The sequence below is a fragment of the Hymenobacter plasmatis genome (assembly GCF_020711255.1).
Classification (GTDB): Bacteria; Bacteroidota; Bacteroidia; order Cytophagales; family Hymenobacteraceae; genus Hymenobacter.
Genome location: NZ_JAJFAW010000027.1, coordinates 1 through 86,156 on the forward strand (window position 1 = coordinate 1; position 86,156 = coordinate 86,156).

Genomic DNA, 86,156 nt, shown 5'->3' on the forward strand with positions numbered 1-86,156 from the left:
ACTACGGCGAGGCCGTGCCCGGCCTGCGCCCCCTGCGCATCCAGTCCAAGTCGCTGGCCGGTGCGGCTGGCCTGCCGGCTGCGGGCTTTGACTTCCGCAACGGGGCCAATGGCCTGGCGGGCCTAGTCGGCAACGCGGCCCTCAACGGCACCGCGCTGGCGCCCATCGCCGGCGGCGGCTTTGGCGAGTACTTGCTGCGGCCGCAGTCGGGCCCCGGCATGGGCAAGCCGCGCTCGGTGGACTTGCTGCCCATTTTCCACACGGGCGTGCCCAACCTGATTCCCTACCAGTTGGCCACGGGCAAAAACGGCAACCCGCTGGCGGCCGGCAAGCCGTTTATCAACAACTTCCTGCCCACCTTCGGCGACATGCTGCGCCTGAACATGGCCGTGCCCCCCACGGACCGCAATTCGGCTGATTTCAGCTCCGAAGGCTTGCTGGCCGCTGCCAAGCTGGGCCTGACGGACCCGCGCTACAACGCCAATAACACGCTGCAGCTGATTCCGAACATGGACGGATTCCCCAACGGCCGGCGCCTGGAGGACGACGTGACCCGCATCGAGCTGCAAGCCGTGGGCGGCGTGGTGCTGGCCGCCATCGGCCTGTGGTACGACGACTACAACCCCGCCGCCACGCCGGCCCCGAGCCCGGTCACGGCTCAACTGGGCAATGTGCTGGGCTTTAGCACCAACATTGAGAAGAACGACACCACCTTCAAGGCCGCTTTCCCATACTCGCAAACGCCCTGGAGCGGCACCACTGCCCAAAAGCAGGTGCTTTCGCAGCGTACCTCGGGCCTGGGCATGCAGCCACGGCTGGCCAGCATAGAGGGCTACCCCAATCCCTTCGTGGGCAGCACCACCTTCCATTTCGACCTGGCCATGGCCTCAAACCTGAGCATCGTGGTGAGCGACGTGACGGGCCGCAAGGTGGCGACCGTGATGACGAACAAGAGCTACGGCGCCGGTGAGCACGAAATTACCTGGAAGCCCGGCAGCGAGGTAACCGCCGGCCAGTACATTGCCACGCTGTATAGCGGCAAAACGATGATACAGTCGGTGCGTCTCGAGCGGCACTAACCCGCTGCGTGAGCCGTTGCTACTGAAATAAGAGCCGCCGGTTGGTCCTGTAGGGGCCGGCGGCGGCTCTTATTTATTTTATGTTTGCCGTATTCCCCGATTTGGGCTAACTCTTTTTCCTGCACTGCTTTGAGAAAGTACCTATACCCGACTTTGCTTCTGGTTTTTGGCGTGCTGGTGCTGGCCATCTTCGTCTTTAAAAAGCCCGATGCCCGCATGCCGGCCCTGAAAGAGCGGCACGGCGACCTGGCCGCCGGCGGCGAATGGCTCAATACCAAAGAAGCCGTTCGCGGCTTATTGGCCAAGCTGCGCCGCAACCCCGACGACTACAAAAGCCGCCTGCTGCTGGCCCAGGCCTACATGCAGGAAGGCCGCGTAACCGGCGACCATGCCTACTACGACGCCGCGGCCATGAAGCTGCTGGACGCCGTGCTGCGCGCCGAGCCCGAAAACTTTGAGGCCATGGCCTGCAAGGCCACGCTGAGCCTCACCCAGCACCACTTTTCCCAGGGCCTGGCCCTGGCCCAACAGGCCCAGCAGCTCAATCCCAACAGCGGGTTTGTGTACGGGCTGCTGACCGACGCCCACGTGGAGCTGGGCCAGTACGACGAGGCCATCAAAATGGCCGACAAGATGAACCAGGTGCGCCCCGACCTGTCGGCGTACGCCCGGGTGAGCTACCTGCGCGAGATTTACGGCGACGTGCCCGGGGCCATCGAGGCCATGACCATGGCCGTGAAAGCCGGCCTCAGCGGCATGGAACAAACCGAGTGGACGCGCGTGGCCCTGGGCCACCTGTACGAAATCAGTGGCGACCTTGCCCGGGCTGAGGGGTGCTACGAAACGTCGTTGCTGGTGCGGCCAGGCTATGCCTATGCCCTGGCCGGCCGGGGCCGGGTGGCGGCCGCCCGCCAAAACTACCCCGCCGCCATCAAGGACCTGCAGCAGGCCCGCGCCATGGTGAAAGATTACGCGTTTTCCGACGAATTGGTGGACCTGTACCGCCAAAGCGGGCAGTCGGGCAAAGCCGACGCCATGGCCAGGGAATCGATTGAAATGCTGGCCAATGCCGCCAAACAGGCCGACGAAGACGAGGAGTTGGGCCACTACGCCGACCGCGAGCTGGCCTATGCCTACCTCAAAACTAACGAGCTGGACAAGGCCCTGGAGCACGCCAAAATTGAGTACGCGCGCCGCCCCGACAACATCGACGTGAACGAAACCCTGGCCTGGGTGTATTTCAAGCGGGGCCAGTACGCCGAAGCCCAAAAGTACATGCAGGTGGCGCGGCGCACCCATTCGCAAAACCCGGTGCTGCTGGGCCGGGCCGGCCTCATCCTGACCAAGCTAGGCAAAGTAGCAGAAGGGCAGGCCCTGCTGGAGAAGTCCCTGCGCACGGCGCCTTACCTCAACCCCGAGCTGGCGGCCGAAGGCAAAGCCCTAATAGCGGCCCGGTAAGATGCGTGCTGTGCTGCTCAACTCGCCCAAGCGCGCGGTTCCGGCCGGGTTGGTCGTGCTGGCCTTCGCTTTGCTGGCCCACCCCGCGGCAGCCCACGTGCTCGATGTGGACCTGAGCAAGCTTTCGCGCTCCGAGATTTTCTGGACCTACCTGCGGCTGGGCTTTACCCACATCATTCCGCTGGGGTTCGACCACATTCTGTTCATCATCAGCCTCTACCTGCTCGAGCCGCGGCTCAAGCCCGTGCTCCTGCAGGCCACGGCGTTCACGGTGGCGCACTCCATCACGCTGGGGTTGGCCATGTACGGCTTCATCCGGCCGCCCGCGGCGATTATTGAGCCAGTTATTGCGCTGTCCATCCTGTTTGTGGCCATCGAAAACATCATCACCGACCGGCTCAATCCGTGGCGGGTAGCCATCGTATTTGGCTTCGGGCTGGTGCACGGCATGGGCTTCGCCAGCGCGCTAACCGGGCTGGGGCTGCCAGCCAAGGACTATTTCGGCTCGCTCATTTCCTTCAACGTGGGCGTGGAATTGGGCCAGGTCTCCGTGATTCTGCTGGCCTGGGCCGTGGTGGGGCGCTGGGCGGCCGATAAAAGCTGGTACAAGCGCCGCGTGGTGGTGCCCGTGTCGGTGGCCATCGGCTTGGTGGCGGCTTACTGGACGGTGGAGCGGGTATTTTTTACCTGAGAACCTCCCGGCCCAACCATTGGAATACGCCGTTATTTGGTAGTTATTTCTATCGACTTTTCAATTGCTATGCTGCGTACGCTGCTCGCCTTGCTGCTTTTGGCCAACTACCTGCTGGTGGTAGGGGCGGGGCTGGTGGTAGGCCGGCCGGCGGCGCCGGCTTTTTCGGCGGCGCATCCCTACGTGCACAGCCAGGGCTGCCAGCAGCAGAACTACCTGCGCCTCGACTGCTTTGAGCAGTGCAACGGCTACCAGCAGGAAGTGAAAACGAAAGTACCTACGGGCACAGGCCTGCACTTTTTGGCGCAGATGAAAGGCCTGGACGTGCATTGTGACATGGCGCAGGAAGTCCAGCCCCCGCAGCGGGTATTTCCACCGGCAGGGGCTGGCCAGCCGGTCGAAAAAGGGGCCGTCCAGGTTGCTGGGTTTGCGGGCCACGATTACCCACCGCCCCGCCGGGGATAAGTTGATTGCGGCTTCCGTCAGGGGGAATCCCCACCCGCCGGGGCCACCAGATGCCCTTGCTGCCAAGCCAGGCATCGCCTTCACTTATCCTTAAACGGACACCTTTAAGCCAGGCTGATAGTGCCCGGCCGGTGTCGCTTTTCCGGCTCTATGATTTCTAACACTTTACTAAAAGCCTGCCGCTTTAGACCGGTAGTGCATGGCCTGGGCCTGTTGGTGGCGGCCTTGCTTTTCACTCAGGTATCGTTCGCTCAGGGCCCGGCTACGCTGCGCGGTACCGTGGCCGACTCCGCTTCCAGCCAGCCCCTGGAGGGCGTGAGCGTGGGCCTGGACGGCCGTCCTGGCGGCACTACCAGCGATGCCCGGGGCAACTTCCACCTCGGCGGCATCGCGGCCGGTACCTACACGCTGCGGGTGGGCGCCCTCGGCTACCGGGCGCAGGCCCTGTCCGTGACCCTGGCCGCGGGCGAAACCAAACGGGTGGCGGTGGCCCTGCCCACGGCCGCGCTCAACCTGAGCGAAGTGACCGTGAACCAGCCGCGCGACCCCAACCAAAGCCTGGCCGCCATCAGCCACATCGACCAGGTACTGCGGCCCCTGAGTTCGGCCCAGGACCTGCTGCGGTTGGTACCGGGCCTTTTTATTGCCCAGCACGCGGGCGGCGGCAAGGCCGAACAGATTTTTTTGCGCGGCTTCGACTGCGACCACGGCACCGACTTCGCCGTGAGCATCGACGGCCTGCCGGTGAACATGGTGAGCCACGCCCACGGGCAGGGCTATGCCGACTTTCATTTTGTGATACCCGAAACGGTGGAGCAACTGAAAGTATACAAAGGCCCCTACACCGCGCGCTTTGGCGATTTTGCTACTTCGGGCGCCGGCGACTTCGTGACCAAAACGCGGCTGGAGCACAGCCAGGCCAAGCTCGAATTGGGGCAGTTTGACACGCGCCGCGCCCTGGTGATGGTGGACTTGCTCGGGGCCGGCCATCATTTGCTCAGCAAGCAGCCCGAAAGCGCCTACGTGGCCTCCGAGTATTACTTCACCAATTCGTATTTCGACGCCAAGCAGCACTTCAAGCGCTTCAACGGCCTGCTGAAATACACCGGCCGGCTCTCCGACAATACCTCACTCACGGTGCTGGGCTCACGCTTCAGCTCCACGTGGAACGCCAGCGGCCAAATTCCAGAGCGGGGCGTGCGCGACGGCCTAATCTCGCGCTACGGCAGCATCGACCCCAGCGAAGGCGGCCGCACCAGCCGCACCAACGCCTCGGCCGTGCTCACCACTGCCCTGCGCCACGATGCCGTACTGCGCCAGCAGGTGTACTATTCCAAGTACGATTTCAGTTTGTTTTCCAACTTCACCTTCTTTCTGCACGACCCCGTGAACGGCGACGAAATTAACCAGGCCGATAACCGCCACCTGTTCGGCTACACCAGCACCTACGACCGGGATACGTGGGTGGGCAGCCGCACCCTGCACAGCACGGTGGGCGTGGGCACCCGCAACGATTTTTCCCGGGTGGACCTGCGCCACGCCGTGCGCCGGGTGATTACCGATACCACTACCACGGGCCACCTTTTCGAGCAAAACCTGAACGCCTACCTCGACGAAACCCTGACCCTCACCGACCGCCTCACCGTGAACGCGGCCGTGCGGGTCGACGTGTTTACGTTTGATTTCCGGGGCTTGCTGGCCAACGACAATACCCAGGCGCTGAAGCCGCTGCGGGGCCGGGTTACGCACGCCCGCGTGTCGCCCAAGCTGAATGTGTACTACCAGCTGTCGCCCGCCGTGCAGCTGTTTGCGCGTTCCGGCTTTGGCTTTCATTCCAACGATGCCCGTGCCGTGATTCAAGATGCTACCGCCAGCGTGCTGCCCCGCGCTACCGGCTACGAGGTGGGCAGCACCTTCAAGCCCGTGCCCAGCCTGGTGGTGAACGCCGCGCTGTGGGGGCTGCACCTGCAGGACGAGCTGGTGTACGTCGGCGATGAGGGCGTGACGGAGCACACCGGGCCCACCCAGCGCTATGGCCTGGACCTGGCCGTGCGCTACCAGCTCAGCCGCCGCTTGTTCTTGGATACCGACCTGAACTACAACCGCGGCCGCCAGCTAGACGCGCCGCCCGGCGCCGACTACATCCCGCTGGCGCCCACCTTCACCACCATTGGCGGCCTGACCTACAAGGACGCGCGGGGCCTGAGCGGCAGCCTGCGCTACCGCCATATTGATAGCCGCCCGGCCAACGACGACGGCAGCATCCAGGCCCGCGGCTATTTCCTGCTCGATGCCGTGGTGGCCTACACCACGCCGCGCTTCCAAGTCGGCGCCACCGCCGAAAACCTGCTCAACGTAGCGTGGAACCAGGCCCAGTTTGCCACCCTTACCCGCCTGCCCAACGAGCCCAATGCGGTGGATGAGTTGCATTTTACCCCCGGCACCCCGTTTTACTTGAAGGTGAATGCGAGCGTGTTTTTCTAGGCACGCCTGCCTGTGCCAAAAAAAGCCGCTCCGGATATCCGGAGCGGCTTTTTTGTGGGTGCCCCGGTCGGGGTTAGTAAAGCGCTACTTTCTGGCTGATTTTAAACTCGGGTACCGTCAGCTGGTAGATGCCAGACGGCAGCGGCTTGCTGATGGCGAGGCGCAGTTCATTGGAGCCGGTGTAGAGGCGGGCGGCTTGCTCGTGCACGAGGCGGCCGGTGAGGTCGAACATACGGATGGTGACGGTTTGCTCGCGGTTGGTTTGCAGCACCAGGTCGATGCGGTCGGAAGAAGTGGGGTTGGGGTACACGCTCATCTCGGCGGTGGGTGCATCGGGCGTGGTGGCCAGTGCGGCCGCGTCGCGGCGGCCGGTCATGGCGCCCGTTACCACGGTGGGAGCGGTGTAGGTGGCCTTCACAAAGCAGCGCTGGGCGGGGTTGGCGGCAGAGGCGTTGCTGGCCTGCAGCGTGTACCAGCCCTCGGCCGGCACGGTGTAGGAGCCGGTGAGGGTGCCCGTGCCTGTGAGGCTGCTCACGATGTTGCCGGCGCTATTCACCACGGCTATCGTGAGGCTGCGGGTGGCGTCGGTGGGGTAGAGGTTGTAGGTAATCACCTTGCCGGAGGCTACGTAAATGCGGCCGGCTTTGCGCGTGGCAGTGGAAGAGGCGGGCAGTTGGCCGCCCTGGCCCAGCGAGCGGGCGTCGCGGTCGCCGAGGTCATCGGCCAGCTCCCATTCCTGGCTGGTGGTCAGGGCGGGGCGGGTGTAGCCGGTGGTGGCATTCACCGGCGCCCATACGGAATAGCCGCGGCGGCCACTGGCGGCCGTGCCGTTGCACGGCGGCGTATTGATGGCCACCGTTTGCGAGCCGCTCACGGTGACGGTGGCGGTGCCATTGGCGCCCGAGTAGTCCTTGAGCACGGTGCCCGCGGGGAAGTCGCAGCTCACGGTGTTGTTCTGCCAGGTGGCGTAGCTGTCGTTGATGCCGATGATGGCCTTGGTGCTGCGCTCAATCACGAGGTGGTCGACGGCTTGATAGCGCACTTTGTAGGCGCCGTCCTTGAAATGCAGGTTCTGGTGGCACCACACGAGGTTCACCAAATCGTCGCGGGTGGGCAGGTCCACGGTGCTTTTGGGGCTGTGGGCGTAGCGCTTGCTGGTATTGCCCACGTTGAACAGGTCTTCGAAGAAGAGCATGGGCGAGCCGTCCATAGCTAGCGCCGCAGCGTAGGCGGCCGACAGGCGCGGGTCGAACGGGTCGATGTGGGGCGCCAGCTCCGAGCCCGTGTTCCAGCCGGTGTAGTTGCCGTTGGCATCGAGCTGTGGCCGCATGGTGTCGTGGTTGTTCACGAAGGGCACGGTGCGGTGCACGTAGGTGCCGTTGGTGAGCACCACGCGCGTGCCCTGCTGGTAGCCGGGCAGGGAGCCCAGGTCGAAGCTGCCGCCCTGGCTCACGATGTTGTAGAGGCCGTTACGCAGCGAGAAGTCAAACGTACCCGAGCGGTTGTTCACGTTGGTGCACCACTGGTCCATTTGGCTTGAGGAGCCCACCCATTCGCCCACGGCGTACATGGTGGCGCCGCCCGAAGCCCAGCCGGCGTTGCTTTGCAGGTTGTAGAGGAAGTCTTCGCTGGCAAAGTCCGGGAAGTGCTTCACCGCGTCGAGGCGCACGCCATCGAAGCCCACTTGCTTTTTGTACCACACCAGCCAGTTGCGGTTGCCGGTGCGCATGTAGTCCGAGGCCTGGGCGGGGTTGTAGGTGGCGTTGGAGCTCAGGCCGTTGGAGCCCGGGTAGTAGCTGATGTCGGGGCCGAAATACGGGGCGTTCCAGTCGCCCGAAGTGGAGTTGTTGCCGGGGTTGGGGTTGAAATTCTGCCAGTTCTTGGAAAACCGGCCGCTGCGCGAGAGGTAGTCGGCGGCGCTTTCGTCGCCGGCCGGCTTGCCGTAGCTCACGTAGCGGAAGTTCTTGTAGCGGTTGGTGGTGCCGTCGTCGTAGGCGGCCGGGTCCTGGCCACCGGCGCCCGACGAAGAGCCGGCCCCGTCGTTGTGGTTGAGCACAATGTCCTGAATCACCTCAATGCCGTTGGCGTGCAGCACGGCCACGGCGCGCAGCAGCTCGTCTTTGGTGCCCATGCGGGTGGCCAAAAAGCCCTTCTGCCACTTGTCGCCCAGGTCGTAGTTGTCAAACGGCGAGTAGCCGTTGCCCTGGTTGCCGTTTTTGATGGTGGGTGGAATCCAGATGGCGTCCACGCCCATGGTTTTCAGGCGGGGGGCCAGGTCGGCCAGGTAGTTGGCCCAGCCATTGGGGTAGTTGCTGTTCCAGTAGTCCCACCAGAAGGCTTGCAGTACCACTTTTTGGGCTCGGGCAGCCTGGTTGCCCAGCCCAAGCAGCAGCGCAAGCATCAGCAGGAACCGAGCCGCGCGGGGAATGAAATTTTGAGGAGTAGATTTTGGCATTGTGTGGGAATTTTGGTTGTGAAGAAATGAAGAAAAAACTGTATGGTATCAGGCGAAGCCGGACTCGCTTATCGTTCTGATTTATAAGATGAAAAGGTGTATTTTTGCGCAGGGGTTGCCAATAAACGGCATATATTTTTAATCGTTGCTCTAATAAATATTTACTTTATTTATTTATAATTATTAAGGGTTGACGCGTCTGCCACAAATAGCCATTTTTGCGACCTATTGGGCAGGGTGCAAGGGTGCTGCGGTCCTGGCAAAAGATTTTAAACTCTCCTTTTTTTAAGTAAAATATTGGGCTGTTTCTTTCCCAGCAGTACCTTCAAGTAATGGTTGTATCGGTTGAATTGTGTGCTACTCGGGCTGTTTCCAAGTGGTCGGCTTGGGAGCGTTGCTTTTTGGTTGCAGTAGTGGTTGCGGGGCTAGGCAGTTGCCAGGTGCGCGCCGACGAAGCCCACGCGCTACCAAGCTCAGTTCAGGCCGCAGTGCTGGCGACCCGGTCCGCCGCAGTTTCAACTCCTGCTGCCGAGACCCTGCCTGATTCGCTTGCTCTTACGCCCATCGCCCCGCTGCCCAATGTGCCCGACACGTTGCGCCAAGCCATCCGGCAGCTCCACGCGGCCCTGGGCCCCGCGGCAGCGGCCTTGCGCCCGGCCGTGCTGGAGCAGGCCTGCGTGGGCTACCTCACCCTGCACCCCACCGGGCGCATCGAGCGCGGCGGCTTGCTGGCCGTGGCCGATATGGACCTGCCCAATACCACGGAGCGCCTTTGGGTGCTCGATTTGCGCCATGCGCGGGTGCTGCACCGCAGTCTGGTGGCCCACGGCGAAGGGTCGGGAGCTGTGCGGGCAACTCGGTTTTCAAACAAAGAGGAGTCGGCCTGTACTTCGCTGGGCTTCTATCGCACCGCCGATACTTACGACGGCATCCACGGCTATTCGCGCCGCATCGAAGGGCTCGACAAGGGCCAGAACGCCAATGCCTACGACCGGTACGTGGTGCTGCACGCCGCCGACTATGCCAGCCCCAACTACATCCGGCAGCACGGCCACCTGGGCTACAGCCGCGGCTGCCCGGCCCTGCCGCCCGAGCAGTTCAAGGCCATCATTGCCACGGTGCGGGTGGGCAGCATGCTGCTGATAAGCGGCCCCGGACTGACCTCGCGCTGGCTGGATGGCCGAGCTGCCGGACGGCGATTTCTGGCGCGGGGCTGGGAATAAACCGCCTATCAGCAGGGCCGTTGAGCTGGCGCCCGGGCCCATAAGCGGAATCTTTTGAGAACCTCAGAGGTTGTAAACCAGCCACCGACCCGTGTTCTCACGTAGAAGGTGGTGAATCAGTAGCTGCCTGTGCGGCTGCGGGTTCTACAAGACACCAGCTAACCCATGAAAATTATGCACCAGCCCAGCGTAGTACAGCGTAAACGCAAGTCGCAACGGCGGGCCCGTCTGGCGCGCCGGGTGATGCCTTTTCTGGCTTCGCTGTTTCTGGCCACGCCCTTAGCCGGCCCGGTATCGAAGTCGATGGCTGGTACGCGCAACGAGCTGCACCTGCCGAGCAAAGCTTTTTCGGCCGCGGCTGTGTACGACCAAAAACTGCGGGCTACTTACGACGCCCTTGGGGCGGAGCAGCAGGGCCTGCGCTTCGAAACCTTCGAGAAAGCCATGACCGGCTACCTCAACCTGCGCCAAGCTGGCCGCCTCGCCGACGACAAGCAGCTGCTGACGGTGGTTGACTTCGACCTGCCTTCTACCGAGAAGCGCCTGTGGGTTTTCGATTTGGCCAGCAACAAAACCTTGTTTCATACCCTGGTGGCCCACGGCCACAACTCCGGCGAAAACGAAGCCACCAACTTCTCCAACACCGACCAAAGCAACATGAGTAGCCTCGGCTTCTATGCTACCAGCAAAGAATACGAAGGCAAGCACGGCCGCAGCCTGCGCCTGGAAGGGCTCGACGAAGGCTTCAATACCAACGCGGCCAGCCGCTCGGTGGTGATGCACGGGGCCGACTACGTGAGCGAAGAGTTTATCAAGCAGAACGGCCGTCTGGGTCGTAGCCTGGGCTGCCCGGCATTGCCGCTTGACCAGTACGCGCAGATTATCGACGCCGTGCATGGTGGCACCTGTCTGTTCATTAACCGGTCGGACGCCAGCTACAACTCTAAATACCTGAACGAGGACGCCGCCATCACCGCACTGGTTTCTACCGCTTCGACCGCTGCTAACCACAGCTAACGACTAGCTTTCAACAGATAAAAAGGCCCCGAATGGATTTCCATTCGGGGCCTTTTCTTTTTCAAGCCACGTCTCTCCGATAGTTCTTCCGAATTGAGCTAAAGTAATTGCTCTCGCACAATTAAGCGCGTAGAAAAATGCGGTCATGCTGAGCGCAGCCGAAGCATCTCTCCCGCCGTAGTAATCAATGCTAGCTCAACGAAGCGGGCGAGATGCTTCGGCTGCGCTCAGCATGACCGTACTACGGTTACTTATGCACGATTAAAGGCGGGCTGTGCCAAGCAATTGCTCCGCTGACGCGCATTTTAGCCCAACGGCTTACTGCAGCTTTACGCCGAACTTCTTGCCGACGCCTTCCAGGTCCTGCACCACGGCGTCAAGGAGGGGAATGCCTTCCAAGATGCGGTGGGCTGCCATTTCCCGCTCCGGGTCGCCGGGAATCAGCACCTTTTTGCCTTCCACGGCGTGGGCGTTGCGGAAAGTCGAAATCCAGTTGTCCATGTGGGCTTTGAACTCGTCGGCGGGCCGAAAGGCATCCACGCGCATGGCCCCGAAGAAGTGCCCCAGCCCCTGGCCCACCGGGTCGGTAGGGGGCTGCAGAAAGGCCACGAACGGCGGCACCCACGGCCCGTAGTTCGCACCAGAGAGCACAGCCGAGAAGATATCCACAACGCTGCCCAGAGCGTAGCCCTTGTGCGAACCCGTGGCGCCGCCCAGCGGCAGCAGCGCACCGCCGTTCTTCACCGCGTTGGCGTCGGTCGAGCCGCTGCCGTCGGCGTTTTGCACCCAGCCTTCGGGGACCGGCAGCTGCTTGCGTTGGGCTATTTCGAGCTTGCCGTTGGCGGCGGTGGTGGTGGCCAGGTCGGCCACGAAATCTGGCTGCTCGCCAGCGGGCACGGCCACGGCAATGGGGTTGGTGCCCAGGAGGCGGTCGAGGGAGTAGGTGGGTGCCACCAGGGGGGAGGCATTGGTCATGGCCACGCCTATCATGTCGTGCGCCAGGGGCAGCATGGCGTGGTAGCCGGCAATGCCGAAGTGGTTGGAGTTTTTGACCGAAACCCAGCCGGTGCCCACCAGTTGAGCCTTCTCAATGGCCACGCGCATGGCCTTGGGGCCCACCACGAGGCCGAGGCCGCCGTCGCCGTCTACCACCGCCGTGCTCGGCGTTTCGTACGTCACACCTACCCGGGGCGTGGGGTTGATGCGCCCGGCTTCCCAGAGCCGCACGTAGCCCACCAGCCGGGCCACGCCGTGCGAGTCGATGCCGCGCAGGTCGGCCGAGAGCAGCGTTTCGGTAGCCAGGGTGGCGTCGGCCTCGGGGCAGCCGATGCTGCGGAAAATGGCTTCGGTGAACGCGAAAAGCTGGTTGTAGGAAAAGGTCATAATGGGGCTAGGCCGCGAGCATTTCTGCCAGCAGACCTTCTTTTAGGGCATAAGCCGAAGTGCGAATGCGGGTGATTTCCGAAATGCCCAATACAAAGTCGATGAGCACCGAGGCCACTACCAGCATGTCGGCCCGCATGGGCAAAATGCCGGGCAGGGCCACGCGCTGCTCGTGGTTGCCGCTGAGCAGGTGTCGGTAGCTGGCCTGGAAGCTGCCTACTTCCAGCTCGGTGCAGGGCGGCAGCTCCGATTCCGAGCGCAAGCGCCCGACTTGCATGTCGGCCAGGCTGTCGAAGCTGCCGGAGGCGCCCACCAGGCTCACAGGCTTGTAGCGGTGCACCGCTTCAATGAGCGGGGTGAGCACAGTGCTCAAATATTCCTGCTCGGCCTCCACGGAAGCGGCCGGGAAAATGCCGCTGGGGTCGGGGAAAAAGAGGTCGAGCAGGCGCTGCGCCCCAATTTCAAAGCTTTGCTTCCAGAAAATGGTGCTGTGGTTGGCCACGATGAATTCCACCGAGCCGCCGCCAATGTCCATGATTAGGCTGGGGTCGGTGCCCAGGTCCACGGCCTGGCGCACACCGGCACAAATCAACTCGGCCTCCCGCTCGCCGGGGATAACATCGACCTGAATACCGGTTTGCTCGAAAATGTCGCGCACCAGGTCGGGCCCGTTACGGGTCACGCGCATAGCGCTAGTGGCCGTGGCGCGAATTTCCTTGACTTCGTGCAGCTCAATTTCCTCCTTGAAGCCGGCCAGCGTGTGCAGGGCGCGGGCATACGCTTCGGGGGCAATAATGCCCTGGCTGATGCCGCCCTCCCCGAGGCGCACGCCGGCTTTGGTGCGCAGCAGGGCCAGCGGCTTGTCGCCGGCCACGGCGGGCATTTCGACAATAAGCAGATGGAAGGTGTTGGTGCCGAGGTCGATGAGGGCCAGGCGGTGATGGGGAATTTGCGTCATGTAAGAAGGGGTTTGCACGGCCGCGGTAAGGTCCTTGTGCATTCGAATAATGGGCAGGTGCTCCCCGTTGGGGAAAGTAAGGGCAAAATGCTCGTCGGCGAGGTAGCCCAGGGCCCGGTACAGCGGCTCGCCGGGGAGGGTGGCGGCCAGCTCCAGGCGCCGAAAGCCGGCCTCGTACGCCGCCTTTTCGCTGAAATGAACGATGGCCCGGCCAATGCCCTGCCGGGCCCACTGCGGCAGTACAAAAAACGCCCGGATGCGACCGGGGTGCTGCGCCGGGTCCAGCAACTGGTCCTCGGCGGCTTTGGTCTGGTCGCCGCCAAACAGGGTGCTGCGCTTGCTCCAGCCCCCGCAGCCTACAATCTGGCCCTCGGCTTCGGCCACGTAGTAAGTGCCGTCGTTGATGAGCTGGGTGTCTACGCCAAACATGTACTGCAGGGCGCTGTCAATCTGCCGCGGCGTGTAGTAGCCAATGCTGAGCCGGCGAACGGACGCTTCGATGAGCGCATTGAGCGCCGGCACGTCGCCCAGGGTGGCCATACGGATGGAATAGGGCATGGCTAAAAGACGTAAAGCAGCTGACGGAATAACAAAAAAGGCGGGCGTCGGGGCAAGCTGCGGCCTGCCTCCCTAGTTGGCGAACCGGCAAAACGTGCCCAGCGGGAGCTTGCGCTGGCCGGCGTCGTGTAGGTAAATTTCGCCCAGTTCGCGCACGCTTTTCTCGCCGGTAAAAATCTCGGTTACGAGGTTGTCGAGAATCAGCGCGGAGAAGCCCAGCGAGTACAGGTTCACCACAAAGAAGTGGTCGGCGGGGTCGAGCAGCTGCTGGCTAAGCTTGAGCAGTTCGTTGAGTTCGTCTTCGAGCTGCCATTTTTCGCCGTTGGGGCCGCGGCCGTAGGCGGGCGGGTCCAGAATGAGGCCCTGGTACTTGCTGCCGCGCTTCACTTCGCGGCGCACGTACTTCATGGCGTCTTCCACCAGCCAGCGCACGCCGTCGAGTTGGCTGGCTTCCATGTTGTCGCGGGCCCAGAAGTTGACCTGCTTCACCGAATCGAGGTGCGTGACGTCGGCCCCGGCGGCGCGGGCGGCCAGCGTGGCAGCCCCGGTGTAGGCAAACAGGTTGAGCACGCGCGGCTGCGCGGCGCGGCGCAGCTTGGTCTGGTTGTAGATGAACTGCCAGTTGGGGTCCTGCTCCGGAAACAGCCCCACGTGCTTAAACGACGACAACCCCAGCCGGAACTTGAGCTTGAGCCCATCGGGCCGCTCGTAGGCTATCAGCCACTGCTCGGGCATGGCGGGCTTGAGGCGCCACTGGCCTTTTTCGGTGGAGCCGGCGGCGCGGGCAAAGGCGGCATCGGCTTTCTCCCATTCTTTCAGGGGCAGGTGCGGGTCCCAAATGGCTTGGGGCTCGGGGCGCGCCAACACGTACTTACCGAAGCGTTCCAGCTTTTGGAAGTTGCCGCAGTCGATGAGCTCGTAGTCGGGCCAGGGGCTCGTGGTCAGGAAATCGTACATAGAAAGGGCAAAGGTAGGGGAGGGCCGATTTGGTGGGGCCCCGGCTTGTGGTTTTTGGCTTTTGGAGCTTCATGTGCCGGGCTGGCGACAACTGCATTTCCACGCTTTTAGCCCACCTCCTTCATTCGGCCCAACGGCTCTTAAAAAGCGTTTTTCGTAGAAAGAGGATGTTTAGAATCCCCAAAGACCCCGAATTACCAGCGTGGGTATTTCTGGCGCTGCGCATAGGGTCGCTGTTGGCAGTGGCCATTGTAGCGGCCATCGTCGTGAGGTGCAGCGATTACTAAAGCAGCTCAGGACGCACATGGCAGCCTCATGGGTGTGAATTTCTGGTAATTAAAACCCTTAAGGCGGCGGTAAACGCTGTTCATCGAAGAATGCCGGCTAAGCTGATGGCTAACACCTAGCTTTACCGGATGCTTACTGCAAACTGGAAGAAGTTGGTGGGCTTGATTGTGGTGCTCCTGGCCGGGCTTGCCCTCGTGCTTTGGTGGCCCCGCACGCCTGCGCCGCGCCCAGCGCTTCCGCCCGAAACCTATGTCCAGCGCCGCGAGGTGAGGCGGCCCCACCGTGGGCAGGTTTTTGACCGGAAAGACTCGCTACTGGCTTATACCGAAAGGCGCTACCTGCTCAGCTTCACACCGCGCCAGCCCCTGGATTCGGCTCGTTTTAACCGGCTGTTGGGCTGGCCCGATAGCGCGCTGCAGGCCCGGGTGGCCGATATCCGGCGCCGGGAATTGCCCATGCAAATTGAGCTGACTTCCTCCGAGGCCGACACCGTGCGCCGGCACCGCCGCGAGTGGCCCCACCTCACGGTGCGCGAGTACACGGCGCGCACCTTCACCGTGCCCGTGGCCGCCCCGGTATTGGGCTATGCCTACGCGGCGGCCCAGCCGTTTCTGTACCAGGCGCAGCGGCTGGCCCGCGGCCGCTTCTACCGCCTGCGCAATGGCGGTGTGGAAAGCTACTACAACGGGCTGCTCACCGGCCGCCGCGGGGCCTATCATCCGCTGGTAGACGCGCGGGGCCGCCAGCACGGCTCCTGGGCCGCCGACACCGTGTACCGCCCCGGCCAGGACCTGCACCTCAGCCTCGATACCGAACTGCAAGCCTACGCCGAGCGCATCCTGGCCGAACGCCGCGGCTACATTGTGGCCCTGGAGCCCGCCACGGGCGAAATCCTGTGCTACGTATCGGCCCCCACCTACGACCCCGCCGTGATTATGGCGCCGAGCGGCGGCCGGGCGCGCCGCGCGCTGCTGCTCAGCCCCGACATGCCGCTGCTGAACCGGCCCGCTACCATGGCCAACCCGCCGGGCTCGGTATTTAAGCTGGTGAATGCGGCCGTGGCCATGCAGTTGGGCGCCATCACGGCCAATGCCGCGTTTCCCTGCGACCAGTCGCTCATCAATTGCGTGCACCACCATCCCAACGCCCGCAACCTGACGCAGGCGCTGAAGTACAGCTGCAACCCCTATTTCTACCGGGTGCTGCAAACCGTGGTGGACAACGTGCCCGATTCGCTTGCCCAACCCGCCGATACCTGTGCCGTGCGCCACCAAAACCTGATTGCCTGGACGCGGTACGTGAAGTCGTTTGGCCTCGATACCCTGCTCGGCGTGGACGTGGCCCGCGAGAGCCCCGGTTTCATTCCCACGGCCGCTTACTACGACCGCCGCCTCGGGGCCTGCAACTGGACCTATCACAATATTTACTCGCTCAGCGTGGGGCAGGGCGAAATCAACCTCACCGGCCTGCAAACGGCCAATGTGCTGGCCACCATCGCCAACCGAGGCTGGTACATCACGCCGCATTTTGTGCGGGCCGTGGGAGCGTCGGGCACGCCGCTGCCCAAGTTTCGGGAAAAGCACCGCACTCTGGTCGACAGCGTCCACTTCGCCGCCCTCATTCCGGGCATGGTGGCCGCGCTGGGCCACGGCGGCACCGCCGACCTGGCCAATCTGTTCGATGTGGGCATTAGCGTAGCCGGCAAAACCGGTACCGTGCAAAATGACGAGGGCGACGACCACGCCACTTTTGCCGGCTTTGCCCCGGCCAACAAGCCGAAAATTGTGGTGGCCGTGTACATCGAAAACGCGGGCTACGGCGGGCTCTCGGCGGCGCCATGCGCGGCCCTCATCATGGAAAAATACCTGCGCGGCAAAATCGCGCCCAAGCGCAAGCGCTGGGAGGGGTGGCTGCGCTGCGGCAACCTGGCCGAGCAAGGCCACTAAAGGGAATTGAGCCGGCGGAACGGTTTCTTTGCAGAATAGATTTTGGCTGCAGCTTTAGATGATGCTAAACAGTCAGCAGACCGTCATGCCGAGCGTAGCGAAGCATTTCGCTCGCGCCTCTTGTCATGCAGAGCGCAGCGAAGCATCTTCTCACCTTTGAACGACTCCGGTGTGATAAGATGCTTCCTTCGTCAGCATGACAGCCGACTTAATTAATACTGCACGCGAGATGCTTCGCTGCGTTCTGCGTGACGTCCTTTTAAAAGCCACAGGTTATTCTCATGCAATTCCACAAATACCACGGCACCGGCAACGACTTTGTCATCATCGACGACCGGAACCGGCAGTTTGATGAAACCAACCACGCCCTGATTGCCCACCTGTGCCACCGCCGCTTCGGTATCGGGGCCGATGGGCTGATGCTGCTGCGGAACCTGGCCGGCTACGATTTTGAGATGGTGTACTTCAACGCCGACGGCCGGCCCAGCTCCATGTGCGGCAACGGCGGCCGCTGCCTCGTGGCCTTTGCCAAATTCCTTGGCGTGATTCAGGACACGGCGCATTTCCTGGCCGTGGACGGCCCCCACGATGCCCGTGTGGAGCCCGACGGCACCGTGCGCCTGAAAATGCAGGACGTGGACCCAGCCCAACCTGCCGGCGCCAACGATACCTTCCTCAACACCGGCTCGCCGCACCACATCCGCTTTCTGCCCACCGGGCTCGACGAATTGAACGTCTTCGCCGAAGGCCGGGCCCTGCGCTACGGCGAGCCCTACGGCGCGGCCGGCGCCAACATCAACTTCGTGGAGCTGCCCGCCGACCCGGCTCACCCCTGGCCCGTGCGCACCTACGAGCGCGGCGTGGAAGACGAAACCCTGAGCTGCGGCACGGGCGTGACGGCCGTGGCCCTGGCGGCCAGCGCGCGCGGGGCGGCCTCGCCGGTGCGACTGCGCACACCCGGCGGCCAGCTGGAGGTGGCTTTTGAGAAGCGCCCCGATGGCGGATTTGAGAACGTGTGGCTGAGTGGCCCGGCCGTGCGCGTATTTAGCGGCGTAGTAGAGGAGTAACCGGCGTGCGGCCGGTTTGCCCACCCGGCTTTACCATACACCATGACACAGCCCGTTCCAGCTACCAAAGCTCCCGCTTCTTCCGCTGCCGTGCGCCTGCGTGCCCTTGAGCCCGAAGACCTCGACTTTCTGTTTGCGCTGGAGAACGACCCGGACATTTGGGCCGTGTCGGATACGCTGGCGCCGGTGTCGCGGCACGCTCTCCGTGAGTACTTGGCGCATGCCACCGCGGATTTCTACGTAGTGCGCCAGTTAAGGCTTGTGGTTACTACTGAAATTAGCAGCCTGCCAGTGGGCGTAGTCGACCTCTTTGATTACGACCCGCTGCACCAGCGGGCCGGGGTGGGCATCACCATTCTGGCCGCCGAGCGCCGCCACGGCTACGCGCGGCAGGCCCTCGAGCAGCTGAAAAACCACGCCCGCCAAGCCCTGCGTTTGCACCAGGTGTATGCTACTATTGGTGCCGGTAACAGCGGCAGTATGAGGCTGTTTCGCGCGGCCGGGTTCCGGCGGGTGGGCACCCGGCTGGCGTGGCTGCGCACACCCACCGGCTGGGACGATGCCGTGGAATGGCAGTGCCTGCTGTAGCCTGGTGAGGCTGCCGGCCCATTAATACGCTTCTATATTATTGGCCTGCGATGCTCCTAACGGAAATATTTAGCAAAGTAAGCTGAACCATATCCTTACTTGAAGGAGAGCCGTATAGGGTGGCAAGTGCCCCGGTCGTCTATCGTGTGTTGGTCCGGAGCGGCGCGAAACTTTATTTTCTTGTCGTTATACATGCCACCATCGTCGACGGCGGAAGTGCCTCTGCGTGCCTCCGCCACCGCTGCCCGGCCCAGCGAATCAGCTGCCGAAACTACTCCTGAATATACCCTGCCCGACCTGGTTTGCTTTGCGCATTTGCACTGGGACTTTGTATGGCAGCGCCCCCAGCATTTGCTTTCCCGCTTTGCCCAGTACGGGCGGGTTTTTTATGTAGAGGATGCCTTCTACCACGCCGACGATTTGGTTGAGCCGCACGTAGAGGTAAAAGAGCGCGACAACGGGGTGAAAGTGGTGGTAGTGCATTTGCCGCAGCGCCTGCGCCACGACGAAACCGCCAGCGACCAGGCCCAGTTTGAAGTACTGAGCCAGTATTTCAGCGAGCAAAGCGTTACGAAATATAGTTTCTGGTACTACACGCCCATGGCCTTGGGCAAGTCGCGCCACTTCCAGCCCTTGCTCACCGTGTACGACTGCATGGACGAGCTGGCCAACTTCAAGTTTGCCCACCCCGAACTGAAGAAACGCGAGCAGGAGCTGTTCCAGAAGGCCGACCTCGTGTTCACGGGCGGCCACACCCTGTACGAAGCCAAGCGGGAGCAGCACCCCGATGCCCATGCTTTCCCGAGCAGCATCGACAAGGCCCACTTTGGCCAGGCCCGCGGCCCGCTGGCCGAGCCCGCCGACCAGGCCGCCATTCCCCACCCGCGGGTTGGCTTTTTTGGCGTGGTCGACGAGCGATTGGATATTGAGCTGCTGCGCGAGCTGGCTGAGAATCATCCGCAGTGGCAGTTCGTCATCATCGGGCCGGTGGTTAAGATTGACCCGGCCGTGCTGCCCCGCACGCCCAACGTGCATTACCTGGGCGGCAAGGACTACAAGGAACTCCCAGCTTATTTGAAAGGTTGGGAGGTAGCGACATTGTTATTTGCTGACAATGAAAGCACTAAGTTTATCTCGCCGACCAAAACTCCGGAATATCTGGCGGCGGGCAACCCGGTAGTGAGCACCCCGATTCGCGATGTGGTGCGGCCCTACGGCGACCTGAAACTGGTGCACATCGCCGACAACGCCCAGGACTTCGGCGCGGCCATTGAAAAGGCCCTGACCCAGCGCACTGACGCCGACTGGCGCCAGCGCACCGACGATTACCTGGCCACCATTTCCTGGGACCAAACCTGGCAGGACATGGTGAACCTGATGCAGCAACGCCTCGCTGCGAAAACCCCTGATGCGGCCACGGCCGCAGGCACCCCACTGGCCGTCAAGGTTTCGGAGGTTACGCCTCCGGCAGCGGCTCCGCGCTTTTAGCCCAATTATTTTCAATAGCCTTTCCACGCTTCCATACCCCTACGCACCATGTTCGATTACCTCATCGTTGGGGCCGGTTTTGCCGGCAGCGTGCTAGCCGAACGGCTGGCCACCCGCAGCAATAAGAAGGTCCTCATTATCGATAAGCGCAACCACATTGCTGGCAATGCCTACGACCATTATAATGAGGACGGCATCCTGGTGCACAAGTATGGCCCGCACATCTTCCATACCAATTCGAAAGATGTCTTCGACTACCTCGGCAACTTCACCGACTGGCGCCCCTACGAGCACCGCGTCCTGGCCTCGGTTGACGGCCAGCACGTGCCCATGCCCATCAACCTCGACACTATTAACAAACTCTACGGCCTGAACCTGACCAGCTTTGAGCTGGACCAGTTTTTTGCTTCCGTGGCCGAAGAAGTGCCCGTCATCAAGACGTCGGAAGACGTGGTGGTGAGCAAAGTGGGCCGCGAGCTCTACGAGAAGTTTTTCAAGAACTACACCCGCAAGCAGTGGGGCCTCGACCCCTCGCAGCTCGACAAGTCGGTGACCAGCCGCGTTCCTACCCGCACCAACCGCGACGACCGCTACTTCACCGACACCTACCAGGCCATGCCCCTGCACGGCTACACCCGGATGTTTGAGAAGATGCTCGACCACCCCAACATCAAGGTGATGCTGAACACCGATTACCACGAGGTAATCGACTTTATTCCCTTCAAGGAAATGATTTTCACCGGCCCCGTGGATGAGTATTTCGACCACAAATTCGGCAAGCTGCCCTACCGCTCGCTGGAGTTCAAGCACGAAACGCTGAACAAGGAAAAGCACCTGGCCGCGCCCGTGGTGAACTACCCCAACGAGCACCCCTACACGCGCATCACCGAGTTTAAGGCCCTCACCGGGCAGGACCACCCCAAAACGGCCATCGTGTACGAGTACCCGCAGGCCGAGGGCGACCCGTACTACCCCATTCCGATGGCCGAAAACGCCGAGTTGTACAACAAGTACAAGAAGCTGGCCGACGAAACACCCAACGTGCACTTTGTGGGCCGCCTTGCCACCTACAAGTACTACAACATGGACCAGGTGGTAGCCCAGGCCCTGACGCTCTACAAGAAGCTGACAGAAAAGGAGACCGCCGCCAAGCCGGCCCGCCCCGCTATTTCGGGCAGCACGGCCTTGGTTGAAAAGCTGGTGAGCCGCTCGCCCAAGCAGGAGTAGCGCACTTCCTCCTCGGTAAGAAGGGGAGGGGAACACCAATTTATTATTCAATTAAGCCCCGCCATTTTGGCGGGGCTTTTTGTTTTGGGACGGTTTTAGCGGAAGGCTCCGTAAATTTGGGGTGCGCCCCGGCGCTTATTCGTTAAAAAACTACCTGATGTTTGAATTCCTAGGCAAGACCGTCGCCAAAATATTTGGCTCCAAGTCGGAGCGCGATTTAAAAGAAATCGTGCCCTACGTGGCGCTGATTAATGCCGAATATGCCAAACTGGCCGGCTTGACCGATGACCAGTTGCGCGAGCAGACCAAATCTGTCCGGGCCCGCATCGACGAGCGCCTCGCCGGCCTCGATGGGCAAATAGCGGGTTTGCACCACCAAATCGACAGCCAGCCCCAGCTCGACATAGCCCAGAAAGAGGTATTGTTCGAGCAGATTGACGCGCTGGAAAAGCAGCGCAACAAGGACCTCGAAGTAGTATTGCTGGAGGTATTGCCGCCGGCTTTCGCCATTGTGAAGGAAACGGCGCGCCGCTACAAAGAGAACGGCCAGCTGGTGGTAACCGCCACCGACTACGACCGCGAATACGCTTCGCGCAAGGCCAACGTCACCATTCAGGGCGACCAGGCAATCTGGGCCAACAAATGGCTGGCCGGCGGTGCCGAAATCACCTGGGACATGGTGCACTACGACGTGCAGCTGATTGGCGGCGTGGTGTTGCACCAAGGCAAAATTGCCGAAATGGCCACGGGCGAAGGCAAAACGCTGGTTTCGACTTTGCCGTCGTTCCTCAATGCGCTGTCGAAGCGCGGGGTGCACCTCGTAACCGTGAACGACTACCTGGCCAAGCGTGACTCCGAATGGAACGCGCCGCTGTTCGAATTCCACGGCATCACCGTGGACTGCATCGACAAACACCAGCCCAACACGCCGGAGCGTCGCGCCGCTTACCAGGCCGACATCACCTACGGCACCAACAACGAATTCGGCTTCGACTACCTGCGCGACAACATGGCGCGCGACCCCGAGGAGCTGGTGCAGCGCAAGCATCACTTCGCCATGGTCGACGAAGTAGACTCCGTGCTGATTGACGATGCGCGGACGCCGCTCATCATCTCGGGCCCGGTACCCCGCGGCGACGTGCACGAGTTCTACCAGCTCAAGCCGCGCATTCAGCGCCTGGTCGACGAGCAGAAGAAGGTGGTGCAGAACTACCTCGTGCAGGCCCGCAAGCTCATCGCCGAAGGCAAAACCGGCGTCGAGGAAGGCGACAAAAACGGCGAGGGCGGCCTCATGCTATTCCGCGCCCACCGCGGCCTGCCCAAGAGCAAGCCCCTCATCAAGTTCCTCTCGGAAAGCGGCATTCGCGCCGTACTCCAGGCCACTGAGAACCACTACCTGCAGGACAATTCCCGGCAGATGCCCAAGGCCGACGAGCCGCTGTTCTTCACCATCGATGAGAAGAACAACCAAATTGAGCTAACCGAGAAAGGCATTGACTTGATTACGGCCCAGGGCGAAGACCCCAAGCTGTTCATCATGCCCGACATCGGCATGGCCATTGCCGACATCGAGAAAAACGCCACGCTTACGGCCGAAGAAAAGCTGCATCAGAAGGAAAAGCTGATGAGCGACTATCAGGAGAAGAGCGAGCGGGTGCACACCGTAAACCAGCTCCTGAAGGCCTACACGCTGTTTGAGAAGGACGACCAGTACATCCTGACCGAAGACGGCAAAGTGAAAATCGTGGACGAGCAAACCGGCCGCGTAATGGAAGGCCGCCGCTACTCCGACGGCCTGCACCAAGCCATCGAGGCCAAGGAAAACGTGCGCGTAGAAGACGCCACCCAGACCTATGCCACGGTGACGCTGCAGAACTACTTCCGCATGTACCACAAGCTGTGCGGCATGACCGGCACGGCCGAAACCGAAGCCGGCGAGTTCTGGGAAATCTACAAGCTCGACGTAGTGGTAATTCCTACCAACCGCGCCATCAGCCGCAAGGATTCCGACGACCAGGTGTACAAGACGGTGCGTGAGAAATACAACGCCGTGGCCCTGGAAATCCAGAAGCTGGTGGAAGCCGGCCGTCCCGTGCTAGTGGGTACCACGTCAGTTGAAATTTCTGAGCTGGTGAGCCGCATGCTGAAGCTGCGCGGCATCCAGCACCAGGTACTGAACGCTAAGCAGAACCAGCGCGAAGCCGAGATTGTGGCCGCCGCCGGTTTCCCTGGCACCGTGACCATCGCCACCAACATGGCCGGCCGTGGTACCGACATTAAGCTGCGCGAAACCTCACGCGAGTCGGGTGGTCTGGCCATCATCGGCACGGAGCGCCACGAAAGCCGCCGCGTCGACCGCCAGCTGCGGGGCCGCGCCGGCCGCCAGGGCGACCCGGGTACTTCGCAGTTCTTCGTGTCTTTGGAAGACAACCTGATGCGCCTGTTCGGCTCCGACCGGATTGCGAAGCTGATGGACCGCATGGGCATGGAAGAGGGCGAAGTGATTCAGCACTCGATGATTACCAACTCCATCGAGCGGGCCCAGAAGAAAGTGGAGGAAAACAACTTCGGCACGCGCAAGCGCTTGCTGGAGTACGACGACGTGATGAACGCCCAGCGCGAAGTGGTGTACAAACGCCGCCGCAACGCCTTGCACGGGGACCGCATGGAGGTGGATATCCTCAACATGATTTACGACGTGAGCGAGGACATCGCCGCCGGCCACAAAATCACGGGGGACTTCGAGGACTTCAAGCTGGCCATCATCCGGGTGTTTGGCTACGATACCTACCTCACGGCTCAGGACCTCACCAGCCTGCAGCTGCCGCAGCTCACCCAGAAGCTATACGAGGAGGCTCTGGGCTACTTCCAGAGCAAGAACGAGCATATTGCCTCCAATGCCCTGCCGTTGGTGAACGACCTGTTGAGCAACGGCGCGCCCTACGAGAACATCGCGGTGCCTTTCACCGACGGCAAGAAGCAGGTACAGGCCATTGCCAACCTGCGCAAGGCCCAGGCCACCGGCGGCCACGACATCCTGCGCCAGATGGAAAAAGTGGTGGTGCTGTCCGTGATTGACACGGCCTGGACCCAGCACCTGCGCCAGATGGACGACCTCAAGCAGGTGGTGCAAAACGCGGTGTACGAACAGAAAGACCCGCTGTTGGTGTACAAGTTCGAATCGTTTGAGCTGTTTAAGCGCATGATTGGCAAGGTGAACGAGGAGACAACTTCCTTCCTGTTCCACGCCGACGTGCCCGTGCAGCAAGGCATGGTGGGCACCAACGCCGAGCCCGAGTACTACCTCGAAGACGAGGAGCCCCAGCCTCAACTCACCGTGGAGCACGAATCGATGCTCGACACCCTGGGTGCCGGCCCCGAGGACATGGGCCCCAACGACCAGCCAGCTGTAAAGCAGACGCCGGTGCGCAGCCATAAAGTGGCCAACCGCAACGACAAAGTGAGCGTGCAGTACATGGACGGCCGCGTGGTGCGCGACGTGAAGTACAAGACCGTGGAGCAGGACGTACTGGAAAACCGCTGCGTATTGGTCGACTAGAGGCCGATCTTTAGCTCAACAAAAAGAAACGCCCCGGCCAGTTGGTCGGGGCGTTTCTTTTTCTAACACATCCTTAAAGGCTGTAACTACATTCACATATATTAATTCCAACTTCTACCAAAACAGTCTGCTGATGAAACACATCTTCTCTTGTTTGCGCGGGTGGCAAGCTGCCGCTCTCTGGCTTGTTCTAATAGCCCAACCGCAAACTCATGCACAAGCCCCCGCTTGGCAAAACGCAGTAGCCCCCGGGCAGGCGATTAATAGCTCTTCCAATGCCAGTGCAATGGCAACCGATGCCAGTGGCAACGTTTACCTCGCTGGCGTGTTCCGCGGCACCGTTCAGTTTGGCAGTACCACCTTGACGAACACTGGCAGCACTTCAGAGCTGTACTTAGCCAAGTGGAGCAGCAGTACCAATAGCTTCGTATGGGCCCAACGGCTCGCGGGAGGCGGAACTTCAGCCTTCCTTACCGTTAATTCTATGGCGGTGCAGGGAACCGGCATTTACCTAGCCGGAAGCTTCAATAGCACAATCGACTTCGGCAGCGCGAGTCTGGTAAGTGCTGGCGACGGCGACGGCTTCATAGCCAAGCTTACGGATACCGGTACCAACGCCAGCTTTACTTGGGCCCAACAGGCCGGAGGCCCCACAGAGGACGATGCCCGGGCCTTGGTTGTAAATGGAGCCAGCGTGTATGTGGCTGGCAGTTTTTCCGGTGCTACAGCTCGTTTTGGCAGCGTGCAACTGAGCAGCGCGGGCAGCCAGGACATGTATGTGGCCAAGCTCAGCGATGCGGGTACGAGCAGCAATTATGTGTGGGCACTGCGGGCAGGCGGCGTGGCTGACGATTTTGCCCAAGCCGTGGCCGTGCAAGGTACCAGTGTGTATGTAGCCGGAAGCACCACCAGCCCCACAGCCAGCTTTGGAGGCAGCACCCTTGCCAATGCGGGCCTTAGCGATGTGGTTGTGGCCAAACTCAGCGATGCCGGGACTTCCGCGAGCTTTGTGTGGGCCCAGGGAGCCGGTGGGCCAAGCAATGACCGCGCCGTGGCAATGAGCGTAAATGGCCCAAACGTGTACGTGGCTGGTACTTTCGAAAGCAGCACGGCCAGCTTTGGCAGTGCTACCCTGACCAACGCAACTCCAGTCGGGAGCCAGGCAACCGACTTATTCGTGACTAAGCTTACCGATGCGGGTACCACTGGCAGCTTTACCTGGGCGCGGCAAGCCGGCGGCCCAAGCAATGATTTTGTCAATTCCATGGCCCTTAACGGCTCGTACGTGTACCTGGCTGGCAACTTCAGTAGCGACAAGATTTCCTTTGGAAACTCGATTTTGACCAATGTCGGCTATAATGGCATCAACCCGGATGTGTTTGTGTCCAAGCTAACAGATGCAGGCGCAACTGGCACTTTCGCCTGGGCGCAGCAAGCTGGTGGCTCGAACAGTGACCAAGCCAATGAAGTAGCGGTAAGTAACACCAGCGTGTACGTAGCTGGCTTGCTGCAGCCCCCAGCAAATTTTGGCAACTATACTATTAGTGGGCTATCGAGCACTTCCTCGGTTGCCTATCTGGCTTACTTGCCTGAAGTTATCACGTTGGCTACGACTTCCCCAACCTGGCTGGAGGGAGTAAGCGTGTTTCCCAATCCGGCTCATATCAAGGCCACCGTGCTGGTGCCCGCCGTTCCGGGGGCTACTTCCGCCACGCTCACTGTGCTCGACGCACTTGGCCGTAGCGTGCGGACTCAAATCGCTGCCATTTCAGCTAGTGACCGGCAGGTGGAGCTTGACCTTACTGGCCTGCCGGCTGGCCTGTATGCCGTGCGGCTAACCTCTGGCAGCCGCACGGACACGCGCCGCCTCGTGGTAGAGTAAAGATGCTAGCGCTGGGGCGGGCGATGGCTATACACTTGGCTATCGGCCAGCCACTCGCGGGCAGCGGCTTCGTCGTTGAAGAAGTAGGGGTAGAACTCGTGCTGGGCCTGTTGGCGCAGCAGCGTTTCGGTGGCGATGCTCCCGATTTCCTCGCGGTGGCTTTCGCTGGCCACGCAGGCCAGAAACACCGGCGAGCCCAGCACCATTACCACCTGTTCGGCCAGCAGTTCTTTGAGCCAGTCCAGTAGGGCAGGGGAGTACTGGTCCTGGCTGCGCATATCGAGCAGCCAGAAGCGGCAGCGGTTGTGTTTAATCGCGGCACTCAGCAACTCTTGCTGCGGCGGATGCAGGATGTGGTCGGGCACGTTGCTCAGCCAGCGGCCCACCAGCAGGTTGGTCCGAGTCTCGTAGTTCAGCGCAAATACATCGGAAAATGACGTGGGCATGGTTCTGATAATAAAGTAAGTAAATGTAGCGCTAGTCTGCTGTGTATTTGAACTGTGGCCTGCCGCCATTCAAAAGGGCAGCGCATGAGGGGCAGCGCATGCTTAGCTCAATTGTAAGGGCAAGCACTACTGCGCGGGCCGCATACCATAAGTATCGGTTTTAGTAATGGGAGGCAAGCGGCCCGTACTGTAAACAGCGCCGTATGCATAGTCCATTCACCCTACCTTTGCCCCATGACGCTCGCCGCCCGAATTGACCACACCCTGCTGCGCCCCGATGCTACCGAGGCGCAGATATTACATCTATGCGAAGAGGCCGCTGCGCACAGCTTCGCCAGTGTGTGCGTGCCGCCGTGCTATGTAGCGCTGGCCACCGAGAAGCTGGCCGGCACCAGCGTGGCCGTGTGCACGGTGATTGGGTTCCCGTTGGGCTACTCTACTTCCAGTGTGAAGTTCAAGGAAGCCGAAGTGGCGCTGTACGACGGGGCCACGGAGCTGGACATGGTCATTAACATCGGGGCGCTGAAATCGGGCAAAGCGGAAATGGTGCAGGCCGAAATCCTGGACTTGGCCGATTTGTGTCACGTGCACCAGGCTTTGCTCAAGGTCATCATTGAAACCGCCCTGCTTTCGGAAGCCGAAATTGAGCTGGCTTGCCAGTTGTGCGTGGGTGGCGAAGCGGATTTTGTAAAAACCTCTACCGGCTTTGCCAGCCGTGGCGCTTCGGTGGAAGACGTGACGCTCATGCGCCGTGTATTGCCCGAAAACGTACGCATCAAAGCCGCTGGAGGCATTCGCACCCGTGCCGCGGCACTGGCAATGATTGCGGCGGGTGCCGACCGCATCGGCTCGTCCAATAGTGTGGCCCTGATTGCTGAAAACGATGAAACAACTGCTGCCTAAGATGCTATTGGCCTCCCTGCTGCTGACCCTGGCAGCTTGCGGTAGCACCGCTCCGAAATCCCCGCGTGCCAGCTCCCCAGCCGATACCACGCTGAAGAAGTCGGCCGGCACCGCGGCTACCCCCGCCACCATGCCGGCGGAGGACGTGACGAAGTACCGGCCCGTGTTTAGCATGCCCAAAGCCGGGCCGGCTGCAGCTCCCGTGAAAACCATGGTAGCGCCCACCAACCAGGTGAATGCGCAGATTGAGCAGCGGCTGCGCGACCAGGCCTACACCAACCAGAACGTGAAGTATGCTCAGGGCTACCGCATTCTGGTGTACCTGGGCTTGGAGCGCGATAAAGTGATGGCCATTCGCCGCAACATCATCGGCCGCTACCCGGATGAAACCGACTACATCACGTTTAAGTCGCCAGTTTACCGCCTTTACATCGGCGATTATCTCACCAAGCTCGATGCCGCGCGCGGCCTTGCCAAGCTGCGCGGCCTGGCCCCGAAGCTGGAGCTGGAATCCACGCAGGTGCTGCTGAATAAGAACCCCTAACCCTAGCAGAACAAAACTCCCCTCCTTATCAAGGAGGGGACGCTGGCGCGACGCGCTAGCTGGGGTGTTTGGGTCGTTGAACCATGGGCAAACGATTTACAGCCGAGTCGTTCTTACATCGTTCAACGGCTCAACCACCCCCGTCCGAGCCGTTGGCTCGAACATCCCCTCCTTGGTAAGGAGGGGAGTTGCCGTTCAATTCCCAAGCCATGACCGAGCTTCTTCCCCAAATCCAGCGCCTTGCTGCTCAGTACGCCGCCGATACCGTGGCCATTCGCCACCACCTGCACGCCCACCCCGAGCTGTCGTTTGAAGAAACCCAAACGGCCGCTTTCGTTACGCGGGAGCTGGAAAAGATGGGCCTTAGTCCCCGGCCTATTGCCAATACCGGTGTACTCGCCCTGATTGAGGGCCAGCCCGGCGGGCCCACCATCGCCCTGCGGGCCGATATGGACGCCCTGCCCATCCAGGAAACCAACGACGTGCCGTACAAGTCTACCAACCCTGGCGTGATGCACGCCTGCGGCCACGACGTGCACACGGCGTCACTGCTGGGTGCAGCCCGCATTCTCAACGACCTGAAGGGGGAGTTCCGGGGCACCATCAAGCTGATGTTTCAGCCCGGGGAAGAGCGGCTGCCGGGCGGCGCTTCGCTGATGATAAAGGAAGGCGTGCTGGAAAACCCCAAGGTGACGAGTGTGCTCGGGCAGCATGTGTTTCCGCACCTGCCAGCGGGCAAAGTGGGCATTCGCTCGGGCCGCTACATGGCCAGCACCGACGAGCTGTACCTGACCGTGCGGGGCAAGGGCGGCCACGGCGCCATGCCCGAAATGAACCTCGACCCCGTGCTGGTGGCAGCCCACATCATCGTGGCCGCGCAGCAGATAGTGAGCCGCCGCGCCAGCCCCAAAATCCCGTCGGTACTCAGCTTCGGCAAGGTAATCGCCAACGGTGCCACCAACGTTATTCCCAACGAAGTATACATCGAAGGCACGTTCCGCACCCTCAACGAGGAGTGGCGCGCCGAGGCCCACCAGCACCTGCGCCGCCTCTGCGAAGGCCTGGCCGAGAGCATGGGCGCCGTGTGCGAGCTGGAAATCCGCCATGGCTATCCCTACCTCGAAAACGAGCCGCAACTCACGGCCCGCGTAAAAGCGGCTGCCGAAGAATTCCTGGGCCCCGAAAACGTGGTGGAGCTGGACCAGTGGATGGCCGCCGAGGATTTTGCCTACTTCTCCCAAGCGGCGCCAGCCTGCTTTTACCGCCTTGGCACCCGGCACGAAGACGGCCGCTTTGCTTCCTCGGTGCACACCCCCACCTTCGACATCGACGAAAAAGCCCTGGCCACCGGGCCGGGCCTGATGGCGTGGCTGGCCATTAAAGAGTTGGCCGCGAAATAGCCCAACCCGGCCGGGCGCTACCATTACCTTGCAACTATGAAATACTGGTATTCTTTTGCCCGCTGGGGCGCTGCCGTGCTGACCGCTGGCCTGCTGCTGGCCCAACCGGCTGCCGCCCAAACCCGCCGCGCCACCCTGGACCTGCAGCTCTGGCCCGAACTACAGGCCGAACTGGCGCTCAAAAACGGCGATTATCTGTTCCTGGGCCTGCGCGGCCAGCGCGACCTGGAAGTGGCCAGCTACAACGGCGATGCCCGTCGGCTGGGTTTCGACGAGCGGCGCGTCACGCTGGGGTACGAGCATTTCTGGAGCGAGCATTGGAGCGGCGGCGGCACGCTGCGGCTCGAGGCCATGGGATTCCGGCGGCTGGTGCTGGTGCCCGAAGCGCTGCTGCGGCACCGCAGCAGCCTGGCAGGCCTCACGTTTGGGCAACGCCTGAGCCTGGAGCGTACCTTGCCCAACAACGCCGGCTACGTGGGCGGCCCCGGCCCCGATGGGCAAAACTGGGCCCGCCTGCGCGTCGACCTGGAGAAGCTGGTGCCCGTGGGCAGCAGCGGCTTTGCCCTGCGCCCCCGCCTGAGCTACGAAGCGGCCACCCGCATACGCCTGCTTAAGTCCAACACCGACGCCAAGCAGCGGAGCATTGACTTCACCAGCGCCCGCGCCGAATTGGGCTGCCGGGTCAGCGACCATTTCGACATCACGCCATGGGTGGCTTCCCAAACGCGCTACAGCTTCACCCTCGCCCAAACGGATGTCAACGGCAACGTGACCATCCCCGCCGCGCGGCTCAATTTGACTACTCCGGTCATTGGGATTGATGCCCGGTTCACGCTGTTCCAGGGCAAGGCCGTGTTCGAAAGACAGCAGTTGCCCACCCAGCACTAGCTTACACTTAGTCGAATTGTGACATAATGGCTGGGTTTGCGCTGCGCTGAAAAGAGGATTGAGGCGCTTGAAATGACATTTTTGACTTCAACGTAAGTTGAGGGCGTCGGGAGTATTTAGTAAATAAAGACAAAATGTCTTCATTTGACGCGGTAGCTCAATTGGTATAGATTTTAAGGAAAGAGAGGTGTGCCGATGCACGGCACGTCTTTTCTGCAAACCTTAATTCTTCTTACCATTTACATGGCCACTTTGCTCTATAACCCCCGCCCTTCGTTGCGTCCTAGCCGTGCCTTGAGCGCCATGCTCGCCGACATGCTACGCGACCCGCAGACTACCACTGCGCAACCCACGCCCGCTTTTACCCCCGCCGCTGACATTCTGGAAACGGCCGAAGGCTTTGAGCTACAGTTGGCCCTGCCCGGCGTGAAGAAGGAAGCGGTAACCATTGAATTTCTCGACGGCGAGCTGGTGATATCCGGCGCCCGGCCCAACCCAGCTTCTGCTGCCAAGGAAGCCGCTGCAACCGCCACCGAAATCACTGCCGCTGACGAAACCAAACCAGCCGTGGTAACTCCGGAAGTCCCCGCCGCTCCCAAATTCCGCCGCGTGGAAACCAGCTACGGCGCGTTCTCCCGCCGCTTCCGCCTGCCCGAAACGGTAAACGTGAAAGGCATTGGCGCGGAGCTGACGGATGGCATCCTGCGCGTGACTCTGCCTTTCGACACCGAAAAAGTAACCAAGCAGCACATTGAAATCCGCTAATAGCGACCGGTTTTGCAAGAAAGGCGCTCTGCGGGGTGCCTTTTTTGCTTCCGTCGGTGTTGTTGGCGTAGTTGCTCCAATTGGCCCTTTTTCTGCTAAAAGCAACCCTGAGACACGAAAGCGAATCCTTCGGACGTTACCGAAAAATAATGCCAGTGGCGCTCATTCGGTTTTCATCCTTGGTTCCTTAAATTAGGTTCTTCATTAACCCAAATCACCCTCTCATTTTTCCTTACCCATGCAAGCAAAACAAATGATGCTCGGCCTGTTCGGTTCTGCCATTCTTGGCGGAGGCGTGGCCGTGGGGGGATACAAGCTGTTGGAGCCAATCCCCGTGGTGCCCCAAGCCGTAGCTGCTGACCCCCAGGTACGTTATACCTCCGAAATGCGGAGCAGCACTTACGCCGTACCCGAAGGACTGAACTTCGTAGCTGCCGCGGCCGCCGTGACCCCGGCCGTAGTACACGTGATGACCGAATACGCCGCGCCGGCCGTTGACCAGCGCCAGCAGCAGATGGACCCGTTTCTGCGCCAGTTTTTTGGCGACCAGCTTGAGCAGTTTCACGGCCAGCAGCCCCAGGGCGGTGGCCAGGGTTCGGGCTCGGGCGTGATTATCGCCGCCAACGGCTATATCGTAACCAATAACCACGTCATCGACAAGGCCTCCAAGATTGAGGTGGTGCTCGACGACAAGCGCAAGTTCGAAGCCGAGCTGGTGGGGGCCGACCCCAACACCGACCTCGCCGTGCTGAAAGTGAAAGCCGACAACCTGCCCTTCGTGAAGTACGGCAACTCCGACGACGTGAAAGTGGGCCAGTGGGTGCTCGCCGTGGGCAACCCCTTCAACCTGAACTCGACCGTAACGGCCGGTATAGTTTCGGCCAAGGGCCGGAACATTGATATCCTGCGCCGCAAAGACAACATGGGCATCGAGTCGTTTATCCAGACCGATGCCGTGGTGAACCCCGGCAACTCGGGCGGCGCCCTCGTGAACCTGAATGGCGACCTGATTGGCATCAACTCGGCCATTGCCTCGCACACGGGCTCGTTTGAGGGCTATGCCTTCGCCATTCCCAGCTCGTTGGCCAGCAAAGTGGTCGACGACCTGCTGAAATACAAAGTGGTACAGCGCGCCCTGCTCGGCGTGCAGATTCAGGAAGTTGACGCCAAGCTGGCTTCCGAGAAGAAGCTCAATACCTTGAACGGCGTGTACGTGCAGGGCTTTAGCGAGAGCAGCGCTGGCGCCGCGGCCGGCCTGAAGATGGGCGACATCATCACCCAAATCAACGGCGTGGCCGTGAACACTTCCTCGCAGCTGCAGGAGCAAGTGGCGCGTTTCCGCCCTGGCGATAAGATTAAAGTGAACTATGTGCGCGGCAACACGCCCAGCGAGGTGACGGCCGTTCTGCGCAACGCCACCGGCACTACCTCGGTGGTGCGCGAAGAGCCGACTTTGGCCTCCATCAAGTACGAGGGTGCGACCATTGCGGCCGTGCCCGCCCGGGAGCAAGCCAAGCTGGGCCTGGAAGGCGGTGCCAAAATCAGCGGCATCAAGGGCAGCAACTTCCGCGAAACGGGCATGGGCGATGGCTTCATCATCACCCGCATCGACAAAAATCAGGTGACCAAGCCTGCCGACGTGAAGCAGTATCTTGACGAGGCCCGCGACAAATCGGGCGCGCTGGTAGAAGGCGTGTATCCCGATGGGCGCAAGGCTTACTACCCCATCGGCCAGGAGTAATCCAGCTGATGTCTTGAATCGAAAAAAAAGCCCCTGCCGGTTTCGGCAGGGGCTTTTTTGTGTGCTTTTGGGCGAAGAGGAGGAAGACTCCCTACCGCGCCCAATTAGGGCAGTCGCCGCTCTATATAACCTGAGCTAAATATACCAAAAGCTTCTGCTGGACAACATCTAAACATGTTAGCTCAACTAGCCGGTGTGGCCTAACATAGGAAAACCCGGTTTTATTGAGCACGTATAGCTACCCAGAATAGCTTATTTGCCGTGTCCGTGCCGACATTTCCAACCAGCGCCTTTTCTCTAGAGTACCGCCCCGATTTAGGCATCCTAATCGGCCGGTGGTTGCAGGCCTTGCCTCCGCCCGAACTGCAGGGCACCTACGAGGCCATGCTCGCCGCAGCCAAAGCCAACGGCAACTGCCGCTTCTGGCTGTTGGACCTGCGCCGGCGCCCGCTGGCCGGCCCCGACCTGAACGAGTGGTTTCGCGACCAGTTTTCGCCCCAGATAGCCTCGGCGCTGGGCGGGCCGCTGTTCACCGCTTACCTGGCCGGCCCGCACCAGCGCGTGGCCGCCGAAAGCGCCGAAATGGAGCTGCACCTACGCCACGCGGCCACCCTCGATTCGTACCCGCTGTTTTACGACGACGAAGCCGAGGCCATGACTTGGCTCACCGACCAGCAGGAGCGGGCCGGCGTGCGGGTGCGCGAAAAGAGCCGGTTGGGCTAATTGGGGCCTGGGGCGGTGCCCAGGGGAAAATTGAGCTGGGATGGGTGGATAATGGGCAATGCGGGCGGTTACGGCCGCGGTTGGTGGCGGGAGTTGGCTTTCCGTAGATTTGTGGGAGCATCCTCCCACCGTATTCCCGCCCTTTCCTCATGAAGCTAGCCCTCGAAGAAGCCACCTCGGCCGCCGACGTAACCGTTGCGCACCCACACACCGACCCCCACGGCATTCAGGACGTACTGCGCCAGTTGCACATCGAAGCCGACAATGCGGCCTATTGCACCGGCCGCAGCTGGGGCGGCCACGCCACCGCCAACCGCCGCACGGTGCTGGCTCCCGCCGATGGCCGCCCCATTGCCAGCGTAGCCTTCGCTACCCCTGACGACTACGATACGGTAGTAAAAACCGCCCAGGAGGCGTTCAAGACCTGGCGCCTGGTGCCGGCCCCCAAGCGCGGCGACATCGTGCGCCAGATTAGCAACAAGCTGCGCGAGTACAAGGAGCCGCTGGGCAAGCTGGTGAGCGCCGAAATGGGCAAAATCCTGCAGGAAGGCCTTGGCGAAGTGCAGGAGATGATTGACATCTGCGACTTTGCCGTGGGCCTCTCGCGCCAGCTGCACGGCCTCACCATGCACTCGGAGCGCCCGGCGCACCGCATGTACGAGCAGTACCACCCGCTGGGCATTGTGGGCATTATTTCGGCCTTCAACTTCCCGGTGGCCGTGTGGAGCTGGAACGCCATGCTGGCCGCCGTGTGCGGCGATGTAAGCATCTGGAAACCCTCGGAGAAAACCCCGCTCACAGCCGTAGCCGTGCAGCACATCATCCGCGAGGTACTGGCCGATAACGACATCCCCGAGGGCGTATTCAACCTCGTTATCGGTGGGGCTGACGTTGGGGCCGCCATGGCCGCCGACAAGCGCGTGCCGCTGGTATCGGCCACGGGCAGCACCCGCATGGGCCGCAAAGTAGGGGAGGTGGTAGGCGCCCGCCTGGGCCGCGCCCTGCTGGAGCTCGGTGGCAACAACGCCATCATCGTTACCAAAAACGCCGACCTCGACATTGCCATCCGCGCCATTGTGTTTGGCGCCGTGGGCACGGCCGGGCAGCGCTGCACCAGCACGCGCCGCGTCATCATCGAAGAAGGCATTTACGAGGAAGTGAAAAACCGCCTGCTGGCAATTTACCCCAAGCTGCCCATCGGCCACCCCCTCCAGGAGGGCACCCTGGTGGGCCCGCTGATTGACGCCGACGCGGTGAAGATGTTCGAAGACGCCCTCACCAAAGTGCAGGCCGAGGGGGGCAAACTGCTCACCGGCGGTCAGGTGCTGAGCGGCGCCGAGCTGCACGGCGGCCACTACGTGCAGCCCGCGCTGGTGGAAGTGGAAAACCACTACCAGACGGTGCAGGAAGAAACCTTTGCGCCCATTCTCTACCTAATCAAGTACAGCGGCGACGTGCAGAACGCCATTGAGCTGCAAAACGACGTACGCCAGGGCCTGTCGAGCAGCATCTTCACTCTGAACATGCGCGAGGCCGAAGCCTTCCTGGCCGCCACCGGCTCCGACTGCGGCATTGCCAACGTGAACATCGGCACCAGTGGAGCTGAAATCGGCGGCGCGTTCGGCGGCGAAAAGGAAACCGGCGGCGGCCGCGAGTCCGGCTCCGACGCCTGGAAAGTCTACATGCGCCGCCAGACCAATACCATCAACTACTCTGCTGAGCTACCGCTGGCGCAGGGTATTAAGTTTGATATCTAGCGGCTGGGGCTTTTGCTCCTAGCTAAAGAAAGGCCCACCTGCTACTGCAGGTGGGCCTTTCTGATTTTTATTAAGAGTGTAAAATAGCCCAGGCCAGCAGTTTTTTACTGACCATAGCAGAGGTCACCGTGGCCTTTGTACACGAGGCCATCGGCGTTGTTGACAACGTAATAAATGCGAAAAACCTCTTTTGCGGGAGCGCCCATTTTGGCGTAATCAAACATGTAGGACTGGCTCAAAATCAAGTTTACTGGCTCAAGCCGTTGCAGCACCTGGTACTTGCGGTTGACAAAAACGACGCGTAGGGTGTAGGTGGCGGCGCCCCCGCCGGGGCCTCGCTGCGTTTGCAGGGTCCAGTTGGCCTGGCCGGCGAGGGCGGGGTTGGGGAAAGCTTGGCGGGCGCCGACGAGCGCCGGCTGTTGGGGGCCGTTCAGGTCAAAGTTTATTTCGGGGAACAGGGCGCGCTCCTGCGCGTTCCAGGTAGCATCCGAGGTCCAGTCGGTCGGATCCTGCGGGCCGTTGGGCATGTTGCTGGCGTCGCGGTAGGTAATGCCCTCATCGGCTCCGAAGTCAATGGTGGGCTCGGTTTCCTTCTTGGAACAGCTGCTAAAAAGCACCGCCGACACCAGGAGCAGCAAGGGCAAATGAATGAAAGGTAGTATAGGCTTTACCATGGTAGAAGAGTAATTTGCAAGCAAGTTACGGGCGGGTAATACAGGTGCAACCCTTATGCCCGGTGCACAGTCCTTTGCTTGCTTAAGCCTCTTAATCCACCTATCTGCATGGAAGCTGCCGTTGCATACGTTGACATCAATGCGCCCCTGGTGGAGCGCTGCCGCCTGAACGACCGCCAGGCCCAGGCCGAGATTTACCGTCGCTACGCCAAGGCCATGTTCAACGCGGCCCTGCGCATCACCGGCGACTACGCCGAAGCCGAAGATGTGCTGCAGGAGTCGTTCCTGAGTGCTTTTCGGGAGCTGAGCGGCTACAAGGGTGATTCCTCGTTTGGGGCGTGGCTCAAGCGCATCGTGGTCAACAAAAGCATCAATTGCCTGCGGCAGCGGCGGTTGGCGCTGGTGCCGCTGGGCGAGCAGCACCACGAGGAACCGGCAGAGCCCGCCGGCGCTTCCTACGAAGAAGAAGCCGAAACCCATTACCGCGCCGACGTGCTGCGTCGCTGCATCCAGGAGCTGCCCGATGGCTACCGGGTGGTGCTCAGCCTCTACCTGCTGGAAGGCTACGACCATCTCGAAATAGCCGGCATCCTGGGCATTTCCGAATCCACTTCCAAGTCCCAATACAGCCGGGCCCGGGTTCGGCTGCGGGAGCTGGCCGCGCAGCGCGGGCTCAGTTAACTAATAAATAGCTATCTATCGTTATAATTAATCACATAACCTTTCACTACCCTTCATCCTTTTTCGCTCGGTCGCGGTTCTATATATCCCCGCTACCCATTTTGAACCTGGAAGAACCGTGCGTCTGCTTTTCATTCATGGACACTAAAAAGAATAATTCATTGGAAAACTTCGTCGAGCGGCACCGTGCCGATTTCGACACGCACGAGCCGCGCCCCGACCTGTGGGCCGCGCTGGAGCAAAAGTTGGCCGACCCGGCTGCCGCGCCCTCTGTGCCGCCGGCCATGCGCCGGGCCGATGCCGGCCAGCTGGCTCCCCAGGCCGTGGCAGTAGCTGCCGCTGGTCCGGTGCGGCCTGCCAGCTGGCTGCAGCGCTACGGAGTGGCTGCCGCACTGGCGCTGCTGGTGTTTGCGGCCGGGGCCAGTGAGGCCTGGAAAACGAGACACGCCGCTCCCGCGGAGCTGACCGCGGCCACCAGCCCGGCCAGCTCAACCAGCGCCCCCGAAGCTCCGGATGCGGCCCTCTACCAAGGCGGCAACCCCGTGGCCATGGCTGCCACCGACCGCACCATCGGCGCCGATAGCCAGCTGGTGCGCGCCGTGCGCGGCATGGAAGCGTACTACACCACCCAGCTGGCGCGCCGCCAAAGCGAGCTGCGGGAGCTGAAAGGCCCCGGGGTAGCTGGCATGAACGCCGACTGGCAGCGGGAACTGGTGTCGCTCGACTCGAGCTATCGCAAGCTGAAGGTGGAGCTGCTCCACCATCCGCAGCCCGATGCCGTGCTCACGGCCATGAACCGCAACCTGCAAATTCGACTCGATATCCTGGACCAGCAGCTGCACATAGGCACGGCCCCGCAGGAAGAAGAACGTAGTACCGGCTCCTTTGTACTGGCCGATAGCCAGCATTCATCCCGATGAAAAAGCGCATGTCTCTTGGATTTTGGCGGGTAGTTGGGCTGGCCGCACTCGCGCTGGCCGGGTTGCTGAACCCCACGGCGGGTACGGCCAGCCCAACGTCCCGCCAGTGGGTACCCGTGGGCGCCTGCTTGCCCGCCCAGTCCCTGGCCATAGAGGCATTTGTCAGCGATGACTACTTGTCTGGCTCGTCGCAGAGTGTGCAGCCAGATGGTCCGCAGCCAAGCTGCTCTCAGCCCGAACAGACCCGCGACCAGGACGGCCTGAACCTGCAGGCCGAGCAGCGCCGGCGCCTGAGCCGCAGCTACGCCGTGCCGAAAGCGGGCCGGGCTTTCTCGCTCAATACGCGCTACGGCCGGGTGCAAATCAACCCCTGGAATAAAAAGGAAATCAAGGTAGAAGCCGAACTGGTGGCCCGCTCCGAAACCGAAGCCGGCGCCCGCCAGGTGCTCGATGCGCTGGGCGTGGAATGGCTGGACTACGATGCCCGCACCGGCGGCGTGGCCGTGAGCACCAAGTTTGGCCCGGTGCTGCGCGGGCGGGCCGGGGGCTGCCGCTACGAAGTAAACTATACCGTGTGGCTGCCCCGCACCACGGCGCTGCACGTGTTCAACAGCTTCGGCGAAGTGACCGTGACCGGCGACTTAACCGGCCCCACGGAGCTGGCCGTGGAATACGGCGCCCTGCGCACTGGCCGCCTCGAAGGCCAGCAAAACTTCGTGCACATCGGCAACGGCGACTGCAGCATTGCCTACGCCGGCCGCGCCAGCATCGACGCCAGCTACGCCCGCCTGCGCCTCGACGAAGGCAAGACCGTGGACCTGCGCAACAACCACTCCGACGTGGACATGGGCACCGTGCAGGACCTGACGGTGCACAGCAAGTACGGCGACGTGGCCCTGGGCACGGTGCGCAACCTGCGCGGCTCGTCGGGCTACTCCCGGTTTACCATCGACCGGCTCGACCAGGGCATTGACATGGCCCTGCGCTACTGCCCCGATTTTGTGGTGCGCGACATGGGCGCCAATTTCCGCCAGGTGAACCTCGACGGCGGCTTCAGCACCATTCGCCTGGGCTTTGCCGAGGCCCCCAGCTTCCGGTTCGATGTGAGCACCGAGCAGGGCCAGATGCTGGTGGATAAAAACATGGTCCGGGTGCTGTCGCAGGAAAACGGCCCGCAGACCAGCGACGTGCTGGGCGTATACGGCGGGGCAGCGCCCGGCCGCAACGCCGGCAATGTCAACATCAAGGTGCGCTACGGCACCGTGCGGTTTAGCAAGTAGGAGGGCAGAAGCCCAAGCTGAAGCGGAGCGTCCGCTTACCTTCGGCCATGATTCGCCTGCTGCTTCCGCTGCTTCTGCTTGGTGCGTACCCCTTGGTGGCCCAGCACAATGCCGGCAAACCCCAACCCACTTCTGCCGTGCCCGTGGCCCAACCGTCAGTTCTTCGAACGTATGCCCTGCGCCTGCACCCCGGCGATGACCTGCGCCAGCAGCTCACGGCCTTTGTGGAGGCGCACCACATTGTGGCCGGCACCATGCTCACCTGCGTGGGCAGCCTCACGGTGACCACGCTGCGGCTGGCCAACCAGGAAGGCTCCACCGAGTACCGGGGCCATTTCGAAATCGTGTCCTTGGTCGGCACGCTCTCAACCAACGGCTCGCACCTGCACCTGGCCGTGTCCGACAGCACCGGCCGCACCATCGGCGGGCACTTGCTGGATGGCTGCCGCGTGTACACCACCGCCGAAATTGTGCTGGGAGAACTGCCTGAGCTGGATTTCCGGCGCGAAACCGACCCCACGTTTGGCTACCAGGAGTTGGTGGTGCACCCGGCGCCTGCTTCGGGGAAAGGAGTGCCGCAAAAGAAGAAGTGAGCCCAACCGATTACGAGCCGTTTATGACCGTTGCCGATACTCCCCAAGCCGCTGCCTTTCGTCGGCAGGTCCTCATCCCCCTGAAGCTGCGGCTGTTTTTGATGCAGAAGCTGCCCATGGCCTGGCTGGCGGGCCTGCGCCTCCGGCAGCTCACGCCGGAGCAGGCGGTGGTGACCATCCGCTTTAAGTTTCTGACGCAAAACCCGTTTCGCAGCATCTATTTCGCCTGCCTGGCCATGGCGGCCGAGTTTGCCAGCGGCATTCAGGCCATGATGCACGTGCAGGCCGGTGGCCCGGTGTCGATGCTGGTGGTGAAGCTGGAGGGCGACTTCACCAAGAAAGCCGTGGGGTTGATTGCCTTCACCTGCCCCGATGGCCCACTTATCGCCCAAGCCGTAGCCGAGAGCCGCGCCACCGGCGAAGGCCGCACCGTGGTGTGCACCAGCACCGGCGTAGACGAGGCCGGCGACGTGGTAGCTGTCTTCCGCCTCACCTGGTCGTTTCGGGCGAAGCGCTAGGGCATTGAGCGCTGCTGGGTTGGGCTGAAAACCTCATTCTGAGCCTGACTCCGCAAGGCACAAACACCCAAACACAAAATGGTGCAAAAACCCGGGAAATCTGAATAAATAGGTTTTACTTTCGGCCGGCGTTGGGACGCTTTGTTCCCGGCGCCGGCCGTTGCTTTTCCCCAATTCGTATGCTCCATAAACTCAGCGCCCTTCTGCTGCTAGTGCTAGGCATCTGCTTGGGCAGTGGCTGCGGCCATTCCCAGCGCCAGCCCAATGCCAAAGCCCAGCCTTTTGAGGTGACCGAAGCGTCCATAGAGGACATTCAAGGAGCACTAAAGCGCGGCGACTGCAACTGCGAGCAAGTGGTGGGCGCTTACCTGGCCCGCATCGCGGCCTACGACCAGCCCACCCGGCTCAATGCCATCGTGGTGACCAATCCGGCGGCGTTGGAAACCGCCCGGCAGCTGGATGCGGAGTACCGCCGCACGGGCCAGATGCGGCCACTGCATTGCATTCCGGTGATTGTGAAGGACAACTACAACACCGCCGGCTTGCAAACCACGGCGGGTTCGCTGGCCCTCAAAGGCTTTGCGCCCGGCAAAGATGCCTCGATGGTAAGGGCCCTGAAAGCGGCGGGCGCCATCGTGCTGGCCAAGTCCAATATGGCCGAGTGGGCCTTCAGCCCCATGGTCACCATTAGCTCCATTGCGGGCGAAACCCGCAACCCGTACAACCTGGAGCACGTGCCGGCGGGCTCGAGCGGCGGCACCGCGGCGGCCGTGGCCGCCAGCCTGGGCACCGTGGGGCTGGGCACCGACACAGGCAACTCCATCCGTGGGCCTTCGTCGCACAATGCCCTGGTGGGCTTCCGGCCCACGCTGGGGCTGCTGAGCCGGGCCGGCATTGCGCCGCTCTACCTGCGCAACGACACCGGCGGGCCCATGTGCCGAACCGTGGCCGACGCCACGCGCCTGCTCGAAGTAATGGCCGGCCCCGACCCCGCCGACCCGCTTACTTCCTACAGCGCCGGCAAGGAACCGCAGGGTGGCTACCGGCAGTTTCTGGACAAGAAGGGCCTAAAAGGGGCCCGGATTGGGGTACTGCGCACGCTGAGTGAGCGCAGCCCCGACCCCCAGGTGAAGGCCGTTTTTGAGCAAGCCGTGGCCGACCTCCGCAAAGCCGGCGCCGTGGTAGTAGACGTGGAAATTCCGGATTTTGACAAAGTGAGCAAGAACCAGTGGTGCTCGGTTTTTAAGCACGACATCAACCAGTACCTAGCCGAGCTGGGCCCCGGCGCTCCGGTCAAAAACATCGATGAGGTGCTGGCCTCGGGCAAGTACTCTGCCTACATCAAAGAAAACCTGCAGGATGAGCTGTCCCACGGTGTGGTGCCCAGCCCAAGTGCCGCCGGCTGCGGCGAGGCCTACACCGACCCGCGCCGCATTGCCTTCCGCAATGCCGTGACCGCCGTAATGGACCAAAACAAGGTCGGGGCCCTAGTGTACCCGACCTGGAACAACCCGCCCGCCAAAGTGGGCGACTTCAAAGGCTACCGCGGCGACAACAGCCAGCTAATAGCCCCGCACACGGGCCAGCCCGCCTTCACCGTGCCCATGGGCTTTACCTACGACAGCCTGCCCGCCGGGCTGCAGTTCCTGGGCCGCTCCTTCGATGAAGCCACGCTGATAAAGTATGTGTATGCCTATGAGCAGGCGACGCATCACCGGAAGGCTCCCGCTAAGTTTCCGGCGCTGCCTAAGACGGCCACGGCTGCGCAGTAATATTTAGCTCAAGTAGCTCAAGTAGCTCAACTGTAGCATGTCCGCGCCGCCTGTCATGCAGAGCGCAGCGAAGCATCTTATCGCCGAGGAACGGTCAGGCGTGAGAAGATGCTTCGCTTCGCTCTGCATGACAGGCGGCGCGGGGCATAACAAGCGGTTAATGCGAGCTCAACATCCAGCCCAACTAGCTCAACTGGGCTAGTTAGAAACGGTCTTGCCCTTTTCCGTCAGCGCCAAAAGTTCCTGCAGGTAGCTGCCCCAGATGGCGGGGTTGGAGTGGGTGCCGTGGCCGGTGGTTAGGTCGGTGATGGGCAGCAGGATGTAGCGGCCTTTGGGCACCTTCTTAATTTCGACTTCCAGGATGCCCAGCTCAGGCGGGTTCACCTGGTCATCGGCAGAATTGATGGCGAACAGCGGCGCCTTAATGGCGGCCAGGTGCGGCGCGGGGTTATAGTCGCGGGAGGCGTCAAATTGATAAATCATGTCGTTGGCATCCAGTGAGCTGAAAAAGCGCGCCTCGGTTTTGGCCAGGGCTGCTTCGGCCAGCTCGCGGGTGGGCGCCGCCTTCTGCATTTGCTTGGGGCTACTGGTCATGAAAATCAGCGATGATATGGCCCCGGTGAGGCCGGTTTTGGGCTGGGTGGTGTAGGCGCCGCCTTTCCATTCGGGGTCCATCTCAATCAGGTCGATGGCCATTTTGCGGAGCATGCGGTTGCGGCCGGCAATTTCTACCGGCAGGCTGGCCAGCGGCATCAGCGCATCCATAAAATCGGGGTATTTATAGCCCCACACCCAGGTTTCCATGCCGCCCATGGACGTTCCCATTATCAGGCGTGCGTGCCCAACGCCCAGCTTTTCGGTGAGCAACCGGTAGTCGGCCACCACCATGTCGTCGTAGGTGTACTTCGGGAATTGCATGCGCAGCCCGTTGCTGGGCTTGCTGGACTTGCCGTGGCCGATGGCATCGGGCAGGATGATGTAGTATTTGGCCGCATCCAGCAGCTGCCCCGGCCCAAACAGGCGGCCGGCAAACTGCTCGCTCAGAAAATTATTGCCCGCGCCCGTGGTGCCGTGCATTATCACGACGGCATTCGCCACCTTGCCGCTGCGGTCTTTGCGCGGCTGGCCCACCGTGGTGTAATGCACGTTCAGTGTGGGCAACGTTTCGCCACTCACAAACCGAAACTGAGGCAACACAAAATCACCTTCTACCGGCGCCGGGTAGCGGGCTTGCGCGTGGCCAGGCGCTTGCAGTAGCACCAGGCAGAAAGTGAGAAGGAAACCGAATCGAGAAAAGGCCATGGCAGTAGGTAATCGCTAAAGCGCCAAATTGAGCTAGATGCTCTCAAATGACGCGCAGAAAAAGCGAATTCCAAATGCTAGACCTTGTTCCTGTGGAACCTCACCACCGCTACAATTTCATCTCCTTAGGCTCCCGCTCGCTGGTAATCACATCCACCAGGCCGTCTTCGCTCACTACCACGGCCAGGCACGGGTAATCGGAGCTTTCCACGTAGCGCAGGGCCGAGTTGTAGCGGGCGCCGCGGGTGCTGTCGCCGCGGCCCGAGGCGCGGCCGTCGAGGATGACGCCGATGGAATAGCAGTAGCCTTCGGGGTCGAGCAGCACGGCCCCATCGATGCTGGTGACCAGGCGGGTGATGAGCGGCGTGAGCGGCACCGGCTCAATGAGCGTGCACTGCAGCTTGAGCCGGTCGGCTTCGGCCAGCGCCTCGGTGGTGATGACCAGTAGGGTGCCGTGCTTCTGGCGGCTGGCTTCGAGCACCACGTCCCAGAGGCGCTCCACTTTGGGGGCGTCGGTGAGGCCGAAGGTGTGCTTGAGGGCGCGCCGGAAGCTGGTGCGGCTGAGGCGGGTGCGCGGCAGGCCGGGCAGGCCATAGTGCGAGCGCAGCAGGACGTGGCCGGCGTGCTGCAGCTCCCAGGAGTAGTGCGTAACGAAGCTGATGACGAACAGGTCCTCGCGCACGGCGTCGTACTGCCCTATCTGGCGGCCCAGGGCGTATACGTTGTCGCCGTCGGCAAGCAGGTGCACGTCAGGGGTGGTCATTTCCAGCAGCTTGCGCACGGCGCGGTAGTCCGTGAGCTCGGTGGGGCAGGTGAGGGCGAAGATTTCCTCCACGTTGGGGTGACCGCGGCGGGCCAGCAGCATCTTGCCCACGCCCTCGGCGCCCTCGTAGCGCAGGCTGCTGATGGTGTTGCAGGTGGCAAACAGCTTGGTGTTGGCCGGGTCGAGGCCCAGGGCCTGGGCGGGGGTGTCGAGCAGGGTTTTGCCGGCGCCGCGCAGCAGCTCTTCGCTTTCGCGGGGGCGAATGAAAATGCTGGCGCCCGGCTCGGCCTCGCTCAGCGCCTTTACGCCTTCTTCGTTGAAGCGGTACATGGCCGCTACCAGCAGCGACGGGGCCAGCGGCCGGCCATCGGTATAGAAGCGGTAGGGGCGCAGCGATGGATACGCCCGCAGCGGCTTGCGCTGCAGGCGCAGCACCGTCACCACAAAATAGCCGCGAATTTCGACCGGCCAGCCGGCAAAGTGCTGGTGGGTGGCGTGCTCATCGAGCGCGTCGAGGGTTTCCTGCACGGCGTCGCGCACGCCCAGGCCCTCGTGCTTGCGCCGAATCATGGCCGGGGTGGCGTCGTCGCGCTCGGGGTAGGGGCGGGGCGTGGTGCTCTGGATAACCCGGCCGCGGGCCACGGCATCGGCAAAGGGCGCGGCGGGCAGGCCGCAGTCTTCCGGCTCGAGGCAGCGGGCAGGCAGGGCGGGGTCGGTGGGCAGGGCCAGCAGCACCACCTGCGGCTTCAGGTCGTCGTCGAGGGCATCGAACAGGTCCTGCGCCAGGGCTTGCGCGGCTTTGTGGTAGCGCGTTTGGTGGGGCCAGAGCAGGGTGGGAGCAGGAGCGAGGGCAAGGGAAGACATAGGCGTCGGCGCAAAGCAGGGCTCTGCGTCAATGAACAAGAATACGGTAGGATTGTGCCCAGTGCCCGGTAAAAAGCAAGGCGCCGCCCCGCGCCCCGGCTACAATTGGAATAGAACCGGCAACACCATCTTTTGCTTTATTGGCTTGCCCTGGTAAATGGCCGGCTCCCACTTCGGCGCGGCCTTGATGAGGCGCAACGCTTCTTCGTCGAGGCCGGAGCCCATTCGCTTTACCACGCGGGCATCGGTCAGGCTGCCATCGGTTTGTACCACAAACTCGACCATAACCTTGCCCTGAATCTTGCGCTGGCGGGCCAGCAACGGGTATTTCTGATTTTTTTCAATCCAGTCGAAAAATGCCTGGTTGCCGCCCACGGGTTGCGTGGGCCGGTCGGGCGCCACCACGGCAGGACGGTCGGGGTTGGCCGAGGCGGCAATGTCGGCGGCCGAGGTGGTGATGGGCCGCTCCTTGGCCGTAGTGCGCACCACTTCGCTGCCCGGCGACATCACAAACGACACCGGCACCACCACGCGCTGCCGCACCACCTGGTTGCGCAGGTGCTTGGCGGGCGTCCATTTCGGGCCGCTTTTAATCAGGCGAATGGCTTCGGCGTCGAGTTCCGGCGACACCGGCGTTTCCACTTTTACGTCGTTTACGGTGCCGGTTTTCTCTACGATAAAGCTGACCTTCACCGTGCCCTGAATGCCTTTGAGCATGGCGTTGGTGGGGTATTTTTGGTGGGAGGCCAGAAACTGGGCGTAGCGCTCGGTGCCTCCAATGGGCACGGCGGGTTGAGCTACCGAGTCGTACACTTGCGAGGCCGACGGCTTGGGCGGCATCTTGCGCTTCTGAGCCTGGGCACTCATGCTAAAAAAGCAGAGGCAGCTCAACAGTAGGAGCAGCGGGGATTTCATGCGGGATATGAAGTGGAAGGGAATTGGACAGGACAAGGACTGGATTTGCAAATAACGCTAACCAGAACGGAGCGCCCTAAAAACCTTGCCAGGACGCACGGCGGGTATCGGGTGGGCTAACGTAATTTGAGGACCTTTACTTTTACCGTCAGCCACGTTTTCTTATGAGTAAGCAGCAACCATCCCGCGCCCCCGAGCCCGTGGGGGCGTATCCGTACACCCGCCGCGTGGGCAATCTGCTGTTTCTCTCGGGCGTGGGGCCGCGCCAGCGGGGCGAGCCCAACGTGCCCGGAGTGGAAATCGATGAGGATGGCAATATTCTCAAGTACGACTTTGAGCGCCAGTGCCATGCCGTGTTTCAGAACGTGCGCTACATCCTGGAAGAAGCCGGCGCCGAGTGGGACGACCTCGTGGACGTGACCGTGTTCCTGACCAACATGCGGGACGACTTTCCCGTGTACAACCGCCTCTACGCCGAGTACTTCGCCACGGCCCAGCCCTGCCGCACCACCCTGGAAGTAAACTGCCTGCCCACGCCCATTGCGATTGAGCTGAAATGCATCGCGGCGCTTAAGGGCTGATAACCTCGGCCGTGTGTTTGGAGTTAGCCCTGCCGGGGAAGGCCCCGGGTAATTCCTGTTTGCATGTACGTTCGTAAAAATATTCGCTTTGGGGTGGTCTGGAGCCTGTCGTGGCGCAGCCTGCTTCTGTTCACCTTGTACGACTCGGCCATTTGCCTGCTCTACGAGTACGGGGGCGTGCGCTGGATTGACATTCCGTGGTCGCCGGTGGCCACGCTGGGCACGGCCGTGGCCTTCTACATCGGCTTCAAGAGCAACGGCAGCTACGACCGGTTCTGGGAGGGGCGGCAGCTGTGGGGCACCATCGTGAACGTGAGCCGCACCTGGTCCATTCGGGTGTTTCATTTTGTGGAGCCCATGGCCGGCGACCGCCTGCCCGATTCCGAAGACCTGCGCGACCTGCACCACCGCCTGCTCTACCGCCAGATAGCCTGGGTAAACGCCCTGCGCCTGCACCTGCGGCGCGAAACCGCCGAGCTCTGGGACGCCGAAGTGGCGCCCTTTCTCGACCCCGCCGAAGACGCCGACGTGCGCCGCATGAGCAACCCACCCACCCACCTGCTGCGCCAGCAAAGCGACGAGCTGCGCCAGCTGCACCAGCGCGGGCTGCTCACCGAGTTTCGCCACGTGGCGATGATGGACACCATCCAGGATATGTTCAATGCCCAGGGCGGCTGTGAGCGCATCAAAAACACGCCGTTTCCGCGGCAGTACGCGTTTTTCAGCTTCGTCTTTGTGTGGGTGTTTGCCGCCGTGCTGCCGCTGGGGCTGGTGGCCGAATTTGCCAAAATGGGCCCCGGGCACATCTGGCTCATGGTACCCTTTGCCGTGCTGGTGTCGGGCGTGTTCAACACCATTGAGCTGGTGGGCCACACCAGCGAAAACCCCTTCGAAAACCAGATGAACGACGTGCCCATGACGGCCATTTGCCGCAGCATTGAAATCGACCTGCGCGAGCTGCTGGGCGAAACCGAATTGCCACCCAAAACTGAGCCCGTGAAGGATGTGCTGTTCTAAGTAGCTCAACCCAAAGCCGAAAGAACATCAAACTCCCCTCCTTACCAAGGAGGGGACGCTCAACTGCCAAGTTGAGCTGGGGTGGTTGAATCGTTGAACGACTTGCATTATAATCGTTCGCCCATCGTGCAACGGCTCAACCACCCCCGTCCGCGCTAAAGCGCGAACATCCCCTCCTTGCTAAGGAGGGGAGTTTGATGTTCTGCTTAGTGGAAGTACTGGCAAAAAGTAAGCTCGACCAAACGCGGAGCGGGACGCGGGCGTAAGCAGGGAATCCACATCCTGCTTCCCACCCTATGCCCACAAAAATTCCCAATCCCGCCCGTACTTCAGGCGCTACTATTTCGTCGTGGTTTGGTACGGCGCCCGCGCTGCCCCCGTTTGCGCCACTGGCCGAGGATACGACTACGGATGTAGTGGTAGTGGGGGGCGGAATCGCGGGCCTGACTACCGCGTATCTGCTCAGCAAGGAAGGGCACAAGGTGCTGCTGCTGGAAGATGGGGAGCTGGCCAGCGGGGAGTCGGGCCGCACTACCGCGCACCTCTCGTATGCACTCGACGACCGGTACACTACCCTCGAAAACCTGTTTGGCCGAGAGGGCGCCCAACTGGCGGCAGAAAGCCACGCTTCGGCCATCGACAAGATTGAGCAGATTGTGCAGGACGAGCAAATCGACTGCGATTTTACCCGGCTCGACGGCTTCCTGTTCCTGCACGCCGACGGCACGCACCAGGAGCTAATGGAGGAGCGCGACGCCGCTCACCGCGCGGGGCTGCCGGCGGTAGAATGGCTGCCCAACGCCGGCACCACGGGCTTCGAGCCCGGGGAATGCCTGCGCTGGCCGGGCCAGGGGCAGTTCCACATTCTCAAATACCTCACGGGTCTCACCCAGGCCATTGTGCTGCAGGGCGGCCGCATCTGCACCCGCACCCACGTGAGCGAGGTGCACGGCGGCCCCCACGCCCACATAGTAACCGAAGACGGAATCTTGGCGCGGGCCAAACGGGCCATTGTGGTGGCCACCAACACGCCCTTCAACGACCGGGTGGTAATGCACACCAAGCAGCACCCGTACCGCACCTATGTGGTGGGCGCCCGCGTGCCCAAGGGCTCGGTGACCAAGGCCCTGTACTGGGACCTGGCCGACCCCTACCACTACGTGCGCCTGCAGGAGGTGCCGGCCGGCCCCCGCGGCGGCCAAACCGATTACGACCTGCTGATTGTGGGCGGCGAAGACCACAAAACCGGCCAGACCGACGACCCCAGCGCGCACCTGCGCTGCCTAGAGGAATGGACGCGCGACCGGTTCCCGATGGTGAAAGACTTCGAATACCGCTGGTCGGGCCAGGTGATGGAGCCCACCGACGGCTTGGGCTACGCCGGCCGCAATCCGCTCGACGCCGACAATGTCTTCATCATCACCGGCGATTCGGGTCACGGCATGACCCACGGCACGCTCGGGCCCATGGTGGTAGCCGACCTGCTGGCCGGCCGCGACAATGCCTGGGCCAAGCTCTACGACCCCGGCCGCATCACGCTCAAGCGGGAAAGTGCCCAGGAATACCTCAAGGAAAACCTGAACGTGGCCATTGAGTACACCGATCTGCTCACGGGCGGCGATGTGAACACCGTGGAGGAAATTCCCAACGGCTCGGGCGCCGTGATGCGGCGCGGCATTACCAAAATAGCCGTGTACAAAGACGAAAAGGGCGCCGTGCACGAATGCTCGGCCATCTGCCCGCACCTGCACTGCGTGGTGCACTGGAACGGCCTGGAAAAAAGCTGGGACTGCCCTTGCCACGGTTCGCGTTTCACGGCCCTGGGCGAGCTGCTCAACGGCCCGGCCAATACCGGGCTGGCGCCGGCCTAGCGTCGTTTATTCCCTTTATTCCTTACATTTTATCTCCCTTCCACCTTCCTGTGCCCACACCCAAAAAAGTGTCTTCTGAAAAAGCCTGCCCGCCGCCGCGCGGCATCCTCATTGCCATTGGAGGGCACGAAGACAAAACCCCCAACCCCGGCACCGACCCCGAGGCCGAGTACGCCCCCGATGCCATTCTGCGGCGCTTTGTAGATGAGCTCCGCGGCAAGGGCCCCGTCATTGTGGTGCCCATTGCCTCCGAAGACCCCAAGGAAGCCGCCAAAGACTACGTCGATGTTTTCAAGTCGCTGGGGGTGGACCGGGTGGAAGTGTTCGACGTGCGCGAGCGGGCCCAGGCGCTGGACGAAGCGGGCCTCGAGCTGCTCAACGAAGCGGCGGGCATCATGTTCACGGGCGGCGACCAGCTTCGCCTCACGGCCTTGCTGGGCGGCACGCCGTGGCTCAACCGGCTCAAGGAGCGCTACACCCACGACGAAATCGTGATTGCCGGCACCAGTGCCGGCGCTGCGGCCATGAGCACGCCCATGATTTACCAGGGCCGCGACAACCAGGGCATGCGGAAGGACGAAATCCACATCACCACCGGGCTGCGCTTCCTGCACGATGTGGCCATCGACACGCACTTTGTGGCCCGCGGGCGCATCATCCGCATGGCGCAGATTATCGCCACCAACCCCAGCTGCATTGGGCTGGGCCTGGAAGAAGACACCGGCGTGGTAGTGACCCAGGGCCGTGAAATAGAAGTCATCGGCAGCGGCGTGGTGACGGTGGTAGAAGCCCTCACTTCCACCACTACCAACATCCACCTCATCAAGCCTGGGGAGCCGTTTACCATTCGCGACTTGCGCGTGCATATCTTGAGCAACGGCGAGCGCTACACCTTGCCGGTGCAGGAAGACATGCACAGTTGAGCTGGACTGGGGCAGCCCAACTGGCGGGCGCAGGCCGGAAGCTCATCAGTTGGGCCAAATGGCGGTAGCTTCGGGCATGCAATGCAAGCGGCGGCGGTCCTCTTTTTTTCGGCGCTTGCCCGTGCTGCTGTGGCTCGCCGTAAGTTGGGCTGGGTGCCGCTCGCGTGGCGAAGAAGCGCCCGCTCCGGCTGCAGCGAAGCTTAGCCCACTGCCTGCCCTGGCGGCCCAGGATGCCGTGCTGTACGAAGTGTTTGTGGCCGATTTCAGTGCTGCCGGCACCCTCGATGGGATGCTGCCGCGGCTCGATTCGCTGAAGGCCCTGGGGGTGAATACGGTGTGGCTGATGCCGATTTATCCCACCCACGGCTCGCCCTATGCCGTGGACGACTACGATGCGGTGAACCGCGAATTTGGCGATATGGCGGCCTTTGACCGGCTGGTGGTGGCCGCCCACCAGCGCGGCCTGCGCGTGATGCTCGATTGGGTTGCCAACCATACTTCCTATTACCACCCCTGGATTCTGGCCCATCCGGACTGGTACACCCACGACGCCAGCGGCCAAATCATGCACCCCGACCCGCAATGGACGGACGTGGCCGACCTCAACTACAGCCAGCCGGCCCTGCGCCAGGCCATGGTGGCGGCCATGAAAAGCTGGGTGACCGAGCACGCCATCGATGGCTTCCGCTGCGATGCCGCCGACCTGGTGCCCGATGATTTCTGGCAGGCGGCCCTGAGCGAGCTGCGCCAGGCCAACCCCAACCTGTTTTTTCTGGCCGAAGGCCGCCGGGCTGCCCACTACGCCTCTGGCTTTCAGCTCGCGTTTGGCTGGGATTTTTACACCGCCCTGCAGAATGTGGTTGTTCGGCATGCGCCGGCGGCTACGCTGGGCGCGGCCCATGCGCAGGAGCTGCAAAACGTGCCGGCCGGTGCCTACCGCCTGCACTTCACCACCAACCACGACGAGGTGCAGGCCGCCCCGCCGGCGGTGCGCTTTGGCAGCGAGGCAGCGGCCCGCGCCGCCTACGTGGCCACGCTGGCATTTGGGGCCGCTCCGCTGCTCTATAACGGCCAGGAAGCCGGCGACCCAGCCCAACTCAACAGCCCCACGCGCCAGCCCATTCGCTGGAGCTACGACCCCAGCGCCGGCCGATTTTACCGCGAACTGCTGGCGGCCTACAACCGCCTCCCGGCGCTGCGGGCTGGCCCCGCCGAGTACTTCGACCAAAGCCCCAATGCCGTGGTGGTGCGCCACCGGCTCAACGGCCAGGAGGTGGCCGTGCTCGTCAATCTGAGTAATGGTCCGGTCTCAGTGACGCTGCCCACGGCCCTGCAGGGGGCAGCGTGGATGGATGCGCTCACGAAAATTGCCGTGCCCGGGGCATCGGTAGTGGCCCTGCCCGCGTATGGCTACCTGGTATGGCAGCGCTAAAAACCACGCACCGCCGCCTGCCCCGCCCGCCAATGAATAGGAACCTGAAGTTGCCTTCGATTCCGCTCCGCTTGTTTCTTTGCGTGGCATGAACACCCAAACGCGAAGCCTGCAGTATTTCTTTTTCGGGCAGAATTTCTCGGATGGCGTGCGCACCACGGTGGCCATTTTGCTGCCGGCCCTGCTACTGGCGCAATTGGGCCACTTCGACGCGGGCCTCACCGTCTCGACCGGGGCAGTCTGCGTGAGCGTGACCGATACGCCGGGCCCCCCCGGGCACCGGCGCAACGGCATGCTGGCGGCGCTGGTCCTGGTGGGCATCACGGCCCTGCTCACCGGCGTGGCGGCCACCAGCGTGTGGCTGCTGGGCCTGGAAGTAGCCGCGCTCAGCTTCCTGTTCACCATGTTCCTGATTTGGGGCAGCCGGGCGGCCGCGGTGGGCACGGCCGGGCTGCTCAATGTGGTGCTGCTGCTGGCGCATCCGCCCACGCTGGCCCAACTGCTGCCCCACGCGGGGCTGCTGCTGGCGGGCGGGCTCTGGTACGCTGGGCTGGCGCTGCTGGTGCACCGGGTGCGGCCCTACCGGCCGGCCCAGCAGGCGCTGGGCGAGTGCATCCATGCCCTGGCGCGGTTTATGGAGCTGAAAGCCGAGTTCTACAACCCCGAAACCGCCCTCGATGCCGACTACCGGCAGCTGGTGGCCCAGCAGGTGGTGGTGAATGAAAAGCAGGAAGCCGCGCGCGACTTTCTGTTCCGCACCCGCCAGATTGTGAACGAAACCACCAGCATCGGCCGCCGCCTGGTGCTCACCTTCGTGGAAACAGTGGATTTGTACGAGCGCATCACGGCCAGCTACTACGACTACGCTACCGTGCGCGCCGCCTTTGGCAACAGCGGCGTGTTGCCCCTGGTGGCCGCCCTCATTCGCGACATCGCCACCGAACTCGACCAGCTCGGCGTTGCCATTCAGGCCAACCGCCCCGATGCGGGCCGAGCCCCCGACCTCAACGCCAAGCTGGCCCAGCTGCAAGCCCGCATCAGCGCCCTCGACGCCGACCCCAGCACCGGCGGCAGCACGCTGGTGCTCAAGAAAATCCTGGTCAATCTGCGCGACATTATTCGCCGGGTGGGCAACATCCGGCGCTACTTCGATGAGAGCCGGGCAACAGCCGCGCCCGTTCCCAGCCGCGCCGCCGAGCACGCCCGCTTCGTGGCCCACCAGGAAGTGGAGGTGCAGGCTCTGAGCGAAAACCTCACGCTTAAATCTGCAGTGTTCCGGCATGCCATGCGCATGATGCTGGCCTGCATCGTGGCTTTCGCGGTAGGCGAGGGGCTGTGGCACGGCCAGCACAACTACTGGATTCTGATGACGGTAACCATCATGCTCAAGCCCGGCTTCAGCCTGACGCGCCAGCGCAACACCGAGCGCATCATTGGCACGCTGGCCGGGGGCGCGCTGGGCGGCGCGGTGCTGTGGCTGGTGCACTGGCCTCCGGCACAGTTTGGCGTGCTGGTCGCGTTTATGGTGCTGGCCTACAGCTTCCAGCGCACCAAGTACCTGCTCACGGTGGTGTTCCTCACGGCCTACCTGCTCATCCTGTTTAGCTTCCTGGGGTTGAGCTACATTGGGGTAGTCGAAGAGCGAATCGCTGATACGCTCATTGGCTGCGCCATTGCTTTCTCGGCCGGCTACTTCCTGTTTCCCAATTGGGAATCTGAGCAGCTAACCGACTACATGGCCGCTGCCCTGCGCGCCAACTTGGACTACCTGCGCCAACTGGCCAACCGCCTCGCCGGCCGCCCTCTGCCGCCCAACGAGTACCGCCTGCTGCGCAAGCAAGTGTACGTGACCGGCGCCAACCTAGCCGCTGCCTTCCAGCGTATGCTTACCGAGCCCAAGCGCAAGCAGCACCGCCCCATCGAAACCCACGAATTTGTGGTGCTCAACCACATTCTGTCGTCCAACATCGCCGCCCTCACCGCTACCCTGCGGGAAGCCGCGCCCGCCGTGCCGCCCTTTCCCGCCGAGAGCCGGCGGGCCCTCACCAGCGCCCTGGCCACCCTCCACAAAAGCCTCACCCGGATAGCCCCCGCCACCGCAACCGCCGCCCCGGAGCTAGGCCCCGCCGAGCCCGCAGTGCCCGTCGCCCCTGAGGATAAGTCCCTACTGGAGCAACTCACCTTCCTCCAAAAAGTGAGCGGCGACATCGGCAAAGTGACCGAAGTGCTGGCGGGGAAATAATTAATGAGGAATGAAGAATGAGGGATGGAGAATGAGGAATGGAGCTGAAGGGCCCGAACTTTCTCATTCCTCATTCCTCATTCCTCATTAAGCGCAGCGTCAATACGGTAGGCGCACTACCACGCGGGTGCCGTAACCCGGCGACTCAATGTTGACGGTGCCGCCCAGGTATGCGGTGCGGGTGCGCACGCCGCGCAGCCCAATGCCGGTGATGGGGGCATCTTCGCCGCGCCCGAAGCCGCGGCCATCGTCTTCTACGCACAGCTCCAGCACCTCGGGGTGGAGGCGAAGCTGCACCTCTACCTGGTGGGCCTGGGCGTGGCGCACGGCGTTGTTCACGAGCTCGGCCACAATGCGGTAGGCGGCCGACTGCACGGCTTGGGGAAGCTGGTCGATGTCGGCGTCGAAATGCGTGATTACCCGCGGGGTGCCGTTGAGGTTAAGGGCTTCGCAAAGCGACGCCACAGAGCGGGTGAGGCGGTTGGTGCCGGGCTCGGCGGGCAGCAGGGCGTGGCTCAGTTGGCGCACCTGCTCGTAGAGCTGGCCCAATATTTCTTCCGTGAGCTGGCCGATGGAGCGGGCCTTGGGTGCGGCGGCCAGGGCTTCGCGCACAGCTTCACTTTGCCAGGCCATGTGCAGCGCCGCCAGGTTGGGGCCCATGGCATCGTGCAGCTCGCGGGCCAGCTGCTCGCGCTCGGCGTCCTGGGCGGCTATCAGGCGGCGGCCCACCTCGTTGCGCTGCTGCAGCTCCTGGATGCGCAGCCGGGCATTCTGCCGCAGCGTGTGCCGAAAGCGGCCCGTGAGCAGCGCACTCAGTACCAGCAGCTCCAGAAACAGGCCCCAGGCCAGCGTATTGGGATAGACGGGGTTGTAGCTGGTCAGGCCCAGGTGGTTGAGCCAGAATACGGCGTAGCCCGTGAAGAAGAAGAAATACGTGAGGGCATAGTAAGCCGCCAGGCGTCGGCGCCGCCGGCCCATGAACACCGTCAGCAGCGTCACCCAGCCGTACCCAAACACAAGCAGCACGAGTAGCTCTCGTGCGCCGTTCAGCACCTCCACTAGGCCCAGGTTGTGCTTCACGGCCCAGGGGAACAGCACCGCGTACACCGCTACAAAGGTGACCGCCGTGCCGGCCAGCCAGTTGCCAGCTAGGTACAGCCCGCGCCAGCCGCTGCGCAGCCGCAAAAACAGCTGCATAATGCGAATGCCCGCCGCGCCCGCCAGCACAATAAAATTGTACTGCCCCACCGACCAGATGAGCCGGTACAGTCCCGCAGGCAGGAGCATGGCGTCCAGCCCGTCTTCCATCATCAAAAACAGCGTGACGCACACCACGTAGGCTCCGTACCATAAGTGAATCCGGTCGCGCAGAAAGGCGAAAAGCACTAGGTTGAACAAGGCACTGCTCAGGTAAAAACCCAGCAGCCACACCCAGTGCCGCTCAAACGGAAAGTGCATTTCCCAGCTCAGGAAGTGCTCGGCGGTTTCGATGTAGGTGGGCAGGTACACGCCGCCGGTGTGCACGTCGGCGCGCAGGTACAGCACCGCCGCCTCGCCCGGGTTCAGGGTAAACGGAAAGCTGAGCGAGCGGGCCGGAAACAGGCGCTCGGTGGCGGGCACCCAGGAGCTGGCCGCTCCCAGGCGGGTAAACGTGGTTTCGCCCTGCCGGCGGCAATACAGCGCGGCGCTGTCGGTGAAATTGAAGATGCTCCACAGAAAGCGCAGGCGCTGGGGCTCGGTGTTGCGCACGGGCAGCCGCATCCACACCCGCCGGTGCATGATGCCCAGATTCAGGGTCTTGTGCCAGGGGCCGGGCCGGAACTTGCCTGCCCGCCATTGCGCTTCGGCCTGCTCCGGGCTGGCCGGTACGCCAAACGGCTCAGTGTAGTAGCGGTACGCCTCCGAAATATGCACGCCCTTTGGGTCTTTCAGCAGCAGAGTATCGCGCAGCGTGTGGGGTGGGTCGGCGGCCTGCACGGCCCAAGTACCCAATAGCCAGCCCCCCAGCATCAGCGCAATGAAGAAGCGAAACCGCATGGGTAAATTAATGAGGGCTACCGGGTTGGCAAATAACTACAAAATCAAGGATAAACCGTTCTTTAAATTGTTCTTTTAAAAGAAAACCGGGATGCCCCAATGCTGTGGAGCACCGAAACATCCCGGAAATACGGATTGCGCTATATAGGGCCGTTATTTCGCAGCCACGCCGTCGGGCTTCAGGGTGCGGCCCAGCCAATCGAAAAACACCCGCTGCCAGAGCACCGAGTTCTGGGGCTTGAGCACCCAGTGGCCTTCGTTGGGCAAGTACAGAAAGCGGCTCGGGATGCCGCGCAGCTGCGCCGTGCCAAAGGCCTCCATGGCCTGGCCCTCAGGCACCCGGAAGTCTTTGCCGCCCTGAATGACCAAGATGGGCGTGTCCCAGTTTTTGGCAAACAGCTGGGGGTTGAATTCCTGGTAGGACCTGGGCGTGGGCACATCCCAGGGGGCGCCGCCCATGTCATGCTTGGCAAAGAACATTTCCTCGGTGCTGGGGTACCAGCTGGTGAGGTTGTAGAGGCCGTCGTGGGCAATGAAGGTCTTGAAGCGGCCTTCGTGGTGCCCGGCCATGTAGTACACCGCAAAGCCGCCGTAACTGGCGCCTACGCAGCCACGCCGGTCCTTGTCCACAAACGGCTCCTTGCTGATGGCGTCGATGGCCGAGAAGTAGTCCCGAATGGCCTGGCCGCCCCAGTCGCCCGAAATGGCGTCGTTCCACTCGCGCCCGAAGCCGGGCAAGCCGCGCCGGTTGGGCGCCACCACGATGTAGCCATTGGCGGCCATCAGCTGGAAATTCCAGCGGTAGCTCTGGCTCTGGGTGATGGGGCTTTGCGGACCGCCCTGGCAGTAGAGCAGGGTGGGGTACTTCTTGCTGGGGTCGAAATCGGGCGGGTAAATGACGTATACCTGCATCTGCTTGTTGTCGGTGGTGGTCACGCGGCGGTCTTCCACCTTGCCCAACTTGATGCCGGCCAGCTCCTGCTGGTTGATGCTGGTGAGCGGGGTTTCCTTGCCGGTTTTCAGGTCGAGCCGCACGAGGTCGGCGAAGGCCGAGAGGGTGGTGCGGTTGGCCACGGCCCGGTCCTTGCCCACCAGCTCAAACGCGTTGTAGTTCTGCGCGCCGCTGGTAATCTGGCGGATTTTACCGCCCTTGCTCGGTACCGAAAACAACTGCTCGGCGCCGGTCACCACAGCCACGAAGTAGAGGGTTTTGCCGTCGGCGCTCCAGCGCACGTTAGCCGCGCTCAGCTCCGAGCCTTTGGTGATGTCGACGCGCTTTTTGCTGGCAAAATCATAGACCACAATGCCGTTGCGGTCGCTCTCGAAGCCCGGTGTGGCCATGCTCAGCCAGGCCACCTGTCGGCCGTCAGGCGAGAAATTGGGCTCGGTGTCGTAGCCGCCCAGGCCCTCGCTCAGGTTCACGGTTTTCTGGTCGTGGATATCGTACAGATAGATATCCGAGTTGGTACTTTCGGCTTCGGCCTTGCCCGTGAGCTTGCGGCTGGTGTAGGCCAGGCGGTAGCCGTCGGGCGCGAAGGCCAGCTGCTCGGCCCCGCCGTCGGGCATCAGCGGCGAGTCGAACTTCTCGCCGGCCATCACGTCCTTGCCGTAGCCGGTGGGCCTGCCATCGGGGGCCAGAGGTTGGAAAAACACGTGGCTGGCCAGGTGGTCGTCCCACACGTTCCAGTGGCGGTAGTTCAGGTCGTCGATGATTTTGGCGTCGGCCTTGGGCAGGTCCGGGAACATATCCAGCGTAGTTGGGCCGGATTTCACGTCCTGAGTGTAGAGGATGAAGTTGGCCTTGGGCGCATACTTGAGGTTGCCGAGGCCTTGCTCCGGAAACTCGCTGAGCTTGGCTTTGCCCGAGCCGTCGGCGTTTATCACGTAGAGCTGGTCGGTGCCGCTTTCGCCGGAGAGATACGTCAGCTTGCCGTCGGGGCGCCAGTTCAGGGTGCTTTCCGAGCCGGGCGTGTCGGTGAGCTTTTTGGCTGGCCCACCGGCCACGGGCACGGTGTAGATGTCGGCGTTGCCCTTGTTCTCGGCCAGGTTGTACTTGGTCACGGTGTAGGCCACCGTTTTGCCATCGGGCGAGACGTGCATTTCGCCCAGGCGGCCCAGCTGCCAGAGTTTTTCGGGGGTGAGGACGGTGGGATTTTGGGAGTGAGCCACCAGCGGCAACAAGGCTAGGGCGGCGGAGACGAGCTTGTTCATGCCCGAAAATTAAGCCTTGCCGCGAAATGAACATTCACCCGCATTTCCGCGCCTCCTGTCATGCAGAGCGCAGCGAAGCATCTCTACCTCAGTACTAATCCAATCGCCTGTTGTTAATCGGCTGTCATGCTGACGAAGGAAGCATCTTATCACCTTAGAACGAGTCGTGCTGACCTGATAAGATGCTTCCTTCGTCAGCATGACAAATGGCGCGAGCGAGATGCTTCGCTGCGCTCTGCATGACAGATAGCAGCTCAACATGACGTTCTATTATCACCGCAGTGCCCAACAAAAAGCCTCGTCAACTTAATTGACGAGGCTTTTTGTTAAAGTTGAGTTAGCTCAACTGACCGGCGCTTGGGCGCAGGCAGGGACTATTTGCTTGACTTTTTGCGACCTGAGCCGCCGGGCTGTTTCCCGCCGCCGTCTTTCTTATTGACGGTAGCCCAGGCGCGGGCCTCGGCTTCGTCCTTGGGAACGCCGCGGTTCTCGTAGCCTTCTTCGATGTGTTCGGCCTGACGCTTCTGCTTGTCGGTGTACTTCGACTTATCTCCCTGAGGCATGGCAGTAGATGATTGGAAAGTGGAAGGAACGCGGCCCGGGGCGCTGGGCCGCCGTATTTTTACGCGCACGGTGGGGGAGTGGTTCGGTTGAGCTAACTATCTTCGTCCCCGGTTCGGGCCTTTCTATTTTACTATGCGCCACGTCGCCGATATCCCCCATCCCAGTGTCAAAATCACGCTTTTGGCGTGGAACGGCAAGTTCCTGCTGAAGCTGGAGCAGGGCAACCTGGAGCAGACCTACAAGGTGGCAGAGCTGGACCTGCTCACGGGCACCGACGCCGAAGTGCGCGAGCTGCTGGATGAGGAATTTCTCACAGTAGCCATTGCCCGCTTCCAGGCCATGCGCGCCGATTTGCAGGCCGCCTTCGAACGCCACGAATTGCGCTAAGGTCACTTTTACGCTACCCTTCCCATGCAAAAAATATATGCCCTGATGCTGGCCCTCGCGGGCTTGCTCACCGCCGCCCCGGCCATGGCCCAGCTTTACGACGTGCGCGCCGGCGAAGTGAACTACAACAAAGGCGCCCGGCCGGCCCTGAAGGTGCAGGTGGACGGCAAAGCCTCCGATGTGCGCGATTTTCTCCAAAGCTGGATGAAGAGCAACTACAACATCCGGTTCAAGAGCGGCGGCGTGCTGGGCATTGGCAAAAACGACGTGCTAGTAGCCCGCCAAACCCCGGCCAGCTCCATTTCCGGCAAGCTCGTCGACCTCTACGCTTCCGTGGTAGCGCCCGCCGATTCCGTGTCGGAGGTGGCCCTGTTCGGCGGCTTCGACGACCACACGTTCTTCGACCCCGACAAAACCGCCACCGAGTACGGCGCCCTGCGCACCATGGCCCAAAACTTTGCCAGCGCCGCTCGCCTCAACGCCTACCGCACCATGATTGCGGACGCCGAAAAGAAGGTTAAAACCGCGGAAAAGGAAAAAGAGAAGCTCGAAAAGAACCGCGTGTTTCTGCAAAACAACACGACTTCGAACCTGGCCCGCATCGAGGAATTAAAGAAAAAGAACGCCGAAAACCTGCTCCAGTCGCGTGCCGACTCGGTTTCGCTGATTAAGAATTCGCAGGTGCTGGAGCAGAGCCGGGTGCGGCTGCAGCAGCGCCGCGACCGCCTCTCGGCCCTGGACCGGAAAAACTAGCCCCGGCGCGGGCCGTACTCAGGTCATGGAAAACCCATCTTCTCCCCTCGACACCCTGCGCCAGCTCAAGGAGATGCTGGATGCGGGTGCCCTCACGCCCTCCGAATTTGAGGCCCTGAAGCAGCGACTGGTTTTCACCGCGCCCAGTGTTTCGCCCCCGGCCCCCACCGCAGCCGCCGAGCCGGTGGCGTCGGCGCCAGTGCCCGCCGCTCCCATTGCCCCGGTTGTGCCCCCGTTGTATCAGCCCACGGCTCCGCCTTCCCCACCCGTGGCGCCGCCTCCTTCGCCAGCGGCCACGCAGCTCCCGCGCTACGAAGACGTGCCGCTGAACTCGACGCTGAGTGCCGGCGTGCCGGTTTCGGCCCGGGCCGAGGCAGCTGGGCACGCGGCCGTGCCGCCGAAGCCTCTGTACACTGCTCCCGAGCCCTTTCCTCCCATTGAGCCACGGGCTGATGCCGACGCGGGCTGGGTGGCCAATGAAATCCCGGAGTCTGAAGTGCGGGCGCCCCGCAGTCCGCTGGCCCTGATTTTGTCCATTGGCGGCTTGCTGGCTTTGCTGGGGCTGGTTATGTACCTGTCGTCTAGCCGGCACCCTTCGGAGCGCATCTCCAGCACCAGCCAGACCGCGGCCGATTCCTTGGCGGCCCCGGCGGTCGAAACCGGGCCCCAGGCGGCCCCAATGGCCCCGCAGAATACGGCCCCGCCCGAAACCATCCGCGTGCGGCCCACCAACCCGGCGCCGCCGATGCCGCGCCGCCCCGCCGCGCCCGTCCGCGACTCGGCCGTGGTGGTGCCGCCAGCCGCTACCGCCCCGGCCGATTCGGCCACTACCCCGTAGCGCCCGAGCAGCCCGCTACCGATGTGGTTGCTCGCTCAATCTCAACACGTTCGCCTTGCGGCCGTATGCTAAACCTCCGTCATCACTGGCGGAGGTTTTCTTTTTTCTATTCTCAACACCCGCAACTATGACACTCACTCACCTCCTTCGGCCCGTGGGGCTGGCCGTGCTGGCGGCTACCGGCCTGCAGCTGGGCAGCTGCTCGTCGCCCGCCAACAACGAATCGCAAAGCATCGCCGTGGCCGCCGGGCCCGACTCCACCAAGGCCGGGGCCAACTCGCCGCTGCGGGTAGTGGCCCAATTCACGGGCCCGCAAATGGTGGGCGTGGCCGTGGCCCCCGGCGGCAAGATATTCGCCTGCTTTCCGCGCTGGGACTACAACCCCGTGTTTCCCATCGCTGCCGTAGGGCCCAACAATACCCTCACGCCCTACCCCAATGCCAGCTGGTGCACCTGGACCGATTCCGTGAAAAACGAACCCCAGAAGCACTGGATTTGCCCCCAAAGCGTGTTCGCCGACAAAGCCGGCATGGTGTGGGTGCTCGACCCCGCCTCCCCGGGCCTGAAGGGCACCGTGCCCGGTGGCCCCAAGCTGGTAAAAACCGACCCCCAAACCGGCCGCGTTCTGCTCAATATTTCCTTCCCCGAAAGCGTGGCCCCCCGCAAGTCTTACCTTAACGACGTGCGAATTGATTTGCAGAACAACTACGCCTACATCACCGAATCGGGCACGGGCGCGCTGGTAGTGGTCGACTTAAAAACCAACAAATCGCGCCGCCTGCTGGCCGGCCACCCGTCCACCAAGGCCGTGAAAGGGCTGGTGATAAAAGCCGAAGGCCATCCCATGATTGATGCCCAGGGCAAGCCAGCTCAATTCAACGCCGACGGCATTGCCCTGAGCACCGACAACGCCTACCTCTACTACTGCCCGCTCACCGGCCACACCCTCTACCGCATCAAAACCGCGGCCCTGCGCAACGCTTCCCTCAGCGAAGCCCAGCTGGGCCAGCAAGTGGAGACCGTGGGCGAAATCCCTGCCTCCGACGGCCTGGAGATTGACGCGGCCAACAACGTGTACCTCACGTCTTTCGAGCGCAGCGCCCTGCTGCGCCGTACCCCCACCGGCAAAATCGAAACCGTTGCCGCCGATTCCCGCCTGCAGTGGCCCGATACCTACAGCTTTGCCGCCGACGGCAACCTGTACGTGGCCAACTCGGCCATTCACAAAATGGCTAGCTGGAACAAGGGCGTCGAACAGCCCCACGAGCCGTTCCGCATCTTCAAAATGCCGCTGCCGAAGTAGCCCAACGGGAAATTATAGACATCAAAAAAAGCCGCGCCTTCAACTGGCGGGGCTTTTTTATTAGGTAGCAATAGGATAAAGGATAAGCTAATTTATTCGAGCGCGACCTTCTGGATTTTTACGCCTTTGGTAAAAATGTCCAGGTTTTCGCTGGGATGTGCCAGCACGTCCATGCAGTGGTGGTGCCGTTTATTCATGGTGTCGTGTATGGTATACACGCCATCTAGCTTGGCCGAGATACCGGTGACGCGCACCGTATCGCCAAACTTAAATTCACCGCCCCAGGGCTTGAGCAAATCGCGCGACAGTGCCATCCAGCGCTTTTTGGTCCCGTAGTGCGGTTTTATGCGTGAGTTATCAGCCGTCACGAACGGCTCATCGTCGGTTTGGCCCGGTACGGCCTCGTATATGGTGGCGGTCACCGTATACTTTAGGCTGTGCGGAATGAATGATTTGGTTTTCTTTTCGCGGCGCGTACTGGCGGGCCGGCGGGTAACCTCTAGCGGAGAAACGAACTTAACCAGACCTGTTGCTTTCGTGGTGGCTGGTGCGGAGTAGAAAAGCGGCGATGTCAACGCCGAAGCTGCTAGGAGGAAGTCTATTAATAGCCGTACATTATTCATTTAAAAGGGTTTCGATGGCTGCCATTTCACGCCTGGCAGGATAGGCTTTTTCCATTTTTTTAAAACGGGAAAAGTATTAACGATGAGACACATACATAAGTTCTCTAAAAATAAATTATCCAATTGAAAAGGCCCTGAGGCGCCGTATATTGCCCTAATAGTCGAAAGTTTATACAAGGGGAAGTAGTCTAAGCAGGAGCTTGCTACGTACTTAAGAGGTTGTAAACTCGGCAGCTGTCTTAGGCCCGGCACCCACATCGAAGTGCCGCCTCGGCTATCCCCGCGAATTTTGATAAATTGGCCCGCCAACCTGCCGAGCTTATTTGACTTCGGAAAATTATTGAGCTGATAGTCAGGTAAATTTGTTTACCCGAATTCAGGTTTTTGCCTGTCTGCTAAGCGACTTACTTTTACGCAGCCTTACCTAAGCTGCTTTTCTCATGGACGCATACTCGTATATCGCCAACGCCGACGCGGCGGCCATTGAAATCTTATACCAAGCCTACCAGCAGAACCCGGAGTCGGTGGACTTCGGCTGGCGCAAGTTTTTTGAAGGCTTCGACTTCTCGCAGCAGTTCCCGGAAGGGGCGCCGCTGGTGCCCGGGGCTAATGGCGCCGGCACCGCGACTGCTTCCGGAAATGGCGCCGCTGGCGCTGTCAAACCTTCGGTGGCCCCCGGCCCCCGGCCGCAGCCCGACGACTACGGCGTGCTCAACACCGACGCTTCCACCAACAACGCCCCCGCGTTTGCGAACGGCGAAACGGCCGGCGACAAGGAAACGGCGGTGCGCAACCTCATCCACGCCTACCGCAGCCGCGGCCACCTGCGCGCCAAAACCAACCCGGTGCGCGAGCGCAAGGACCGCAAAGCCCGCCTCGACCTCACCGACTTCGGCCTGAGCGAAGCCGACATGGATACGGTGTTCCGGAACGGCGAAGGCCTGGGCCTGGGCGCCCAAGCCACGCTGCGCGAGATTGTGGCGGCGCTGGAGAAAATCTACACCGGCCCCATCGGCTTCGAGTACATGTACATCCGCGACCCGCAGGTGCTGGACTGGTTCCGCGCCAAGGTGGAGCACGACTCGCTGGCCTTCAACCCCGGCGTGGAGTACAAGAAGCGCATTCTGAAGAAGCTCAACGAAGCTGTCGTATTCGAGAACTTCCTGCACACCAAATTCCTGGGCCAAAAGCGTTTCTCGCTTGAAGGTGGCGAAACCACCATCCCGGCGCTCGACGCTATTATCGGCAAGGGCGCGGAGCTGGGCGTGAAGGAAGTGATGATTGGCATGGCCCACCGCGGCCGTCTGAACGTGCTGGCCAACATCATGGGCAAGACGTACGAGCAGATTTTCTCGGAGTTTGAAGGCACCGCCGTGCCCGACTTGACCATGGGCGACGGCGACGTGAAGTACCACATGGGCTACAGCTCGGAAGTGGAAGCCAGCGGCGGCCAGAAAGTCAACCTGAAGCTGGCGCCCAACCCCTCGCACCTCGAGGCCGTGAACCCCGTGGTGGAAGGCTTTGTGCGGGCCAAAATCGAGCACCAGTACGAAGGCGACTACCACCAGATTCTGCCCATCCTCATTCACGGCGATGCGGCTCTGGCCGGCCAGGGCATTGGGTATGAGTTGACGCAAATGTCTCTGCTGGAAGGCTACAAGACGGGCGGCACCATTCACTTCGTGATTAACAACCAAGTGGGTTTTACCACCGACTTTGAGGACGCCCGTTCGTCGATTTATTCGACGGACCTGGCCAAAATCATCGATGCGCCGGTGGTGCACGTGAACGGCGACAACCCCGAAGCCGTGGTGTTTGCTGTGCAGCTGGCCACCGAGTACCGCCAGCAGTTCCACGCCGACATCTTCATCGACATGGTGTGCTACCGCCGCCACGGCCACAACGAGTCGGACGAGCCCAAGTTCACGCAGCCCACGCTCTACAACATCATCTCGAAGCACCAGAACCCGCGCGAGGTGTACAACGCCACGCTGGTGCAGCGCGGCGACGTGGACGCCGAACTGGCCAACCAGATGGACAAGGAGTTCCGCGACACCCTGCAGGCCCGCCTGGACATGGTGAAGCAGCAGCCCCTGCCGTATAAGTACCAGGCACTGGAAAACGAGTGGCGCAGCCTGCGCCGCTCCACCCCCGAAGACTTCGACCAATCACCCGAAACCGGCATCAGCGAAGACACGGTGCAGCGCGTGGCCAAGGCCCTGACCACGATTCCGGAAGGTTTCAAGCCCATCAAGCAGATTGATAACCTGCTGAAAGAGCGCCGTAAGATGTTTTACGACACCCGCGTGCTGAACTGGGCCGCCGGCGAGCTGCTGGCTTACGGCTCGCTATTGGCCGAGAAGCACATTGTGCGCGTGAGCGGCCAGGACGTGCAGCGCGGTACGTTCTCGCACCGCCACGCCGTGTTGCACGACGCCGAGACCTCGGCCCCGTACAACTCGCTGAACTTCCTGGAAGGTGAGCACGAGCAGCTGAGCATCTTCAACTCCCTGCTGAGCGAGTACGCGGTGCTGGGCTTTGAATTCGGCTACGCCATGGCCAACCCCACGGCCCTGGTGGTGTGGGAAGCCCAGTTCGGCGACTTCGCCAACGGCGCCCAGACCATGATTGACCAGTTTGTGGTAAGCTCCGAAAGCAAGTGGCAGCGCATGAACGGCGTGGTGATGCTCTTGCCCCACGGCTACGAAGGCCAGGGCCCGGAGCACTCCAACGCCCGCCCCGAACGCTTCCTGCAGCTGGCGGCCGAGTACAACATCGTGGTGGCCAACATGACCACGCCGGCCAACTTCTTCCACGCCCTGCGCCGGCAGCTCACCTGGAGCTTCCGCAAGCCGCTGGTGGTGATGTCGCCAAAGTCGATGCTGCGCCACCCGTTGTGCGTTTCGCCAGTTGAGGAATTCACCAGCGGCACCTTCCGCGAGGTGCTCGGCGACACCTTTGCCGAAGCCAAGAAGGTGAAGCGTGTGCTGCTGTGCTCGGGCAAAGTGTACTTCGACCTGCTGGAGGAGCAACGAACTTCCAACCGCACCGACGTGGCCATTGTGCGCCTCGAGCAGTTGCACCCCTTCCCCAAAAAGCAGCTCGCCGAAGAGCTGGCCAAGTACCCCAAGGCCAAGCTTTACTGGGTGCAGGAAGAGCCCGAAAACATGGGCTACTGGAACTACATGCTCCGCTACATGCGCCGCGAGTTGGAAGACGTTATTGCCCGCAAGCCATCGGCTTCGCCGGCCACCGGCTACAACAAAATCCACGTGAAGGAGCAGAAGGAGCTGGTGGCCCGGGCCTTCGACAAGCCCAAAGAAGCCGTGGCCGACAATAACATTGAAGCCACGGCGGAAATCGCCAAAAAGGCGGACTAGTTTCGCCAGCCACGCTGCTTCTTTACACCATTGATAGGCAGCGTTTGCATCAAACTCAGCAACTACACTTTCTCCGCCACCTTAGTTTATGGCTCTCGAAATCAAAATTCCCGCCGTTGGCGAATCCATCACCGAAGTCACCATTGCAAAGTGGCTCAAGAAAGACGGCGAGGCCGTGAAGCGCGACGAAGTCATTGCCGAGCTGGAATCGGACAAGGCCACCTTTGAGCTGCCTGCCGAAGCCGACGGCGTGTTGACCATCCGCGTGGCCGAGGGCGAAACCATTGGCATCGGTACCATCATCGCCGACTTGAACGGCGCGGCTGGTAGCAGTGCTGCTCCTGCCGCGGCTGCACCGGCTCCGGCCGCAGCTGCCGCGCCTGCTGCTACGGCCGACCCCATCAACAAAGGCGAGCAGAACCCAGCAGCCAGTGACCAGGCCGGCTATGGCGGCAAGCCCGAGGGCGGTGCCGCAACGGCTTCGCCAGCAGCCCCGGCTGCGGGCGGTGGCGGCTCCATCGAGATGAAAATCCCCACCGTGGGCGAGTCCATCACGGAAGTAACGGTAGCCAAGTGGCTCAAGCCCGACGGTGCCCAGGTGAGCCGCGACGAAGTCATTGCCGAGCTGGAATCGGACAAGGCCACGTTTGAGCTGCCCGCCGAAGGCAGCGGCACCTTGCGCCACGCCGTGAAAGAAGGCGAAACTATTGCCATCGGCACCGTAATTGCCCGGATTGAAGGCGGTAGCGGCGCTGGTGCTGCGTCGGCTCCGGCCGCAGCCGCCCCGGCCGCTGCTCAAGCAGCTCCGGTTGCGGCGCTGGCTTCGGCACCCGCCGCTGGTGGCGCGGCTACTTACGCTACGGGCGTGCCCTCGCCGGCCGCCGGTAAGATTTTGGGTGAAAAAGGCATTTCGGCCACCGACGTAGCCGGCACCGGCCGCGACGGTCGCATCACCAAAGAAGACGCGCAGAATGCGCAGACCCGTCCGGCGGCTCCGGCCCCGCAAGCGGCTCCTGCTGCGGCACCGGCTGCCAGCAGCGCGCCCGCTGCCACCGGCAACCGCACCCAGCGCCGCGAGCGCATGAGTAACCTGCGCAAGACGGTGGCCCGCCGCTTGGTGACCGTGAAGAACGAGACGGCCATGCTCACCACCTTCAACGAGGTGAACATGCAGCCCATCATGGACCTGCGCACCAAGTTCAAGGACAAGTTCAAGGAGAAAAACGGCGTGGGCCTCGGCTTTATGTCCTTCTTTACCAAGGCCGTGTGCGTGGCCCTGAAGGAGTGGCCCTCGGTGAATGCCCAGATTGACGGCACTGACATCGTGTTCAACGATTTCTGTGATATCAGCATCGCGGTATCGGCTCCCAAAGGCTTGGTGGTGCCCGTGATTCGCAATGCGGAGCAGCTGTCGTTCGACGGCATCGAGAAGGAAGTGGTGCGTCTGGCCGTGCTGGCGCGCGACAACAAGCTCACCATCGAGCAGATGACCGGCGGCACGTTCACCATCACCAACGGTGGCGTGTTTGGCTCCATGATGAGCACCCCGATTATCAACGCCCCGCAATCGGCCATCCTGGGCATGCACAACATCGTGCAGCGCCCCATCGCCGAGAATGGCCAAGTGGTGATTCGCCCCATGATGTACCTGGCCCTGAGCTACGACCACCGCATCATCGATGGTCGCGAGTCGGTGAGCTTCCTGGTGCGCGTGAAGGAACTGCTCGAAGACCCCACGCGCTTGCTATTGGGCGTGTAGTTTAGCTCAATTCATACTAGAGAAGCGGCCGGCAGTTACTGTCGGCCGCTTTTTTGTGCGCCGGGGTAGCCCAATTTCTTTCGTTGGCGTTTAAGAGCTCTCATTCTTTCCCGCTATGAAATATTCGACCAAGCGCCCGCGTCCCGCGAAATTCTGGCCCGTAATGGGTTTTGCCACGCTGGCCGGGATGCGCAGCATGAGCGCCCCAGCCTTTCTGAGCCATTACCTCTCGCGGCAGCCCCACGCCGGCCTGGATGGTTCACCATTGCGCTTCATGCAAAAGCCTCTGACCGCCAAGGTGCTCAAGGCCATGGCGGCGGGCGAGATGGTGGCCGACAAGTTACCCGGCATGCCCGACCGGATTGCGCCGCCCGTGCTGCTGGGTCGGCTGCTCTCGGGCGCGTTGGTGGGGGCGGCCTGGTACAAAGCCCGCCACGGCAGCGCCTTAAGCGGCGGGCTGTTGGGCGGGCTAGGCGCCGTGGCTTCCACGTTCATCAGTTACGCCTTGCGCGTGGGCATCAGCAAGCAGGCCGATGTGCCGGTAGGGCTGGTGGGCGTGGGCGAAGATGCACTAGTGGTGGCAGGCGGTTCGGCATTGCTCAGCGGGCAGCAGCCACCACACGGCGAATGGCGACCCATGTAACGCTGATTGTAGCGCGGACTTTGTGGTCCGCGTCCCAGAACGATTACCGTCTTTACTGCGTGGAGACGCGGACTACAACCGTAGGTCGGCGAAGCCAAAGTCCGCGCTACTACTGAGCTACTACAGCAGCGACAGCGGGTTGGGCGTCATGCGGTGCTCAAACATGGCGCCGATGCTCTGGGCGCGGGCTTTGGCATCGGTGGCTTTGGGGCCAGCAAATAGCTCGTCGACGCTGGCATTGAACAGCGCCAGCCACTGCTGGAAGTGGGCCGAATTGATGGGCAGCGGGAAGTGCTTGGCAAAGGGCCGGCCTTTGTAGCGGCTGGTGCCCAGCAGCACGCTGCTCCAGAAGTCGTACATGGTAGGCAAATGGGTAGCCCAATCTACCTGGGCCACGTCGTTGAACACGGGCCGCAGCAGCGCATCCTCGTTCACCCGGGCATAGAAGGTGTCCACCAGCTTCACGATGTCGGCTTCAGTGCTCAGGTCGGGGAGGAGGGTAGCCATGGTAGGAGGGCAGTGCCGGTTAAGTGGGTTCGTTTTGCCTCGTCTCAACTGAGCGGGCAGGCAGAATTAGATGAACAGCTCAGGCCGGAGGCCGGTGCCTGAAGCGGCAAAAATCAAGCCTCTACGGCCACTTCGTGAGCTGCTACCGCAGCGTTGGGCTTGCGCCGCCCGCCCAGCACTACCAGCACCACGGCCAGTACGATGAGTGCTGCCCCGCCCAGCATTTGCGGGTTCAGCACTTCGCCGGCGAAAGCCCAGCCCAGCAGCACGGCCACCACGGGATTTACAAACGCATACGTGCCTGCCAGAGCTGGCTCAACTACGCGCAGCAGCCAGATATAAGCCGTGAAGGCCACAATGGAGCCAAACGTGACCAGGTAAGCGTACGCCATCCAGGACTTGGCCGTGACTTGGGCCAGCTCAAACCCGGACGCCTCGCCGCGCACCAGTCCCACCACGAGCATGGCCGCGCCGCCGCACAGCATCTGCATGCCGCCCGAGAGGAAAGGGGAGGGGGCTGGCTGGTTTTTCTTGGAATACAGCGAGCCCACCGACCACAGCAGGGCCGCCAGCAGTACCGCCGTCACGCCGATGCCCGCGTGGCCCGGCCGCGGCACGCCCGCCGAGCTGGGGTGCGCGGCCAGCAAATACATGCCCAGCATGCCCGCCGCCAGCCCCACCGTGACCCAGCGCGTGGGCCGGGGCGTAACGCCGCTCAGCCAGCCCAACAATGCCAGAAACATGGGCACCGTGGCCACCAGCAGCGAAGTTGTGCCGCTGGGCAAATACAGCACGCCAATCGTGGTGCCGCCATTTCCAAACCCCAGCAGGCAAATGCCAATCACAAAGGCGTGGCCCCAGCCGCGCCGGCTCGGGCGCGGCTCGCCGCGCAGCCGCATGAAGGCGTAGAGCAGGCCCCCCGCCAGGCCGTAGCGCGTGCCGGCCATGAGCAGCGGCGGCATGCTGGCTACGGCAAATTTCATCACCAGGTAGGTAGAGCCCCAAATAAGATAAACCGCGGCAAAGGCCGTGAGCATCGCCACCCGCGACGGCGTGGCAGAACTAGTATCAGACATAAGAAAGCAAGGGGAGCCGAAGAAACAGGCTTCGGGCAGGCCGATTTTAATGGAATGTGGGCCTGGCGCCGCTTACCTGCAATGCACGCTAAGTGCGCGATTGGCCACCCTACAACGGTCAGGCAAAGATAAAACAGCTTTCCCGGGGCTGACTGCTATTCGGCTGTGTGCGCCTGGTAGCTGCGCATGGCGGCTTTGCTCATTTGCTCCCTGGGTGGTCTGGCTAACGCATGGAGGCAGGATTAGAGGCGATAAATAGCCGTCAGGCATGCGTAACTGGGCTGAAGTAGTCTAAAACTGCACCCGGTTGCGAAGTCAAATCGATTGTGGGAGTTATTGATGCCATGCTTGCTTATAAAAAACAAGTTTTAAGAAATATGCCTTAAAATTTAAGGTTGTTTTTCAGATTATTGATTTATATTTGAAATGTTGACCCTTCAAAAAAGGGGGGTGTTTTGAAAATAAATGTTGTAGATGTTAAAATAGCCATTGAATAATAGGGGGTATCTGTTGGCTGATTATTTTGGGTTTTATGATACAAATACAAATCAAGTACTCACCTTTTCTAACGTTCTGCGAGCATGAAGCACATCCTACTCCTTTTACTGCTGACCTCCGCAAGTCTGCTGGCTCATGGCCAGGCCGACTCCACCGATACTGGCAAGCTGACCCTATCGGGCTACCTCGATTCCTACTACCTCACGGCGCTCAACCGGCCCAAATCGGGTAACCTGCTGGGAGTGGACCAGCTGGCCGGCCGGGCCTTCGACCGCCTCACCGACCAGTTTGCCCTGGGCCTGGTGCAGCTCAAGTTGGGCTACAGCTCCCGCAAATCCGATGTGGTGGTGGACCTCACCTTTGGGCCCAATGCGGAGATGGGCAACTTCGGCAACACCACCGGCGCGTTTAACTCCTACCGGCCGCAGTCGCCCTACGGGGCGGCGCTGTACGGCACCTCGGCGGCCATCAAGCAGGCGTATTTCACGTACCGGGCCACGCCCAAGCTCAGCTTCACGGTGGGGCAGTTCGGCACGCACATCGGCTACGAGGTAATCGACGCGCCGCTCAACTACCACTATTCGCTCTCGAACCTCTTCAACAACGGCCCCTTTTATCACGTCGGCCTGAAAGCGGTTTACGCCTTCAGCGACCGCACTTCGCTGATGGTGGGCGTGGTAAACAACTGGGACAACCTCACCGACGACAACAAGCAGAAGTCGCTCATTAGCCAGTTCACCTACAAGCCCCTGCCCACCTGGACGGTGTACCTGAACTGGATTGGCGGCCACGGCGACGACACTTACCTCAACTCGCTGGTGTCGGCCGGCACGCTGGCGCCCGGCTTTGGCCACTACAACCGCCAGCTGTTCGACCTGACCACCAATTATCAGGTCACGCCCAAGTTCTACCTCGGCCTGAACGCTGCCTACGGCCGCTACAATTTCGACACCGAATCGGACCAGGAAACCAATGCCGTCAACGACCAATACGGCAGCACTTCGCCCGGCTGGGGCGGGGCCGCGCTCTACACTAACTATGCCTTCAGCGACGTGGTGGGCGTGGGCGTGCGCTACGAGTATTTCGAAGACAAACACGCCGTGCGCTACCTGCAGGCCACCAACCGCTCCCTGACCGTGACGGCCCCCATCACGCTGGCCGCCGCCAAGCTGCTGGTGAAGCCGGAGCTGCGCTTCGACTCCTCGCCGAGCCACTACTACGAGAATGCGCTGGGGCAGGGCATTACCACCCAGACTACGCTGGGTGTGGCCTTTATCTACAAGTACTAGCCCCCTGCCGCCCATGTCTCTCACGCATTCTCCTTATGCCGTGCCGTGGCTGCTGGGCCTGCTGGCCTGGCTGCTGCTGGCGGCCTCGGCGGCCGGGGCGCAGGCCTTGCCGCTCGACGAGCAGGGCCGGGTGGGCTTTGCCGAAGTAGTGCTGGCCGACTCGCTGCGGGCCGCCACGCTCTACGCCCACGCCAAAACCTGGCTGCGACGGCGCGGCTACGAGCTGGCCGAGGCCGACTCCGTGGCCGGCCGGCTGGTGGGCGCCCACGCCTTCGGGGTGTACGACCGCGGCTACATCACCAAGCGGCTGCACGGGAAGGTGCACTACCGCCTCACGGTGGAGGTGAAGGACGGCCGCTACCGCTCGCAGTTCACCGATTTTTCTTTCGCTTACTACCGCGAAGACCGCACGGCCCGCCCCCTGCCCACCGGCCAGACCAAGCCCCTGGAAGACGCCACTGCCCCCGGCTGGCAAAAGCTGTGGGAAACGCACCGACACGATGCGCTGCTCACCGTGACCAGCCTGGCCGACGAGCTGAAAACGGCCATGCTCAACGTGCCCAAGCCCAAAGCCCTTCCCGTTTCGCGGGCCGCCGACTGGTAGCTCAATTCCTGCATTCAAGTACTCAACCTTCAATTTCTAACCGCTTACCTCCGATGCAAAAGCCCAATTTTATTCCGCTGCTGCTACTGCTGGCGCTTGGCCTGTTGGCCACGTTCATGCCGGCGCTGCCCACCACCATTGTGACCGAAGGAATCAACACCGGCGACACGGCCTGGATGCTCTGCGCCACCGCCCTGGTGCTGCTGATGACCCCCGGCCTGGCCTTCTTCTACGGCGGCATGGTAAACTCCAAAAACGTGATTTCGACCATGCTGCAGAGCTTCGTGGCCATGGGCATCATCAGCCTGTTGTGGGTGGTGGTAGGCTTCAGCCTGGCATTTGGCACCTCGCTGGGGGGCTTTGTGGGCGACCCGCGCACGTTCTTCCTCTTCAAAGGCGTGCTGGATGGCAAGCCCTGGTCGCTGGCGCCCACTATTCCGCTGATGTTGTTCGCATTCTTCCAGATGAAGTTTGCCATCATCACGCCGGCCCTCATCACCGGCTCCATTGCCGAACGCATCAACTTCAAGTCCTACATCGTGTTCATTGTGCTGTTTAGCCTAGTGGTGTATGCCCCGCTGGCGCACTGGGTGTGGCACCCCGAGGGCTTCCTGTTCAAGCTGGGCGTGCTGGACTTTGCCGGGGGCACGGTGGTGCACATGTCGGCGGGTTGGGCCGCGCTGGCCTCGGCCCTGTACCTGAAGCCCCGCAAGGCGTATGGCTCATCTGAGGTGGTGGCGCCGGCCAATATTCCGTTTGTGCTGCTGGGCACGGGCCTGCTGTGGTTCGGCTGGTTCGGCTTCAATGCCGGTTCGGCCACGGCGGCCAATGCGCTGGCTGTAAGCGCATTTGCCACTACCAACGTAGCTGCTTCGGCGGCTGGCCTGGCCTGGATTCTGTTCGATGTAGCCCGGGGCAAGAAGCTCTCGGCGGTGGGCTTCTGCATCGGGGCAGTTGTAGGTCTGGTGGCCATCACGCCGGCCTCGGGTTTCGTGACGGTGCCGGTGAGCATCTTCGTTGGCGTCATTGCCGGCATCACCAGCAACTTCTTTGCGCACATTCGCTCCAAGTCGCGACTTGATGATACCCTCGACGTGTTTCCCTGCCACGGCATTGGCGGCATGGTAGGCCTGATTATGACGGGCATCTTCGCCAGCAAAGCCGTAAACTCGGCCGCTGTAGATGGCCTGGCGTACGGTGGTACCACCTTGTTTTTGAAACACATGCTAGCCCTGGTGCTGGTGTCGGCCTTCGCGTTCGGCGCCTCCTTCGTGCTCCTGAAAATCACCGACCTGATTACGCCGCTGCGCGTTTCGGAAGAAGAAGAGCTGCAGGGCCTGGACATCAGCCAGCACGAGGAAAAGCTGCTGGTGGGCGCATAAGGCGCGTTCAGCTAGCCCAGCGGTGGCGCACTGCTTCCGCTTGGTTAATAGGTATGAATAGAAAGGCCGGGGCATTTGCTCCGGCCTTTTGCCGTTTGGGCGCCGGGCCGCTAGCGCGAACCGCCCCGCCCGCCCATCTTTGCCGCTGTGAAATTCCTGCCTCTTTCCTTGCTGCTCGGCCTGCTGGCCGGGTACGCTCCCCGCGCCGCCGCTCAGCTTCTTCAGCCCGCCCCCGCCGCCTTCACCCGTGCCGATTCGTTGCGCGGCGGACAGTCGCCGCTCCGTACCTGCTACGACATCAACTACTACCACCTCGACGTGAAGCTGGACCCGGCCCAGCGCTACCTCAGCGGCTCAAACCTGTTTCGCTTCACCGCCACACGCGAGTTCAACCGGCTGCAATTCGACCTCTTTGCCAATTTGAAGGTAGAAAAGGTGCTGTACAAGGGCAAGGAAATGCCCTTCACCCGCGAAGCCAACGCGGTATTTGTCACCTTCCCGAAGGCTATTGCGGCTGGCAGCCGCGACGAGTTTACGGTGTACTACTCCGGCAACCCCACCGTAGCCAAAAAAGCGCCCTGGGATGGGGGCCTGGTCTTCGCGCAGGATGCCGCTGGCCAGCCGTGGGTCGCCTCGGCCTGCCAGGGAGTGGGCGCCAGCATCTGGTGGCCCACCAAAGACCAGCAGGCCGATGAAGTCGACAGCATGCTCATCAGCGTGACGGTGCCCAAGGGCCTCAAGGACGTCTCGAACGGCCGCCTGCGCAAAATCACCAAGCTGAAGGGCGGTTTCACCCGCTTCGACTGGGCCGTGCGCAACCCCATCAATAACTACGACGTGGCGCTGAACGTGGGCAACTACCAGCGCTTCGGCGACGTGTACCAGGGCGAGAAAGGCCCGCTCACCCTCGACTACTGGGTGCTGCCCGAAAACCTCATCAAGGCCAAAATGCAGTTTGATGCCAACGTGAAGCCCATGCTCAAAAGCATGGAGCACTGGTTCGGCCCGTACCCCTTTTACCAGGACGGCTACAAACTGGTGGATGCCCCGCACCTGGGCATGGAGCACCAGAGCGCCGTGGCCTACGGCAACAAGTACCTGAACGGCTACCTGGGCCGCGACCGCAGCAACACCGGGTGGGGCCTGAAATGGGACTTCATTATCATCCACGAAAGCGGCCACGAGTGGTTCGGCAACAACATCACTACCAAGGATATTGCCGACATGTGGGTGCACGAAAGCTTCACCACCTACTCGGAGGCGCTGTTTGTGGAAAGCCAGTTTGGCAAGCCAGCGGGCCAAGAATACATCCACGGCCAGCGGCGCAACATCCAGAACGACGGCCCCATTATCGGCCCCTACGGCGTAAACAAAGAAGGTTCCGGCGACATGTACGACAAGGGCAGCAACCTGCTCAACGCGCTGCGCACCATCGTCAACGACGACGAAAAGTGGCGACAGATGCTGCGCGGCCTCTCCAGCACCTTCTACCACCAGACCGTGACCGGCCAGCAGGTTATCGACTACTTCAACCGCGAAAGCGGCAAGGACCTCAGCAAAATATTCGACCAGTACCTGCGCCACGCCAGCCTTCCCACGCTGGAAGTGCGATTCGAAAACAACCAGACCCTGGCCCGCTGGGTATCCGAAGTGCCGAAATTTGACATGCCAGTTCGCATGCGGCTCAAGGGTGGCGAGTACCAGTTTGTGCCGCTCACCACGAAGTTTGAGGTTATCAAGCAGCTCCCCGGCGCCGCTAAGGATAACCTGGAAGTGGACACGTTCAACTACTACATCGGCGTGCTGGTGGAGTAAAAAGAACGGTCATGCAGCGCGCCGGGGAAGCAGGTTTGTTGCGCCTCTTGTCATGCTGACGAAGGAAGCATCTTATCACGTCCGAACGAGTCGTTCAGCGGCGATAAGATGCTTCGCTGCGCTCTGCATGACAGACGGCTTGTAACGAAGCGGTAAAAACGCTTCACTGCGCGCTGCATTACGTGCTTATAAAAACCTACTTCACCGCACCGCCTGTGCCTTACCTTCGCGCAGCGAACAATCACCGAATATCTGGCTCTATGAATCAATACGACGTCACCGTCATCGGCTCCGGCCCGGGGGGCTACGTGGCCGCCATCCGCTGCGCCCAACTTGGCCTCAAAACGGCCCTCATTGAGAAATACCCCACCCTGGGCGGCACCTGCCTCAACGTGGGCTGCATCCCCAGCAAGGCGCTGCTCGACTCGTCGGAGCACTACCACAATGCCCATTCGGTGTTTGCGGAGCACGGCATTGGGCTGGAAAACCTGACGGTGGACATGAACCGCATGATTGACCGCAAGGCCGGCGTGGTGAAGGCCAACGTCGACGGCATCGCCTACCTGATGAAGAAGAACAAAATCGACGTCCTCACCGGCGTCGGTTCGTTCGTGGATAAAACGCACATCAGCATTGCCCCCACCGCGGGCGGCGAGGCCCGGCAAATTGAAACCAAGAACGTCATCATCGCCACCGGCTCCAAGCCCACGGTGCTGCCGTTCATCGCCCAGGACAAGGAGCGCATCATCACCAGCACCGAGGCCCTGAACATCCGCGAAGTACCCAAGCACATGATTGTGATTGGCGGCGGCGTAATTGGGCTGGAAATGGCCTCCGTGTACGCCCGCCTCGGCGCGAAAGTCTCGGTCATTGAATTCCTCGATTCGCTCATTCCGACCATGGACCGCGGCCTGGGCAAGGAGCTGAAGCGCGTGCTGGGCAAAATCGGCATCGAGTTTTTCCTGAGCCACAAAGTGACCGGCGCCACCCGCGAAGGCGACAGCGTGACCGTGACCGCCACCAACCCGAAAGGGGAGGAGGTGAAATTTGAGGGCGACTACTGCCTCGTGGCCGTGGGTCGCGTGCCTTACACCGCCGGCCTCAACCTGGAAGCCGCTGGCGTGCAGATGGAAGAGCGCGGCCGCATCAAGGTCGATGAGCACCTGCAAACCAACGTGCCTGGCATCTACGCCATCGGCGACGTGATTCGGGGGGCTATGCTGGCCCACAAGGCCGAAGAAGAAGGCGTGTTCGTGGCCGAAACCATCGTGGGCCAGAAGCCGCACATCAACTACCTGCTCATCCCCGGCGTGGTGTACACCTGGCCCGAAGTGGCGGGAGTGGGCTACACCGAGGAGCAGCTCAAGGAGCAGGGCAAGGCCTACAAAGTGGGCTCGTTCCCCTTCAAAGCCAGCGGCCGCGCCCGCGCCAGCGGCGACACCGACGGCTTCGTGAAAGTGCTGGCCGACAAAACCACCGACGAAATCCTGGGCGTGCACATGATTGGGCCGCGCATCGCCGACCTCATCGCCGAAGCCGTGACCGCCATGGAGTTCCGCGCCTCCGCTGAGGACGTGGCCCGCATGAGCCACTCGCACCCCACCTACGCCGAGGCCATGAAAGAAGCGTGCCTCGCCGCCACGGAGAACCGGGCCATTCACATGTAATTATTGCCGCCTTAGCGGTAGTAAACGTAAATGCAAAAGAGGCTGAAGCTCCCGTAGCTTCAGCCTCTTTTGCGTTGCGATATAGTGAATGGGAGTGCTTTTAATCTCTTTATTGCCTAAAAATTCCCTTAGTAAAGTTGTCGGAGTACAGCCTCATTGATGATTGTCAGGATATTTTAAGCGCTGGCAGCATCAGCTATTTCCGTCCGGGTCCGTTTGATATCATAACTCCTCCGTTACAGGAGAGTAGCCCGGACTCCCCGTTCCATTCTCGGCTGTGATGGTTTTGAAGTCTTTCAAAATCTGCGCCCTGCCAGCCAAGAATGAAATGAAAATCTACATCAAACACATGAGCAGCCTGCGCTGCAAGATGATAGTGCAGGCCGCGCTGGCTACCCTGGGGCTGCATTGCGGCAACGTGGGATTAGGGGAGGTGGAGGTGATGGAGAAAATGACGGCCGACCAACACCAGTGCTTACGGCTAGCCTTATTGAAATCGGGGCTGGAACTGATGGACGACCAAAGAACCCGGTTGATAGAAACCATTAAAATGGTTGTTGTGGAAATGGTGCAGCATGCCGTGGACGTGCCCAAAGCCCGCAATTCCGAATACATCAGCGAGAAGCTCCACTACGACTACACCTACCTCGCCAACCTGTTTTCGGAGGCCACCGGTACCACCATTGAGCACTACATCATTGAGCACAAAATAGAGCGGGCCAAAGAGCTGCTGCTATCCGGCGAACTCAACCTGACTCAGATAGCCTATCGGCTGAACTACAGCAGCGTGGCGCATCTGTCCAACCAGTTCAAAAAAGTGACGGGACTGACGCCCTCATTCTTTAAAAAGCTCAAGCCTAATCGGCTAATTGTGCCTGAATGTGTGAATGGTGTAACTCTATTCTGCAATCGTGTAAGTACTTCAGAATTCAAATGGGTGAGCTTTGCATCGTGAAATAATTTCACGAAGTAAATCCCTATTTATGAAGACAAAATTCCTCGCTATTTTAACCTGGGCGGCCGTATTGGCTTTGCCTAAAATCAGTGCTGCCCAAGTTGCGCCGGCGTTAGGAAACGCGTCCAGCTTTGCGTTGTTTACTGCAGTTGGCGCCGTCGAAAACTCCGGCCCCACCATCATCAACGGCGACATTGGCACCAATGCCGGCGCTTTCAACGGTTTTCCGTTGGGCGTAGTGAACGGCAACATTCACGTAGCCGATGCTTATGCTACGCAAGCCGCTACGGATGTGCAAACGGCCTACGGCTACATGTCGACCATTCCGTGCGTAACGCCGGTGGCCGTATACGGCGGAACCCCGGCCGTCACGATGGGTCCCGGCTCCTATTGCGTGGGCGGGGCGAGCACCCTGGCCGGCACCCTGATTCTGGACGGCGGCGGCGACCCAAACGCGAAGTTCTTCCTTCGGGTAACCGGTGCCTTGACTACGGGCGAAAACTCCCTCGTGTTGACCCAAAACGGCGCTACTCCCAGCAATGTGTACTGGCAGATAGGCGGTCAGGTCACGTTGGGCCGAAATTCGGTGATGCGGGGTACGCTGCTCGTTAACGGCGCCATCAACATGATTGCCGGCGCTTCGCTGATAGGCCGGGGCCTTTCGCGCGAGGGTGCCATTACGATTGACACAAATACGGCCAGCCTGCCGAGCTTCGTTGTAGCGCCAGTAGTGACCTCAACCGTTTGGCTGGGCAACCGCACCACCGATTGGTTTACGGCCACGAACTGGTCGGCCGGCGTGCCCAGCAGCACCTTGGACGCTAGTATTCCCTCCAACACGTCGCCCTACCCGCTGATTGCCGCTGGCAACGCGGCCGCCAATAACCTGACCATTGGCACCGGCGCCAGCCTCATGCAAAGCGGCGGTAGCCTCGACCTGAAAGGCAATCTGAGCAACAGCGGCACCATCAGTGCCACGGCGGGCACCGTGAACCTGAGCAATGCTGTAACAACCCAAATCCTGGGCGGCAGTGGCAGCACTCAATTGTGGAGCCTGACTATTGCCAATCCTAACGGCGCCATTCAAGGCGGCGCGGTGCGCATCCACGGTGTATTGGCCCCGGCCAACGGCAACCTTACTACCAACGGCCAAACCCTAACGCTGCTCTCCAACGCCGCCGGCACGGCCCTGGTGAACAACAACGGTACGGGCAATGTAAACGGCAACGTCACGGTGCAGCGCTACATTGCCTCGACTAACAGCGGCTTGGGCTACCGCCACTACAGCGCCCCGGTTTCGGGTAGCACGGTGGGCGACTTGGCCACGGCCGGCTTCACGCCTGAAATCAGCCAGGGCAGCGTTTACAACACTTCGGCCACGCCGGGATTCACCACCCCGTTCCCCACCGTATTTGCCTACGACCAAAGCCGTCTGGCTACGGTTACCAACAATTATTCGGCTTTCGACAAGGGTTTCGTGGTGCCAGCCAGCCTAGCTTCTCCGCTGGCCGTGGGCCAGGGCTACATCGCCAACCTCAGCGCTTCGCAACTGGTTGACTTTGTGGGCGAACTGACCAACGGTAACCAGACCCTGAGCCTGAGCCGCAACGCGGCTGCCACAGCCAACGCGGCCGACGCCGGCTGGCAGCTGGTCGGCAATCCTTATCCCGCGCCGCTCGACTATAGCTTAGTAGCTGCAAGCGACCGCACCGGTCTGGACGCCGCCATCTACGTTTACGCCAGCGACGGCCCCTACACCGGCCAGTACCGCGCTTACTTGCCCCCCGCAGGTAATAACCCCGGCATCGGCAACTCTGTGCTGCCCGTAGCCCAAGGCTTCTTTGCCCACGTCAGCAGCGGCCAGGCTACTGCCTCGCTCACCTTCCGGAACAGCCAGCGCCTGACTACGCCCAACAGCACCGCATTGCAGCGCTCCACGGCCGAAACCCGGCCCATGGTGCAGCTCGAGCTGCGGGCCGGTAACGGAACCGCCGATATGCTCTATGCTTACGCCGAGGCTAGCGCTACGGCAGCCTTCGATACCCAATTCGATGCCCTGAAGCTGCCCAATACGTCGGGCCTGAATCTGGCTAGCGTGGCTGCCACCAGCGAATCCCTGGCCATTGACGCCCGCCCGGTCTTCACGGCAGCCACCGTGCTGCCGCTGACCGTGGGCGTGCCCACCGCCGGTACCTACAAGCTTGCCGCCGCCCTCGACAACCTGCCCGCCAGCCTCGATGCCATGCTCACCGACGCCGCCACGGGCCAGACAGTGAACCTGCGTTTGCAGCCCGCTTATTCGTTTAGCGTGACCAGCGCACAAGCCGCGGCTTCGATGACCGGGCGCTTTACGCTGCATTTTGCCGCTCGCTCCGTCCTGGCCAATGCTCAGGCCCTGACGGCCGCCGAGGTGACGCTTTACCCCAACCCGGCCCACAACGCCTTCACCGTGCTCGTACCGGCCATGGCTGGGGCTACGCAGGTGCACGCCGACCTGCTCAACACGTTGGGCCAGGTAGTGCGCCGCCAGAACGCTGCGCTGGCTGCCACCGGCGCCCGCCTGGCCGTGGACGCTTCCGGCCTGGCTGCCGGCGTCTACACGTTGCGCCTTCAGGTTGGCGCTACCACCCTGGCCAAGCGCGTCGTTATTCAATAAATTATGTGGGCCGGCTTCCATAAAGGCCGGCCCCGTATTGTTTTTAAAGCAGCAAATTCCATGAAATCACTTCTTTCTTCCGCCACGCGCGTGCTGACCTTGTGTGTGCTGGCCAGCCTGCCCGCTTTAGCCCAGCCCGGCTCGGGTGGCCCGGCACCGAGCACTCCTCCAGACCCCACGCCGGTTCCCATCGATGGCGGGGCTTCGCTGTTGGTGGCAGGCGGTGTGGCTTACGGCATTAAACAGCTCCGCGCCCGCCGTCTGGCGCGTCGGTCCACCAAATAAGCACCCACACAGAAATCATGTTGACAGCGGCTTTTCTTCCGCTGGCCGCCACGGAGGACTGCACTATTCATATGTGCTTGCCCCCGCGGCGTAAACGCAAAAGAGGCTGAAGCTCCCGTAGCTTCAGCCTCTTTTGCGTTTACGCCTTATCAACTCTGGTTAATGGCCATAGCTCACCACACGCGTAATCTTCCAAGCATCGCCCTGGCGCTGCCACAGCATCACAAATTTGAAATTGCCGCAGTCGTCGCGGCCGTTTTCGACGTGGCAAAACCGGTGAATGCCGATGTGCATGGCCCCGTAATCTTTGATGGGGTATACCTCCAGGCTGCCCGGCACCAGCATGCGGGTAATGTCGAGGGTTTTGGCAAACATGCGGGCAAAGCCCTCCTTCGTTTGGCTGAAATTGCTGAGGCCGCCTTTGTCGTGGTAAAACTCCAGGTTGGCAGCAAAGTATGACATGAGCTTGTCCACGTCCTTGGCATTGAAGGCGGCAAACATGTCTGCATCGAGCTTGGCTACTTGTTGGTATAGCTCATCCTTGGCCACTAGCTGTGGAGCCGGAGCCGCCGTTGGCTGGGGTAGCTGGGCAGGCTCCTTTTTACGCCGGCTGCTTTGGCCATAAACAGTGCCGCAGCAGGCACAGGCAAAAAGCAGCAAAAAGACTACGATTGTGCTTCGCATAAAAAGGTCAAGACTAGTGGTTGAGCTGAATAACTGGTTCCATAAAGGGTGAACGGAGTGGTAATGAAAGATAATATTATATCTGCAGGATAGGTACTTGTTTCGAAAACCACTGCACCCGACAGCATACACGGTCCGTTTTCCCTAAACTGTTAGGTGTGATGCATGGGCCATGCAACGGTTGAGTGCTACAAACGCAAAAGAGGCGGCAGCTCCCGGAGCTGCCGCCTCTTTTAATATTGAGCTACTTGTTTAGAAGGCTAATACTCCTTCTTTGGGGTCGGGGCCGTATTCGTTATCGCCACGGGTGCCTTCGGTGCAGAAAAGCACCAGCAACCAGATAGCGCCTACCAGCGGCACCAGCGCGATGAACATAAACCAGCCGCTCTTGCCCACATCGTGGAGCCTTCTAACACCCACAGCCAGGCTGGGAATGAGTAAAGCAAGAGCGTACAGACCCGAGATAGCGCCGCTGCCAGCGCCAGAAAACACGTAGTCGGCTACTCCAGCTACAAGAGAAAAAAGAAAGTTAAACAAGACAAACATCCAGTACTCCTTCCGTCGGGCGCGGCCGCTGAAGACGGCGTAGTTTCTTAAGGCTTGTAAAAAGTATTCCATTCGCAAATTGGACTAACGTTCCTACTCGTGAGGCTTTTCGGTGACGCCCCGTTTTTTAGAGTGGGTTCTGGCCTCCACTTGCTGTCACCGTTCAATAGTTCTGGCAAATGGCCGAATTGCTTTAAAATGGTCACTAAACAGCGGGCAAGATAGAGGTTGATTTCAATATTGAGCTATTGCCTAAAAAATCGCGACAGCCAATAACGCTTGCTTGGGATTATCCACGAAAAAAGTTGTTTCGGACGAAGGAGGGGCGGCTTTCCTGATGGAAATAGCAGAAACGCCCGGCGGCCAAAGCGGCCGCCTAGCCCCGCCTGGTAACGTAATGAATGAAAGCCTCCTAAGCCCGTAATTCTTGCTGTCTATGCACTCCGAACCCACTTATCTGACGGCGCGCATGGCCGCGCCCGCCATTGAAGCCCACTTTGCGCGGCACCGGGCGGCTATTTCAGAAAAGGTACACCGGCTGGCGCCGCCACCCGAAAGCCATTGGGTGGAAGCCATCATCGACGTGGCTTTCTGGGCCAGCCTGCGTCGGGAAGAGGGGCACCTGCCCCGGATATCGTTGGCGCTGCTGCCGCCGGAGCACGCCCGGCAGCCGCTGATGCTGGGCCAGCGCCGCCGCCTCACGCCCTACAACCTGCTGAAGCTGGCGCCCGCCGTCGAGCAGCCCGGTATTCACCTGGGCGTGTGGCACGACGCCGACGGGCTCCACGTCTGGGGCACGGCCACCAGCATTCCGCCGCTGTGCTTTGTGCTGGAAGTGGTGGAAGCCGGCCTGCTGGTGGTGAAGCACTCCCGCGCCGGCGGGTTTGGCAAGTACGTGAACGTGGCCGTGCTACGCGGCGACCGGCTGCAACTCGTGGACGAAGGCAACGTGGGCCTGAGCGACTGCCCGGCCCTGCAGGCCTTTCTGCCCGGCCGCAGCCTGCCCACCGGCAGCGGCGAAATCGACCACGTGCTGCTGGGGCTGGCGGCCGCCATGCGCGCCCACGGCCGCGGCGGCCTGGTGCTGGTGGTGCCGCCCGGCTCCAGCCAGTGGCAGGAGTCGGTGGTGCAGCCCATTACCTACCTCGTCGACCCCGCCTACAAGAGCATTCGGGCCGGGCGCCCGGGGCCCGCCAAGCGGCGGCCCGACCAGCCCAACCCCGACATCGGGATGGTGGGCGGCTTCACCGCCATCGACGGGGCCACGGTGATTACGCAGGAGTACCACCTGCTGGCGTTTGGCGCCAAGGTGACCCGGGCCAAGGGCAGCAGCAGCGTCGACAAGCTGGTGCTGACCAGGCCGGTGGTGGGCCGCGAGCCCGTGCACCTGCACCCCGCCCAATACGGCGGCACCCGGCACTTGGCCGCGGCCCAGTTCGTACACGACCAGCGCGATTCCCTGGCCCTGGTGGCTTCCCAGGACGGTTTTTTCACCGTATTCGCGTGGTCCGATGCCCTGCAAATGGTGCACGCCCACCGGATAGACGTGCTGCTGTTGTAGCTCCAGCTGCTTTCGTGCCTTGAATCTGGTGGTGGCCACCCCAGCGCAGCAAATGCGGGGCTCACAACTGCTAATCCTGGCCCCAATAACTGAACAGTAGCCGCCCCAACGGTGCTGTTGAAAGGAACTGCCCTGACAAAAGCAAAACCTTCTGCGCATGCCTTGCGAATACCATGTTGCGCTGGCCCGCAGTACCCCCGGGTACTGCATTGGCTAGTGCGTTAGGTCTTTACTTCATTTGGCACTGTACTTCACTCTCCACAACTATGGGCAAAGGCAAAAAGAAGAACTCGAAAAAAGACCAGGTTTCGGATGATTTGCTGGACGCCGCAGCCCTGTCGGTCAAGAAGTTTCGCAAGGTCACGAAGCAGATAACCAAGCTGAGCACTGGCCAGAAGATTGTGGGTGGCATTGTGCTGATTGCTGCGGGCCTCACTTATCTGGCCAAGCAGGACTTTGAAGCCGACGAAACCCCGGCTCCGGAACCTCATAGCCACGACCACGCGCTAGCTCATCACCACAAGGCCAAGCCCTTCGCGGTTGAAGAGCATGCTGCGTCCGATGAGGCAGGCCATGCTCCCCGAAAACCCAGAAAAAGCATCGCGGCAAAGCACGAAAGCTAAATCAGTTCTTAAGCTCGCTTTCCTGCGCTTCGCCCTTTCTTTAGGCTGGCGTATTGGGCATTGGACCGCGTTATCCGTTTGATAATCCTTAATCTTTCACTTCAACAAAACGCCATGAAAAAGACTAAAAAAGCCAAAGCGGCAAAGAAACGCACCCTGCTCGGCGGCGCAACCAAATCCCTCAAAAAATTGGGCAAAGGCACAGCCAACGGCATTGGCGGCCTCAGTACGACCAAGAAAGTAGTCGGCGGCGCTGCCCTGTTGGCCCTGGGCTGGAACTACCTGAACAAGCGCCGCGGCAAGAAGGCCGCCAGTGCCAACGCTACCGCAGCCGAGATGCACCTGAATGCGATGGACGGAAACGAAGAGAACCAGGCCTAGTGCGGGACAAGCTCCTGCAGTCGATTGATTACTAATAAAAAGAGGCGAATGCTCATTGAGCATCCGCCTCTTTTTATTAGTAATCAGTGCAAACTAGGCAGCGGGCGCAGCCGGCGCCGGGGGCGGCGTAGCGCTGGCAATTTTCACGCGCACGGCGTTGGGGCCTTTGGGGCCCATTTCTACTTCAAAAGTTACTTTGTCGTTTTCGCCGATAGGGCCGCCGGCCAGGCCGTTGGCGTGCACGAAAATGCTTTCCTGCGTCTGCTGGTCTTTAATAAAGCCGTAGCCTTTCGATTCGTTGAAAAAGCTCACGATGCCGGTACGCACCGGGTCCACGTCGTCTTCGGCCGTGCGCCGGGCCACCCCAATCTGAATGTCCTCGTCTTTGATGACGCGCTTCTTCTTGGGGTCGGGCGGGGTGGACGAGATGTTACCATCCTCGTCTACATAGGCCAACATTTCTTCCAGCGGCTGGCCTGATTTGGCGTTTGCCTGGCGCTCTGCTTTGCGCTCTTCCTTCTCGGTCTTCTTCTTGGCCCGCTTTTTCTCGTTGTCCTTTTTACCAAAAGTCTCTTGTGACCTACCCATAGTTTTGTGCTGCTAAATCGTTGTATCTGTTTTTCCTAATCGAAGTAGACGGACAAAACAGAGGAGTGGATTGCTACGAAGATACGACATAAATACAGGCTTTGGGACGCTTAGGATTCGAGCCAATGCTTAATAATCGGCACATTGGCATGTGATTCTCTTAGCTCAACTTTCTTTAGACGGTGTTATGAACTTGTGAGCGAAATTAGCGGGTATGGAAGTTACCCGCCGCGCCTATCCCAGCGACGTCACC

The 86,156-nt window shown here is 61.5% G+C and carries 70 protein-coding genes and 1 pseudogene; 52 read left to right on the top strand and 19 right to left on the bottom strand.

Going from position 1 to position 86,156, the window contains the following annotated elements; genetic code table 11:
- The 5 genes from LJ738_RS17415 to LJ738_RS17435 form a co-directional block, all read left to right on the top strand.
- The coding region (locus LJ738_RS17415; RefSeq protein WP_227787639.1) for a DUF4331 family protein at positions 1-1,079 on the top strand (1,079 nt) is incomplete at its 5' end.
- Between the two features lie 129 nt (positions 1,080-1,208).
- Positions 1,209-2,537 (top strand): tetratricopeptide repeat protein, encoded by a 1,329-nt coding sequence (locus tag LJ738_RS17420; protein WP_227787640.1) that lies wholly within the window; start codon positions 1,209-1,211, stop codon positions 2,535-2,537.
- 1 nt (position 2,538) lies between these two features.
- A complete protein-coding gene (locus LJ738_RS17425; protein WP_227787641.1) occupies positions 2,539-3,228 on the top strand; it encodes a HupE/UreJ family protein in 690 nt (229 codons plus the stop codon).
- A 69-nt stretch (positions 3,229-3,297) separates the two neighbouring features.
- Positions 3,298-3,693, top strand: coding sequence for a hypothetical protein (locus LJ738_RS17430; protein WP_227787642.1), 396 nt, complete (start codon positions 3,298-3,300; stop codon positions 3,691-3,693).
- Positions 3,694-3,843: 150 nt separating this feature from the next.
- The gene (locus tag LJ738_RS17435; protein WP_227787643.1) at positions 3,844-6,177 is read left to right on the top strand and encodes a TonB-dependent receptor; all 2,334 of its coding nucleotides are present in this window, start codon (positions 3,844-3,846) and stop codon (positions 6,175-6,177) included.
- 73 nt (positions 6,178-6,250) lie between these two features.
- Here the strand turns inward: LJ738_RS17435 and LJ738_RS21640 are convergent, their stop codons facing one another.
- Together LJ738_RS21640 and LJ738_RS21645 are read right to left on the bottom strand one after the other, a co-directional pair.
- Positions 6,251-7,507 carry an alpha-amylase domain-containing protein gene (locus LJ738_RS21640; RefSeq protein ID WP_410779926.1) on the bottom strand — a complete coding sequence of 419 codons (1,257 nt, stop codon included), beginning with the start codon at positions 7,505-7,507 and terminating at the stop codon, positions 6,251-6,253.
- A gap of 6 nt (positions 7,508-7,513) precedes the next feature.
- A pseudogene (locus LJ738_RS21645) lies at positions 7,514-8,632 on the bottom strand (alpha-amylase family glycosyl hydrolase); the annotation flags it as partial.
- A 413-nt stretch (positions 8,633-9,045) separates the two neighbouring features.
- Between LJ738_RS21645 and LJ738_RS17445 the strand changes: the two are divergent.
- Positions 9,046-9,855: a murein L,D-transpeptidase catalytic domain family protein gene (locus LJ738_RS17445; RefSeq protein ID WP_227787645.1), complete on the top strand. Its 810-nt coding sequence runs from the start codon at positions 9,046-9,048 to the stop codon at positions 9,853-9,855.
- A gap of 165 nt (positions 9,856-10,020) precedes the next feature.
- Positions 10,021-10,872 carry a murein L,D-transpeptidase catalytic domain family protein gene (locus LJ738_RS17450; protein WP_227787646.1) on the top strand — a complete coding sequence of 284 codons (852 nt, stop codon included), beginning with the start codon at positions 10,021-10,023 and terminating at the stop codon, positions 10,870-10,872.
- Positions 10,873-11,190: 318 nt separating this feature from the next.
- Here the strand turns inward: LJ738_RS17450 and LJ738_RS17455 are convergent, their stop codons facing one another.
- The 3 genes from LJ738_RS17455 to LJ738_RS17465 form a co-directional block, all read right to left on the bottom strand.
- Positions 11,191-12,255, bottom strand: coding sequence for an Ldh family oxidoreductase (locus LJ738_RS17455; protein WP_227787647.1), 1,065 nt, complete (start codon positions 12,253-12,255; stop codon positions 11,191-11,193).
- Positions 12,256-12,262: 7 nt separating this feature from the next.
- Positions 12,263-13,771 carry a GNAT family N-acetyltransferase gene (locus LJ738_RS17460; protein WP_227787648.1) on the bottom strand — a complete coding sequence of 503 codons (1,509 nt, stop codon included), beginning with the start codon at positions 13,769-13,771 and terminating at the stop codon, positions 12,263-12,265.
- Positions 13,772-13,843: 72 nt separating this feature from the next.
- Complete coding sequence (locus LJ738_RS17465) at positions 13,844-14,728, bottom strand: class I SAM-dependent methyltransferase (protein ID WP_227787649.1); 885 nt, start codon at positions 14,726-14,728, stop codon at positions 13,844-13,846.
- Positions 14,729-15,144: 416 nt separating this feature from the next.
- On the opposite strand from LJ738_RS17465, the gene LJ738_RS17470 reads away from it, so the two are divergent.
- From LJ738_RS17470 to LJ738_RS17500, 7 genes are all read left to right on the top strand, one after another.
- Positions 15,145-16,962, top strand: coding sequence for a peptidoglycan D,D-transpeptidase FtsI family protein (locus LJ738_RS17470; RefSeq protein ID WP_227787650.1), 1,818 nt, complete (start codon positions 15,145-15,147; stop codon positions 16,960-16,962).
- Between the two features lie 281 nt (positions 16,963-17,243).
- Positions 17,244-18,029, top strand: a complete 786-nt coding sequence (gene dapF, locus LJ738_RS17475) for a diaminopimelate epimerase (protein WP_227787651.1) — start codon at positions 17,244-17,246, stop codon at positions 18,027-18,029.
- Between the two features lie 42 nt (positions 18,030-18,071).
- Complete coding sequence (locus LJ738_RS17480) at positions 18,072-18,617, top strand: GNAT family N-acetyltransferase (RefSeq protein WP_227787652.1); 546 nt, start codon at positions 18,072-18,074, stop codon at positions 18,615-18,617.
- 192 nt (positions 18,618-18,809) lie between these two features.
- Entirely contained in the window at positions 18,810-20,105 is a 1,296-nt protein-coding gene (locus LJ738_RS17485; RefSeq protein WP_227787653.1) for a glycosyltransferase family 1 protein, read from the top strand.
- Positions 20,106-20,153: 48 nt separating this feature from the next.
- Positions 20,154-21,332 carry a UDP-galactopyranose mutase gene (glf, locus tag LJ738_RS17490; RefSeq protein ID WP_302717074.1) on the top strand — a complete coding sequence of 393 codons (1,179 nt, stop codon included), beginning with the start codon at positions 20,154-20,156 and terminating at the stop codon, positions 21,330-21,332.
- A gap of 157 nt (positions 21,333-21,489) precedes the next feature.
- The gene (gene secA / locus LJ738_RS17495) at positions 21,490-24,891 is read left to right on the top strand and encodes a preprotein translocase subunit SecA (protein ID WP_227787654.1); all 3,402 of its coding nucleotides are present in this window, start codon (positions 21,490-21,492) and stop codon (positions 24,889-24,891) included.
- Between the two features lie 286 nt (positions 24,892-25,177).
- Positions 25,178-26,773: a T9SS type A sorting domain-containing protein gene (locus LJ738_RS17500; RefSeq protein ID WP_227787655.1), complete on the top strand. Its 1,596-nt coding sequence runs from the start codon at positions 25,178-25,180 to the stop codon at positions 26,771-26,773.
- A 5-nt stretch (positions 26,774-26,778) separates the two neighbouring features.
- On the opposite strand, the gene LJ738_RS17505 is transcribed toward LJ738_RS17500, so the two are convergent.
- The gene (locus tag LJ738_RS17505; RefSeq protein ID WP_227787656.1) at positions 26,779-27,219 is read right to left on the bottom strand and encodes a hypothetical protein; all 441 of its coding nucleotides are present in this window, start codon (positions 27,217-27,219) and stop codon (positions 26,779-26,781) included.
- Positions 27,220-27,453: 234 nt separating this feature from the next.
- Here LJ738_RS17505 and deoC point away from each other — a divergent pair, with 234 nt between their 5' ends.
- The 8 genes from deoC to amaB all read left to right on the top strand — a co-directional run bounded on the left by deoC (position 27,454) and on the right by amaB (position 35,940).
- Positions 27,454-28,122 carry a deoxyribose-phosphate aldolase gene (gene deoC / locus LJ738_RS17510; RefSeq protein WP_227787657.1) on the top strand — a complete coding sequence of 223 codons (669 nt, stop codon included), beginning with the start codon at positions 27,454-27,456 and terminating at the stop codon, positions 28,120-28,122.
- Positions 28,103-28,666, top strand: a complete 564-nt coding sequence (locus LJ738_RS17515) for a hypothetical protein (RefSeq protein ID WP_227787658.1) — start codon at positions 28,103-28,105, stop codon at positions 28,664-28,666. Before deoC ends, LJ738_RS17515 begins: the two co-directional genes overlap by 20 nt.
- Positions 28,667-28,875: 209 nt before the next feature.
- Entirely contained in the window at positions 28,876-30,066 is a 1,191-nt protein-coding gene (locus LJ738_RS17520) for a M20 metallopeptidase family protein (RefSeq protein ID WP_227787659.1), read from the top strand.
- A gap of 36 nt (positions 30,067-30,102) precedes the next feature.
- Positions 30,103-30,954: a hypothetical protein gene (locus tag LJ738_RS17525; protein WP_227787660.1), complete on the top strand. Its 852-nt coding sequence runs from the start codon at positions 30,103-30,105 to the stop codon at positions 30,952-30,954.
- 243 nt (positions 30,955-31,197) lie between these two features.
- Positions 31,198-31,719 carry an Hsp20/alpha crystallin family protein gene (locus tag LJ738_RS17530; protein WP_227787661.1) on the top strand — a complete coding sequence of 174 codons (522 nt, stop codon included), beginning with the start codon at positions 31,198-31,200 and terminating at the stop codon, positions 31,717-31,719.
- 238 nt (positions 31,720-31,957) lie between these two features.
- Positions 31,958-33,460 carry a Do family serine endopeptidase gene (locus tag LJ738_RS17535; RefSeq protein ID WP_227787662.1) on the top strand — a complete coding sequence of 501 codons (1,503 nt, stop codon included), beginning with the start codon at positions 31,958-31,960 and terminating at the stop codon, positions 33,458-33,460.
- A 267-nt stretch (positions 33,461-33,727) separates the two neighbouring features.
- Positions 33,728-34,183 carry a hypothetical protein gene (locus LJ738_RS17540; protein ID WP_227787663.1) on the top strand — a complete coding sequence of 152 codons (456 nt, stop codon included), beginning with the start codon at positions 33,728-33,730 and terminating at the stop codon, positions 34,181-34,183.
- A 149-nt stretch (positions 34,184-34,332) separates the two neighbouring features.
- Positions 34,333-35,940 carry an L-piperidine-6-carboxylate dehydrogenase gene (gene amaB / locus LJ738_RS17545; protein ID WP_227787664.1) on the top strand — a complete coding sequence of 536 codons (1,608 nt, stop codon included), beginning with the start codon at positions 34,333-34,335 and terminating at the stop codon, positions 35,938-35,940.
- A gap of 104 nt (positions 35,941-36,044) precedes the next feature.
- On the opposite strand, the gene LJ738_RS17550 is transcribed toward amaB, so the two are convergent.
- Entirely contained in the window at positions 36,045-36,584 is a 540-nt protein-coding gene (locus tag LJ738_RS17550) for a hypothetical protein (protein WP_227787665.1), read from the bottom strand.
- 138 nt (positions 36,585-36,722) lie between these two features.
- On the opposite strand from LJ738_RS17550, the gene LJ738_RS17555 reads away from it, so the two are divergent.
- The 6 genes from LJ738_RS17555 (at position 36,723) to LJ738_RS17580 (ending at position 42,378) form a co-directional block, all read left to right on the top strand.
- Entirely contained in the window at positions 36,723-37,295 is a 573-nt protein-coding gene (locus LJ738_RS17555; RefSeq protein ID WP_068191824.1) for an RNA polymerase sigma factor, read from the top strand.
- A 137-nt stretch (positions 37,296-37,432) separates the two neighbouring features.
- Complete coding sequence (locus LJ738_RS17560) at positions 37,433-38,215, top strand: hypothetical protein (RefSeq protein ID WP_227787666.1); 783 nt, start codon at positions 37,433-37,435, stop codon at positions 38,213-38,215.
- A gap of 8 nt (positions 38,216-38,223) precedes the next feature.
- Positions 38,224-39,495, top strand: a complete 1,272-nt coding sequence (locus tag LJ738_RS17565) for a hypothetical protein (protein WP_227787667.1) — start codon at positions 38,224-38,226, stop codon at positions 39,493-39,495.
- A 47-nt stretch (positions 39,496-39,542) separates the two neighbouring features.
- Positions 39,543-40,088, top strand: coding sequence for a PPC domain-containing DNA-binding protein (locus tag LJ738_RS17570; RefSeq protein ID WP_227787668.1), 546 nt, complete (start codon positions 39,543-39,545; stop codon positions 40,086-40,088).
- 23 nt (positions 40,089-40,111) lie between these two features.
- Positions 40,112-40,606: a PaaI family thioesterase gene (locus LJ738_RS17575; protein ID WP_227787669.1), complete on the top strand. Its 495-nt coding sequence runs from the start codon at positions 40,112-40,114 to the stop codon at positions 40,604-40,606.
- A gap of 179 nt (positions 40,607-40,785) precedes the next feature.
- Positions 40,786-42,378: an amidase family protein gene (locus LJ738_RS17580; protein WP_227787670.1), complete on the top strand. Its 1,593-nt coding sequence runs from the start codon at positions 40,786-40,788 to the stop codon at positions 42,376-42,378.
- 198 nt (positions 42,379-42,576) lie between these two features.
- On the opposite strand, the gene LJ738_RS17585 is transcribed toward LJ738_RS17580, so the two are convergent.
- From LJ738_RS17585 to LJ738_RS17595, 3 genes are all read right to left on the bottom strand, one after another.
- A complete protein-coding gene (locus LJ738_RS17585; protein ID WP_227787671.1) occupies positions 42,577-43,680 on the bottom strand; it encodes an alpha/beta fold hydrolase in 1,104 nt (367 codons plus the stop codon).
- Positions 43,681-43,789: 109 nt separating this feature from the next.
- On the bottom strand, positions 43,790-45,307 hold the full coding sequence (locus tag LJ738_RS17590) for a DNA integrity scanning protein DisA nucleotide-binding domain protein (RefSeq protein WP_227787672.1): 1,518 nt from the start codon (positions 45,305-45,307) through the stop codon (positions 43,790-43,792).
- Positions 45,308-45,406: 99 nt separating this feature from the next.
- Positions 45,407-46,222 (bottom strand): energy transducer TonB, encoded by an 816-nt coding sequence (locus LJ738_RS17595; RefSeq protein ID WP_227787673.1) that lies wholly within the window; start codon positions 46,220-46,222, stop codon positions 45,407-45,409.
- A 164-nt stretch (positions 46,223-46,386) separates the two neighbouring features.
- On the opposite strand from LJ738_RS17595, the gene LJ738_RS17600 reads away from it, so the two are divergent.
- The 6 genes from LJ738_RS17600 (at position 46,387) to LJ738_RS17625 (ending at position 54,288) form a co-directional block, all read left to right on the top strand.
- Positions 46,387-46,803, top strand: coding sequence for a RidA family protein (locus LJ738_RS17600; protein ID WP_227787674.1), 417 nt, complete (start codon positions 46,387-46,389; stop codon positions 46,801-46,803).
- Between the two features lie 63 nt (positions 46,804-46,866).
- On the top strand, positions 46,867-47,820 hold the full coding sequence (locus LJ738_RS17605) for a bestrophin family protein (RefSeq protein WP_227787675.1): 954 nt from the start codon (positions 46,867-46,869) through the stop codon (positions 47,818-47,820).
- A gap of 296 nt (positions 47,821-48,116) precedes the next feature.
- Complete coding sequence (locus LJ738_RS17610) at positions 48,117-49,691, top strand: FAD-dependent oxidoreductase (RefSeq protein ID WP_227787676.1); 1,575 nt, start codon at positions 48,117-48,119, stop codon at positions 49,689-49,691.
- 50 nt (positions 49,692-49,741) lie between these two features.
- Positions 49,742-50,614, top strand: coding sequence for a cyanophycinase (locus LJ738_RS17615; protein ID WP_227787677.1), 873 nt, complete (start codon positions 49,742-49,744; stop codon positions 50,612-50,614).
- A 121-nt stretch (positions 50,615-50,735) separates the two neighbouring features.
- Positions 50,736-52,046: an alpha-amylase family glycosyl hydrolase gene (locus LJ738_RS17620; RefSeq protein ID WP_227787678.1), complete on the top strand. Its 1,311-nt coding sequence runs from the start codon at positions 50,736-50,738 to the stop codon at positions 52,044-52,046.
- 88 nt (positions 52,047-52,134) lie between these two features.
- Positions 52,135-54,288 carry an FUSC family membrane protein gene (locus LJ738_RS17625; RefSeq protein ID WP_227787679.1) on the top strand — a complete coding sequence of 718 codons (2,154 nt, stop codon included), beginning with the start codon at positions 52,135-52,137 and terminating at the stop codon, positions 54,286-54,288.
- A 99-nt stretch (positions 54,289-54,387) separates the two neighbouring features.
- Here LJ738_RS17625 and LJ738_RS17630 read toward each other — a convergent pair whose 3' ends face one another.
- The 3 genes from LJ738_RS17630 to LJ738_RS17640 all read right to left on the bottom strand — a co-directional run bounded on the left by LJ738_RS17630 (position 54,388) and on the right by LJ738_RS17640 (position 59,099).
- Complete coding sequence (locus tag LJ738_RS17630; protein ID WP_227787680.1) at positions 54,388-56,325, bottom strand: 7TM diverse intracellular signaling domain-containing protein; 1,938 nt, start codon at positions 56,323-56,325, stop codon at positions 54,388-54,390.
- Positions 56,326-56,478: 153 nt separating this feature from the next.
- On the bottom strand, positions 56,479-58,536 hold the full coding sequence (locus LJ738_RS17635) for a S9 family peptidase (protein ID WP_227787681.1): 2,058 nt from the start codon (positions 58,534-58,536) through the stop codon (positions 56,479-56,481).
- A gap of 374 nt (positions 58,537-58,910) precedes the next feature.
- Positions 58,911-59,099 carry a hypothetical protein gene (locus LJ738_RS17640; protein WP_227787682.1) on the bottom strand — a complete coding sequence of 63 codons (189 nt, stop codon included), beginning with the start codon at positions 59,097-59,099 and terminating at the stop codon, positions 58,911-58,913.
- A gap of 133 nt (positions 59,100-59,232) precedes the next feature.
- Between LJ738_RS17640 and LJ738_RS17645 the strand changes: the two genes are divergently transcribed.
- The 4 genes from LJ738_RS17645 (at position 59,233) to LJ738_RS17660 (ending at position 62,381) form a co-directional block, all read left to right on the top strand.
- Positions 59,233-59,487, top strand: coding sequence for a hypothetical protein (locus tag LJ738_RS17645; RefSeq protein WP_068191858.1), 255 nt, complete (start codon positions 59,233-59,235; stop codon positions 59,485-59,487).
- A 24-nt stretch (positions 59,488-59,511) separates the two neighbouring features.
- Complete coding sequence (locus LJ738_RS17650; RefSeq protein ID WP_227787683.1) at positions 59,512-60,240, top strand: hypothetical protein; 729 nt, start codon at positions 59,512-59,514, stop codon at positions 60,238-60,240.
- A 25-nt stretch (positions 60,241-60,265) separates the two neighbouring features.
- Positions 60,266-61,078 carry an SHOCT domain-containing protein gene (locus LJ738_RS17655; RefSeq protein WP_227787684.1) on the top strand — a complete coding sequence of 271 codons (813 nt, stop codon included), beginning with the start codon at positions 60,266-60,268 and terminating at the stop codon, positions 61,076-61,078.
- A gap of 127 nt (positions 61,079-61,205) precedes the next feature.
- Positions 61,206-62,381, top strand: a complete 1,176-nt coding sequence (locus LJ738_RS17660; protein ID WP_227787685.1) for a major royal jelly family protein — start codon at positions 61,206-61,208, stop codon at positions 62,379-62,381.
- A 92-nt stretch (positions 62,382-62,473) separates the two neighbouring features.
- Here the strand turns inward: LJ738_RS17660 and LJ738_RS17665 are convergent, their stop codons facing one another.
- Entirely contained in the window at positions 62,474-62,803 is a 330-nt protein-coding gene (locus LJ738_RS17665) for an RlpA-like double-psi beta-barrel domain-containing protein (protein ID WP_227787686.1), read from the bottom strand.
- 641 nt (positions 62,804-63,444) lie between these two features.
- Here LJ738_RS17665 and LJ738_RS17670 point away from each other — a divergent pair.
- The 3 genes from LJ738_RS17670 (at position 63,445) to LJ738_RS17680 (ending at position 68,786) form a co-directional block, all read left to right on the top strand.
- The gene (locus LJ738_RS17670) at positions 63,445-66,384 is read left to right on the top strand and encodes a 2-oxoglutarate dehydrogenase E1 component (RefSeq protein ID WP_227787687.1); all 2,940 of its coding nucleotides are present in this window, start codon (positions 63,445-63,447) and stop codon (positions 66,382-66,384) included.
- An 88-nt stretch (positions 66,385-66,472) separates the two neighbouring features.
- Positions 66,473-68,143 (top strand): 2-oxoglutarate dehydrogenase complex dihydrolipoyllysine-residue succinyltransferase, encoded by a 1,671-nt coding sequence (gene odhB / locus LJ738_RS17675; RefSeq protein ID WP_227787688.1) that lies wholly within the window; start codon positions 66,473-66,475, stop codon positions 68,141-68,143.
- Positions 68,144-68,258: 115 nt separating this feature from the next.
- Positions 68,259-68,786 carry a DUF4126 family protein gene (locus LJ738_RS17680; RefSeq protein WP_227787689.1) on the top strand — a complete coding sequence of 176 codons (528 nt, stop codon included), beginning with the start codon at positions 68,259-68,261 and terminating at the stop codon, positions 68,784-68,786.
- Positions 68,787-68,906: 120 nt separating this feature from the next.
- On the opposite strand, the gene LJ738_RS17685 is transcribed toward LJ738_RS17680, so the two are convergent.
- Together LJ738_RS17685 and LJ738_RS17690 are read right to left on the bottom strand one after the other, a co-directional pair.
- Positions 68,907-69,293, bottom strand: coding sequence for a group III truncated hemoglobin (locus LJ738_RS17685; RefSeq protein WP_227787690.1), 387 nt, complete (start codon positions 69,291-69,293; stop codon positions 68,907-68,909).
- A gap of 113 nt (positions 69,294-69,406) precedes the next feature.
- Positions 69,407-70,369 (bottom strand): EamA family transporter, encoded by a 963-nt coding sequence (locus LJ738_RS17690; RefSeq protein ID WP_227787691.1) that lies wholly within the window; start codon positions 70,367-70,369, stop codon positions 69,407-69,409.
- A 581-nt stretch (positions 70,370-70,950) separates the two neighbouring features.
- On the opposite strand from LJ738_RS17690, the gene LJ738_RS17695 reads away from it, so the two are divergent.
- The 8 genes from LJ738_RS17695 (at position 70,951) to LJ738_RS17730 (ending at position 81,520) form a co-directional block, all read left to right on the top strand.
- A complete protein-coding gene (locus LJ738_RS17695; protein ID WP_227787692.1) occupies positions 70,951-72,156 on the top strand; it encodes an outer membrane beta-barrel protein in 1,206 nt (401 codons plus the stop codon).
- 13 nt (positions 72,157-72,169) lie between these two features.
- Entirely contained in the window at positions 72,170-72,760 is a 591-nt protein-coding gene (locus tag LJ738_RS17700; RefSeq protein ID WP_227787693.1) for a DUF4468 domain-containing protein, read from the top strand.
- Between the two features lie 53 nt (positions 72,761-72,813).
- On the top strand, positions 72,814-74,142 hold the full coding sequence (locus LJ738_RS17705) for an ammonium transporter (protein WP_227787694.1): 1,329 nt from the start codon (positions 72,814-72,816) through the stop codon (positions 74,140-74,142).
- 147 nt (positions 74,143-74,289) lie between these two features.
- On the top strand, positions 74,290-75,957 hold the full coding sequence (locus LJ738_RS17710; RefSeq protein WP_227787695.1) for a M1 family metallopeptidase: 1,668 nt from the start codon (positions 74,290-74,292) through the stop codon (positions 75,955-75,957).
- Positions 75,958-76,217: 260 nt separating this feature from the next.
- A complete protein-coding gene (gene lpdA, locus LJ738_RS17715) occupies positions 76,218-77,624 on the top strand; it encodes a dihydrolipoyl dehydrogenase (RefSeq protein ID WP_227787696.1) in 1,407 nt (468 codons plus the stop codon).
- Between the two features lie 280 nt (positions 77,625-77,904).
- Positions 77,905-78,579, top strand: coding sequence for a helix-turn-helix domain-containing protein (locus tag LJ738_RS17720; RefSeq protein WP_317206809.1), 675 nt, complete (start codon positions 77,905-77,907; stop codon positions 78,577-78,579).
- A 28-nt stretch (positions 78,580-78,607) separates the two neighbouring features.
- Positions 78,608-81,235 carry a DUF8693 domain-containing protein gene (locus LJ738_RS17725; protein WP_227787697.1) on the top strand — a complete coding sequence of 876 codons (2,628 nt, stop codon included), beginning with the start codon at positions 78,608-78,610 and terminating at the stop codon, positions 81,233-81,235.
- Positions 81,236-81,295: 60 nt separating this feature from the next.
- Entirely contained in the window at positions 81,296-81,520 is a 225-nt protein-coding gene (locus LJ738_RS17730; protein WP_227787698.1) for a PID-CTERM protein-sorting domain-containing protein, read from the top strand.
- 159 nt (positions 81,521-81,679) lie between these two features.
- On the opposite strand, the gene LJ738_RS17735 is transcribed toward LJ738_RS17730, so the two are convergent.
- Positions 81,680-82,204 carry a nuclear transport factor 2 family protein gene (locus tag LJ738_RS17735; protein ID WP_227787699.1) on the bottom strand — a complete coding sequence of 175 codons (525 nt, stop codon included), beginning with the start codon at positions 82,202-82,204 and terminating at the stop codon, positions 81,680-81,682.
- 252 nt (positions 82,205-82,456) lie between these two features.
- Positions 82,457-82,822 carry a DUF805 domain-containing protein gene (locus LJ738_RS17740; RefSeq protein WP_227787700.1) on the bottom strand — a complete coding sequence of 122 codons (366 nt, stop codon included), beginning with the start codon at positions 82,820-82,822 and terminating at the stop codon, positions 82,457-82,459.
- A 364-nt stretch (positions 82,823-83,186) separates the two neighbouring features.
- Between LJ738_RS17740 and LJ738_RS17745 the strand changes: the two genes are divergently transcribed.
- From LJ738_RS17745 to LJ738_RS17755, 3 genes are all read left to right on the top strand, one after another.
- Positions 83,187-84,311: a putative sensor domain DACNV-containing protein gene (locus LJ738_RS17745; RefSeq protein ID WP_227787701.1), complete on the top strand. Its 1,125-nt coding sequence runs from the start codon at positions 83,187-83,189 to the stop codon at positions 84,309-84,311.
- Between the two features lie 173 nt (positions 84,312-84,484).
- On the top strand, positions 84,485-84,934 hold the full coding sequence (locus LJ738_RS17750) for a hypothetical protein (RefSeq protein WP_227787702.1): 450 nt from the start codon (positions 84,485-84,487) through the stop codon (positions 84,932-84,934).
- Positions 84,935-85,048: 114 nt separating this feature from the next.
- A complete protein-coding gene (locus LJ738_RS17755; protein ID WP_227787703.1) occupies positions 85,049-85,315 on the top strand; it encodes a hypothetical protein in 267 nt (88 codons plus the stop codon).
- Positions 85,316-85,408: 93 nt separating this feature from the next.
- On the opposite strand, the gene LJ738_RS17760 is transcribed toward LJ738_RS17755, so the two are convergent.
- Complete coding sequence (locus tag LJ738_RS17760) at positions 85,409-85,903, bottom strand: cold-shock protein (protein ID WP_227787704.1); 495 nt, start codon at positions 85,901-85,903, stop codon at positions 85,409-85,411.
- Positions 85,904-86,156 lie beyond the last annotated feature (253 nt).

Coding starts and splice junctions, on each gene's coding strand:
- LJ738_RS17725 (WP_227787697.1), top strand. CDS start 78,608: ATGAAGACAAAATTCCTCGCTATTTTAACCTGGGCGGCCGTATTGGCT.
- LJ738_RS17745 (WP_227787701.1), top strand. CDS start 83,187: ATGCACTCCGAACCCACTTATCTGACGGCGCGCATGGCCGCGCCCGCC.
- LJ738_RS17575 (WP_227787669.1), top strand. CDS start 40,112: ATGACCGTTGCCGATACTCCCCAAGCCGCTGCCTTTCGTCGGCAGGTC.
- amaB (WP_227787664.1), top strand. CDS start 34,333: ATGAAGCTAGCCCTCGAAGAAGCCACCTCGGCCGCCGACGTAACCGTT.
- LJ738_RS17450 (WP_227787646.1), top strand. CDS start 10,021: ATGAAAATTATGCACCAGCCCAGCGTAGTACAGCGTAAACGCAAGTCG.
- LJ738_RS17705 (WP_227787694.1), top strand. CDS start 72,814: ATGCAAAAGCCCAATTTTATTCCGCTGCTGCTACTGCTGGCGCTTGGC.
- LJ738_RS17535 (WP_227787662.1), top strand. CDS start 31,958: ATGCAAGCAAAACAAATGATGCTCGGCCTGTTCGGTTCTGCCATTCTT.
- LJ738_RS17625 (WP_227787679.1), top strand. CDS start 52,135: ATGAACACCCAAACGCGAAGCCTGCAGTATTTCTTTTTCGGGCAGAAT.
- LJ738_RS17455 (WP_227787647.1), bottom strand. CDS start 12,255: ATGACCTTTTCCTACAACCAGCTTTTCGCGTTCACCGAAGCCATTTTC.
- LJ738_RS17760 (WP_227787704.1), bottom strand. CDS start 85,903: ATGGGTAGGTCACAAGAGACTTTTGGTAAAAAGGACAACGAGAAAAAG.
- LJ738_RS17730 (WP_227787698.1), top strand. CDS start 81,296: ATGAAATCACTTCTTTCTTCCGCCACGCGCGTGCTGACCTTGTGTGTG.
- LJ738_RS17560 (WP_227787666.1), top strand. CDS start 37,433: ATGGACACTAAAAAGAATAATTCATTGGAAAACTTCGTCGAGCGGCAC.
- LJ738_RS17690 (WP_227787691.1), bottom strand. CDS start 70,369: ATGTCTGATACTAGTTCTGCCACGCCGTCGCGGGTGGCGATGCTCACG.
- LJ738_RS17465 (WP_227787649.1), bottom strand. CDS start 14,728: ATGTACGATTTCCTGACCACGAGCCCCTGGCCCGACTACGAGCTCATC.
- LJ738_RS17750 (WP_227787702.1), top strand. CDS start 84,485: ATGTTGCGCTGGCCCGCAGTACCCCCGGGTACTGCATTGGCTAGTGCG.
- dapF (WP_227787651.1), top strand. CDS start 17,244: ATGCAATTCCACAAATACCACGGCACCGGCAACGACTTTGTCATCATC.
- LJ738_RS17505 (WP_227787656.1), bottom strand. CDS start 27,219: ATGCCCACGTCATTTTCCGATGTATTTGCGCTGAACTACGAGACTCGG.
- LJ738_RS17435 (WP_227787643.1), top strand. CDS start 3,844: ATGATTTCTAACACTTTACTAAAAGCCTGCCGCTTTAGACCGGTAGTG.
- LJ738_RS17570 (WP_227787668.1), top strand. CDS start 39,543: ATGATTCGCCTGCTGCTTCCGCTGCTTCTGCTTGGTGCGTACCCCTTG.
- LJ738_RS17755 (WP_227787703.1), top strand. CDS start 85,049: ATGAAAAAGACTAAAAAAGCCAAAGCGGCAAAGAAACGCACCCTGCTC.
- LJ738_RS17485 (WP_227787653.1), top strand. CDS start 18,810: ATGCCACCATCGTCGACGGCGGAAGTGCCTCTGCGTGCCTCCGCCACC.
- odhB (WP_227787688.1), top strand. CDS start 66,473: ATGGCTCTCGAAATCAAAATTCCCGCCGTTGGCGAATCCATCACCGAA.
- LJ738_RS17520 (WP_227787659.1), top strand. CDS start 28,876: ATGACCGAGCTTCTTCCCCAAATCCAGCGCCTTGCTGCTCAGTACGCC.
- LJ738_RS17555 (WP_068191824.1), top strand. CDS start 36,723: ATGGAAGCTGCCGTTGCATACGTTGACATCAATGCGCCCCTGGTGGAG.
- LJ738_RS17600 (WP_227787674.1), top strand. CDS start 46,387: ATGAGTAAGCAGCAACCATCCCGCGCCCCCGAGCCCGTGGGGGCGTAT.
- LJ738_RS17680 (WP_227787689.1), top strand. CDS start 68,259: ATGAAATATTCGACCAAGCGCCCGCGTCCCGCGAAATTCTGGCCCGTA.
- LJ738_RS17460 (WP_227787648.1), bottom strand. CDS start 13,771: ATGCCCTATTCCATCCGTATGGCCACCCTGGGCGACGTGCCGGCGCTC.
- LJ738_RS17645 (WP_068191858.1), top strand. CDS start 59,233: ATGCGCCACGTCGCCGATATCCCCCATCCCAGTGTCAAAATCACGCTT.
- LJ738_RS17515 (WP_227787658.1), top strand. CDS start 28,103: ATGAAACAACTGCTGCCTAAGATGCTATTGGCCTCCCTGCTGCTGACC.
- LJ738_RS17655 (WP_227787684.1), top strand. CDS start 60,266: ATGGAAAACCCATCTTCTCCCCTCGACACCCTGCGCCAGCTCAAGGAG.
- LJ738_RS17630 (WP_227787680.1), bottom strand. CDS start 56,325: ATGCGGTTTCGCTTCTTCATTGCGCTGATGCTGGGGGGCTGGCTATTG.
- LJ738_RS17585 (WP_227787671.1), bottom strand. CDS start 43,680: ATGGCCTTTTCTCGATTCGGTTTCCTTCTCACTTTCTGCCTGGTGCTA.
- LJ738_RS17590 (WP_227787672.1), bottom strand. CDS start 45,307: ATGTCTTCCCTTGCCCTCGCTCCTGCTCCCACCCTGCTCTGGCCCCAC.
- LJ738_RS17635 (WP_227787681.1), bottom strand. CDS start 58,536: ATGAACAAGCTCGTCTCCGCCGCCCTAGCCTTGTTGCCGCTGGTGGCT.
- LJ738_RS17430 (WP_227787642.1), top strand. CDS start 3,298: ATGCTGCGTACGCTGCTCGCCTTGCTGCTTTTGGCCAACTACCTGCTG.
- LJ738_RS17720 (WP_317206809.1), top strand. CDS start 77,905: ATGGTTTTGAAGTCTTTCAAAATCTGCGCCCTGCCAGCCAAGAATGAA.
- LJ738_RS21640 (WP_410779926.1), bottom strand. CDS start 7,507: ATGCGGCCACAGCTCGATGCCAACGGCAACTACACCGGCTGGAACACG.
- LJ738_RS17610 (WP_227787676.1), top strand. CDS start 48,117: ATGCCCACAAAAATTCCCAATCCCGCCCGTACTTCAGGCGCTACTATT.
- LJ738_RS17425 (WP_227787641.1), top strand. CDS start 2,539: ATGCGTGCTGTGCTGCTCAACTCGCCCAAGCGCGCGGTTCCGGCCGGG.
- glf (WP_302717074.1), top strand. CDS start 20,154: ATGTTCGATTACCTCATCGTTGGGGCCGGTTTTGCCGGCAGCGTGCTA.
- LJ738_RS17640 (WP_227787682.1), bottom strand. CDS start 59,099: ATGCCTCAGGGAGATAAGTCGAAGTACACCGACAAGCAGAAGCGTCAG.
- LJ738_RS17695 (WP_227787692.1), top strand. CDS start 70,951: ATGAAGCACATCCTACTCCTTTTACTGCTGACCTCCGCAAGTCTGCTG.
- LJ738_RS17660 (WP_227787685.1), top strand. CDS start 61,206: ATGACACTCACTCACCTCCTTCGGCCCGTGGGGCTGGCCGTGCTGGCG.
- LJ738_RS17650 (WP_227787683.1), top strand. CDS start 59,512: ATGCAAAAAATATATGCCCTGATGCTGGCCCTCGCGGGCTTGCTCACC.
- secA (WP_227787654.1), top strand. CDS start 21,490: ATGTTTGAATTCCTAGGCAAGACCGTCGCCAAAATATTTGGCTCCAAG.
- LJ738_RS17580 (WP_227787670.1), top strand. CDS start 40,786: ATGCTCCATAAACTCAGCGCCCTTCTGCTGCTAGTGCTAGGCATCTGC.
- LJ738_RS17500 (WP_227787655.1), top strand. CDS start 25,178: ATGGCAACCGATGCCAGTGGCAACGTTTACCTCGCTGGCGTGTTCCGC.
- LJ738_RS17740 (WP_227787700.1), bottom strand. CDS start 82,822: ATGGAATACTTTTTACAAGCCTTAAGAAACTACGCCGTCTTCAGCGGC.
- LJ738_RS17470 (WP_227787650.1), top strand. CDS start 15,145: ATGCTTACTGCAAACTGGAAGAAGTTGGTGGGCTTGATTGTGGTGCTC.
- LJ738_RS17595 (WP_227787673.1), bottom strand. CDS start 46,222: ATGAAATCCCCGCTGCTCCTACTGTTGAGCTGCCTCTGCTTTTTTAGC.
- lpdA (WP_227787696.1), top strand. CDS start 76,218: ATGAATCAATACGACGTCACCGTCATCGGCTCCGGCCCGGGGGGCTAC.
- LJ738_RS17735 (WP_227787699.1), bottom strand. CDS start 82,204: ATGCGAAGCACAATCGTAGTCTTTTTGCTGCTTTTTGCCTGTGCCTGC.
- LJ738_RS17700 (WP_227787693.1), top strand. CDS start 72,170: ATGTCTCTCACGCATTCTCCTTATGCCGTGCCGTGGCTGCTGGGCCTG.
- LJ738_RS17530 (WP_227787661.1), top strand. CDS start 31,198: ATGGCCACTTTGCTCTATAACCCCCGCCCTTCGTTGCGTCCTAGCCGT.
- LJ738_RS17605 (WP_227787675.1), top strand. CDS start 46,867: ATGTACGTTCGTAAAAATATTCGCTTTGGGGTGGTCTGGAGCCTGTCG.
- LJ738_RS17525 (WP_227787660.1), top strand. CDS start 30,103: ATGAAATACTGGTATTCTTTTGCCCGCTGGGGCGCTGCCGTGCTGACC.
- LJ738_RS17670 (WP_227787687.1), top strand. CDS start 63,445: ATGGACGCATACTCGTATATCGCCAACGCCGACGCGGCGGCCATTGAA.
- LJ738_RS17685 (WP_227787690.1), bottom strand. CDS start 69,293: ATGGCTACCCTCCTCCCCGACCTGAGCACTGAAGCCGACATCGTGAAG.
- LJ738_RS17480 (WP_227787652.1), top strand. CDS start 18,072: ATGACACAGCCCGTTCCAGCTACCAAAGCTCCCGCTTCTTCCGCTGCC.
- deoC (WP_227787657.1), top strand. CDS start 27,454: ATGACGCTCGCCGCCCGAATTGACCACACCCTGCTGCGCCCCGATGCT.
- LJ738_RS17565 (WP_227787667.1), top strand. CDS start 38,224: ATGTCTCTTGGATTTTGGCGGGTAGTTGGGCTGGCCGCACTCGCGCTG.